This is a genomic window from Christensenellaceae bacterium 44-20 (assembly GCA_041223705.1).
Classification (GTDB): domain Bacteria; phylum Bacillota; class Clostridia; order Christensenellales; family Christensenellaceae; genus QANA01.
Map to the genome: position 1 here is coordinate 1 of JBCLQU010000001.1, position 110,843 is coordinate 110,843.

Below are 110,843 nucleotides of genomic sequence, written 5' to 3' on the forward strand. Positions count from 1 at the left end.
AAGTAAAAGGGAAGAGCAGATGCTCTTCCCTTTTTTGCTGCCGCAAACTGCAAACAAGCTGAAAACAAAAAGCCCAGAGCGTTTTCTTCATGAGCGCGGCATGTTATAATAATTGCACCCGTTACTGAAATCAAAGATTTCAAACGGGTCCCGCAACTATTGAACCGCGTGCATCGCTCCGCTTCGCCGCACCGCAGAGCCCAAACCTCTGCACTTGCCCTGCTTTCGTGTTGGGGTATGGGGCGGAGCCCCATGGCTGCCTATTGCCCTTGACCTTTTCTAAAATATGCGAAAAAACCGGGCTTTAAGGCAAAAACCGTTGACAAGCCAAAAAGAGCATGGTATTATAATGTAGTGGCTGGAAAGCCGCTTTTTAGATTATGCAAAAATGCCCGTTTGGGGCAATGGAGGTGCGAAATATGCGCGTAAAGGTTACTATGGCTTGCCAGGAGTGCAAACAGAGAAATTACGACACCATGAAAAACAAGCAGAACGATCCCGAGAGACTGGAAGCAAATAAATACTGCAGATTCTGCAAGAAGCATACCCTGCACAAAGAAACCAAATAAACTTTGTAGGTGAATTCGAATGGCGAAAAACGTCTTACTGGGAAAAGAAAAAGAAAGACAAGTAAAAGAACAGCAGAAGATTGCAAAAGCCAAGAACAAGAAAAAACGGCGCAGCCCGGCTCGGTTCTTTAAGGATATCTGGAATGAGCTCAAGAAGGTAACCTGGCCGACGGGAAAAGATTTGCTCAGCTCGACGCTGGCAGTCATTGTGTTTATTGTGCTGGTCGGGGCAGTCATCGGTTTGTTCGATTTTGGAATGCATTCCCTGTTCAGTCTCATCACCGCTTAAAAGGAGGGTTTTATGGCCGTGGATAACGAGAACATAAATACGGAATCCTTAAGCGAGATCCTGGAAGAGACGACAACGCAGGCCGCCCAGCCCGAAGAGAGCAAGCGCACCTATAATAAGCAGGAGAAAACGGACAAACCATATTGGTATGTCGTCTACACCTATTCCGGCTATGAGAATAAGGTGATGACCAACCTGCTGAAAACCGTGGAAAACAACGGCCTGCATGATAATATTCTGGATGTCAAGGTTCCGATGGAAGAGACCATCGAAATCAAAAATGGCAAAAAGAAACATGTGCAGCGCAAGCTGTATCCGGGCTATGTCATGGTTAAAATGTTTTTGACGGACGAGACTTGGTATGTTGTGCGCAATACCCGGGGCGTTACGGGCTTTGTCGGCCCGGGAAGCAAGCCGATTCCGCTTTCGGATGCGGAAGTGCGGGCGATGGGCGTGGAAAATGTCCACATCAAGCTGGATGTCGCGGTAGGCGAAAATGTTATGATCACTTCCGGCCCGCTGGAGAGCTTTATCGGCATTGTCGATGAGGTCAATACGGAAAAGCAGAAGGTCAAGGTAACGGTATCCATGTTCGGCAGGGATACCAGCGTAGAGCTGGATTTTGTCCAGGTAAAGCGCATTTAAGTTTGGGTCTAAGGAAGCGAGGCTTCTTTGATCGTGTGGGAGGGGTAGGCCCCCCGCTGATACCACATTACACATTAGGAGGTGTACGTTATGGCTAAAAAAATTGCAGGATACATTAAACTTCAGATTCCTGCAGGCAAAGCAACCCCGGCTCCGCCGGTAGGTCCTGCGCTTGGTCAGCACGGTGTCAACATCATGGAATTTGTTAAGCAGTTCAATGAGAAAACTGCTCAGCAGGTTGGCCTGGTGATCCCGGCTGTCATCACAGTTTATGCAGACAGATCTTTCTCTTTCATTCTGAAGAGCCCGCCTGCTGCAGTCCTCATCAAGAGAGCCTGCAAAATCGATTCCGGTTCTAAAGTCCCCAATCGGGATAAAGTCGCTCAGATTACCAGAGATCAGCTGAAGGAAATCGCAGAGATCAAGAAGAACGACCTGAATGCCGCCAGCATTGATGCCGCAATCAGCATGATTGCAGGAACATGCCGCAGCATGGGCGTTACGGTTGTAGACTAAAGGAATGAAGTGGGAGGCGAAAAGCCGAATACCACCAGGAGGTTTATCTAATGAAGAGAGGGAAAAATTATTTAGACAGCGTCAAGCTGTACGATAAAGCTACCCAATACGATGTCGAGCAGGCAGTGGAGCTGTGCTTGCAGACGGCAAAAGCAAAATTCGATGAGACCATCGAGCTTTCTGTGCGCCTGGGCGTAGACCCGCGCCATGCGGATCAGCAGGTTCGCGGCGCTGTCGTTCTGCCGCACGGCACTGGCAAACAGGTTCGCGTTGTCGTCTTTGCAAAGGGCGATAAGGCAAAAGAGGCGGAAGCTGCCGGCGCTGACTATGTCGGCGCAGAAGAGCTGGTGCAGAAGATTCAGTCGGAAGGCTGGTTTGATTTCGATGTCTGCGTCGCAACCCCGGATATGATGGGCGTTGTTGGCCGCATTGCCCGTATCCTCGGACCAAAAGGCCTGATGCCGAACCCCAAGTCCGGCACGGTTACCATGGATGTTACCAAGGCAATCTCGGATATCAAAGCTGGTAAAGTGGAATACCGCGTCGACAAAACGTCTATCGTTCACTGCCCGGTTGGCAAAAAGGGCTTTGAGAAAGAGAAACTGGTCGAGAATATCAATGTGCTGATGGAAGCGATTGTGAAGGCAAAACCGGCTGCTGCAAAGGGAACTTATTTGCGCAGCATCGTGCTTTCTTCCACCATGGGCCCTGGCATCAAAGTGAGCGCCCAGAGATATCTCTAGGCTTGACAGCCTGAGCCGGGCATGTTATACTTTGATAAATAGTAAATATAAGTTTGTCCTAAGACAGCTGGTTGGTATTGCCGTAAACCCCGCTCAGGTAAACAAATAACATTTGTATGTTACTGCCCGTTTATCGTTTTAGGACGCTTAAACGGGCTTTTTTTGCCCCATTTATTTGGCAGGGAGGTGAAAAAATGAAAGAAGCAACGCTAAGAGCAAAGGAAGCGGAAGTCGCGGAGATTCAAGAGAAAATCGAGAAATCCCAGAGCGTCATGTTCCTGGACTACAGAGGCCTCAACGTCGCAGAGGTGACGGAACTCAGAAATAAGATGAGAGAGGCGGGCGTCGAATACAAGGTTATCAAAAACACCATGATTCGCCGCGCAGCTGAGAAAGCTGGCATCGAAGGCCTGGACGATGTGCTTGAAGGGCCGACGGCTGTCGCTTTTGGCTACGCCGATCCGGTTGCCCCGGCTAAAATCCTGGTAGACTTCATCGAGGATACCAAGAAAACCAGCCTCAAGGGCGGCGTTTTGGCAGGCAAAGCAATGAGCCAGGCAGAGATCAAAAATCTGGCATCGCTGCCCTCGAAAGAGGAGCTTATCGCAAAGATGCTGGGCAGCCTGAATGCGCCGATTACTGGCCTTGTCATGGCACTTTCCGGTATTCCGAGAAATCTCGTCTATGCGCTTAATGCGATTAAAGAGAAAAAAGAAGCCTAATAGATAGGCGAAGATCAAAAGAAAATAATTTTTGGAGGATTTAAAAATGGATAAGGCACAGATTCTGGAAGCTATTGAGCAGATGAATGTACTCGAGCTGGCTGAGCTCGTAAAAGATCTTGAGGAGAAATTTGGCGTGAGCGCTGCTGCTCCTGTTGCAGTTGCTGCTGCTCCCGCTGCTGGCGCTGCTGCTCCCGCTGCTGAGGAGAAGACGGAGTTCGACGTTATCCTCAAAGCTGCTGGCGCTGAGAAGATCAAAGTTATCAAGGTTGTCCGCGAGATCACCGGCCTTGGCCTGAAAGAGGCGAAGGATCTGGTTGACGGCGCTCCCAAGCCCGTTAAGGAAGGCGCTTCCAAGGACGACGCTGAGAAGATCGCTGCTCAGCTGAAAGAAGTTGGCGCTGAGGTTGAAGTAAAATAACCTGAGTACTCTTTAAAAATACGCGCTATTTTAGCGCGTATTTTTTATTGTAGGAGAGCGAAAAACAAAGCGGCGATTGAAATGACCGCAGGAGATGCGGGAAATTGCCGGAAAAGTCAGAGCAGAAGGAAAGAGGGGTTGAATATGGCAGGGCAGCAAAAACGATGCTTATGGGCGGTTTTATCCGTCTCATTTCTGACGATTATGGGAACGCAGGTGGCGACTCCCATACTGGGGGAGCTTGGAAACTACTTTTCAGGCGCGCCAGAGACGCAAATTAAGCTGATCTATACGGCGGTATCTTTGGCCAGCTTTTTTATGAGCTTTATAACCGGCACCTTGATTCGCAGAAAAAAGGAGGCGACGCTGGTTGGCATCGCCTGCTTTGTCGTAGGGGGAGTGGCATGTGCCTTTGCAGATCACTTGGTTCTGCTCATTCTCTTTCGCTTTATCACGGGAGTGGGAATTGGCCTGATCTCGCCGCTTTCGAGCAGCCTCATTTCAGATCTGACAGAGGCGGGCGAGCAGCGTTCGCGATACCTGGGCCTGGCGGGGACAGTGGCCCAGATGGGAAGCGTGCTGGCGACAGTGCTCTCCGGTTTCTTGGCATCTATACACTGGAGATTGGCGTTTTCTTTATATGGCATAGGCATTGCCGGCTTTTTTGCAGTGCTCTTTTTGGTGCCAAAATCAGCTCCGGCTGCAAAAGAGCGGGTGCCCCATCAGAAAATACCCGGGGCAATTTGGCTTCTGGCCCTGCTCAATTTGACGTTTGGCATCATCTTCTCCTCCAGCTTCACCAATCTATCCCTGCGGGCGGCAGCATTGGGCATTCCATCTGGGCAGAGCGGCATTGCTATTTCGATGGCGGCTCTTGGCGCGACGCTTTTCAGCGCCTTTACCCCGGTGTTTATGAAGCGCTTGGGGAGAGGCGCGGTGCCAGCCCTTTGGGGGATGATTGCGCTTCTCTTTGTGGGCCTGGCTTTGGCCGGGGATGTCTATGGCATGGGAGCCTGCATGTTTGGCATGGGAGTTTTTGGAGGAATCTTTTCCGTTTGCATCAACATGCTGGCCACCAGGCAGGCAAGTGAGCAGACCTCTGCCCGCTATTTGTCGCTGGTCAATGCGGCCTCTATGCTGGGGGAGTTTTTGTGCCCGATGCTTTTTTCGGCTCTGGGGCAAGTGGTGGGAAGCGGAGATATCGTGAGCGGCTTTTTTATCAACGCGGCAGAGGCGGGAATCCTCGCTTTGCTTACTGCACTCTATCTTGCCCGGAAAAAGCGCGGAGCGGAAGAATAAATTTGTGGCATCAAAAAAGAGCCCCCTGCGGGGCTCTTTTTTATGGCTTTATGCGGAAGTTTTGATTTTCATCCAGACGTCGTTATAAAGCTGCATATTGTCGCCTAAATCTTTGAAGTATTTGCAGCGCTCCAGCACGTCGTCGGGAATGGTATAGGCAGAGTTGCTGGTAAATTCTTCATCCACATATTCCAGCGCTGCCTCATTGGGCGTGGTGTAGCCGACGAACTCGGAGTTGCGCGCGGCGACCTTGGGATCGCACATGAAGTTGATGAAACGCTCGGCAGCTTCCTTATTTGCAGAGGACTTGAGCACGACGAAGTTATCCATCCAGACGTTGCTTCCCTCTTTGGGGACGACATAGGCCAGATCCTCGTTCTCCATGATGGCCTGCACGGCAGAGCCGGAATAATCCACAGCCAGGGCGACGCTGCCGCCGACCATATCCTCCTTGATATTATCGGCTCCATATCCGCGCACAAACGGCTTTTGCTTTAAGAGCAGCTCGCCAGCCTCGGCCAGCTCGGCGGGGTTGACGGAGTTGATATCATAGCCCAGATAGGCCAGCGTTACCATGATGGAATCGCGGATGGAATCGTACATCATGATTTTTTTGGAATACTTCTCATTCCAGAGAATCTCCCAGCTATCCACCGGATCGTCTACCAGCTTGGTATTATAGACGATGCCAACCGTGCCGATGAAGTAGGGGACGGAGTACTTGTTTTCCGGGTCGAAAGTGCGGTTCTGAGCGGCCTTTTCCACGTATTTGAAGTTCGGGATGTTGGAAAAATCCAGCTCTGCCAGCAAATCCTCGGCGATAAAACGCTCGACCAGATAATCCGAGGGGATGACGATATCGATTTTCGTTCCCTCCGTCGCGCAGACGGTATACATCTCTTCGTTGGTGGTAGTCGTCGTCATTTTGACTTTGATATCCGGGTTCTGATCTTCAAATTCCGTGATGAGATCCGGATCGAGGTATTCGCCCCAGTTGAGCAGATAGAGCGTGGTCTTTGCGCCGCCCGAGCAGCTGCATAGCAGGGCTGCAACCAGAAGCAACGCGAGGAGCAGAGAAAAAATTCTTTTCATTGGGAGAGTCCTTTCTGTAAAAACTTGGTGTTTTGGCGCTGGCGCTTAGATTGACGATCAGCGCGTATATTGATGATGAGCAACAGCGTCATCACAAAGACAAACATAATCGTAGAGAGGGCGTTGATCTTGGGATTGATGCCCACTCTGGCCATGGAGTAAACGTACACAGAGAGGTTGTTTACGATGCCCTGGGTCGAGAAGAAGCTGATGACGAAATCGTCGAACGACATGGTAAAAGCCATGATGAACCCCGTAACGATGCCGGGCATGAGCTCGGGGACGATCACCTTGCGCACGGCATAGCCCGGCGTGGCGCCCATATCCAGGGCCGCTTCATACAGATGCTCATCCATGCCCTTGAGCCTTGGAAGCACGGAGAAGATGACATAGGGCACATTGAACACGATATGCGAGATGAGCAGCGTCAGATACCCGCGCGGGATCTTTGCGAAGATGAAGAAAAGCAGCAGGGAGATGCCCGTAACGATATCTGCGTTCATCATGGGGATATACGTGAGATTGAGCGTCAGGTTGCGCGTCCACTTCTTAAAGCTGTTGATGCCGATGGCGGCCATTGTGCCGATGAGGCAGGCGAACAGCGAGGAGAGCACGGCGATGGAAATGGTAACCCAGAGGCTTTCCATGATGACGGGATCCTGAAACAGCTGGGAATACCAGTTCATCGTGAAGCCAGACCATTTGCTCATGGTTTTCCCCTCGTTAAACGAGAAGACCATCAGCATCAGGATGGGCAGATAGATGAAGAAGAGCAGAATTGCCAGATAGAAGCGCTGAATGAATTTGCGGAATTTTACCATAGCGTTTTGCTTTCCCCCTCTTTATCGTATTTGCGCATGATGGCCATGGAGAGCACCATCAGAATCATCATGATAATGGCCAGCGCGGAGCCTGTGTTCCAATCCTTTAAGAGCATAAACTGGTTTTCCAGCAGATCGCCGAACATCATATAGTAGGAGCCGCCCAGCAGCCGGGAGATGACGAAGGTCGTTACCACAGGCATGAACACCATGGTAATGCCGGTAATCACACCGGGGACCGTCAGCGGGAAAATCACCTTCCGGAGCACCTGCCATTTATTCGCGCCGAGATCTTCCGCGGCCTGGATATAGCTCTGGTCTATCTTGGAAAAGACCGAAGAGATGGGCAGCAGCATGAAGGGCAGGAAGTTGTAGACCAGCCCCATGATGACGGCCCCCTCTGTATTGAGCAGCTCCTGCGGCGGAAGGCCAAACCAGCCGAGAAACTGGTTGATGGGGCCGTTGGAATCCAGCAGAGCCCGCCAGGCATAGGTGCGCAGCAAAAAGTTCATCCACATGGGAATGACGAACAGCAGGTTGACGATGGCGCCGACCTTGCTTTTGAGCCGGGAGAGAATGAGCGCCGCCGGGTAGGCCAGAATCAGGCAGATGACCGTCGTGATGACGGCATATTCCAGAGAGCGCCATAGCACCGAGAGATTTTCCGGTGAAAGCGCCTGCTTTAAATACTGCGTGGTGAAGATGATTTCCCCGGTGTCCGTCGTCGTGAAAACCGCGTAGACGAAGATCAGAATGAGCGGAACGACCGTAAATAAAATCATCCAGACCAGATAGGGGAGCGCAAAAAACTTCTTTTTCAATGCTTTGCCTCCTTATGCGTCTGCGGCATCGTACTGGGAGCGATCCATGATGTGAATATCATCCGGATCCAGCGTGATGCCTACCCGGCTGCCCACCTCGGCAGGATCCGTGCTCTGCACCAGCCATTCGTGGCCGTCCTCGCCTTGAATGCGGATCTCATAGTGCACGCCCATAAAGACAAGGGAGGTAACCACGCCATTGATGGTGCTTTCGCTGGGGTTGACCAGCTTGATATCCTCCGGGCGGATGACGACGACGATGTTCTCATCCTTGTTATAGCCCCGGTCCACACACTCGAATTCCCGGCCGGAGAATGCCACGAGATAGTCTCTGCGCATTTTGCCGTATAAAATGTTGCTTTCGCCGATGAAATCGGCCACAAAGGAGTTTACCGGCTCGTTATAGATGCCCACAGGCGTATCGATCTGCTGGATCATGCCCTCATCCATGACGGCGATGGTATCCGACATAGAGAGTGCCTCCTCCTGATCGTGGGTTACATAGACAAACGTGATGCCCAGCTGCTTTTGCATGCGCTTTAATTCCAGCTGCATATCCTTGCGGAATTTCAGATCCAGCGCGCCCAGCGGCTCATCCAGCAGCAGCACTTCCGGCTCGTTGACCAGCGCACGCGCGATGGCGACGCGCTGCATCTGGCCGCCCGAAAGCTTGTCGATGCTGCGGTCCTCATAGCCCGCCAGGCCGACCAATTTGAGCATATCCTTGACTTTCTTCTCGATATTCTGCTTGCTCATTTTCTTGATCTTCAGGCCAAAGGCGATGTTGTCGAACACATCCATATGCGGGAAAAGGGCATAGCGCTGGAAAACGGTATTGAGCTTGCGCTTATAGGGAGGCGTATCCACGATGGATTTGCCCTCAAAGAGAATATCGCCGGAGGTCGGCGTCTCAAAGCCGCCCAGCAGGCGGAGCATGGTCGTCTTGCCGCAGCCCGAAGGGCCGAGCAGCGTTAAAAACTCGTTTTTGCGGATATAGAGGTTGATATTGGATAAAACCTCTACGCCGTCGAACTCCTTATAGACGTTTTTGAATAGGATGAGCTGGTTAGACACTTGGTTTTCCTCCCCGATAAAATAGCGCCTTTCGGCCTTAGAAACTGGGCGGTGTAGAGACCCAGATGATTTTTGCTTCGCTTCTGCCGCGGTTTTCGATGTAGTGCGGAGCAGAGGGCTTGAAATAGAACGAGCAGTTTTTCTTCAGCTTATGCCGCGCGCTCCCGATGTGCAGAATCGCCGAACCAGAGAGCACATAGCCGAATTCCTCGCCTTCATGCGGCTCATCCGGCTCTGAACTGGCGCCGGGCGCCAGAGTAAACAAGATGGGCTCCAGCTGGTTTTTCTGGGCGTTTGGGATGAGCCATAAAATGCTGGAATTCTCATCCACCTTTTCGAACATATCCGCCTCGGAAAAGACGATCTTCTCATCTGCCGTCTCGGTAAAGAACTCTCCCGGCGTCGTCCCCAGGCATTCGAGAATATCCACCAGGGTAACGATGGAAGGGGAAGTCTGGTCCCGCTCCAGCTGGGAGATGAAGCCCTTGGAGAGCTCGGCGCGGTCGGCCAGCTCTTCTTGGGTCAGGCCATATCTGAGCCGGAGACTCTTGATTTTCGCTCCGATTTTGGTGATATCCATGCGGCCTCCATAAAAGTTTCCATATATTAAACATTTGGTTTACAAATGCTAAACGAAACAGATATAATTTAATCAGAATGAAAGAGAAAAGTCAATAGATTTTTGACAAAAACCGATAAAAATTTTTGAGCAGAAAAAAAGTGCGGAATTTTCCCGGAGCAAAGGAGAATTTCCGCAATTTATATTTTTGAGAAAAAGCAGGAAAGTGCATGAAAAAGTTTAGAAATACTAAACATAAAAAAGCGCGGAGGACGAGAGGAAAAGTTAGAAGAGAAAAGCGCAGACAGCCCACAAAATGCAAACAAAAAAGAGCGGGAAATTCCCGCTCTTTTTTCATTCAAACTTACGCTTTGCCGTTGCAGCCCAGAACGTTGAGCAGCTTGTGGCGAACCATCTCTTTGATGGCGGCTCTCGCCGGCTTGAGGTACTGGCGGGGGTCGAAATCAGAGGGGTTCTCGGCGAAGTGCTTGCGGACGGCAGCCGTCATCGCAAGGCGCAGGTCGGAGTCGATGTTGATTTTGCAGACGGCCATGCTGGCAGCCTGGCGGAGCATCTCTTCCGGAACGCCCAGAGCGCCATCCATCTTGCCGCCGTATTTGTTGATCTCGTCAACAAACTCGGGGATGACGGAGCTTGCGCCGTGCAGAACAATGGGGAAGCCGGGGAGCAGCTCGCTGACTTTCTCGAGAATATCGAAGCGCAGCTGGGGCTTGGTGCCGGGCTTGAATTTATAAGCGCCGTGGCTCGTGCCGATGGCGATAGCCAGGGAGTCGACGCCCGTCTTGGAGACGAACTCGTTGACTTCTTCAGGCTGCGTATAGGAAGAATCCTCTTTCTTTACTTTGACTTCATCCTCAACGCCAGCCAGGCGGCCCAGCTCGCCCTCGACGACAACGCCTCGATCGTGCGCATACTCGACGACTTTCTTGGTCAGCGCGATGTTCTCCTCGAAGGGCAGGTGCGAGCCGTCGATCATGACGGAAGTGAAGCCGCCGTCGATGCAGCTTTTGCAGGTCTCGAACGAATCGCCGTGGTCGAGGTGCAGGCAGATGGGAAGGCCGGTATCTTCGATGGCAGCTTCCACCAGCTTGGTGAGGTATACGGGCTTGGCGTAGTTGCGGGCGCCCTTGGAAACCTGAAGGATCAGCGGAGCATTCTCTTCCTTCGCCGCCTCGGTGATTCCCTGGATGATCTCCATGTTATTGACGTTGAAAGCGCCGATGGCGTATCCGCCCTCGTATGCCTTCTTAAACATCTCTGTCGTTGTAACTAATGGCATGACTTTTCCTCCTGTTTTGAAAAACTCTATACCCTTATTGTGCCATATCTTAGAAAAATATCAAGAGTTTTTGGGGAAAATCTCTGCAAGGTTTGTCTTTTTTGGGGCGCCGGGGTATAATAACCTCATGGCACCGAAAGAAGAAGCAAGCTGGCGTTTACACTTATCATGGTATCATATAGCCAGAATATCCCAAAAGGAGCTGCAATGAAAAAAATATCCATTATCATTCCCTGTTTCAATGAGCAGGAAGTGATTGAACAGACGTATGCGCGGCTGCGCGATTTGGCTTTGCCGGAATTTGAAAAGGAAATCATTTTTATCGACGATGGCAGCCGGGATCGCACGCCGGAAATCCTGAAAAATCTGGCGGCGCAGGATGGCCAGGTGCGCGTGCTGCTGTTTGCCAAAAACTTCGGGCATCAGCCGGCTGTCTCCGCGGGCATCGCGCATTGCACGGGGGATGCGGCTGTCGTCATTGATGCGGATTTGCAGGACCCGCCCGAGCTCATCCCGGAGATGATCGAAAAATGGCAGGCCGGCAATGAGATCGTCTATGGTAAGCGGGCCAAGCGCAAGGGCGAGACGGCCTTTAAAAAGCTGACGGCTTGGGGTTACTACCGCATTTTAAACATGCTGGGCGGCAGCTATATCCCCAAGGACACCGGAGATTTCCGGCTCATCGATAGAAAAGTCTGCGACTATCTGAACTCGCTTTCCGAGCACAATCGGTTTTTGCGCGGGCTGACGGCCTGGGCGGGGTTCCGTTCCTGCCCGGTAGAATATGTGCGCGATGAGCGGGCGGCGGGGGAGACCAAGTATACCCTCAAAAAGATGTTCCGCCTGGCGGGCGATGGCATTACTGCCTTTTCGGACAAGCCCCTCAAGCTGCCGCTGTATTTCGGCATCACACTGATGTGCCTCTCGCTGCTCTATCTGGCGCTGGGCATTGTGCTGGCGGCGCTCTCCATTTGGCCGGTCTGGCATGTGCTGTTTGCGGTGAGCTTTGCGCTCATCTCCCTGCTCAGCATATTCCTTGGGATTATGGGCATGTATCTTGGCAGGATGTATGACGAGGCCAAGAACCGGCCGCTCTATATGATAAGAGAGAAAGTCAATTTCTAAGGCGGCAGAAGGAGGCTGTTTTGAAAGATCCGAGAATGACAAAACTGGCGGAAAACCTGGTGCGGTATTCCTGCCAGCTCAGGCCGGGGGAGAAGGTCTTGATCGAGACGTTCGACTGCCCGGATTTTGTGGCCGAGGCGCTGGTGCGCGCGGCATATGAGGCAGGTGCGCGCCCGTTTTTCCAGGCGCACCGCACGAAGATCATGCGGCAATGGCTGCTCGGGGCAGATCGGCAGCAGATTGAGCAGCTGACAGCTTGGGACGCGGCACGTATGAGCGAGATGGATGCCTATATCTCCCTGCGCGGCAACGACAACTTCATGGAGAATGCGGATATTCCGCCCGAAACAGACGATCTCTATCAGTCCATCTATTTTAAAAAGGTGCACCACGAGATCCGCGTGGCCAAAACCAAATGGTGCGTCCTGCGCTATCCCAGCCCTTCCATGGCCCAGCTTTCGGGCATGAGCACAGAGGCGTTTGAGGATTTCTATTTCGACGTCTGCAATCTGGATTACGGTAAAATGGACCAGGCAATGGATCCGCTCAAAGAGCTCATGGACCGGACGGACCGCGTCCGGCTGGTTGGCCCGGGGACGGAGCTCGGCTTTTCCATCAAGGGCATTGGGGCCATCAAGTGCGCGGGAAATAAAAATATCCCGGATGGGGAAGTCTATACAGCGCCGGTGCGGGACAGCGTCAACGGGACGATCTCGTTCAACACGCCCAGCCGCTATTCGGGATTCACGTTCGATTCGGTTTCTCTGACGCTAAAAGACGGCAAGATTGTAAAAAGCACTTCCAACAACCCGGAGCGCATGGAGAAAATTCTGAATCTGGATGAGGGCGCGCGCTATATCGGCGAATTTGCTATCGGCGTGAACCCGCATATCAAAAAAGCCATGTGCGAGACGCTGTTCGACGAGAAAATCGCCGGCTCCATCCATTTTACGCCCGGCGCGGCCTATGAAGATGCGTTCAATGGCAACGTCAGCGCGGTGCACTGGGATCTGGTGCTCATTCAGACGCCCGAATACGGCGGCGGGGAGATCTATTTTGACGACGTTTTAGTGCGCAAAGACGGCCGGTTTGTGCTGCCCGAGCTTTCCGGGCTCAACCCCGAGAACCTGGCATAGCCTGGCGGCTGTTTTCAGGCAAAAAAGCCAAAATATCGTTTGTTTAGCGCTTGAAAATGAATCTGCGTTATACTATAATAAAAATGGACTGGCTGACGGCCAGCCGAAATTTGCTCAATTACATTTTGTCATTAAAATGTATGAAAAATTAGGAGGATATGTAACATGGCAATTAAAGTTGGTATCAACGGTTTTGGTCGTATCGGCCGCCTTGTGTTCCGTGCGACGGTTGAGAACCCCAATGTTGAAGTTGTCGCTATCAACGACCCCTTCATCGATCCCGAGTATATGGTTTATATGCTCACTTATGATACGGTTCATGGCCGTTTCAAGGGCGAGGCTTCTGCGAAAGACGGCGCGATTGTCGTCAACGGCAAGGAGATCAAAGTTTTCGCAGAGATGAATCCTGCGGATATCAAATGGGCTGACTGCGGCGCTGAGTATATCGTCGAGTCCACGGGCGCATTCACCACGACGGAGAAAGCTTCTGCGCACTTCGCCGGCGGCGCAAAGAAGGTTGTCATTTCCGCTCCTTCCTCCGATGCCCCGATGTTCGTTATGGGCGTTAACAACGATAAGTATACTTCTGATATGAAGGTTGTCTCCAACGCTTCCTGCACCACGAACTGCCTGGCTCCTCTGGCAAAAATCATCAACGACAAGTTCGGCATCGTTGAGGGCCTGATGACCACGGTTCATGCAACCACCGCAACCCAGAAGACGGTTGACGGCCCCTCCAAGAAGGACTGGAGAGGCGGCAGAGGCGCTGCTTTCAACATCATTCCTTCCTCCACGGGCGCTGCAAAAGCTGTTGGCAAGGTCATTCCTGAGCTGAACGGCAAACTGACGGGCATGGCATTCCGCGTTCCGACGGCAGACGTTTCTGTTGTCGACCTGACCTGCCGCCTGGCAAAACCCGCGACCTATGAGGAGATCAAGGCTGCAGTTAAGGCTGCTTCCGAGAACGAGCTCAAGGGCATCATGGGCTACACCGAGGATAAGGTCGTCTCTTCCGACTTCATCTCCGACGCCAGAACCTCCATCTTCGATGCAGACGCTGGTATCGCCCTGAACGACAATTTCGTCAAGCTGGTTTCCTGGTATGACAACGAGTGGGGCTACTCCAACAAAGTTGTCAACCTCATCGAGCACATGGCGAAAGTCGACGCTCAGTAAGAAAAGCAAAAAAGATAATTTGGCATATTGCCGAGTAGATATATTTTGCTTATTTGCGGCAAGGTTCCAAAAGCCTTGCCGCTTTTTTATTCGCTTGCATGTCGAATTTTGTCAAAATATAAGAGCCGGAGGGAAAAATGAAAATTCTGAAAAGAGGAGCGGCGCTACTCATTGTTCTAGCGCTCATGTTCAGCACTACTGCCTGCCAGGAGCGAAGCCTGAAAGATGCGAAAAGCTGGGAAGATGCAGTCGAAATTTGCCTGGGCAAATATGGCGTGGCCGAGTATGAAATGGAGGGAGGTTCTATTACAGTTATGATTCGAGATATAGGGCCTGCGCAACCGTTTATTGCGGATTGTTCTGCTCTGGCTACCTGTTTCACTGCACAGGCAGATGGAACGAGCACATGGGAGCAAGTCGATACTCTGGTGATAGGAATGCATGACGGGGGCCCTGAACATATGGTTGGAATTTTAGCTCTGTTTTATAAAAAGGACGCGAGAGTCCCTTTTGGGTTTATAAGTATTCTTTCAGCGATGCAAAGAACAGATAAGGCGGAAGATGTAATTGCGGCGTATGAGGCAGACGAGCTCTTTTCATCGACAGATGGGCGGGAGAATTATGGCATGAGTATGGAGCTTTATCAGTAGAGAAATAAATGAAGCGACAGATTCAATAGGATAGAAAAATTTGCGGCAGAGTCTATCAGGCTCTGCCGTTTTTTTATTGCAGATTTGATAAAAGCAGGATAGGATTTTCTCTTAAAATATTGTAGAATAGAGGTTATAGGATATAGGAAGGAGAGCATGGGCAGGCCATGCGCGTGCGGCAAAGAAATGACAGGAGACACCTATCCCGGATTTCGGGGAATGATAAAAGAATTTGAGGACATCCTGGCCTGGTGGTGGATGGATGGGAGCCCCAAAAGGGATTATAAAGTGAAATATCGCGGAGAGGGGTTTGATACGTCCCTGGATGCGAGCAGCCTTCCGCAGATCCGTTTTCGGCGCACCTACGATGTCAACTACTCCGGCTTTTTGTTCCGAAATAGAAACACAGTGGAGGAGGAGCAACTGCGAGCCTACTGCGTCCAAAATAGTTTAACTTATAAAATTGATTATTGGTCAAAATATGTCTCGGTCTCCATCTGTGCGCCAAGCTATGAAGTGCTGAAAAAATGCGCGCTGATGAAAAGAGTGCAGGAGATTTACCGGTGGCTAGGCGGGTATCTGGAGATTGCCCAAAAGTTTGCGGGCAACCCCATGATGGAGGAGATCAAAAAATATCAGCAAAAAAACTTCCTCTATAACGGGCAGATCATGCCATGGGGCGTCTCTTATCCGAGCACTTCGGATTCGGAAGGGTATACCAGCGCCAGCGGTTCTTTCTCTTTTGCCGGTTGTGGCTACCGCAATTTGCAGTCCGAGGAGGAAATGATCGGATTTATGCTGGCCTACTGCGCAACGGTGCAGTGGAACACAGAGCCCAGGTATCTGAATCTTTATGGCATTCGCTGGCGCTATTACGACAATGAGGATATGCGCCAGGCGATTACCCAGATGCCGAGCTATTATGCGCGCGATCCGCTGGCCTATCAGCCGCCGGCAGAAAAGCCGCCGCTCAAGGATTTCTTTTAGGGCACGCGTTTGTGGGCGCAGGGCAGGAGCCGCAGAAAAGAGACGCGATCACTTGTGAAATTGGCTGAATGGAGAACTGGGATGGGAAAAAGCATTGCGGAGCTGGTTGGCAGCGCATATGAAAATTGGTACGGCGAGAAAGTGTTTCTGGATTGCGGGCCGGATTGCGGCATGGAATCCTTTGTGCTGGAGCAGGTTTGCCCAATGGCAGCGGCCACGGGCAAGGAAATCCTATACCTGACCAACGCCGGCCGGATGCAGGCGGAAAAAGAGCGGCTGGATCGCGCAGATGCGGAAAGAGTGCTGCGCATCATGGATTATGCCGAGTTTGAGCAGATGGTGCAATACCACGTCGCCTACGACGGCCAGTATGACTATATCTTTGCAGAGGATTGCCGCCTGCTGCTGGAATCCCAGCGGGAGCCGGCCTATTCGGCTCTGGTCTACGATTTTCTCATGCAGGCAGAGCGCAGTGCTGTCATCCTGATAGGCGCGAACGCCAAAGGGCTTCAGGAGTATCTGCTGAGCGCGGGAAAGCTAAAGCGGGAAAACCTCTTTGTGCTCGCCGGGCAGGGCACCCCCGGGCATATCGTATTTGTGCAAAAAGAGCGGGGGAAATCCACGGGTATCAGGCTTGCACAGGAGCTGATGGCGCAGTATCCCGGGGAAGGCATTGCCTATTTTTGCGGCAGCAAGGAAAAAATGCGGCTGGCGGCAAAGGCTTTTCGCTCAAAGGCCAGCTATTTCTATGGCGCGGATCTGCCTGAAAACACCTGCCGCGTGCGGGAGGGAAAGCTCCTCTTCCGGCAGGATATTCTGGTGGCAGATGGCAGAAACATGGGTCGGGGGCTATGCGTTCAGGGCATGCGGCATATCATCGCCGATTTATTCGACGTCGATCAGATACTGGACTGCCTGAATGCGCTTGACCAGCAGGGGGAGAGCATCTGCCTTTACATCATCGAATATAACGGCACGCAGCTGCGCTATTTGCGCGGGATTTACCAGGCCCAGGCGGAGAATTTATCTTGGTTTGAACAGATGGAGCGCGGCGAAGGGGCGGAATTTATGCGGCGCAGCCAGAGCCCGCGCTTTCTCGCAGAAAACCCCATGTTCTTTATCGGGCAGGCAGATGAATATGGGAACTGCCGTTTTCAGGTGAACAGCAGGCAGAGGGCGGTCTGCGAGATCGCCATTGCTGTGTTAAACGCCATTGAAAAACAGGGGTATCGGCAATGGATGGTGCAGGCGCTGGGCGGAGCTTCCCGGGCGCAGCAGATGCAGCTGCCGAGATATGCGCTGGATGAGAAAAGCCGGGGTGAACTGCAGATGCGGCTCGAGGCGCAAAGCGGGAAAAAGCTGGCAGGAGAAGAGCTGGCCTTTTTCCGGCGGTATCTGTGCGAAAAGCTGGGCAGAAAGAGCATCAGCGTTTCTATGGCGAACACGCTGTTTGAAAAGCTGCGTTTGCCCTACCAGGTGCGCAGCAAAAAGGAGCGCGCCCGCACAAGCCCCTACTATAACCAGCACTACTGGATGCTGGAGCGGATGCCTTTGGATGAATAGCTTCCATCATTTTGCGCAAAGAGATGGTGTATCCTTCGTGTAAAAAATATGCCAAACCGCTTCATCTTTGTGGGAGACGGTGTATAATCAAAACTGCACTTGGGTTTTCGCGCCTGGAAGGAGGAACAGGGAAATGAAACAGTGGACAAGGCTTTTGACAGCGCTGATGGCGGCGCTTTTGATATGCGGCATGTTTGCGGCCTGCGGAAAGAACTCTGAGGTTGCGGAAATTAAAAAATCCGGCAAGCTGGTTGTGCTGACGAGCTCCGACTTCCCGCCCTTCGAATATCAGGGCGAAGAGGGCGGCACCATAGGCGTAGATATGGAGATTTGCCAAGCCATCGCGGATGAGCTGGGCGTAGAGCTGGAAGTTGTGGATATGGATTTTGCGGATATCCCGGCCGCCGTTGCCGCTGGCAAAGGGCATATCGCCGCTGCGGGCATGACGGTTACAGAGGAGCGCAGGCAGATCATGGATTTCACAGAAAGCTATCTGCCTGCCGCGCAGTATCTGCTGGTTCCAGCTGGCTCCGGCATCAAGACGGCGGCAGATCTGGAGGGCAAAGTCGTCGGCGTGCAGGTGGGCACCACGGGTGATCACTTCGCGACGCAGCAGGGAAATGCCAAGAGCATCGAGCGCTATGCCACGCTGACCGAGGCATCCGCGGCTCTGATGAGTGGCAAGCTGGAGGCTGTCGTGGTAGACGAGCTGCCGGCAAGGGCCATCGCGGCGCAGAATGCGGATAAGCTGGAAGTTGCGGGCGAAAAGCTGACGGAAGAGCAGTATGCGCTGGGCGTCGCAAAAGATTCGGATTTGCTCAAAAAGGCGAATCAAGTGATCGCAGAGCTGAAGGAAGAGGGCAAGATCGAGGCGTTTATTTCGAAGCATACCATGCAGTAGCTGGCTGAACGGATTGGCGGGCAGGGAAATCTCCTGTCCCGCCGATTTTTATGAAAGGAAATATGCTGTAGGCATCCTGCTGAATGGGGATAGCCATAATAGGCGCAGAAGTGCAGAAAATCCGTAGTACGCAAAAAGCGGCGGGCTTTGCGAGCCAGGGCGCACCAAAAGTTTTGGGTATTTGCCGCTTCAACTTCTGCCGCTTAAGTGATCGCTGGCGATGCTGAGAGGAAAAGAGCCGCTGCTGAGAAGTGAGGGGCTGAAGAAGAGCGGGAGGCGCTTTTGGATATTTGGCTGGCCGCATGAATTTTGGCCGCCGGAGTTCTTGTCTAAAGCGCGGCGATGCGCTAAAATAGGAATGGACGCAGGGCGGCATTGCCTTGTGCGGCGAAGGAGGAAGAGATGAAAAGGGAATATACACTGCGCGTTGCCGGGCTGACGCGCCAGCTCAAGCTCTATCCGATCAGCGATGCGCTTCAAATTGCGGCGTTTATCCTGCTGGGGGATGCGGAACTGACCGAAGCCTGCGCCAGGGAATTGGCGGCGCACATGCCGGAACACGATGTTTTGTTGACGGCAGAGGCCAAGAGCATTCCGCTGATCCACGAGATCGCAAGGCAGCGGGGCGAGGCCAAGCATATCGTCGCCCGCAAGGGCACCAAGGTCTATATGGCGAATCCTCTGGCTGTAGAGGTGCGATCGATCACCACGGAGCGCAAGCAGACGCTCTATCTGGGCGAGGACGATGCCCTTGCCATGCGCGGAAAGCGCGTGCTGATTGTGGACGACGTCATCAGCACAGGCGAATCGCTTTTGGCGATGGAAAGGCTGGTGGAGATGGCAGGCGGGAGCGTCGCCGGCAGAATGGCCGTGCTGGCCGAAGGCGATGCGGCGGATCGGGAAGATATTTTCTATCTGGAGCGTTTGCCGCTGTTCGATGCGGAGGGAAACCCGCTGGCATAACGGCATCAAAAAAGAAGCATCTTGCATGAGCAAGATGCTTCTTTTTTGCGCTCTGGAAGGGTTGCTAGGCTTTTTCGGCTACGGGAATGCCCTCCAGCTCCAGCAAAAATTTCTTCAAATGCAGGCCGCCCGCATAGCCGACCAGCTTGCCGTTGGCGCCAATGACGCGGTGGCAGGGGATCAGGATGGCGATGGGGTTTTTGTTGTTGGCCAGGCCGACTGCCCGGAACCCTTTGGGGCAGCCGATGGCCTCGGCCATATCCTTATAGGTGCGCGTCTGGCCGTATGGAATGGTGCAAAGCGCGCCCCAGGCCTTTTTCTGAAACTCGGTTCCGGCGGGATTCAGCGGAAGGCTGAACGTTTGCCGCGTTTTGGCGAAATATTCGGATAGCTGGCGGCAGGCCTCCTGCAAAAGCGGGGTGTCCCTCTGCTCTGCGCCTGCGGGCAAAACGGGCGGTTCACCGATATGCAGATGCGTGATGGCGTCGCCTTCTTGCACGATGGTAATGCGGCCAAGGGGAGCAGAAAAGCGGCAGTAAGATATCATGGAAATCCTCCTAATGAATGGATGGGGCGGCTTTTGCTGTGCCAAGCGCGGATGCGGTGGCAAAAAAAGGCGCTTTCTATTTTACCAGAGAAAGCGCCCTGATGCAAAGCTTTAGGGAATCATGGTAACGCCACCCTCGGCCATGATGGTCTGCCCGGTGATATGCCGGGAGTCTTCGCTGGCAAGGAAGACGGCGACCGGGGCAATATCTTCATAGGCATCGCCAAAGCGCCCAATGGTCGTGGGGTTAAAGCCGAGCTTTACGGGATCACGCTCCTCTTCGGGCAGCTGCGCCAGCTCTTCGTAGTAGAAATCCGTGATGGCGCCGGGGTTGATGGTATTGACGTTGATGTTGTATTTGCCCCATTCTCTGGCGGCCGTTCTGGCCATGGCGCGGGTCGCTTCCTTGATCGCGCCGTAAGCCGCGAGGCCGTCCTGCCCTTCCACGCCTGCGCCCGAGCCGATGCAGATCACCTTGCCATGCCCGCTCTTTTTCAGCCAGGGGAAACAGAGCCGCATCATATGGAAGCTGCCCATCAGCCCGCTCTGGTAGAAGACGTCGAAATCCTCCTGAGTATGCGATTCAAAGGGCTTGCGGCCGCAGGTTGTGGCCATAGCGTTGTTGTAGAGAATATCGATGCCGCCAAAATGAGCGGCCGTGGCGGCGACATACGCCTCCATATCCGAAATTTTGGTGACATCGCAGACATAGCAGAAAACCTCTGCGCCCGCCTGCCGGCATTTCTCTTCTGTATCCGCCAGGCGATCCAGACTGCGCGCGCAAATGGAGATTTTCGCGCCCTCCTCGGCAAAGCGAATGGCAACCTGCTTGCCCAGCCCGCGGCCAGCGCCTGTGATAATTGCAACTTTCCCCTCTAATTTCCCCATCGTGAGATACTCCTTTTCCATATTCTGATGTGCCCTAGATAGGTTTATCATATCGCGTTTGAATGGGAGTGTCAATTTGCATGGCGCGATTTTTTGCTATGCGCAAAGGAAAAGGTGTGGTAAAATAGCGGTATCGCAGGAGGTGGGAACATGCTGGGGACGATTGTCAACACAGTCGCGGTGATCCTGGGCGGGCTGATTGGCCTGGTGGCGAAAAAAGGGCTGCCGGAGCGCCTTTCGGATGCCGTCTTTAAGGCGCTGGGGCTTTGCACGCTGTATATCGGAATTTCCGGCTCGCTCAAAGGGGAAAATACGCTGATCCTCATCCTTTCCATGGTGCTGGGTACACTGCTGGGCGAGGCGCTGGATTTGGATAAACGCATCAACCGCCTGGGCGAATGGCTGGAGAGCAAGTTCCAGAAAAAAGAAGGCGGGCATTCCATCGCAGAAGGGTTTGTTACGGCAAGCCTGCTGTTCTGTGTGGGCGCGATGACGATTGTCGGGGCACTGCAAAGCGGGCTGAGCGGCGATCACCAGATGCTCTACACCAAGTCTCTGCTGGATTTTGTCGCGGCCATCATCTTTGCCTCCTCGCTGGGCGTAGGTGTGCTGTTTGCCGCAGCCTTTGTGCTGGTCTATCAGGGGAGCATCGCCCTGCTGGCGGCGTGGGTCGCGCCGCTGTTATCGGATGCGGCGGTTGCCGAGATGACGTGCGCCGGTTCGGTCATCATCATTGGTCTTGGGCTGAATATGCTGGGCATCAGCAAGTTCAAAGTGATGAACTTTGTGCCGGCCATTTTCATCCCCATTGTGCTCTGTTTATTTATGTAGGAGGACGCAAGATGAAAAAGAGGATTTTATGCTTCGGGGATTCCAACACCTGGGGGTACGACGGCCAGACGGGCCTGCGCTTTGATGAGGATACGCGGTGGACGTCGCTGCTCCAAGGCCTGCTGGGGCCGGAATATGCGGTGCTCGAAGAGGGGCAGAACGGCCGGACGACGGTCTTTGCCGATCCCGTCGAGGGGAGCAAAAGCGGCATGGCCTATCTGGAGCCCTGCCTGGAGACGGCGAATCCCTTGCAGGCGGTGGTGATCATGCTGGGGACCAACGACGCAAAAGACCGATTTGGCTGCAATGCCTACCAGATTTCCCAAAGCGTCAAGCGGTTGGGGGAGATTGTGCTGCGCAGGGATTACGCGCCTTATAAAGCGCCGGAGCTGCTCATCGTCTCGCCCATCGAGATCAACGGCGGGATTTTAGCAGAAAACGACGATCAGAATTTCAGCCAGGTATCGGCGGAGCGATCTGTGGATTTCTCCGGCCACTTTGTAGAGCGTGCCCGGGAGCTTGGGTGCCACTTTCTGGATGCGGCGGCATATGCGCAGCCAGGGCTGGCAGACGGCGTGCACCTGGATGCAGAAAACCACGCCAAACTGGCGGAAGCGCTCTATCAAAAACTGATGGATATTTTGGAATAACGGGAAGGCAAAAGAGCAGGCAGATGGCCTGCTCTTTTTTTGCTCACAGCATTTTACATCTTTGCCGCAATTTGATGAAAACTTTGTGGCAAATCCGTGAAAATTCTGCCGCAATCCGCTGTTAAGGTAGAAGTAAGCAAACCAAGCAGGAGGAAGAGGGCGATGCAGGCGGAAAAGAGAAAGCAGGCCGCATCTACCGCGCAGGAAGGGATTGTTTTGATCGAAGCGCGGCAAATTGCGGATAATCTGAAAATATTAAAAGAGCGGATTCGGGTTCCGATCATGGCGGTGGTCAAAAACAACGGCTATGGGCTGGGGCTTAAGGAATATGCGCTGTTTTTACAGCGGCAGGGTGTGAGCAAATTCGGCGTCAAGGATGCCAGGGAAGCGATGGAACTGCGGGCGGCGGGCATCTCGGGCGAGATTTATCTGCTGGCGCCGGTTTTGGATATTCCCGAGCTGGTGCGCCTGATTCGGGCGGATGTGGTTTTGAGTATCGACAGCGCGATGGCGGCGGGATGCGCCAAGCGCGCCGGGTATTTGGCCGGGCAGATGCCGGCCGCCCAGATTGTGCTGGATACCGGGCTTGGCAGATATGGCTTTTTGCCTGGGCAGACCGAGCAGGCGGCGGATGCCGCGCTCTACTTCCGCCTGAAAGGCATCTACACTCATTTTGCAGAGCCCTACCGCGATGCGGCTTTCACCAAAAAACAATATGCCCGATTTTTGGAGCAGGTGGAACAGCTGCGGGAGCTGGGCGTACAGCCGCCGATGCTGCATTGCTGTGCCACGGCAGGTGCGCTCCGCTTTCCTAAGATGCAGATGGATCTGGTCCGCATCGGATCCGGCCTGCTGGGCAGAACGCCGGATGCGGAAAAACTGGGGCTTTGCAGAGTGGGCAAAATAGGGGCGCGGATTGCAGAGGTCAAGGAACTGCCGGAGGGCTGGAATGTGGGCTATGGCAAACACACCCGGCTGAAAAAACCGTGCAAGGTGGGAATTGTGCAGGCCGGTGCGCAGGCAGGCTTTTTTGTCGGCCGGCAGGAAACGGGCATTGGCACGGCGCGCTATCTCGCCCGGGCGGCCCGGGCATTTTTCGGGAAAAAGCGGCACTATGTCAGCATCCGCGGGCAAAAGGCGCCTGTGCTTGGGATGGTGGGGCTCAACCATCTTGCTGTCGATCTCTCGGGCATCCCCTGCCGCGCCGGAGAATTCGCCTATGCCGCCTGCAACCCTGTCTTTTGCCCGGAGCAGATGCCGCGCCTTTGGAGAGAAGCATGATGGAGATTTTGCAGAGCGGACAATATCCGGAATATCTCGCATTTTGCCGGAAAATGGGCGCGCACTTCATGCAGATCCCAAACTGGAGCAAAGTAAAGCCCGGGTGGGAGAGCGAGATCCTCGTGCGGCGCGAGTCGGGCGAGATCTGCGCAGGAGTGCTCCTGCTCCGCAGAAAGATTGGGCCGTTTTGCCTGATCTATGCGCCAAGGGGCCCGGTCTGTGATTTGGAGCATCTGGAAGCGCTGATGGAGGACGTGCTGCGCTATGCCAAAAAGCGCCGCGCCTGCTGCCTGAAAATAGATCCGCATGTCCCGGCGGGGCAGGCGGAGTATGCCGCCCGCTTGCAGGCGATGGGGTTTGTGCAGATTCCGGCCGGCGCCATGGGCAATACACAGCCCAAATTTGTCTACCAGATTCGGATCGCCCATCGGGATGCCCAGCAGATTTTGCAGAGCTTTGCCCCCAAAACGCGCTACAACGTCCGGGTGGCAGGGCGAAAGGGCGTCAGGATTTGGCGCGGAGGGAGCGAGCGCGTCTCGGAATTTTACCCGCTGCTGGTCGAGACCGGGCAGCGGGATGGATTCGTGGTGCGGCAGATGCAGTATTACCGCAACCTGCTCGATCAGATGGGCGAATATGCCCAACTTTTTTTGGCCGAATATGAGGGCAAACCCATCGCCGGGGCGATTGCCGTCTGGTTTGGCAAACACGCCTGGTATTTATACGGCGCTTCCAGCAAGACGCACCGGGAGGCCATGCCCAATTACCTGATGCAGTATCAGATGATGCTCTGGGCCAGGGAAAAGGGGTGCGAGATTTATGATATGAGAGGCATCTCGGGCGATCTTCGTGAGGACAACCCGCTCTATGGCCTGTACCGCTTCAAGAAGGGATTTGGATACCTGGGGGGGGTGGGGTATATACAGGAGCTGCTTGGCGAGTTTGAACTTGCAGTTCATCCGGTGGCCTACGCCTGCTACCGCGCGGCTCTGCGGATGCGAAAATGGTATAAGCAGAGGCTGCTCAAAAAGTTCCGGCAAAGGGGCGCAGCAGCAAAACAATAAGGCATGACGATGATAGCCGCAAAAAGGTACCCTGCGTCCGGCCACATGGCTGGCAAAGTGATGCGCCTTATGAAAATAAAAAAACAGAGCGGAGTCCTCCGCTCTGTTTTTGCTGTTCTCCTATTTTACCGTGATGAGCTCATACTCCTGCGTGCCGATGCCCAGCTTTTCCGCGTGCTCCAGGCAGGATTTCCACTCAACGTTGGGGCTGACATGGTAGAAATGGTCTTTGCCCTCGCAGTGGTGGTCCCGCAGGCCCTCGTCCAGTTTGCTGCCGGGGATGGGGATCTGTGCGTTGCAGGCGTCTGCGCAGGCCTTATCCAGCGCGACAGGATCGAAGGAGGCAAACATGCCGACGTTGGGGATGATGGGCATGTCGTTCTCGGCGTGGCAGTCGCAGTAGGGCGAGACGTCCATGACGATATTGATATGGAAGCAGGGGCGGCCATCCACGACGGCTTTGGTATACTCCGCCATCTTCATGTTCAGCTCCTTGCAGGAACTGTCTGTGCTGTTGGAAATGGCGTTGAAGTTGCAGTGCCCGATGCAGCGCCCGCAGCCGACGCACTTGTTATGGTCGATGCTGGCTTTGCGCTTGTCGTCGAAGGAGATGGCGCTGTGTGCGCACTGCTTGGTGCAGGCGCCGCAGCCCCGGCAAAGCTCCGGATCGATTTCCGGCTTGCCGCTGTTGTGCTGTTCCATCTTGCCGGCTCTGGAGCCGCAGCCCATGCCGATATTCTTGATGGCGCCGCCAAAGCCCGTGCACTCGTGCCCCTTGAAATGCGAAAGCGAAAGGAAAACGTCCGCATCCATAATGGCGCGGCCAATCTTCGCCTCTTTGACCAGCTCGCCGCCCACAACCGGGACGTCCACCTCATCCGTGCCCTTGAGCCCGTCTGCGATGATGACGTTGCAGCCGGTGGAGAAGGGGGAGAAGCCGTTCTCATAGGCAGCGTCAATATGCTCCAGGGCGTGCTTGCGGCGGCCGACATAGAGCGTGTTGCAGTCTGTCAGGAAGGGCAGGCCCTTCTGCTCTTTGACGACGTCGGCCACAGCCTTGGCGAAATTGGGGCGCAGAAATGCCAGGTTGCCCGGCTCGCCAAAGTGAATCTTAATGGCGACGAATTTATCCTCCATATCGATGGTGCCGATGCCGGCTTTTTTGATGAGCTTTTTCAGCTTATCCGGCAGGCTGATGCTGTTATGTGTGTGCATGTCTGTGAAATAGACTTTTGATTTTTCCATTGGTTCCTCCTGATGCTGCAAAAATATTTCAATTATAGTTTAAACCATGAAGTGCACTTTAAGTCAAGCCATCGGGCGGGAAAAAGCGGGCATAGACGCGCGCGGCGCCGTCCTATTTTTAGGAAAATTAGGAGCTAAAATAGTTGAAATTGTAATATAAATTTATAATAAAAATGGCCGCTATGAAAAACACAGCGGCCGGAGAAAATAGGAAAGATGAAAATAGCAATTAAGCGCTACTTTCGGCGTTAGTAATGCCGGATGAGCCGGCGGAAAGCATCCAGCGAGCGCTCCACTTTTTCCGTTGGGATGCAGTAGGAAAGGCGGAAATGGCCTTTGCAGCCAAAGGTGTCGCCCGGGACGAGAAAGAGGTTTTCCTCCTGTGCTTTTGCGCAGAATGCATTAGCATCCGGCTCCAGGCTGCGCGGAAACAGGTAGAACGTGCCCCCCGGCTCGACACACTCATAGCCCATCTGGAGCAGAGCGGGGTAGAGCAGGTTCTTATTGCGCTCGTAGACCGAGAGATCCGCCATTTGCCCGATGGTTTTGGCCGCGGCCAGCTGAATGAGCACGGAAGTGCTGTCGTGGCCGATAAAGCGGGAGATCTGCGAAAACATGGGCAGCAGATGCTCGCGGCCGGCACACTCTTTTGCCACGGCGATATAGCCAAGGCGCTGGCCCGGAATCGAGAGGGATTTGCTGAAGGAATAGCAGACCAGCGTATTCGCGTAATACTTGGGGACGCACGGAACTGCAAAGCCGGAGAAGACGATTTCCCGGTACGGCTCATCCGAAAGCAGGTAAATCGGGTGGCCAAACTGCTTTTGCTTTGCCTCCAAAATCTCGGCCAGGCGGCGCAGAGTCTGCTCGGTATAGACGACGCCCGTGGGGTTATTGGGCGAATCGATGATGACGGCCGCCGTCTTTTCGCAGATCAGCTGCTCAAAAGCCTCAAAATTGATCTGGAATGTATCGATATTGGCCGGGACAACCTTCAAGATGCCGCCAGCGCCATCCACATACGGTGCGTATTCGGGAAAAAACGGGGCAAAGGTGATGACTTCTTCGCCGGGGCTCACCACAGCGCGCAGAGCATGCGCCATTGCTCCGGCCGCGCCGCTGGCAATGAAAATATCCTCCGGGCGGTACTGCATGGCGAAGCGGGCATTGAGGTCGGCCACGATAGCCTCGCGCAGGGCGGGCGTACCGCCGCTGTGGCAGTAGCTGTGAAGCTCTATATGCGGCACACTGCGCACAATCTCCACGACGGCATCTGCAAACTGCTCCGGGGCGGGCACGCTGGGGTTGCCCATGCTGTAATCGAACACATTTTCACTGCCAATTTCCGCCGCGCGCTGCTGGGCGGCCCGATAGGCAAGCCCGATGCTGGAGCTTAACTGCGTCATTTTGAGATATTTTTCGGATAGCATTGCAAACTCCTTTATGAATAAATTTAAAAACTATCTTTCTTTATGCGCTCTATTTTACTCTGAATTATCATAAAAAACAAGCAATTTTGCAATTTAAATTTATTAAAATTGCAAAATTGCTTTTGGTTTGCAAAACAGTAAAAAGACTATAGCGCGGAGAAATGCCGCAGAAAACAGGATGCCCCTGGGTTTATCCTCAAAAGACCAGGAGAAAATATTTTGCAGAAAAAAGAGCTAATCCTGCAAAAGCACATATTCCATCTGGCAATCGTAAGGCTCCTTTTCGGCGTGTTCCCGGCTGACCCACAGGGCATCAACGCACCCGACAGAGCGATAGAAGGCCTGGGATTCCTCGGCTGAATGGGCGGAAATATAGAGCTTTTGCGCGCCATGCTCCCGCGCCCAGGCGGCGCACCGCAAAAAGAGCGCCCGGCCCAGACCCTTGCGCCGGTAGCGGTTATCCGTGTGCAGTTCCAGAAGATCGGCATACTCCTGCCGCGGGCCAATGCGGCCGCCCGAGACAGCCGAAAAAGCCACGATCTCGCCCTGATCGCCCAGCGCGGCGAAAACCGCGCCGCCTTCTGCGAGATACTGGCGCAGATGCTCGGCTATTTTCCGGCGCTCCTGCGCATCCCAATCGTCAATAAAGGGTTCGGGGACGATTGCCCACTGCCCGTCTTTCCTGCGCCAGACGTTCTGCACAACCTGCCGGCGCGCAAAAGTATTCAGGCAGTCCGGCGTGAGATCGGATTCCAAAAGTGGCTGAATTTGATAAGGTTTTGTATTCATAAACAACTCCGTTTTCTTTATTTTGAGGGGAAGCAAAGCTGCAATAGCCTTGCATCCATGAGCGAGAGAAAGGCATGCTCATCGATGATTTGGATGGCGCCTCCCCTTTGCCGCAAGGCCAGAGCCTTGCTTTTCTGGCTGCTTTGCCTGCCAGGGGCGCCCAGCACCAGGTAATCCGTATAGCTGGAAACGCAATTCTGCACCATCCCGCCGCCCCGGATGACAGCCTCCATCGCTTTTGCCCGGGGCATTTGCAGTTTCCCGGAAAAGACAAAGCTCTTTTCATAGAGCGAATCGCAAAAAGCTTCGCCGCTCTCCCAGGCTTCCAGCAGTGAGCCGGGCAGCGCGTAGGAGGGCTGGAGGCGGCAGGGGCGATAACCGCCGGAGGCAGAGCAGGAGCCTGGAAACACGCGGAAATGCCTTTTCACATCCCCAAGCGTTTGAAGGTGATTTTGCTGCATGAGATGGCAGAGAATCCCGGCGCAGGCAATGGCATCAGATTCGGCTTGGTGGTGCGTCAGCGAGATGCCCAGGGCATCTGAGACGACATTCAGCCGATGCGATGGCAGGGCAGGAAAGGCTCGGCGGGAGAGCAGGACGGTGCAGAGCAGGCGCATATCGGGAAGCGGAAGGCCGTAAAAGGCCAGTGTGCTTCTGAGCACGCCGATATCAAAGGGCGCGTTGTGCGCGGCGACGACAGCGTTCTCGAAATGCGCGGATATCTCTGGCCAAAGCTGTGCGAAAGTCGGCGCCTGGCAGACATCCCGCTCGGTCAGGCCATGGATTGCCGTGGTAAACGGATCGAAATAGAAAGGCTCCGGGCGGATGAGATAGCTGGTATGGCCCGCGAGCGCTCCATCCCGCACGAAGGCAAGGCCAATGCTGCAAGCGCTGGTCGGGTGGTTATTGGCCGTCTCAAAATCGATTGCGATAAAATCCATACTTCTCTCCTAAGGGGATTGTACCCTATTTTAGGGCGGAACGCAAAGAAAAGAATCAAAAAAGCGGGCAGGGCTGCCCGCTCGCTTTTATGGTGCAAAAAATTATTTTTCCGGATCCCGCCAGATGGCGCTGATGACGTCCAGCCCCAGGTGAATGCCCAGCACGGGCCCGACCCGGCGGATGGGAACTGCGCACCCGCATTTTTCCTCCAGCATTTTGGCCAGGCGCAGGGCGGAATCCTTCTCGCTGATATATTCCACTAAAACGTCCTGGGCATGGGGCGGGACATTCTTTGCCAGTCCGCGCAGCTGCTCGGCCTTGCCGTGCGCCATGCCGCAGGAGACGACCGCCCCTTCCCGGCAGGAGAGAAGCGGGCGCAGGTTCAAAATCGTGCCCACAGACTGGCGGACGGGCCCCAGCCTGCCGCTGCGCCGCAATGGCGCCATATCCGCGACAGAGAACCAGGTCTCGATTTGGCTGCGCATAGCCAGGATGGCCTGCGCCGTCTGGTCTAAAGAATAGCCCTGATCCAGCATCCGGCGTGCCTGGCGGATGAGGATGAGCAGGCCGCCGGCCGTCGTATGCGAATCCACGACCCGGATGCCGCCCCCGCCCAGCTCCCGCGCGCAGACGGAAGCGTTGGAGAAAGTTCCCGAGAGCCGGGAAGAGATAGTCAGGCAGAGCACCTGAACATCCGCGCTGCGCAGGCTGGCGAACGCCTTCATATAAGAGCCGATGGAGGCCTGGGAAGTATGCAGTTCGTTCCCTCCGGCAGCGATAAAACGCTCGAAATCGCCGTTTTCATTGAGGAAATTTTCTGCGTATACCGTCCCGGCGACGGTATACGTCATAGGAATGCAAACGACGCCGAGGTCTTTGGCCTCTTGCCGGGTGAGCCCGGCGGTGCTGTCGGTTACGATTGCGATCATTGTTTTGGCCTCCCAATTTTGCGGAATTTTTCGTATCTGTGATCCAGCAGCTGCTGCGCATCCAGCGAGCCGTAGTGCGCCAGGCGCTCTTTCAGCGCCTGCTTTAGCTCGGCATAGACCGGGGCGAAATCTTCTCCCGGCTTAGGTTCGGCAAAGACGCGCTCGATGACGCCCATTTCCAGCAGATCCTCTGCGGTAATTTTGAGCGCCTCGCAGGCCTCCTGCACTTTGGAAGCATCCTTCCAGATGATGCTGGCGGCCCCTTCGGGCGAGATGACGGAGTAGACTGCGTTTTCCAGCATCCAGACTTCATCGCAGACGGCCAGCGCCAGCGCGCCTCCGCTGCCTCCCTCGCCGATTAAAATGCTGATACAGGGCGTTTTCAGGGCAGAAAGCTCTAAGAGGTTCTGGGCGATTGCACTGCCCTGGCCGCGCTCTTCTGCACTAATGCCGCAGTATGCGCCGGAGGTATCCACCAGGCAGATGACCGGGCGGCCAAACTTCTCCGCCTGCCGCATGAGCCGAAGCGCCTTGCGGTAGCCTTCCGGGTGTACGGAGCCGAAATTGCGATCCACCTTCTCCTTGGTATCCGCGCCCTTTTCTATCGCGATGACGGTAACGGGCTGGCCATCCAGCCGGGCAATGCCGGCCAAAATGGCATGGTCGTCGCTGTAAAGGCGATCGCCGTGCAGCTCGAAGAAATCCGTAAACAGGGCAGAGATGTAGCTGGCGGCGGTGGGGCGGCCCTTAGCGCGGGCCGCGCACAAGCGTTCGTAAGCCCTCATGCCGCACCTCCTTCATGCAGGCCGAGCAACAGACTGATGGCCTGTTTTTGCTCCCGGCGATCCACGATGCTGTCCACAAAGCCCTTTTGCATGAGAAACTCCGAACGCTGAAAGCCTTCGGGAAGCTTTTGGCGAATGGTCTGCTCGATGACTCTGGGCCCGGCAAACCCGATGAGCGCGCCTGGCTCGGCCAGAATGATATCGCCCTCCATGGCAAAGCTGGCCGTGACGCCGCCGGTAGTCGGGTCGGTCAGCACGGTGAGATAGAGCAGGCCGGCCTGGCTGTGGCGCTGAACTGCGGCGCTGGTTTTGGCCATCTGCATCAGGGATAAAATACCCTCCTGAATGCGCGCACCGCCCGAGACCGTGTAGCCCAGAACCGGAAGCTTTTTGGCCAGAGCAGCCTCGAAAAGCAGCGTGATTTTTTCGCCCACAGCCGTGCCCATGCTGCCCATGAAGAACAGCGAATCCATGACGAACAGCGCGCAGTCGTGTCCGCCGACCTGGCAGAACCCGGTAACGACGCCCTCGTTCTCGCCGCTGTTTTTCATCGCGCCCTCCAGCTTTTTGGCATAGCCGGGGAATGTGCTGCCGGCAGTGGAAGTGAGATCCTGGTTGATTTCGGTAAAACTATCCGCGTCTGCAATGAGCGCGATGCGCTCCCGGGCAGAGAGGCGGAAGTGATGCCCGCAATCCGGGCAGATAAAGCAGTTTGCCTGCAAATCCGAGAGAAAGCAGAGCTTTTTGCAGGAAGGGCAGGAGCGGCAAAGCTCGTCGGGCACTTGCGGCGCCTCCTGCCGGCCCTTCTCCTGCCCCTCGAGATCTACATTGGGGTTGAGAAACATGCTTTTTTTGAGCATAGAACTCCTCCTGGTTTGAGGTTGTTTGGCGGCGGGTTATTTCTGCTCCCGCCTTGCGAGAAAATCTGTCGTATAAGAGCCGTCCAAAAACTCCGGCTCGGAGATGAGGTCTACCTGAAGCTCCCGGTTGTTTTCGATCCCCTCCACGATGGTCTCGCAGAGCGCCGCCTTCATTTTGCGGATGGCCTCCTGGCGCGTGCCTGCATGGACGATGAGCTTGCCGACCATGGAATCATAGAAGGGGGGGATGGCATAGCCCTGGTAGAGCGCGGTATCAAAGCGCACGTTTGGGCCGCCCGGGATATGCAATAGGTTGATGGTCCCGCAGCTGGGGCGGAAATTATGCAGCGGATCTTCGGCATTGATGCGGCATTCGATGGCATGGCCGGATAGATGCACATCCTGCTGGCAAAAATCCAGCTCCATGCCCGCGGCGACGCGGATCTGCCATTTGACGAGGTCTAGCCCCGTCACCATCTCGGTTACCGGGTGCTCGACCTGCAGGCGGGTATTCATCTCCATGAAATAGAAATGCCCATCCGGCCCAAGCAGGAATTCGATGGTCCCAAGGCCGCGGTAGCCGACTGCTTTGGCGGCTTTGATGGAAGCCTCGATCATCTGAGCGCGAGTTTCCTCCGAAATAGCGGGGGAGGGGCTCTCCTCGATGAGCTTTTGGTTTTTGCGCTGCATGGAGCATTCCCGCTCTCCCAGGCAGACGACTCCGCCGTAGTTATCGCAGAGCAGCTGCATCTCGATATGCTTGGAGGGCGCAAGGAATTTTTCCATGTAGACGGCGCCGTCGCCAAAAGCGCTCTCCGCTTCGGCGGTTGCCGCCAGAAAAGCGCGCTCCAAATCCTCTTTTTTCTCCACTTTGCGGATGCCGCGCCCGCCGCCGCCCGAGCGTGCTTTGACCAGCAGGGGATAACCAATGGCGTCGCCCTCCGCAAGCGCCTCCGCTACGGAGGGGATGATGCCGCCGCCCGGGATGACGGGAACACCCGCCGCCCGCATGGTGCGCTTGGCCTCATCCTTATCGCCCATGCGGGTGATGACCTCGCTGGGCGGGCCGATAAAGCTGATATGGCACTCTTCGCAGAGCTGGGCGAAATGCGCGTTTTCCGAGAGCAGGCCGTATCCGGGATGGATGGCTTGTGCGCCGCAGGCGACAGCCGTGGAAAGCAGCGCCGTCATATTCAGATAGCTCTGGGCGACGGGCGCCGGCCCGATGCAGATGCTCTCATCCGCCAGGCTGACGTGCAGTGCGTCCCGGTCTGCCTCGGAAAAGACGGCCACCGTCGTGATGCCCATTTCCTTGCAGGCGCGGATGATGCGCACGGCGATCTCCCCGCGGTTTGCAATGAGTATTTTTGAAAACATCGGCCTACCGCCCTTCGATTAGGGCGAAGGAAAGCTCGCCCGAGGAGCAGAGTTTTCCGCCGACGGATGCTTCGCACCTAGTAAAGAAAAACGGCCCTTTCTGCTTTGCGATATAGGCAGAGATCTCCAGCGTATCCCCGGGGAAAACCTTGTTTTTGAAGCGGGCTCTGTCGATGCCGGTATAGTAGGGCGTCTTGCCCACGAGCTCATCCTTTAAAAGAATACAGCAGGTTTGCGCCATAATTTCGCAGAGAACCACGCCGGGAACCACGGGATTGCCGGGAAAATGCCCCTGCAAGAACCATTCGTCTCCCCGAACGCGATAAATCCCGTGGGCAATTTTATTTTCATCCACTTCCACTTGGTCTACCAGCAGCATGGGCTCCCGATGCGGGAGGAAGGTTTTGATTTCTTCTCTGTTCATCCTGCCCTCCTAGAAGATTTTAAAGAGCGGCTGGCCAAATTCCACGACATCGCCGCTTTTTACGCAGATATCCACCACTTCGCCGTCCTGCTCGGCCGTGATCTCGTTCATCAGCTTCATGGCCTCGATGATGCAGAGCACATCGCCCTTTTTGACCTTGCTGCCCACTTTGACAAAGGGCTCCTGATCCGGGGCGGGGGTGGCATAGAACACGCCCACCATCGGGGAAGTTACCAAGCTGATGGCGTTAAAATCCAGGCCGGGATCATCCAGCGGCTCGCTGGACGCCGGCGCCTGCTCCGGCATGGAAGCCATGGGAAGCGGCGCAGGAACAGAGCTCTGAACGATCTGCGCAGGCGCGCTTTTTTCCAGGCGGATGCGCGTTTCGCCCTCTTCCAGCTCCAGGGCCGTCAGGTTGGCATCCTGCAAAATCCCCGCCAGTTCGCGGATGGTCTTGATGTTCATTTGCTCACCTCCGGGCAGGGGCGGAATGCCAAGCAGGCGTTATGCCCGCCAAAGCCAAGGGAAGTGGAAAGCGCCAGGCTTGCCTGGGCTTTGCGCGCCTCGTTGGGGACATAGTCGAGATCGCAGGCGGGATCCGGCTGTTCATAGTGGATGGTGGGCGGCAAAATGCCCTCTTTGAGCGCCAAAGCGCAGACGATGGCTTCCGCCGCGCCCGCGGCGCCCAGCATATGGCCGGTCATGGATTTGGTGGAGCTAATGGCGGCCTTCTTCGCCGCCTGCTCGCCCAGAGCCAGCTTGATGGCGGTGGTTTCGGAAGAATCGTTCAGGGGCGTACCCGTGCCGTGGGCGTTGATATAGATGCTGTCTGCGCCGCTCATGCCCGCTTCCTGCGCGGCCAGCTGAATTGCCCGGCTGGCGCACTGGCCGTCCGGCCGGGGCGCGGTGATGTGGTGCGCATCGCAGGTGTTGCCATAGCCGCAGATCTCCGCGTAAATCTTGGCGCCGCGGGCTTTGGCGTGTTCATATTCTTCCAGCACCAGAATGCCCGCGCCTTCTCCGATGACGAAGCCCTTGCGGCGGGCGTCGAAGGGGAGGGAAGCGGCGTCGGCGTCCTCGCTGAGCGAAAGCGCCTGGCAGTTGGTGAAGCCGGCAATGGCCAAAGGCTCAACCGCCGCCTCACTGCCGCCGGCAAAAATAGCATCCGCATAGCCATGCGCAATGGCGTGGAACGCCTCGCCGATGGTGTGCGTCGAGGTGGCGCAGGCGGTAACTACGGGCAGGCAGGGCCCCTGGGCATCCATTGCCATGGCAATGTTGCCTGCCGCAATGTTGGCGATCATCATGGGGATGAACAGCGGGGAAACCCGCCCCGGGCCGCGGTTTAAAAGCTTCTCGGTTTCAGCGGCGAACGTATGGATGCCGCCGATGCCCGAGCCGACGTATACGCCCAGCCGATCCGGCGAAACCGCGCCGACGATGCCGCTGTCCTCTGCGGCCTGCTTCGCCGCGGCCATGGCATACTGCGTATAGAGATCCATGCGGCGGGTGTTTTCCAGGCCGTAATCGGCCGGGTTAAAATCCTTCACTTCTGCCGCCAGATGCACTTTATAGCCCTCGGTATCGAAATGCGTAATCGGGCCGATTCCGCAGACGCCCTGGCAGAGATTTTCAAAATAATCGGGGATATTGTTGCCAACGGGAGAGATGATCCCAAGACCAGTAATGACAACGCGTCTCATAACAAATCCTCCTAAAGCAAGATAAAAAATAAAATAAGAAAAATAATTGCGTGGGGCAGGAGCTCACATGCTCATGCCGCCGTCTACCGGGATGACTGCCCCGGTCAGATAGCCCGCCTGCTCGCAGGCCAGGAAGGCAGCCAGATTTGCGACGTCCTCGGCCTGGCCGCAGCGCTTCATGGGAATGGCCGAAAGAACGGCCTCCTGTGCGGCGGCGGGCATGGCGGCCGTCATATCCGTCTCGATAAAGCCGGGGGCGATGGCGTTGCAGGTCACGCCGCGGCTGGCCAGCTCTTTGGCGACGCTCTTGGTCAGGCCGATGATGCCGGCTTTTGCGGCCGCGTAGTTTGCCTGCCCGGCGTTGCCCATCAGGCCGACGACGGAGGTCAGGTTGATGATGCGGCCGGCCCGGCTGCGCATCATGCCGCCGCAGGCCTGCCGGATGAGATTGAATGCGCCTTTGAGGTTGACGGCGATGACGCGGTCAAACTCCTCTTCCTTCATGCGCATGCAGAGGGTGTCTTTGGTGATGCCGGCGTTGTTGACCAGCGCCCAGATGGGCCCCAGATCCGCAATGACCGAGGAGACCAGCTCCCCTGCGGCGGAAAAATCCGAGACATCGCACTGATAGGTTTTCGCCCGGACGCCCAGCGCCTCAACTTCCTTTTGGCACTGCTCTGCGGCGGCGGTATTGCCCGCATAGACGATGGCAATATCCATGCCGGCCTCCGCCAGTTTCAGGGCGATGGCCTTGCCAATCCCTCGGGATGCCCCGGTAACCAGGGCGACTTTATTTGCCATTTTCTTCTCCTTTCAGCATGGAAACCGCTTTTTGCAGCGTTTCGGGAGATTCGATGTTGCAGGCAGCCGCGTCTGCGTCGATTTTGCGCATCAGGCCAGTCAGCGTCTTGCCTGCGCCCACCTCCGCGAAAGCCCCGCAGCCCTCTTTTCTCAGCGCCTCCATGCTCTTCTGCCAGAGCACCGGGCTTTTGACCTGCTGGGCCAAAAGATCGGCCGCGCTCTCTGCCGTATAGGGCTCGGCCGTGGCGTTGGCGTAGAGGGGAATGCGCGGGGCGGAGAAGGATAGGCCAGCCATATATTCCGCGAGGCCTTCCGAAGCCTCCTGCATATAGGGAGAGTGGAAGGAACCGCTGACTTTCAGGCGCATGGCCCGGCCGCCGGCCGCGGAAACCTCCTGCTCCAGCGCCGCCAGCTGCTCTTCCTTGCCCGAGACGACCGTCTGTCCGGGGCAGTTGTAGTTGACGGGAAACACATCGCTGCATTTGCCGCAAAGCTTCTGCACCTGCTCGGCCGAGAGCCTAAGGATGGCAGACATCGCCCCCGGATGCTTTGCTCCGGCGGCGGCCATCAGCTCTGCTCTGCGGCAGACCAGCCCAAACGCATCTTCCAGGGAGAGCAGGCCGCAGAACGCGACTGCGGCAATCTCGCCCAGAGAGAAGCCTGCGGCATAATCCGCGCGGATGCCCGCTTCTTCCAAAGCGGCCGCACAGGCATAGTCCATGGCGAAAAGGCAGGGCTGGGTGTTGATGGTGGAAGAGAGCTCTTCCGCGCTTCCCTCAAAGCACTGCGCCAGTGTCCCCGCCCGCAGTGCCTCGCAGGCATCGAATACCCGGCGTGCGGCGGGGGAGGCGGCATAGAGCGCCTTGCCCATGCCCGGGTACTGCGCGCCCTGGCCGGCAAACAGAAAGGCTATTTGAGCCATTGCTGCGCTCCTTTCAGGCATTGCTCTGCCTCGGAAAACATGCGGGAGATGATCTCGGCGGCAGGCAGCTCATCCTTGACCAGTGCGGCGCACTGGCCTGCCATAAAGCAGCCGTTCACCTCGTCGCCCTCCCGGGCAGCCTTGCGCAGCGCGCCAGCGCCGAACTTTTCGATCTCCTCGTTGGAGACGTCGGAATATTCCAGCTCGAAGAATTTGCGCGAGAACTGGTTTTTGAGCGAACGCACCGGGTGCCCCAGGCGCTTGCCCGTGGTGATGGTGTCGATATCCTTGGCTTTGAGCACGCGCTTCTTATAGTTCTCGTGAATCGTGCATTCATTGGCGGTCAGAAACCGCGTTCCGCACTGCACGCCAACAGCCCCCAGCATGAATGCCGCCGCGACGCCCCGGCCGTCTGCAATGCCGCCCGCCGCCAAAACCGGGATGCTCACCGCATCGCAAATTTGGGGGACCAGCGCCATGGTGTTGATCTCGCCGATATGCCCGCCGGATTCACCGCCCTCAGCGATGACGGCGCAGGCGCCCTGCCGCTCGACCATCCGGGCAATCGCCGTAGAGGGGACGACCGGGACGATTTTGATGCCTGCGGCAAGCCAGTCTTTCATGTATTTGCCGGGCATTCCTGCGCCTGTCGTAACGACGGGAACCTTCTCTTCCGCCACAACCTTTGCGACTTCATCGGCAAAGGGGCTCATGAGCATGATGTTGACGCCAAAGGGCTTCTCCGTCTGCTCCCGGCATTTGCGGATTTCGCCGCGCAGGTATTCACCATCTGCGTTCATGGCCGAGATGATGCCCAGCCCGCCGCCGTTCGAGACGGCCGAAGCCAGGCTGGCATCCGAAACCCATGCCATGCCGCCCTGAAAAATGGGATATTCGATTCCAAAAAGATCACAGATGGGAGTTCTCACCATGGCTATTTTGCCTCGTCAATCAGCGCGACGACATCCGCGACGGTTTTGAGGGCCTCGCTCATCTCGATGCTGATGCCAAACTCATCTTCCAGGTTCATGATGATCTCAACGGTATCCAGAGAATCCAGGCCGAGGTCTGCAAACGTGCTCTCCATCTTGATCTCGCTGGCATCCATATCCTTGTAATCCGCCAGAATCTGTGCAACTTTCTCAAATGTCATGTTCATTTCCTCCAAAATAAATAATAAATTCATCTATTTGCAGCGGCCTTTGCCGTTACAATCATACTATAGCTCCCATTTCAGGATGCAGGCACCGCTGGTCAGCCCGGCTCCAAAAGCGCTCATGGCCAGGTATTCGCCTTTTTGCAGTGCGCCGCCGCGGTTCAGCTCATCCAGCAGAATGGCGATGCCGGCGGAAGATGTGTTGCCGTGCAGCTCGACATTGTGCGGGAATTTCTCTTTTGGCTGTTTGAGCCGGGTGCGCACTGCTTCCAGAATGCGCAGGTTGGCCTGATGCAGCAGAAAATGGCCCACCTGCGAGAGATCCATGCCGCGATCTGCGCAAAGCGCGCGCAGATCCTCTGTCGATCTGGAAACGGCGAATTTATAGACCTCCTGGCCGTTCATAAAGAGCGGGGAAGAGGGAGCCGGCGCAATATAAGGGCAGTTTCCCGAAGCGTGATATGCGTGCAAAACGCTGGCATCGCAGGAGGTGTGCATCAAAAAGCTGGCGTCCTCGCCCCCGGCAGAGACGACTGCCGCCGCCGCGCCATCGCCAAAGAGCACGCAGGTCGCGCGATCCGTCCAGTCGACCATGCGGCTGGGGCACTCTGCGGCCACGATGAGAATGTTTTTGCATTTCCCGCTTTTCAGATAAGCCTCGGCCATCTCCAGGGCATAGAGAAAACCCGCGCAGGCGCCGTTTAAATCGATGCACGGGCAGGCCGCGCCGATTTTTCCCTGGATGACGCAGGAGAGCGCCGGAGTCAGATAGGGGCTTAGAACGTTGGAGCAGAAGATATAGTCTATTTGCCCAGCGCCGAGCCCAGCCTGGGCCAGCGCCTTTTCCGCCGCCTCTGCCGCCAAATCTTCCAGGGCCTCATCCGTCAGGATGCGCCGCTCCACAATGCCCGTGCGCGTGCGGATCCATTCATCGGAAGTATCCAGGAAAGCGGAAAGATCGTCGTTTGTGATGCGCAGCTTAGGGGCCGCGCTGCCAGTTCCGATAATTTTCAAGATAATGCCTTCTTTCCGGCGGGGTAGATGCCTTGATTGAGCGCCATGGCCTCTGCCGCCTGCTTATGCACAAATTCATTGAGATTTTTCAGCGCACTCAATAAGATAGGAGCCTGCTCATCGCTTGCCTCGCGCAGCAGCGAGCGCACCATCTGCTCGTGAAAATAGCGGTGCGCCGCATCCGCGCGGCGGCCTGAACGGGTCAGCGTAACGCGGACGACCCTGGCATCCTTTTTGGAGCGCACTTTTTGCACAAATCCCTTTTTTTCCAGCTTTTGAATTGCGACTGTCGCAGAGGGAAGCGTGATCTCCTGATCCTGCGCAATCTGGCTCATGGAACAGCCGGCATTATCTTTTCGGCAGTGCTGGCCGATGGTCTCTAAAATATGAAGCTCGCCAATGTTCAAATCCAGCCGGGTGGTGCGCAGCGTCTGTTCCTCTACCGAGAGAATGCTGCGAAAAATATCCACCAGCAGATGGTTGATCTCCGAAAACATACCTTTTTGCACGATTTCCCTCCTTTTTAATTAGTTAGATTATCTAATCAATAGGAGTATTATAGATCCAAAAAAAGGCTGTGTCAATGCCGGAAAAGGGAGAGCGCGGCATCCGGGGAAAACAGCAAAAATCCGGCATGAAACATGCAAAAGCGCCCAGCTAAAGCGGGCAGCGCATGGGCGTAAAGCGGATGCCGTCTGCCGTTTGCTCAGGGCCGAGATCCGAGAAGCCCAGGCGGTGGTAGGCGGGTACGGCATAGGGCGAGGAGTTTACGGTGAGCTGCTCTTGTCCGTTTTCCCGGGCGAAAGCCGCCGCCGTTTGAACCAGCGAGCGGGCGATCCCCTGCCTATGAAAACAGGGATCCACGAACAAGAGGCAGATATGGCGCCCATCCCGCATGGCAAGCACGCCAACTAGGCGATCTTCCCTGAGAGCCGCCCAGATTTTGAGCGCCCCGGAGCTGAACTGCCCGGGAACAGAATCCAGAAAGGCATAGAAAGAAGCGATGCCCTCCCGGCTGTAATCCGGCGCCTCAAAGCGATCGAATACACCGCGCACAAGAGAGAGGCACTGCTCCATTTGGGCCGATAAGAGCGGGCGGATCTGCATAAGCTGTGTCTCCTTTTAATTTTTACTCTCTATTATATAATAAGATACTTTAAATTCAGGCCGGCAATAAAAAAAGAGCGCCCGAAGGCAGCTCTTTTTTCTTATCGGACTTCATCCAGCGTTTTTGCCACGCGGTGCTCGATGGGCTTCCATTCCACCTTCTGGAACAGCGCGGCCAGAGAGATGGGAATATAGGTGAACAGGAAGAGAGGGAAGGTAAACGTATACAGAACTTTCTTATACGCAGGACACTTGATGGCCTTCCACTCGGTGATGGTCGTGAGCACGCCGACGACAAACAGCGTCATGTAGTAGTTGAGCAAAGACATGAGCAGGGATTGGCTGGTCAGCTGGATCAAAATCGGGTTAATGCGGGAGCCGAACGCCGCGGCGCACAGGAAAACCGCATTGACGACCATGGAAAGCAGCGAGACGAACGTCGCCGGCATGACGGTCATGGTCATATCATAGCAGGCGAAGTTGTTGGCATCTTTGCGGAAGATGCCGCAGATGAGGCGCTTGCCGTATTTGCAGATGATCTGGTAGAACCCTTTGCACCACCGCATCCGCTGATGCCAGGACTGCGCAAAATCCTCGGGCTGTTCGTCGTAGAGCACAGCCGTTTCGCAGTAGCCGATGGTCTCGCCCTTTAAAACATTGTCCACGGTGAACTCGATATCCTCGGTCAGCAGGTGGTGAATCCAGCCGCCCTGCTCGCGGATGATCGCGCTGGAGAGAAGGAAGCCCGTGCCCGAGATGGCGCAGCTGGTGCCCAGCCGCATTCTGGGGTTGTTGAGGTATTTGGCTTCCCGAAGGAACCACAGGCCATAGCCGGCAGAGAGCCAGTTGGTCCCAAAGTTTTTGGAGTTGCGGTAGCTGGTGATGACGCGGTAGCCCTGGCTGAAGACCTTGTTCATCTCCTCGATGTAGTGCTCATCCAGCAGGTTATCCGCGTCGAACACGAAGTAGCCGTCGAAATAGGAATCGCCGTATTCGGCTGCGATTTTATGGAATGCGTAATCCAGGGCATAGCCCTTGCCCACGCGTATTTTATTGAACCGGCGGTAGACGATGGCGCCATGCTCGCTGGCGACCTGCGCCGTGTTGTCTGTGCAGTTATCTGCGACGACAAAAACCTCCACAAGCTCTTTGGGGTATTTCTGCCCCTTGATTGTATCGATCAGCTGGCCGATGACAGAGCTTTCATTGCGCGCCGAAATGAGAACGCCGTAGCGGTGCTGCTTTGCCTCTGTCTGAGGGGCGTTTCCAGACTTCAATCTCTTTTTATCCCGATGCTTGCCAACCAAGGCAACGACGATATAAAACATCTGATATGCGTACATCGCCGTGATGAGAATAAAAATAATCATATTGAAGGTTTTGATAAATTCCATTTTGTTTCCTCCATAATTTTCCCATTCGAAGAATAGCATCCCGGGGGATACGATTCAAGCGGCTTAAAGAAATTTTAAAAAACACTTGCGAACTATTTACAAAATATATATAATTTTGTGGCAAAAAAGATGAATTTGTAACAGAAGATGTCGAAACAAAGCCTATAGGCGCGCCGTTCAAAAATAATATTTTTTGAAAAAGCGAGCCTGCCATGTTTGCGCGAGCCGGCTTTTTTGCATGATACTTATATGTATATTTACTTTTCCGCAAGCCATGATACTGCCGGCGTAGATTTTAAAATGGGAGGGCTTATCATGACGACAAAAAGGGCTGCTTCATGTTGAAGACGCCTTCGGCCACGCTAAGTGCGCAAGGAAGCGGCGGAGCGGCGCGACTGCTTTTTAAAGATGTATCAGAAGGCAGATATAAAAGTAGCGCCCCGAAGACCAGCTTTTCGGAGCGCTGTTTGATGCGGCCGCCTAAAAAGAGACGATCAGCAGCATTTTGAACTGTTCTTCGCCGTATACAGCGTGGGGAATATCCTTGGGCATGACGATCGTCTGCCCCTGCTCCAGATAGTAGACCTGGCCGCCGATGGTGAAGCGCCCTTTGCCATCCAGCACGGTTACCATTGCATCGCCCCCGGAGGCATGGGTGGAGATTTCCTCTCCCTGATCAAAGGAAAAGATTGTAACGCTGACGAGCTCGTTTTGCACCAGCGTTTTGCTCATGACCTGCCCCTGCTGATACGCGATTTGATCTTTGAGCGACAGCACTTGCTCTTTTTTGATGTTTTTATACATTCCGCCCCTCCTATATAAGATGATATTTTTATTATGCCCGCTTGCTGTTAATAGTTTAGTGAGCCTGCAATATTTTCTGCAAATCCCGCCGCACCCGCTAGTAAGCCGCTGCCGGGATGGGAATGGAGATTCCGGAAATCAGCTCGGCTTCAAAGCGCCGGATTGCGACGAGATAGAGCGTGTTTACCAGTGCTTCTATGAAGATATTGCAGAGAAATAAACTGATTTGCGCGATCAGGAGAAAAGAAATGGAGGATACGAGGATGACGGTGCAGCAATGTTATCAGGCAATGGGCTCAGATTATGAGGATGTGATGAGCAGGCTCAGGACGGATGAGCGGGTGAAAAAATTCCTGCTCAAGGTGTCGAGCGATTCCAGCTATGCGCTGCTATGCAGTTCGCTGGAGCAAAAGGATATCTCCGAGGCTTTTTGGGTGGCGCATACGATAAAAGGCATCACCCAGAATCTCTCGCTGACAAAGCTCTATGCGTCCTCTGCGCAGCTTTGCGACGTGCTGCGGGATCGGCAGGAATATGGCGAGGATATCCAGCCTGCCTTTGAGGCAGTGGAAAAGGACTACGAGTTCACCATCGGCTGTGTTCAGCAGCTGGCGGAGAGCGTATAGCTGAATTGGCCGGAAAAATGATTCACCGTGATAAGCCGCAGAAGAGAAAGCGCGCGCTAAATTGGGGCGATAGGGCATGGTGCGAAAAAATGAAGCGAGCAGGGCGCCTTGCTCTGCCCTATGCCAAATAGAAAAAGACCCGCTTAAATAGCGGGTCTTTTGAGTAGAAGGCCAAACGCACCTTTTAAAAAGATAAATAAGGGGTTTGCATTTTGAAGCCTTGTTTAATACTTGCAAAATAGATTTTTTGTTTTTTGTAAAAGCGCCGCAGGCGCATAACCGCAAAAAAGTGGTAGGCAAGCGGGGAATAAAAAACCGAGCAAGGGACGAGCGAACGTTTTTTATTCGAGAGCGAGGCCGAGCTTTTTTGCGGAAGAGGGGCGGCAACGGGGCGAACGTCAAAGCCCTCGGCATATTGCCGAGGGCTTTGTGTGCAGCGTAGTTTGCTGCGACGTGGCGTACCCGGGAGGATTCGAACCTCTGACCTTTGGAGTCGGAGTCCAACGCTCTATCCAGCTGAGCTACGGATACAACATGGATATCTTAGCACACTTTCCCTGCGTTGGCAAGACGGTGCGCGATGCAAATTTTCAAAATATATGGTAATATTATTAAAGGCAAAAAGAAAAATTTGCGCTCCAAGCGAGGGCTTCCCGGCCGAAAAGACCTTTCAAATCTTATCTTTTTGGAGTAAATTGTCCGGCCGAAAATGAAAACAGCGCAGGAAAGCCAAATCTTCAGCACATATGCTCAGCTGCCGGCAAAAGGAGAAAACTACTTGATCAACGGAAAAACAGAAGGAATCAAACAAAATATATTAGACGAGCTGGAACTGCTCTATGAGGCACAGTGCCCGCGCGGCGAATTTCTGACGCAGGAGCTGGCCGATGCGCTGGCAAAATACTCCTGCATGCTAAACCGGGAGATCTCCATTTTTCTTTCCAGAAGCGGGAATGTGCTGGATATTTCCATCGGAAGCGAGGATAACGTCTCCCTGCCTGTGATGAGAAAACGGCGGGGCACCATGGGCCTTTCGGGCGTGCGCTGTATTCATACGCACCCGGGCGGCAGCTCGCACCTTTCGGATGTGGACGTCGGCACGCTGCTTTCCGCGCGGATGGACTGCATGGCGGCGCTGGCTGTTGCAGACGGCGTGCCCAAGAGCCTGTGCGCAGGCTTTATCGGGGAGAGCTTGGGCGAGGCGGTTTTTGCAGGCCCGTTTTTCATCCGCAGGCTGCCCAACCGTTTCTTGATGGAAGAGATTGAGCGGGCGACCCGCCGGGTGGCGGATCTCGTGCGCACCCAGGCCACGGAGGAAGAGACTGAGCGGGCGATTCTCGTGGGGCTGAACTGCACGCAGGCAGAGATGGACGAGCTGGCGCTTTTGGCGCAGACGGCCGGCGCAGAGAGCGTCGCGCAGTTTGTGCAGGATCGGCCCCGGGAAAAAGGGCTCTATATTGGGCGGGGAAAAGTGAAGGAAATCTCCCTGGCGGTTTCTGCGCTGGAGGCAGACCTGGCTATTTTCAACGACGAGCTTTCTGCCATCGAGGCGCGCAACCTGGAAGAACAGCTGGGCGTCAAAATAGTGGATCGGACGACGCTGATTTTGGATATCTTTGCCCGCCGGGCCAAAACCCGGGAGGGGCGGCTGCAAGTTGAGCTGGCTCAGCTCAAATATAACCTGCCCCGACTCATGGGAGAGGGCCTGGCGCTCTCCCGGCTGGGAGCGGGCATCGGGACCAGAGGCCCGGGCGAGAGCAAGCTGGAGATGGATCGCCGCAGAATCCGCCGGCGCATCTACGAGCTGGAAGGGGAGATCGAAAAGCTGGCGCTTCAGCGCGGCCTGCGCCGGGAACAGCGGGAGAAGAACAATGTCCCCGAAATCGCGCTGGTGGGCTATACCAACGCGGGCAAAAGCAGCTTGCTCAACGCCGTCTCGGATGCGGGCGTCTATGCGGAGGATCAGCTGTTTGCCACGCTGGATCCCGTAACGCGCAAGGTGCAGATGCCGTCCGGCAAGGAAATGCTGTTTACGGATACCGTCGGGTTTATCCATAAGCTGCCGCACGATCTGGTCAGCGCATTCCGCTCGACGCTGGAAGAGGCAAACCGGGCGGATCTGCTGCTGCTCGTAACCGATCTTTCAAGCCCCGAAGCCGAAAAACAGTCGCGGGTTGTGCGGGAGGTCTTGGAGGAGCTTGGGGCAGGCGATAAGCCGGCGTTCCGCGTCTATAACAAGGCCGATTTGGTGCAGGATGTCCCGGAAAACACCCGGAGCGCCTTCTGCATTTCTGCCAAGACAGGGCAGGGTATCCCCGAGCTTTTGGCGGCGATCGAAGCCAGGCTTCAGCCTAAGATGGCTGAGGTGAGCTTGAAGCTTGGCTACCAGGAGGGGGCCAAGCTGGCGCAGCTGCAAAAATACGCGGAGGAGATCCGGGTAGAATATGAGGAGCAGGGCATAAGCGTCTGGGCAAAGCTGCCGGAGATCTGGGCAAAACGCATTCTGGGCCAGTAATTTTGCACAATATATTGATTTTTGCAGGGCGGGGTGCTACTCTTAAACCAAAGCCAAATATATCTAGCATAGGATAATATGGCAAGGAGGTATTGTTTCTTTATGTATGGAGATTATTATTACGACGGTGTCTGGGCTGCGGCGGCTGGCATCGCAATCGTGCTGATTCTGATCGTTTTGGCACTGGTGGTTCTCTTTTATGTCTTTGCGGGAATTGGCCTGTATACCATGGGAAAACGCAGAGGAGTGCAGACGCCCTGGCTTGCCTGGCTGATTCCAAGCTTTGTGGTCGGCGCCATTGCAGACGATTATGATGAGCGCACCAAGGGAAAATCCATGGGGCTGCGCTGGATTCTGCTGGGCCTGACCATCGGCAGCATCGTGCTGAACAATATCGGCATTGGCAGCGTCAGCCTTTATACTTACGGCAGATATGGCAGTGCTTACGGTGCAGGGAGCGGCATTGTGGTTCTGACTGGGATGATCATCAGCATTACGCTGCTGGTGTTCTCCTATATCGCCCTGTATCGGATCTACAAATCTGCCAACCCGAACAGCGCGACGACCATGCTGGTTTTGTCCATCTTCTTCCCGGTCATCATCCCCTTTGTCATCTTTGGCCTGAGAAAGCGGGACGACGGCATGCCTTATGGCCAGCAGGGGCCGATGGGATATGCTCCTTACGGCGCCCAGCCGCCCTATTATGGGCAGGGCCAGTATCAGCCGTATCAGGGCTATCAGAACCCGGCAGGCGGGTTTGCGCCGCAGGGCTATCAGCCGCCCATGCAGCAAAACCCAAATGCGCAGTATCCGGGCGGCGCGCCGTATCAGGGCAATCCTGCTCAGCAGCCTGGAGCACAGCCCGATCAGCCGCAGCAAAACGGGGCAGAGCAGGGAGAAGACCCTTCCCAGCGCTAAGAAAAAAGGCCGGTTTTCCGGCCTCTTTTCGTTTTTGAAACTGTGCAGAATATCAAAAAAGGATCCGCCAAGCGGCGGATCCTTTTTTGATTTGGCCTTAGCTAGAAGCTCTCTTTCTCATCCAGGAAGGCCGGAAGATTCTCAATGGGCATGCGAATCTGCTCCATGGTATCCCGATCCCGGACGGTAACGCAGCCGTCATCCAGCGTCTCAAAATCGATGGTGATGCAGTAGGGCGTGCCAATCTCGTCCTGGCGGCGGTAGCGCTTGCCAATGCTGCCAGAGAGGTCGTAATCGACGTTATGGTGCTTTAAGAGCATCTCGTAGACTTCATCCGCCTTCTCGGAGAGCTTTTTCTGCAAGGGCAGAACTGCGGCCTTATAGGGCGCCAGGGCGGGATGCAGATGCAGGACCGTGCGCGTCTCGCCGTTCTCCAGCTGCTCTTCGTCGTAGGCTTCGCAGAGGAATGCCAGCGCGACGCGGTCTGCGCCCAGCGAGGGCTCGATGCAGTAGGGGACATACTTCTCATTGGTAATGGGATCCTGATAGGTGAAGTTCTCGCCCGAATGCTCCATATGCGCCTTGAGGTCGAAATCCGTGCGGTCTGCGATGCCCCAGAGCTCGCCCCAGCCGAACGGGAAGAGGTATTCGATATCCGTCGTGGCGTTGGAATAGTGCGAAAGCTCCTCGGGGGAGTGATCCCGCAGCTTGATGCTCTCCTCGAGCATGCCCAGGCTGAGCAGGAAGTTCTTGCAGTAGTCCTTCCAGAAATAGAACCACTCCATCTCCTCCTTGGGGTTGCAGAAGAACTCCAGCTCCATCTGCTCGAATTCACGGGTGCGGAAGGTGAAGTTCCCGGGGGTAATCTCGTTGCGGAAGGATTTGCCAACCTGCGCGATGCCCATGGGCATCTTGCGGCGGGTGCTGCGCAGCACGTTTTTGAAGTTGACGAAAATGCCCTGGGCCGTCTCGGGGCGCAGAAAAATTTCCGAGGCAGTATCCTCGTTGACGCCCTGGAAGGTTTTAAACATCAGATTGAATTTGCGGATGGGCGTGAAGTTGTTCTTGCCGCAGGTGGGGCAGGGGATATGCTCGGCGATGAACTCCTCCATCTGCTTGTTATCCATCGCGGCGACGTCCAGATCAAGCTTGTGCTCGAATACGTAGTCCTCGATGAGCTTATCCGCGCGGAAGCGCTCGTGGCACTCCTTGCAGTCCATCAGCGGGTCGTTGAAGCCGCCCACATGCCCGGATGCGACCCAGGTTTCCGGGTTCATCAGGATGGCGCAGTCCAGGCCGACGTTATAGCGGCACTCGGTGACGAATTTGCGCCACCAGGCTTTTTTGACGTTGTTCTTGAACTCGACGCCCAGCGGGCCGTAATCCCATGTATTGGCGAGGCCGCCGTAGATTTCCGAGCCGGGGAAAACAAAGCCTCTGTTTTTCGCCAGCGCGACGACTTTATCCATTGTTTTTTCGCTTCTCTGCATACCAAACCTCCTAAAATTCGTATTGATGTGCGTATAAAATAAAAAAACCTTCAGCCTTATAGGGACGAAAGAATCTCTTCCGTGGTTCCACCCTATTTGGCCAAAAGCCCACTTTCAAAAAAGGTCTCTATGGGCTGCCGATAGCAGCGCGCCAGCGCGGTTTGCACCATCCACCGCGTCTCTTTGTTCTGGCCTTCTCTGCCGTTACGCCCAACCTGCGATATGCTCTTTTCCTTCTATCATATAGAAAGGCAGGAGAAAAGTCAATATTTGCGGGGCGGGAAAAAAGAAAGAAATTTTGAGAAAATTCGGCACAATTTTCTGCTTCCAACGTACTATACAGTAAGCTTTGAAAGCTCAAAATTATTCCGATTAGGAGGAACTTTACTATGGGTTGTGGTTGTAACAATGGTTGTGGCGGTTTTGGTGGCAATAGCTGCTGGATTATCATCCTTCTGCTTCTGTGCTGCGGTGGCTGCGGCGACAATGGCTTCGGCGGCGGCATGGATTGCTGCTGGATTATCATTCTGCTTCTGTGCTGCTGCGGCAATAGAAACAACAATGGCTGCGGTTGCCAGGAGAATAACTGCGGTTGCGGCTGCTAATTGAGAAGGGTTCGCCAAGAAACAAACGATGACATAGACGCTTATGCGCAATAAAAAAGGAGCGGCATCTGCCGCTCTTTTTTTATGATTCCGCAAATTCGTTCAGCTCCAAAAGCTCGCCGTCCGGGCCGCGGAAGAAGGCCAGCCGAACGCCGTGATAGACGTTTGAAATGCTGCGGGCAGCTCCCTCCATCTGGATGCCGTGCGCGCAAAGATGCGCGATGGCCGCATCCAGATCTGCAGTTTTCAGGCAGAGATGCTCAAAATGGCCATCCTGCCGCGGCTGATAGTCTGGTTTTGCGATCAGCTCGATTTCACAGTCGCCGTTTCGAAGAAAACAGAGCACAGTTCCGTTTTCCAGGGGCGCTGTGCAGGTGATAGCAAAGCCTAAAATTTCCACATAGAATTTTTTTGAGCGCTCCAAATCGCGGACGTGCAGGCCGATATGGCTGAGCCCTAAAATAGGTTGAGACATGCCAGTTCTCCTTTCTAATTTATGGTAATTATAGCGAAAAAGCAGCCGCCTGACTAGCCAGGTGGCGCAGAAATTAACAATTTTGTTGCGTCTTGGGCGGAAAGTTGTATTGAAAAGACTGGCCTAGGATGATATAATTGCAGAGTTAGATTTTGAGGTGAATGCGGAGGTCAAGATGGCTCAAAGACAACCAAACCATAATAATATACGGAGAAATACGGCGAAAAAAAGGAAGAGCAAATATCACGGCTGGATTCGCGGGCTTGCCATTCTGCTGGGCGTGATGGTGTGCGTCTGCGGCGGAACGCTGATCTGGGCTTATAACAAATACAAGAGCATTCAGGCCGATCCTTTCAGCACGCTGAAAAAGCCTTCGGTTACAGGCGTAACCGTAGTGGATAAGAACAATCAGGAACACGTCATGGAGGAGAAGATCGTCAACCTGCTCATCATGGGCCTGGATTCGGATAAGGAGCGGGAAAAGAAGCATATGGGCTGGCGGCCGGATGTGCTCATCCTCTGCTCGGTCAACTATGAAAATGGGACGATGACGATGATGTCTATCCCAAGAGACAGCAAAGTCAAGATGAACAAGCTGGATCCCAAAACCGGTGAAATCAAGGGGACGACAGTCAAGAAAATCAACGAGTCGTTTGCCCAGGGCGGCGGCCCCAACGCCTTTGGATACAAGAATACCGTGGACTGCGTCAAGGAGCTCATTTCCTGCGACGGTGCGTTCGATATTCCCATCGATTACTATATGTGCATGGATATGGACGGCATGGGCCCGCTGGCAGACAGCATCGGGGGTGTTCCGGTTGTGCTGGACAGAGACCTCAGCACCATCGGCAAGAAGGGCGAGGAAGTTACCATCACCAGCGCCAATGTGGAGGAATATCTGAAGAACCGCAAGAGCGGCGGCAACGACCAGGGCCGCGGCGCGCGCCAGCAGACGTTCATCATCTCCTTCATCAAAAAGGTGCAGAGCATGGGCGCCGTCAAATCCGCGACCAAGCTCTACGATAAGCTCATCCAGTTTATCAAGACGGATATGACGCTGGAGGAGATTCTGGCTTTTGCGCAGTTTGCAGATACCGGCTTCACGACGGATAAGATCACCCAGTGGCGCGTCCCTTCCACTACCAGCGATGACGGCCACTATTATGAACTGATCCATGAAGATGAGCTCTATGATTTTGTTTTGGAGCACTTCTATAATCCCAAGGAAACGAACTAAACCAAGAATAAGGGGAAAAGAATGAAAAAGAAAACGAGAATTTCGGCGCTTTGCCTGATGCTTGCCCTGGCAGCGATGCTGCTGGTATCCTGCGGCGGCAGCGCCGGGCTGAAACGGCTTGAGCCAAAAGAGGGCGTGGAGAAAGTGAAGCTAGAGGGCAGCTGCACGGCGGAAATCACAGGAGAGACGCTGCGCATCAATTTTTCCAGCAACCTGCAAGAGGGCGCAGTCGTCAAATTCTCCGTGGATAGCTACGAGGGAAAAGAGCTGGCTTCCAAGGAGTACTCCGTCAGCGGAGAGAACATCTACGCGGAGTTTGCCATTGATCCCGAGTGGGAAGGAGTTCTATACGGGACGGTGCAGTGCTCGCCGCAGGTCGGCTCTCAGCCCAGCGAAGTGACGGATCTTTACGGGAACTACTTCCAGAATATCGACGGAGAGCACGTCATCTGGAACGACAAGAGCAATATCTTCCTCGTTCAGAGCGAGAAAATAAATTTGGGTTGACAAGCAAACTTGCCTATGCTATGATAGCAAAAAAAGAAAAGCGCTGAAAAAGAAGGTCGCTTTGGGAGCAGATAGAGAGCCGCTGGCTGGTGGAAAGCGGTTGCGAAAAAGCAGGCCCATCCCTTTGGAGCTGAGCCCTGAAAGAAAAGTAGGGGTCTCCGGGTTGCCTCGTTATTGGCATAGGCTTGATAGAGCCAAAAAGAGTGGGCGCCGCGAGGCGTCAAACTGGGTGGTACCGCGAAAATTTTCGTCCCTTGCAATGCAAGGGGCGTTTTTTATTTTGCAGCAGCGCGCGGAGCGCAGAACATGGAAGGAGAAATGGGCATGAAAGAAAATATTGCACTGATTGCACAGCGAATTCGGGATTTGCGGGATATTCTGGAGATTTCTGCGGCAGAGATGGCAGAGGCTGTGGGCATGAGCGAGGAAGAATACCTCTCCTATGAGACGGGAGAAAAGGATTTCTCCTTCAGCTTTCTCTATACCGTCGCGGATAAGTGCGGCGTGGATATTTCGGATCTGCTGATGGGAGAGGGCGCCAAGCTCTCGATGTATTCCTGCGTGCGCGCAGGGGAGGGCCTGGAGATGAAGCGCCGCACGGAATATAAATACCAGCATCTCTCCTATCTGTTCAAAAACAAAGTGATGGAGCCCTTCCTGGTAACGGTGGATCCGAGCGACGTCAACGCGGCGACGCATAAGAAGAGCCATATCGGCCAGGAATTCAACTATATTCTGGAGGGCAGCATGACGCTGTATATCGGCGAAGAGAGCGAGACGCTTTTCCCGGGCGACGCAATCTATTTCAACTCCAAGTATCCCCACGCGATGCAGGCCGAGGGCGGCAAACCCTGCCGGTTTCTGGCAATCATTGCAAAGTAAGGAAGGCGAGGAAAATGGCTAGAATTTTTGAAAAATACACAAGAGGGCATTACGACAGCTATCAGGATTTCAAGGAAAATTTCCGCATTGATGCGCCGGAGAGCTTCAACTTCGCCTACGATGTGATGGATGTGCTGGCAGACGAGCAGCCGGATAAGCGCGCCATGCTCTGGACCAACGTCGCCGGGGCAGAGCAGACTTTCACGTTTGAGGATTTGCGCGTGCTTTCCAACAAGTGCGCGAATTTCCTGGCCGGCCTTGGCATTCAAAAGGGCGATATGGTCATGCTGATTTTGCAGCGCAGATATGAATTCTGGGTGAGCATGCTGGCGCTGCACAAAATCGGCGCAGTGGCCATCCCGGCAACGCACCTGCTGACCAAGAAAGATATCGTATACCGCAACAATAAGGCGGGGATCAAGGCCATCATCTGCGCGGATACGGCAAACGCCGAGCACTTTATCGACGAAGCCCAGGCCGAGAGCCCGACTCTGGAGCACAAGATCATGGTGGGCGAGCTGCGGCTGCCCGGATGGGTCAGCTTTGACGAGCAGATGCAGAAGGCTTCGCCGAAGTGGACACGGCCGGCGGGCGAGGCGGATACCAGGCTTTCGGATCCCATGCTGCTCTTCTTCACCTCGGGCACGACCGGCATGCCAAAGATGGTCATGCACAACTATTCCTATGCGCTGGCGCATATCCCGACGGCCGTATTCTGGCACAACGTTCAGCCGGACGGCATTCACCTGACCGTCTCGGATACAGGCTGGGGCAAATGCCTCTGGGGCAAGTTCTATGGCCAGTGGTTTGCGGAGACGACGGTTTTCGTCTACGATTACGACAAGTTCGTCCCGCCGGAAATGCTGGAGGTCATCAGCAAATACAAGATCACCACGTTCTGCGCGCCGCCGACCATCTACCGCTATTTCATCAAGGAGGATCTCAGAAAATACGATCTCTCCAGCCTGGTTTACGCGACGACAGCCGGAGAGGCGCTGAACCCGGAGGTATTCGACCAGTTCAAGGCGGCGACGGGCATCGACATCAAAGAGGCGTTCGGCCAGACCGAGACGACCATGCTGCTCGGAAACTTCACCTGCATGAACGGCCGGAAGGGCTCGCTTGGGCGCCCCAGCCCGCTCTATGATGCGGATATCGTGGATGATGCGGGCAATTCGGTGCGCGCGGGCGAAGTGGGCGAGATCGTCATCCGCACGGATAAGGGCGTGCCCTATGGCATGTTCATGGGATACTACAAAGACCCGGAGCTGACGCAGCAGGCATGGCATGACGGCATCTACCGCACGGGCGATTTGGCCTGGAGAGATGAGGAAGGGTACTACTGGTATGTCGGCCGGGCAGACGACGTCATCAAGAGCTCGGGCTACCGCATCGGGCCCTTCGAGGTGGAGAGCGCGCTGATGGAGCATCCGGCGGTTTTGGAGACGGCCATCACCGGCGTGCCGCATCCCGAGCGCGGGCAGGTGATCAAGGCGACGGTCGTCCTGGCGGCGGGGTATGAGCCCAGCGAGGCGCTCAAAAAGGAGTTGCAGGAGCACGTCAAGCGGACGACGGCGCCGTATAAATACCCGAGGATCGTCGAGTTCGTCACCGAGCTTCCAAAGACCATCAGCGGGAAGATCAAGCGGTTTGAGATCCGCGGGGATAAGAGATAATAAAAAGCCCTTCGCAGAAATGCGAGGGGCTTTTTGCCGCGCGGGAAAAGCTGTTTGCGGGGAGTTTACAGGATTTTTTAGAAAAAAGATGGAGATGCTGGCGGGAATCTGATATGATAGGGCTTGCCGGATGCTGGAATAAGGAGAGGGGATGATATCGTTGATGATTCGGACAGACAGATTGCTCATTCGGGAGTATGACAAAAAAGATGCGGCAGGGCTGTATGAGATTCTCAAAAACCCGCCGGTGCACTGCTTTATGGATGAAAAACTGAACTCTTTGGAAGAGGCAGAGAGAGTCATTTTGGAAAAAGGGCGCCAAGGCGAACGCTTTGCCGTCTGCCTGGCGGAAACGGATGATCTGATCGGTGAGCTATTTGCAGATAAAGAAGGGGAGGATACCTACAGCATCGGCTGGAACTTCAACCTGAAGTTTGGCAAAAAAGGGTATGCGGCAGAAGCCGCCCGGGCGATGATGGATGCGCTGTTTCGTGCAGATGCCAGAAGGATTTACGCTTATGCAGAGGAGGATAACATCGCCTCCCGCAGGCTTTGCGAGAAACTGGGCATGCGGCAGGAAGGGCTTTTCCTCGAGTTTATCTCCTTTGTCAAAGGGGAAGACGGCGCGCCGGTTTACGAAAACACATGCCAATATGCCATTTTGAAGAGAGAATGGGAGCAGGCAAACAAAAAATAGGAGGAGTTTTATGAAAAGCTATCGCAAGGTTTTGGAGATGAATTTGCCCACCAGAAGAGGATACCGCAATATCACGCCGCAGGTGGAGCAGGCGCTCCAAGAGAGCGGAATCTCGGAGGGGCTCGTGCTGGTCAACGCCATGAACATCACGGCCAGCGTCTTCATCAATGACGATGAGAGCGGGCTGCACCAGGATTTGGAGACCTGGCTGGAAAAACTGGCGCCGGAAAAGCCCTACAGCATGTATCACCACAACGGCTATGAGGACAACGCGGATGCGCACTTAAAGCGCAGCGTCATGGGCCGGGAAGTCGTCGTTGCGGTGACGAACGGGCGGCTGGATTTTGGGACATGGGAGCAGATCTTTTACGGCGAGTTCGACGGCAGGCGCACCAAGCGCATCATGATCAAGATCATCGGGGAATAGAGCGCCCCGGCCTTCTGAAAAAGGAAAAAGTTGTTAAGATTTTTATAATAATAGCGCAAAGGAAGGGGTTTCGCTTTCCTTTTGCGGGCCTTTTCGATATAATAGAGGGCGTAACGACGATTCAGGAGGCTACAAATGAAGATCAGAAAAGTTGTCATCCCAGCGGCCGGGCTTGGGACGCGGTTCCTTCCTGCGACAAAAGCGCAGCCCAAGGAAATGCTGCCCATCGTGGATAAGCCGACCATTCAATATATTATGGAAGAGGCGGTTGCCTCGGGCATCGAGAGCGTCATCATCATCACGGGCCGCAGCAAACGCGCCATCGAAGATCATTTCGACAGCTCCGTCGAGCTGGAGCTGGAGCTGGAGCGCGGCGGAAAAGAACAGCTTTTGGAACAAGTGCGCCATATTTCCGATATGGTCAATGTGCACTATATCCGCCAAAAACACCCCAGAGGCCTGGGGCATGCCATTTTGTGCGCCAAGGAATTTGTGGGCAACGAGCCCTTTGGCATCATGCTGGGGGACGTCATCATGGATTCCAAGACGCCTGCCCTGCGCCAGCTGATGGACGCATATGAGCGGGAGAACGCCAGCGTCATCGGCGTACAGCCGGTGGCAAAAGAGGATATTTCCAAATACGGCATCATTCAGCCGGGCGCGGGGGCAGATGGGCTGCACGAACTGCTGGGCATGGTGGAAAAACCCAGCCAGCAGGAGGCGCCTTCCAACCTGGCGATTTTGGGCCGGTACGTTCTGACGCCGGAGATTTTTGAGATTTTGGAGCACACCGGCCAGGGAAAAGGCGGCGAGATTCAGCTGACGGATGCGCTTTTCACGCTTTTGGGCAGAGAGAAGATGTATGCGCTGGAGCTGGAAGGAAAGCTCTATGACGTTGGCGATCGGTTTGGGTTCCTGCAGGCGACCTGCGAATTCGCTCTGGGCAGAGAAGATCTGAGGGAGCAGTTTGGCGCATACATTAGGGAATTGGCGCAGAGAATATAGAAGAAGAGAAAAACAGCGCGGCATGAGCCACGCTGTTTTTTTATTGCAATTCCATTCTTTGGAGGAATTCGCTCGTCCCGGCCTCGATCATGCGCTGGCCGGAAAAGGCAAAGCCCTGAGCCTGATAAAACTGGATGGCGGCCTTGTTCTTTTCCAGCACCCAGAGGAACCGGGCGCCGCGCTCGTGCACCGCAAAGCCGAGAAGCTGTGCACCGATGCCCTGGTGCTGGAAAAAGCAGTCCACATACAGCTCCTTAATCTGGCGGCCCTGGATATGCACCATGCCTTTGACAAATTCGTCGTCGTAGACCCAGATGTTTTCCAGCTTTTCCGGGCTGGCGAGATATTCGCTCGCCAGGGGAAGTACCTGCATCTGGCCAAAGGAGACGGCATCGTTCTGAAAAATGGGGCGATAGGCCACTCGTTTGGCAAAAATCAGGATCTCTGCCAGACGGGAAGCATCCTGCGGGGCTGCTTTTCTGATATGCTCCATAAAACCTCCGGTATTTGGATGAGATGCCGTTATTATAGCATCCGAAGGGGCGGTGCGGCAAGGCCGGGAAAGCAGAATGGAGCTGTTTGACGGCGGCGGGCTGTTCATAAATAATTCATAAAAAAATGGGCAAAAATAATTGACAGGATGGAGCAAAGAGATTATATTATAACTATAAAAGTCAAAGAAAGTCAAAGACAAAATAGGAGGCGAAAGGAATGGCAGTTCTAAGCGACAGCATTGAGCAGTTCATCAAATCGCTGATGGATGAATATGACGAGATGATCGAGATTCAGAGAAACGAGCTGGCAGACTATTTTTCCTGCGCGCCTTCCCAGATCAACTATGTTTTGGCGACGCGCTTTTCCCCTGAAAAGGGCTATCTCATCGAGAGCCGGCGGGGCGGCGGCGGGTATATCAAGCTGGTCAAGATTAACCCGGATAAGAGCGAACACATTCTCTCTTTGATTTCGGAAAAGCTCAAGAGCGGGAGCATCTCCAAAAAAGATGCCCAGGAGCTGATTTCCGGCCTCGGAGAGATGGGGCTGATCGAGGAAAAACAGGAAAAGCTGATGGCGGCGGCGATTTCGGATAAGGCCATCCATATACCGAGCAATATTAAGGATAATCTGCGGGCGAGCATTTTGAAGGAAATGCTGCTCAGCATTTTAGGGGAGGAGTAAGACGATGCTTTGCAATGAATGCGGAAAAAACCAGGCGACTGTGCACTCGGTGCAATATATCAATGGGGCGAAGAGCGAGGTGCATCTTTGCGCGGAATGCGCGAAACACCACCCGGAGCTGAACATGAATTTGTTTTCAACGGGAGATTTTTTCAAGAGCTTTTTTGATGATTTCATGCAGCTGCCCGTGCATTCCGGGCAAGGGGCCGTCTGCCAAAGCTGCGGCACCAGCTTCCGGGATTTCCAGCAGAGCGGGCTGTTTGGATGCCCGGATTGCTATGATACCTTCCGGGATGCCGTCATCCCCGTTCTAAAAGGGGCGCACGGCAGTGTTCAGCACATTGGGGAAAAGCCGGCGGCCAGCAAAGAAGAGGCGGAAAAGCGGCGGCATTACTACGAATTAAAGGAACAGCTTTCCAAAGCCATTGCGGAGGAGAATTTTGAAAAGGCCGCGGAGCTTCGGGATGAGATGAAAGCGATGAAAATCCAGGGGGAGGAGAAATAGCGGTATGGCGATGTGGCTGAAAGACGAGGGGCCGGAAAACGATATTGTCGCCTCCACGAGAGTGCGGCTGGCGCGAAACTTGGCAGGGGTCCCCTTCCCGCACAGAATTGCGGGAACAGAGCGGGCGGCGGAGATTCAGGCGCCCGTCAAAGAGATGTTTCTGCGGCCGGGGATGGATTTTTCCCTGACCGAGATGAAGGCGCTTTCTCCGCTGGAGCGGACGCGCATGGTGGAACAGCACTTGATCAGCCGGGATCTGGCAAAGAGCCCGGATGGGGCAGTGCTGCTCTCGCCGGATCAGACGGTGGGCATCATGATGATGGAGGAGGATCACTACCGCCTGCAGTGCATCAAGAGCGGGTTCCAGGTGGATGCGGCGCTCAAGGGCTGCCAGGAGCTGGAGCGCATGCTAGGAGAAAAAGCGCAGTATGCCTTCGATGAAGAGCTGGGCTATCTCACCGCCTGCCCGACCAACCTCGGAACTGGCCTGCGCATAGGCGTGATGATGCACTTAAAAGGGCTCGCGGTTACGGGCGCGCTCCCGGGCATCCTCTCCTCGCTGGGGCAGTTTGGCGCAACGGCCAGAGGCATATATGGCGAGGGGACGGAATCCAAAGCGGATATGTACCAGATTTCCAACCAGACGACGCTGGGCATCGCGGAAGAGGATATTGCGAAAAACCTGGTGGCGGTCGTCCGGGAGATCTTGAAAAAAGAGCGGGAGGCACGGGAGCGGCTGGCCCGGGAGAACGGGCTGTGGCTAAGGGACAGCGTGATGCGCTCCTATGGGCTGCTCAAATATGCGGCCAAGATGAACACGCAGGAAGCCATGAGCTGCCTCTCCTTCCTGCTGCTGGGCGTGAGCATGGGGATGATTTCCTGCTGTTCGCCGGCCGTGCTGGGCAATTTGATGATGGATATCATGCCGGGAATGCTGGGCACTGAGCAGGGAACGACCGCCGAGGAGCGGGATGTGCGCCGGGCCCAGATGATACAGAATACCATTTCATAATGAGGTGATAGTATGGATTACTTTGCGAGATTTACACAGGGCGCCAAGACGGCGCTGGCCTATGCGGCGGAATTCGCCAAAGAGCTGGGCCATAACTATGTTGGGACAGAGCACTTAATCCTGGGCATTTTAGAGGAAAACGGCCCTTCTGCCGCGCTTCTAAAAGAGCAGGGCATCACGGGTCAGGCGCTCAAAGAGATGATCGTGCAGGCCGTGGGCAAGGGAGACTATGTTTTAAACGACAACTTCGGCTATACACCCCGGGTCAAGAAAATTCTGGAGGTTTCCAAGACGGTCGCCCGGCAGCTTGGCCTAAGCTATATCGGAACCGAGCACATGCTCTATGCGCTTCTGCGGGAGCGGGAGTGCATTGCAAACCGCCTGCTCTCTGAGCTGGGCGTGGATTACCAGAAAATTCAGCAGGGCATCATCGCCCTGGCAGAGCAGGGCGGCAGCGGGGCTGCTGCGGCAGGCGGCGCGCCCGGCGGAGAGGCGGCGGGAGACACCCCGAGCCTGGATAAATTCGGGCGGGATTTGACGGCCGCGGCAAAAAGCGGAGAGCTGGACCCCGTCATCGGCAGAAAGCAGGAGATCGAGCGGATCATCCAGATTCTCATCCGGCGCACCAAGAATAACCCTGTGCTCATCGGCGAGCCGGGCGTGGGCAAATCGGCCATCGCAGAAGGGCTGGCACAGCGCATTGCAGAGGGCAATATTCCCGAGCTTCTGCGGGAAAAACGCGTGGTTTCGCTGGATTTGGCGGGCATGGTAGCTGGGGCGAAATACCGCGGCGAGTTTGAGGAGCGGTTCAAAAACGCGCTCAAAGAGCTGATGAGCGACGGGAATGTCATCCTGTTCATCGACGAGCTGCATACCATCGTGGGCGCAGGCGCGGCAGAAGGCTCCATCGATGCGGCCAACATGTTAAAGCCCATGCTGGCCCGAGGCGAGCTTCAGCTGATCGGCGCGACGACGCTGGAGGAATACCGCAAATACATCGAAAAAGACGCCGCGCTGGAGCGCCGCTTCCAGCCGGTCAACGTGGGCGAGCCTTCCCGGGAAGAGACGCTGGAGATCTTAAAGGGGCTGCGGGATAAATATGAGGCGCACCACAAGGTCAAGATCACGGACGGCGCACTTCAGGCGGCAGTCGATCTCTCCAGCCGCTATATCATGGATCGGTTCCTGCCGGATAAGGCAATCGACCTGATGGATGAGGCGGCATCCAAAGTCCGCATTGCGATGTTCGTCGCGCCGCCGGACTTGAGAGAGAAGGAAAAACAGCTAGAGGAGCTGAAGGGCGAAAAAGAGCAGGCCATCGATCATCAGGAGTTTGAGAAGGCGGCAGAGCTGCGGGATCGGGAAAAGGCGCTGGCCGCAGAGATTGAGAACACGAAAAACTCCTGGGAGAAGGAGCGCGGCGTCTCTAAAGCGGAAGTAACCGAAGAAGATATTGCCGGCATCGTCGCAGACTGGACGCATGTGCCCGTAACCAAGCTGACCGAGGATGAATCGCAGAAACTGCTGCATCTGGAGGAGATTCTGCACGAGCGGGTCATCGGCCAGGACGAGGCCGTCCGGGCAGTTTCCAGGGCGATTCGCCGGGCGCGCGCCGGGCTGAAAGACCCGCACCGGCCGGTGGGCTCCTTCATCTTCCTGGGGCCGACGGGCGTGGGCAAGACAGAGCTTTCCAAGGCGCTGGCGGCGGCGATGTTTGGCGATGAGAATGCGATTATCCGCATGGATATGTCCGAATACATGGAGCGGCACACCGTCTCCAAGCTCATCGGCTCGCCTCCGGGATACGTCGGCTTCGACGACGGCGGCCAGCTGACCGAGAAAGTCCGCAGAAAGCCGTACAGCGTTGTGCTGTTCGACGAGATCGAAAAGGCGCACCCGGATGTCTTCAATATCCTGCTCCAGATTCTGGAGGATGGGCGGCTGACGGATTCCAGAGGCAGAACGGTGGACTTCAAGAATACCGTCATCATCATGACGAGCAACATCGGCGCCAGCAGGATTGGAGCCAAGAGCAAAATCGGCTTTGGCCAGGCGGAGGAGGATCCTTCGGGCTATGAGCACATGAAGGAACACATGATGGAAGAGCTCAAGCGCTCTTTCCGGCCGGAGTTTTTGAACCGCATCGACGATATCATCGTGTTCCACAATCTGGATGAGGAGGATACGCTGAAGATCGCGGCGCTCATGCTGAAATCCATTGCCCAGCGGCTGACCGAGCGCAATATCCATCTCTCCTATACGGATGAAGTGGTGGCAAAACTGGCCAAGATGGGCTTTGACGCGGAATACGGCGCCCGGCCGCTGCGCAGGCTCATGCAGCAGACGGTGGAAGATAAGCTCTCGGAGGAAATTTTGGAGGGCAGCGTCCGCCTGGGCGACGAGGTCCGCATGGAGCTTTCGGATGATGAGTTTGTTTTCAAAGCGGAAAACAGGCCGGAGCAGGAAGTTTTGAAGTAAAAATGTGCGAAGGCGCAGGGCTCAGCTCTGTGCCTTTTTGATTGCGAAAAAAGCAGGATATAGGACGGCCTGAGGGGCAATATAATAAAAAAGAGGAACAGGTCATTGTAAACAGAAGGTCAATTCCGGGCAAAATGTAATTGCTTAACGATGCACAAACTGGTACAATAAAGACAGCACACTCTTGAGTGATACGGGAGGTCATGATGCAGGAAAAATACGAAGAGATTTTAAATATCATTCGGCAATACGATAGGGTCGGCGTTTGCCTCTCGGGCGGCGCAGACAGCTCGCTTGTGGCAATTGCGGCTGTGGATGCGCTGGGCGCCAGCAACGTCATCGCCATTACTGCGGATACAGAATTTTTCACAGGCGAGGAGATGGAGATTTCCAGCGAGCTCTGCAAGCGGCTGGGCATCCGCCATCTGGCCCCCAAGACAGGGCTGCTCATGGATCAGAAAGTTTTGGAGAATACAGAGGAGCGCTGCTACTACTGCAAGAAAAACGTGCTGTCTGTCGTCAAAAACGCGGCAGAGCAGGCCAATTTGAAAGTTCTGCTGGATGGCAGCCTGATGAAGGAAGAGGGCGTGCAGTATGAAAAACTGTGCAGCAGCCCGGGCGGCAAGGCGCTGGCCGAGCTTGGCATCGTCTGCCCGCTGCGGCTCTGCGGCGTTACCAGAAGCCAGGTGCGCGATTTGCTCAAGTTCCGCGGCATGAACGATTTTATCCAGCCGGAAAACGCCTGCCTTGCGACGCGCATTGCCATCGGGGAGCCGATTACGATCAAAAAGCTTCGGTGGATCCGCGCGGCAGAAAACTACTTACGATCGCTTGGCTATGAGATGGTGCGCGTGCGGGTGCAGGAGAAAAATGCCCGCATCGAAGTGGCGCGCGAGCAGGTTCCCATGCTTCTGGAGAACAAAGAGGAAGTGCTGGAGGAGTTGAAGGCGATCGGGTTCCACGATGTGGAGATCGATGAGCAGGGGTATAAAAGAGTGCAAGCGCTCTAATATATTGAAAAACTTCTACCGGAGGCAACATGAGAGAAACTGTAATTGTTTTGGACTTTGGCGGCCAGTATAACCAGCTGATTGCCAGGCGCGTCCGCGAGCAGAACGTCTATTGCGAGCTGCTCCCATATCACGCGAGCTTTGAGCGCATTATGAGCTACAACCCCATCGGCATTATCCTGACGGGCGGGCCCAAAAATGTGTTTGCAGAGGATGCGCCAAAATGCGATAAGCGCGTCTTTGAAGCGGGCATCCCGGTTTTGGGCATTTGCTACGGCGCGCAGCTTTTTGCATATCTATACGGCGGCCAGGTTTCCCGGGCGCCTCAGGGCGAATACGGCAAGACAGAGATTTCCTACCAGGTGGACAACCCTATTTTGGCTGGGCTTCCGCAATCTGCCATCTGCTGGATGAGCCATATGAACTACGTCTCCAAAGCGCCGGAGGGGTATGAGATCTACGCCTCCACGGAAAGCTGCCCGGTTGCGGCATTTGGCAACGCGGAAAAGAATATTTACGGCGTGCAGTTCCATCCGGAAGTGAACCACACGCAGTTTGGCCAGCAGATTTTGAGAAACTTCCTATATGAAGTTTGCCACGCATCCGGCGATTGGACGATGCACTCCTTCGCAGAGAGGGCGGTTGAGGAAATTCGAGAGAAAGTAGGCGATGGCAAGGTTTTGCTGGCGCTTTCGGGCGGTGTGGATTCCTCAGTTGTGGCGGTTTTGCTGCACCGGGCGATCGGGAAAAACCTCACCTGCATTTTTGTGGATCACGGCCTCCTGCGCAAAAACGAGGGCGACGAGGTGGTTCAGATTTTCGGAAAAGAGTTCGATATCAACCTCAAGCGCGTGGATGCTGAGGAGCGCTTCCTCTCCAAACTGGCCGGGGTGAGCGAGCCGGAGAAAAAGCGCAAGATCATCGGCGAGGAGTTTATCCGCGTTTTTGAGGAGGAAGCAAAGAAAGTCGGCAAGGTCCAGTTTTTGGCGCAGGGCACCATCTACCCGGATGTCGTGGAAAGCGGCTCTGGGGATGCGGCGCTGATCAAGAGCCATCACAACGTCGGCGGGCTTCCGGATTATGTGGATTTTGAAGAGATCATCGAGCCATTGCGGGATCTGTTTAAGGATGAGGTCCGCGCGCTGGGCGAAGAGCTTGGGATTCCCAGCTATATGGTATGGCGGCAGCCCTTCCCGGGGCCGGGCTTGGCCATCCGCGTCATCGGGGAAATCACCAAAGAGAAGCTGGATTTGCTGCGGGATGCGGATTTCATCTTCCGGGATGAGATCGCAAAGGCGGGGCTGGACCGCGAGATCTGGCAGTATTTCGCCGTGCTGACCAGCATGAGAAGCGTGGGCGTGATGGGCGATGAGAGAACTTACGACTACACTTTGGCGCTGCGGGCAGTGAGCAGCGTGGATGCCATGACGGCGGATTGGTCCAAGATCCCCTATGATGTTTTGGAGAGGGCTTCCAGCCGCATCATCAATGAGGTCAAGCATATTAACCGCATCGTCTACGATATTACGAGCAAACCGCCGGCGACGATTGAATGGGAATAAATTTTAACGTGGAGGATAATGGGATGGGAAATAATGTGCGCCCCGCAGATATGCGGCGGATCAATACACAGGAACTGGCAGAGGCATTTATTGCAGAGCAGATTGAGGAAGTGCGCGCCCAGGTCGGGGATAAGAAAGTGCTGCTGGCGCTTTCGGGCGGCGTGGATTCTTCGGTGGTCGCAGCGCTGCTCATCAAGGCAATCGGGAGGCAGCTGGTATGCGTTCATGTGAACCATGGGCTCATGCGCAAAGGCGAAAGTGAAGAGGTCGTCGAGGTGTTCCAGAACCAGATGGATGCAAATCTGGTTTATGTAGATGCGACGGATCGGTTTTTGGATTTGCTGGTGGATGTGGACGAGCCGGAGCGCAAGCGCAAAATCATCGGCGGCGAGTTCATCAAAGTATTCGAGGAAGAGGCGCGCAAGCAGGAGGATATCACCTTCCTGGCTCAGGGCACGATTTACCCGGATATTCTGGAGAGCGATGGCGTGAAGGCACACCACAACGTGGGCGGCCTGCCCGAGGATCTGAAGTTTGAGCTGGTGGAGCCTGTGCGCCTGCTGTTTAAGGACGAGGTGCGCGTGGTGGGCAAGGCGCTTGGATTGCCGGAATCCATGGTAGAGCGGCAGCCCTTCCCGGGCCCGGGCCTTGGCGTGCGCTGCCTGGGCGCGATTACCAGAGACCGTCTGGCGGCCCTGCGGGAATCCGACGCGATTCTGCGCGAGGAGTTCGCCGCCGCGGATTTGGCCCAGCATATTTGGCAGTTCTTTACGGTGGTTCCGGATTTCCGCTCCACGGGCGTGCGGGACGGCAAGCGGGCCTTCGATTGGCCGGTGATCATCCGCGCGGTCAATACGGTGGACGCTATGACGGCGACGGTGCCAGAAATTCCCTGGGAAGTGTTGAAGAAAATTACTCAGCGGATTTTGAATGAAGTGCCCGGCGTATGCCGCGTGCTTTACGATCTGACGCCAAAGCCGGTGGGCACGATCGAGTGGGAGTAAAAGTCAAAGTTCCTCACAGTATCTATTCTATTTGAAAAACACTGATTTTATCGTGTTTATTCATATTCTCCGTATTATCCTCTTTTTAGGGTGATACCGTTTTGAAACAAAAAGTGAATAGTTCTAAGTGGCTTTTAAGAAACCTCTCAGTATTGCATAACGCAGTGCTGAGAGGTTTCTTTGTGTAGTTTGGTATAATAGTCAAATTCTATTAAAATTAAGGAGGCTATTATGGGTGCTTACAAAGACAAAAACGGGACATGGTTTGCTTCTGCTCGATATAAGAATTGGGCTGGGGAAACAAAAAGAAAGATGAAAAGGGGATTTCCTACAAAACGGGAGGCATTGGCTTGGGAACGAGAGTTTTATAGAAATATCAAGTTAAAGGTTGGTTTTCATCATCCCGAAAAGCAGAAATAGATGAAGTGAATCGTGTTATGACAGATTTTACGGTCTCATACGATGCCGTTCTACCTATAATCTCATATCATGACAATATATTTGTGTGCTATCCAATATTGCTAAGAAATTTTGATCCAACAAAAGAGGAGATGATGAACGATTTCTTAATTACTGCTATTCCATTTGCAGAATCTCCTTATGATTATTTGCTTTTATTGATGACAAACGATACTGGTGAAGTTATTCCGAATGCAATCAAGTTCCCCAAAAAGGTATTCCAATATCTCCACAATTCCATAAACTTAGGGATCGAAGAAGAAATGGATCCTTTAGCTTCTCCATATCCTATTGAGGTAACTCAAAAGATGTTGGAGTGCTTTGATGGGGATCACATACTTCAGGAACAACAACCAGCAAATACTTGGCTTAGTCGCATAGCTGATATCGGCGAAGAGTTGTGGATGTATTCAAAAAATCGTGAGTTTCTTGTGGGCGAAGAAGACAAGCAGTATCTTTCCAATAATCTCAATGAAATAAAAAACCGAATTGATGGAATGATAAAAGACATAGAAACAAATGCAAGTGCAAATATATTATCAGTGGTGAAAGAACTGTGCTCTGCTGTTTATCATGGTGATTCGTTTGATGATAAAAAATACAATAAATTGATATCCTATGTTCAAACAGCAATTTCCTGATTACATGTATGCAGCATTAAATTGCTCACACATATTTGTTACAATATAATTGTTCGTCAAGAAGCACGACTGCATACATCATCCATAATTAAATATCTGAGACCCGCCATCAAATCCAGTTGATAAATAAATCAGAGCAAAATATTATTGTTACAAATGAATTAGCAATAAGTCTTGGGTCGATGCGCAAACCACTAGCGATTATTCCATCGCCTATTTTGCAACACTTTCTGCAACACGAGTTATGATAAATAAAATAATACAGAGAAAGATGACCCTGAAAACGGCTGAAATGATAGGAAAATACACTGAAAATAGGGTGTGTGAGATAATTGTAAAAGAGTGGGAATAGAAAACTACGATAAAAGAACAGAATATGTGAAAAATCCCGGAAGAAATCACTTCTCCCGGGATTTTTTAGGCAAAAGGGCAATTTGCAAAAGACGGCAAGCAGCCGGGAAGGGGTTGAAAATTTTCGGAGATTTGGTATGCTAAAAGAAAAGAGCTTGCTATGTGTTTGCCCTTTTGGGCGGCGCTGGCGTAAGGATGAGGAGGAGCGGAGATGTTTCGGGAAATGCGGCGCAAAAAACAGGCGCTCTCGAGGGAAGAATGCGAATTGGTGCTGGAACGCGGGACTTCCGGCGTTTTGGCGGTGCTGGGGGAGGGAGGATACCCTTATGCTGTGCCGCTGAGCTATGTGTATGCAGATGGGAGAATCATCTTCCACTGCGCCAAACAGGGGCATAAGCTGGATGCGATCACCGAAAATGATAAAGTCTCCTTCTGCGTCGTCGATTTAGACGACATTCAGCCCGAAAGATACACGACTTATTTCCGCAGTGTTATCGCCTTTGGCCGGGCGCGTGTTTTGGAGGAAGAGGGAGAGAAACGCGCGGCGATGGAAGTGCTGGCGGAAAAGTATACGCCGGGCGACCCGGAAGGGCGAAAACAGGAGATTGAGAAGGAATACCGGGCGCTGTGCGTCGTCGCTGTCGAGATCGATCACCTCGGCGGCAAAGAAGCGATTGAACTGGTGAAGAAGAAAAAAGAGATGTGAAGAGCCAAGCTTGACTGCTGGAAAAGGCGCTTTGGGAAACCCCATGGCGCCTTTTCCATTTCAAAATGATAATAATGGGCTATTCTGCTTGCGGAATTGCAAAGGCGTTTGCCCAAAATCTCTTTTAAAACACTCTGTAAAATAGCTTTGGTTTCCAAAGCCAACTGCCTGAGCAATTTCGGCAATGCTCATGGAGCTCTGCCGCAGCAGAGCCAGGCTTTGGGTCAGACGGTAATGCTGCAAATATGCGAATAGACGCTGGCCAGTTGCCTTTTTAAAAAAGCGGCAGCATTCGCTTTCACTGAGGTGAATTTCACTTGCAATGTGATTTAGATGGATTGGTTCTGCGAAATGCAGCTGGATATAGGAAAGGATTTGCACGAGCCGTTCGTTGATTCCGGATATGGAAGCCTTGGGGTTTTCCTCTGGAAGAGCGAGGGTATCGGCGAAAAGCTGATAGAGCAAGGCATAGAGCAAAAGCTCATAGTTTTCCGGCAGCTGGCTGAGAAGAGATTCGATTTGCTCTAGGCGGGAGAGAATGCTTTGGTGGGCGGGAGAATCTGGATAGAGCACCTGCATGGAGGGCAAAGCTTTGGGCGAAAAGACAAACAAATATTTGGAGAATATGGGCACGTGGTCGAGAAAGGAGGCATCCAGATCGAGGCAAAAATAAGAGGCGTTTTGGCAGACGGGGGCAGAGGTATGAGCGACTTTGGAATGAATGAAGATGCCTTCGCCTTTGGAGAGGGTGATGGTTTGATCTGCGCAGCGAAAAACGACATTCCCACTCAGCACTCGGCAGTATTGCACTGCATTATGCCAATGCCAGCCAATTAGATCGTAGGTATCTGCGCTAAACGTATTTTGATAGGCGGCAATCGGAAGGCCGGGCGCGAAGGCTTGGGTGAGTTCTTCTTTTTCTTCTGTCAGGAGAAACTGTTTAAAAGTCATAATGGCCTCAATATTTTGATAAATTTGCACAATATTTCGGGATACAGGAATAATTATATCACAATATAATTGGATTATGAAGAAAGGAAGTGTAAAAATGAAAGGCAAGCTTTGGGGAATAATTTGCGCGCTTGCAGGCGGCGCTTTATGGGGCTTTTCCGGGACGATTGGGCAGTACCTGTTTTTGGAAAAACAGATGAATAGCCAATGGCTGACGATGGTTCGGATGCTGGTGGCGGGTGTGCTTTTGCTGCTGATGGTTGCAGTGCACGAGCCGGGTGCGCTGACGGCGGTATGGAGGCACCCACGGGATGCAGCGCGTCTGATTCTATTTGCTGTTTTGGGGCTGATGACCTGCCAATACACCTATATGACGGCCATCTCCTATTCCAATTCGGCCACGGCTACAGCGCTTCAATACCTGGGGCAGGCGCTGATTTTGCTCGTAACCTGCATCAGAATGCGGAAATTGCCGGATAGGCGCGAGAGCATGGCGTTGCTGCTGGCGCTGGCAGGCGTGTTCCTGCTGACCACACACGGAAGATTCGGCTCGCTGGTGCTCTCGCCTAGGGCGCTGCTTTGGGGAATGGGAGCGGCCGTCTCCTGCATGCTCTATACACTTCTGCCCGGGCGGCTGCTTTCCAGATATGGCAGCATGGCGATTACAGGATATGGAATGCTGATTGGCGGCGTCGCGTTGGGCGCTTTTACGGGGGCTTGGCGCATGAAAGTGGCGCTGGATGGCGGCGCGGTTCTGGGTGTTGCGGCTATCGCAGTTTTGGGGACAGCGGCCGCTTTTGCGCTGTATTTGCAGGGCGTGCAGAACCTTGGAGGTGTACGGGCCAGCTTGTTCGCGTGCACAGAGCCAGTCAGCGCAGCGGTAATCGCGTCGCTCTGGCTGGGCACGGAGATCGCCCTGATAGACTGGCTGGCCATCGGGCTGATTCTGGCTATGGCGATACTCATTGCACTGCCCAGCCGGAAGAGGCAGGGCGCCGAACGCTGAGAAAGGCGCGGAGCTCCTTGCGCGAAGCGGCAAACTGGGCTACAATATGTTTGGAAAACAGGAGAAAAAGGAGCGCATATGAACATTTCGATCGACGCATCGCTTAGGGAGGCCTGCCCGCAGGCGGCGCTGGGGATACTGCGGTATTGCGGGAAAGTGGAGAAAAGCACGGAGGCGTTTATCCGGCACTTCGAGCAGAGTATGGAGGCGCTTTGCGCAAAATACGAGACGGCGGATATCGCGAAAATGCCGCATGTTGCGTCTACGCGAAAGGCATATCAGGCGCTGGGCAAAGACCCGCATTCCTACCGCAACGCGGCCGAAGCCATGCTCCGCCGGATTCTAAAGGGCAAAGGGCTCTATTATATCAACAATGCGGTGGATATCAACAACCTGCTCTCGGTTACTTCGGGCTACTCTCTGGGCTCTTATGATGCGCAGAAACTGCAGGGAGAGGTTGTGTTCAAACGCGCGGCGGAGGGCAAGCACTATTTGGGGATTGGGAAAGATTCCTATAACGTAGAATACCTGCCGGCTCTGCACGACGCCGAGGGAGCTTTTGGCAACCCTTCCAGCGACAGCCAGAGAAGCATGCTGCTGCCCGGGCAGAGAGAAGTTTTGCTGGTCTGCTATTCCTTTGACGGCGCGGAGGAGTTGCCGGCCCTGCTGGATGCCGGGGAAAAGCTGCTGGCCGCATATTGCACGGGATATGAATGCCTGGAGCGCAGAATTTTGGAATAGCAGAAAAGAAAGAAGAGAGCAGGCGGAGAAATTTGCCTGCTTTTTTGATGCGGAAAATCCGCGCCTGCCTGCGGCACGGATTTTATCTTGATCTTTTGGCTATGCTCATATAAGATCAAAAAAGAATATTCTTGGGGGAAAAGATGAAATTCATTCGCCAAACCTGTATTATTTTGCTCGTCAGCTTTGCGGCAGAGGCACTGCACAGCCTGCTTCCGCTGCCCATTCCCGCCAGCATCTACGGGCTGGTTCTGATGTTTGCTCTGCTGGCAACCGGCGCCCTTCCTTTGGAGGCCGTCAGGCAGACGGGAGATTTTCTCGTGGAGATCATGCCGCTGATGTTCATTCCGGCGGCTGTGGGGCTGATGCAAGTCTGGAAAGAACTTGGCCAGATTTGGCTGGCTTTTCTGGCCATCACACTGCTGACGACGCTGGCCGTCATGGCGGCTTCGGGAAAGACGGCGGAGCTTGCACTGCGGCTGGAAGAGAGGAAGAGAAAATGAGCGCCTTTTTTACGGAATCCCTCTTTTTCGGGGTTGTGATCAGCATTTTGGGCTATGAGCTCGGCGGCTTCCTCAAGAGGAAGTGCAAGCTGGCAATCTTCAATCCGCTGCTTCTGGCGGTCGTCTTTGTGATGGCTGTTTTGACTGTTTTTCGCGTGGATTACGATGTGTATTATGAGGGGGCAAAGTACCTGAGCTATCTGCTCACGCCTGCCACAGTCTGTCTGGCCATCCCGCTTTACCAGCAGCTTAGTTTGCTGAAAAAGAACTGGAAAGCGATTTTGCTGGCGGCGCTGGCAGGGGCGGTGGCCAGCATGCTGAGCATCTATCTGCTCTCTCTGCTTTTTGGCCTGACGCATGAGCAATACGTTACGCTGCTGCCCAAATCCATCACGACGGCGATTGGCATCGGCATTTCGCAGGAGCTTGGCGGCATTGAGACGCTCACAGTCGCTTCGATTATCATCACGGGAATTTTTGGAAATATGATAGCAGAGGGAGCCTGCCGGCTGCTGCGCATTCGCCATCCTATCGCGAAGGGCTTATCCATCGGCTGTGCGGCGCACGCAATCGGAACGGCCAAAGCCATGGAGATGGGGGAGGTGGAAGGCGCCATGAGCAGCCTTGCCATTGTGATTTCCGGCATTCTTACTGTGGTTGGAGCCTCCTTCTTTGCCCAGCTGCTATAAAAAACTTAGGGAAGAGCATAAAAAAGAGCGCCATGCGCTCTTTTTTATGCCGGAAAGTCTGTCCAGCCGTCTGATTTTGCAGCAAAGACAGCGGCATGGGGTGAAGAGGCGGTGAAACGGTACATCTAATATCATTTAAATAGAGATGTGCAATAAAGTTCGGGATATTCCGAACTTTATTTATATTTTTTATAAAAAGGATATGCAATTTCGTTGACAGCGCCCAGCGGAATCTTTAAAATAATAAGTGCAGTTTGAAATAGCAGGCAAAAGGAGAGAGAAGATGAAAGTTGCAGTCGTCATGGGATCCAAAAGCGACATGAGCGTTGTGGGAAAAACGCTGGAGACGCTGGAAAAATTTGGGATTCCCTTTGAAGCGCGGGTGATTTCGGCGCATCGTTCGCCGGAAATTGCGGCGGAATTCGCAAAAACGGCAGAAGAGCGGGGCGTGGAAGTGATCATTGCGGCGGCAGGCAAGGCGGCGCATCTGGCCGGCGTCATGGCCGGGCACGCGGCGATTCCCGTCATCGGCCTTCCCATCAAGTCTTCCATGATGGATGGGCTGGATTCCCTGCTTTCGACGGTGCAGATGCCGGATGGCATTCCGGTAGCGACAGTGGCCGTGAACGGTGCGGCAAATGCGGCGATTTTAGCGGCGCAGATTCTGGCAGTAAAATATGAGGGCATCAGAAAAGCCCTTAGGGATTATAAATTTGAAATGCAGCAGAAGGTCATCCAGGCGGATGAGCAGCTGCAAGCGGAGGCAGCAAAATGAAAAAAACGAACCAGATGTATGAAGGCAAGGCGAAGAAGGTTTTTGAGACGGACAACCCCGATTATGTCATCGTCGATTACAAGGATGATGCCACGGCGTTTAACGGCCTGAAGAAGGGGACCATCGTCGGCAAGGGCGTCGTCAATAACAAAGTCTCCAATCATATGTTCCAGATGCTGGAGAAAGAGGGCATCAAGACGCACTATGTGGAGGAGATTTCGGATCGCGAGACCATCGTCAAAAGAGTGGAGATCGTTCCGCTGGAAGTGATCGTCAGAAATATTGCCGCCGGCAGCCTTTCCAAGCGCCTTGGGCTCCCGGAGGGAACCAAGATGAAGGCAACTGTCCTGGAGTTTTCCTATAAAAACGACGAGCTGGGCGACCCGATGATCAACGATTACCACATCGCGGCCATGGGGCTGGCGACGGAGGAGGAGCTGAATACCATCAAGGAATATGCCCTCAAAGTCAACGAGATCATGGGCAAATACCTGAAGGAATTCGGCATTGAGCTCATCGACTTCAAGCTGGAATTCGGCCGTTTCCATGGAGAGATCGTGCTGGCAGACGAGATTTCCCCGGATACCTGCCGCTTCTGGGACAGCAAGACGGGCGCCAAGCTGGATAAAGACCGCTTCCGCCAGGATCTGGGCGGCGTAGAAGAGGCATACCAGGAGATTCTGCACCGTCTGATGGGTGCGTAATTCATGCAGAATATGAAGAAAAACGAGAGATACGAGAGAATCAAGCCAATGGACGACGCCATGCACGAAGAGTGCGGCGTCTTTGGCATCTATATGGCAGATGGCAAGTTCGACCCGGCCGAGGCATGCTATATCGGCCTGTTTTCCCTGCAGCACCGCGGGCAGGAGAGCGCAGGCATTGCCGTCTCGGATGGCAAGGGGTTCCGCTGCCATAAGGATATGGGGCTTTGCTCGGAAGTGTTCAAAGGCGGGCTGGATGCGCTGGCCGGCGGCAAGCTGGGCATCGGGCATGTGCGCTACTCTACAACCGGCGACAGCCAGGTTCTGAACGCGCAGCCCATCGTCATGAGCTACCGCGGCGGGCAGATGGCCATGGCGCACAACGGCAACCTCATCAATACACAGATCATCCGCGCAAAGCTGGAGGACGAGGGCGCGATTTTCCAGACGACCATCGATACAGAAGTGATGGCCTATCTGATCGCCCGCAGCAAGACGGATGACATCGTGCAGGCCATCAAAAACATGATGCGCATTGTCAGAGGCTCGTATGCGCTGGTGATCGCGACGCAGCACTCCCTCATCGCCGTGCGCGATCCACAGGGGATTCGCCCGCTGGCAGTGGGCAAGCTGGAGGATAACTTCGTCATCGCATCTGAATCCTGCGCGTTCGACGCTATCGATGCGGAATTTATTCGGGATGTGCGCCCAGGGGAGATTATTGTCATTGATGAAGATGGCTTCCATTCCCACCAGACGAATTTTGCAGATGATACGGCGCTTTGCATTTTTGAATATGTCTATTTTGCCCGGCCGGATTCGGATATCGATGGCATCAGCGTCTACCGCGCCCGGGAGAACATGGGCCGCCGCCTGGCGCACGCCTGCCCGGTCAAGGCGGATCTCGTGGCGGATGTGCCGGATTCGGCGACGCCTGCCGCGGCTGGCTATGCAGAGGAATCCGGCATCCCCTATAAAAAAGCGCTGGCCAAGAACCGCTATGTCGGCCGGACGTTCATTCAGCCCAGCCAGTCGCTGCGGGAGCGGGGCGTCAAGCTCAAGCTGAACGCACTCAAGAAGAATGTCTATGGCAAAAAGCTGGTCCTCATCGACGATTCCATCGTCCGCGGGACGACCAGCCGCAAGATCGTCGAGATGCTGCGGCTGGCAGGCGCAAGAGAAGTGCATATGCTCATCAGCTCGCCGCCTGTGGCATTCCCGTGCTTCTTTGGCATCGATACCCCCTCGCATGATCAGCTGATTGGATCCACCAAAACAGTCGAGGATATCCGCAAGCTGATTGGCGCGGATTCCCTCTACTATCTGACCAAAGAGGATTTGCTCAAAACCGTCGAAGGCGCGGGCTGCAACTTCTGCACAGGCTGCTTCGACGGGCACTACCCGATGGATATTATTCGCTGCTGCGAGGAGACGAAAAAGCTGGATCTTGCAAAAATGCTGAGCCAGGATGAGACGAAAGAGGAAGAAAAAGATGAGTGAAAATAAGAAGAAGATCACATATGCGGATGCGGGCGTGGATGTTCATAGAGGATATGAGGCGGTGCGGCTGATGAAGGAATATGCCAACAGAACCTTCGATGGCAACGTCCTGACGGGGCTGGGCAGCTTTGGCAGCATGTATGCGCTGGGAGACGATGTTCTCATCGCCGGGACGGACGGCGTGGGCACCAAGCTCAAGGCCGCCTTTGTGATGGATAAGCACGACACCGTCGGCATCGACTGCGTGGCTATGTGCGTCAACGATATCGTCTGCCATGCGGCAAAACCGCTGTTCTTCCTGGATTATATCGCCACGGGCGAGCTGAAGCCGGAAATTGCGGCGCAGATCGTCAAAGGTATCTCGGAAGGATGCCTGCAGGCCGGCTGCGCGCTGGTGGGCGGAGAGACGGCGGAAATGCCGGATTTCTACGCCAAAGGCGAATACGATATTGCCGGGTTCACGACTGGCATCGTCAGCAAAGAAAAGCTCATCACGGGAGAGAAGATCGCTCCCGGGCAGGCGCTCATCGGCCTAAACAGCAGCGGCATCCATTCCAACGGCTTCTCGCTGGTGCGCAGGGTGTTCCCCATGGAGCGGGCGGCGCTGGATCAGTATGTGGAAGGCCTGGGGCATACGCTGGGCGAAGAACTGCTGATTCCCACCAAGATTTACGTCAAAACTGTGCTGGATGTAACCAGCAAATACGATATTAAGGGCATCGCCCATATCACGGGCGGTGGCTTCTATGAAAAGCTGGCCCGCATCTTCCCGGCAGGTGTCTGCGCCTATGTCGATTCCAAATCCTATGAGCTTCCGGAAATTTTCCGTATGCTGGTAGCAGGAACTGGCCTGGAGCCCAGAGAATCTTATAATACGTTCAATATGGGCATCGGTATGGTGTTCGTCGTGGATGCGGACAAGGCGGATGAGATTACCACCTATATCAACGCCAACACAGACGACCACGCGCAGATCATCGGCGAAGTCAAGGCAGGCGAGCAGGGCGGGGTGGTTGTCCTGTGAAGCGGCTGGCTGTGATGGTCTCAGGCGGCGGGACGGATCTGCAATCCGTCATCGACGGCGTGCAGAGCGGGAAGATCCCGGGGGAGATCGCTGTGGTCATTTCCAGCAAACCTGGGGTTTATGCGCTGGAGCGCGCCAAAAAGGCGGGAATCCCCGGCGTTGTCATCTGCAAAAAAGACTATGCAGATGAGCAGGCGTTTTTCGATGCAAACCTCGGCGCTCTGCGGGAATATGGCGCAGAGGGCGTGGTTTTGGCGGGGTATCTCAGCATCCTGGGCAAGCAGATGATCGAGGCGTATCCCGAAAAAATCATCAATATCCATCCATCGCTCATCCCTTCCTTTTGCGGCAAGGGGTATTATGGGCTGCGGGTGCATCAGGCAGTGCTGGATTACGGGGCAAAAGTCTCCGGGGCGACGGTGCACTTTGTAGACGAGGGCGCAGATACCGGTCCCATCATCTTGCAGCGGGCAGTCTCCGTCTTGCCGGAGGATACGGCAGAGAGCCTGCAGCAGCGCATTTTAGAGGTTGAGCATGAAATTCTGCCCGAGGCCGTGGCGCTGTTTTGCGCGGATCGGCTGCTGGTGCAGGGAAGAAAAGTAACAATCCGATAGGGTTGAATTTGTTTGAATAAGGAGAAACAAGATGGCAAGAGCTTTTTTGAGCGTCTCGGATAAGACCGGGATTGTCGATTTTGCAAAAGGGTTGGTCGAACTGGGCTTTGAAGTGCTTTCGACGGGCGGAACCAAGCGCGCGCTTTCCGAGGCGGGCATCCCGGTAACGGGGGTTTCCGAGATTACCGGCTTCCCGGAGTGCCTGGACGGCCGGGTAAAAACGCTGCATCCGAAAATTCACGCGGGCATTTTGGCGATGCGTTCCAACCCCGAACACATGGAGCAGCTCAAAAAGCTGGAGATTGAGCCGATTGACGTCGTCGCGGTCAACCTCTATCCCTTTAAGCAGACCATCTCCAAAGAGAACTGCACGCTGGAAGACGCCATCGAAAATATCGATATTGGCGGCCCCTCCATGCTGCGCGCGGCGGCCAAAAACTGGCAGGATGTCGCGGTCATCACAGATGCGGCAGATTACGGCAAGGTTTTGGACGAGCTCAAAGCCGGCGGCATTTCCAGGGAGACCAAGTTCTATCTCTCGGCCAAAGTTTTCGAGACAACTGCCGCCTATGATGCGCTGATCTCCTCCTATCTGAGAAAGATCACGGGCAACGATCTGCCTGAGAAATTCACGGTTACCTATGAAAAGGCGCAGGAGATGCGCTATGGGGAAAACCCGCATCAGCGCGCTGCTTTCTATAAGACTCCGCTTCCCGTGGAAGGGAGTCTGGCGATTGCCGAGCAGCTCAACGGCAAGGAGCTTTCCTACAACAACATCAACGACGCCAATGCGGCGCTGGCGCAGCTGCGGGAGTTCGATGGCATTGCGGCCGTCGGCCTCAAGCACGCAAACCCCTGCGGCGTTGCCCAGGCAGATTCGGTTTACGAGGCTTATACTAAGGCTTATCAGGCAGACCCGACTTCGATTTTCGGCGGCATCGTCGCGGTGAACGAGACGGTAGATGCGAAGACGGCGGAGGAGATGGCGAAAATCTTCCTGGAGATCATCATCGCCCCGGATTACACAGAGGAAGCGCTGGAGATTCTCTGCAAGAAGAAGAACCTGCGCGTGCTCAGGCTGCCCTCCATCCGCAGAAACGGCGAGGAGAAGCTGGAAGTGAAGAGCGTTCTCGGCGGCCTTTTGGTGCAGGAGACGGATAACGCACTGCTGGACGGCGAGCTCAAAGTCGTCACCAAGCGCGCTCCCACGGAAAAAGAGATGGCAGACCTGCTCTTCACCTGGAAGATCGTCAAGCATATTAAGTCCAACGGCATTGCCATCGGCAAGGATAACTGCTCGCTGGGCATTGGGCCGGGGCAGGTGAACCGCATTTGGGCGACGGTTTCCGCGCTGGAGCGCAGCGGCGAGGCAGTGAAAGGTGCTGTTCTGGCTTCGGATGCCTTCTTCCCCTTCTCGGACTGTGTGGAAGAGGCGGCAAAAGCCGGGATTACGGCTATTATCCAGCCGGGCGGCTCCATCCGGGATCAGGAATCCATCGATTTGGCGGATGAAAAGGGCATTGCCATGGTCTTTACGGGAATGCGCCATTTCAAACACTAAGCGAAACTGGCAGAGGCGGAGCGCGGCAGTATGCCGGGCTCCCTTGCTGCTTTTCGGGCTCTTTTGACGCGCCTCGGGCCAGGGCCAGTCGGCGTCAAACAGGAGAAGGAGAAATTAGCAGATGAAAATATTGGTAGTCGGCGGCGGCGGAAGAGAGCATACCATTCTGTGGAAGCTCGCCCAAAGCCCCAAAAAGCCGGAACTATACTGCGCGCCAGGCAACGGCGGCATTTCCCAGATCGCAACCTGCGTAGACATCGCGGCGACGGATATTGAAAATATGGTGGCCTTTGCCAAGCGGGAGAAGATGGATCTGGTTGTGGTTGCGCCGGATGATCCGCTGGCCATGGGCATGGTGGATGCGCTGGAAGCAGAGGGCATCCGGGCGTTCGGCCCAAGGAAAAACGCGGCCATCATCGAGGCCAGCAAGGCGTTTTCCAAAGAACTGATGAAGAAATATCACATCCCCACGGCAGAGTATGAGACCTTTTCGGATGCGGAGCAGGCGCTGGAATATGTAAAAACGGCGAAAATCCCTCTGGTTGTCAAGGCGGATGGCCTGGCGCTGGGCAAAGGCGTGCTCATCTGCAAAACCCGGCAGGAGGCCGAGCAGGCAGTGCGGCAGGTGATGCTGGAGAAAGCCTTTGGCACGGCGGGCAACACCGTCGTCATCGAGGAGTTTTTGGAGGGGCCGGAAGTTTCCGTGCTGACTTTTACAGATTCGCATACCATTCTGCCCATGGCCAGCGCCCAGGATCACAAAAGAGCCCGGGATAACGACGAAGGGCTGAACACAGGCGGCATGGGAACTTTTTCACCCACGCCCAAATATACCCCAGAGATTCAGCAGCAGGTGGAGCGGGAGATCATCCGCCCAACGGTGGATGCTCTTAACGCGGAAGGCCGGCCGTTCAAGGGCGTGATTTTCTTCGGGCTGATGCTGACAAAAGATGGCCCCAAGCTTTTGGAGTATAACGCCCGCTTTGGCGACCCCGAGGCGCAGAGCGTGCTGTTCCGGATGAAAAACGATCTGCTGGAGATTTTCGAGGCCGTGATAGAAGAGCGGCTCTCCGAGGTTACGCTGGAGTTTGAGCAGGGCGCGGCAGTTTGCGTTGTGATGGCCTCTGGCGGGTATCCCGAGCATTATGAGAAGGGCAAGGAGATCAGCGGCCTGGAGGAAGTTTCGGATGGCGTCGTCGTGTTCCATGCCGGGACAAAGCTGGAAAACGGTAAATTCTATACCTCCGGCGGCCGCGTTTTGGGCGTGGTCGCGAAGGGGGCCGACATGCAGGCGGCGCGGAAAATCGCCTATGAAAATGTGGAAAAAATCCACTTTGAAGGCGCGCAGTACCGCAAAGATATTGGCATTAAAAAATAGGGAGAACAAAAGGGGCGCTGGGATGGTGCGGCGCTCCTTTTCCTTTGATGGAGAGGTGAGTGAAGATGAAATTGCCTTCGGAATATGTTTTAGACTATCAGGTTTGCACTTACGACGTGGGCCAGGGCAGCCTGCTCAAGCTTTCCAATCTGCTGCGGCTCCAGCAGGAGGCGGGCGAGCGGCACTTGGCGCAGGGCGATTTAGCCTTTGCACATCTGGCAAAGATGGGGATGGCTTTTTTGGTCGTCCGGGCAAATTTGAAAATAGAGCGCCTGCCCAAAGCCGGGGAGCGCATTCAAATCCGCACGTGGCACCGGGGCGAACAGCGCGCCGCCTTTTTCCGGTGCTTTCAGATTTTGGGCGAGCAGGGGGAGGAGCTGGTCAACAGCGTAACGGCCTATGCCCTGGTGGATCCCGAGAGCAAAAAACTGCTGCGGCCAAAAGTCTTTTTGCAGCTGGGCATCGAGGCGCAGGAGGAAATGCAAAGCTCCTGCCCGGATCCTGTGCGCCTGCAGCTGCCCGAACAGATGGAATATGCAGGCGGCTGGAACGTGCGTCCTTCGGATACGGATTGGAACTGCCATCTGAACAATGCCGCCTATCTGGATATTCTGTGGGATTTCCTGCCAGGGGGCACCTCGGCAGAGGAGCTTGGCCTCATCTCGGTCTGCTTTCTTTCCCAGGCGCTGGTCGGGGATGAGATTTCGGTATACCGCGAAGAGCGGGAGGCAGAGCTGCTCTTTCGGGGCGTGCACGAGCGGGGCACCTGTTTTGAGGCGAAGATTGCGCTGAAATGATAAAAGGCCCGCGGGATACGCGGACTTTTTGGCGGGAAGGGCCTACGCTTCCAGCAGCGTAATCCTGCGCCCATCCACGGATAGCACGTTTTCGCGCTTGAGCCGGCTCATTTCCCGCGTCATCGCGCTGCGGTCGGCGCAGATATAATCGGCCAGGGCGCTCATGGAAAAGGGGAGGCGGAAGCTCGGGCTGCCCTGCTGATGGGCGCAGAGCGAAAAATAGTGCAGCAGTTTTTCCCGGATGGAGCGGCAGCTTAAAACTTCCACCCTTTGGCTTAGCAGCAGCGCCTTTTGGGAGAGCAGCATCAGCATATTCTGCACGAGAATACTGTGATGCGGGCAGGCTTTGGGGCAGCGCTTGATGATATGCTCGTAATCGATATACAGCACCTGGCAGCTTTGGGTGCAGACGACGCAGATATTCTCCTGCTCGGCGCCGGAAAAGGCGAGCATTTCCCCAAAAATACTGCCCTCTTCCAGCTGTTCGAGCACAGTTTTGCCGCCGTCTGCATCCAGGCGCAGGATATCCGCGCGGCCGCTCTGCAAAATGCCGACGCTGCGGCTTCTGTCGTCAAAAGTACGGATGAGCGCGCCGGAGGAATAGGATTGCTCATATGTCTCAAAACAGTGCAGCATCGCGGCATATTCAGCCTCGGAGATGCCCATAAATAAAGTTGACCTAGGAATCGACATAAAAATACTCCAGTTATGTTGCAAGTGCAACAGAATTTTCCTTAAAGATATGGTATCTTAAATATAAGGAAAAGTAAAGAGACAGTATCTTGGAATATGATTGGAGGGATTGGATATGATAGATATCACTGTAACTGGCGGAACGCTGGAGCAGCAGGAAATTGACGCATATGTGCGGCATGTGCAGGAGAAAATCCCCGGCCATGCACTCAAGGCGCTGAATATCGCTGTGGATGGCGAGGAAGTGGAACTGCGTTATACTTATGAGCATAAGCCAATTGAGCGCATCCGCAGAATTACCGGATACCTGGTTGGCACGATGGACCGCTGGAACGACGCCAAAACGGCAGAGGAGCGGGATAGAGTTCAACACAGCCTTTAAAGAAACCATAGAAAAGGAGAAACAAGAATGAAAAAATACGTTTGCACCATTTGCGGCTATGTTTACGACGAGGCAAAGGGAGACCCGGATAACGGAATCGCGCCGGGCACCAAGTGGGAAGACGTTGCAGAAGATTTTGTCTGCCCGCTGTGCGGCGCAGATAAAGACGTTTTCGAGGAAGAATAAAGAATAAAAAAGGAGCAGCCGCTCCTTTTTTTGCGAGAAAGGAACTAGCTATGGCAGCGATAAAAATAACCGAAAATCTCTATTCCGTCGGCATTCTGAATCCGAATATGCGCATCTTCGACGTCGTCATGCGCACGGAGTATGGGACAACCTATAACTCCTATCTTCTCCGGGGAGAGCAGAAAACCGCGCTGATCGAAACTTGCCACAAAACCTATTTCGAGCAGTATCTTGGCAATATCCGCGAGGTTATGGATACGGAGCAGATCGACTATATCATCTTAAACCACTGCGAGCCGGATCACAGCGGCGCTTTGGCCGAGCTTCTGAGTCTCTGCCCCAATGCAGAGATTCTCGTCAGCCGCGCAGGTGCGATCTACCTGAAGAATATCACCAACCGAGAGGATCTCAAAATTCGCTTTGTCAAAGACGGTGAGAGCATCGATTTGGGCGGGCGGCAGCTTCGCTTTATCAGCGCGCCCTTCCTGCATTGGCCGGATTCTATGTTCACCTGGGATGAGCAGGATAAGACGCTGTTCTCCTGCGATATGTTTGGCTCTCACTACTGCGAGCCGCACACGTTTGATTACAACATCGTCTACCCGGGGCAGTATCAGCAGGCGCTGAAGGGGTATTACGACGCTATTTTCGGGCCCTTTAAGCCATATGTGCTGGCGGGAATAGATAAGATTGCAGATCTTCCCATCGAGCGTATCTGCACGAGCCATGGCCCGGTGCTTAGCCGCGGCTGCCTGATGGAGCAGGTTATGGAGCAATACCGCGCCTGGAGCCAGCCGGCCGAAAAAGCACAGAAGAGCATCCCGGTCTTCTATTGCTCGGCCTATGGCAACACGGGCAGAATCGCTCAGGCCATCGCCCAGGGCATCAAGCAGGCGCTGCCAGAGGCAAACTGCCCGGTTTACGACGTCAACGATCACGATATGGGCTTCCTACAGGGCGAGCTGAACGCTTCGGATGCCTTCGCCGTGGGCTCGCCGACCATCAACCAGGATGCCGTCGCGCCGGTTTGGAACCTGCTGTCGCATGTGGATGCCATCAACAATAAAAAGCGCCCGGCGCTGGTGTTTGGCTCCTATGGATGGAGCGGCGAGGCAGTCCCCAACCTGACGGCCCGGCTGGCAGGGTTGAAATCGAGTGTGTTTGGCGAGGGCTTTAAAGTAACCTTCGTGCCTTCCGATGAGGATCTGTGCAAGGCAAAGGAACTGGGCAAAGCCTTTGCGGAGAGTCTGTAGGCTGAAAAAAGGCAAAAAAAGAGAGGGAATGCGCCCTCTCTTTTTCTATGCCCGCTATTGCTCTGCCGGGAAATGCAGGGATTCCAGGATAAAATCGCCCACAGGCTGCCACTCATCCTGCAAATCGACCGTGCAGTTAAACGTGATGAGCATGAGCTTGCCGTCGTCAGAAAAGGCCAGAAAGTGGTTATAAATATCCGTATCCACGGCGGCGGAGCGGAAGGAGATCTGGCCGATTTGCCGCCCGGATTTCTCGGTTACGCCCGAGCTGAGCACTTCCATATTCTCCAGTTCCTGCTCCATGTATTTGATATACTGCGCAATTTCATCATCCGACATGTTGTTTTCCGTGATGTTCAGGGCGACGTTGATGGTCGTCTGCTCATTGGTGAAAACATGCGTCGGCGCATTGCCGGAAGGGTATTTGACGGCGATGAGGGATTCGTCCATAGGCGCAAAGGATTTGGGAAGTTTTAGGAAGAAGCGGCCGTCCGCAAAACTGAACAGCTCCATCTCGACGGTCTCTCCGCTTTTGGTAGCAGCCTGCATATTGGCCAGCTCATCCAGCTCCTGCTGCTGTTTCTGCAAGTCCTGATTTAGCATGTGGTCGATGATAAAATACCCGCCCACCGCAAGGCACACTAGGGCGATGCCAAGGATGAGAAAAAGTTTTTTGCGTTTCATTTTGCTTTCCTTTCCATTTTAAACTGAAAAGAGCCGGGGTAGAAGATAGCCCCAGCCCTTTTTATGCGCGGTTACGCGTTTCTTCTGATATACTCTTCCGCAATCTGCACGGCGTTGGTCGCGGCGCCTTTGCGGATATTGTCTGCGACAACCCAGAGATTCAGGCCGTTTTCCACGGAATCGTCTCTTCTGACCCGGCCGACGTAGACTTCGTCGTGATCCTCGCAGTCGATGGCCATGGGGTATTTGAGGTTTGCAGGGTCGTCTGCCATGATGATGCCCTTGCCTGCGGCCAGAACACTCTTCAGCTCATCCAGATCGTATGCACTGCCCAGTTCGACGTTGATGCTCTCGCTGTGCCCATAGTAGACGGGAACGCGGACGGTGGTCGCCGTGATGCGCAGGCTGTCGTCGCCCAGGATTTTGCGCGTCTCGTTGACCATCTTCATCTCCTCTTTGGTGTAGCCGTTTTCCAGGAATACGTCGATATGGGGGATGCAGTTGCCAAAGATCGGGTAGGGGAATTTTTTTGGTGCTTCGCCGTTGATTCCGTTTTTCAGATCTTCAAAGCCGCCCAGCCCAGCGCCCGAAACCGCCTGATAGGTGGAGTAGACGATGCGCCGGATGCCGTATTTGTCGTAAAGCGGCTTGAGGGCGACGACCGCCTGAATCGTCGAGCAGTTGGGGTTGGCGATGATGCCGTGATGCTTGTCGATATCATCCGGGTTGACTTCGGGAACGACCAGCGGGACATCCGGATCCATTCTCCACTGGCTGCTGTTGTCGATGACGACTGCGCTAAGCTCGGCAAAGAGGGGAGCAAACGTCTTGCTCGTGCCGGCACCGGCGGAGAACAGCGCAATATCGATATCTTTGCCTTTGATGCTATCCGGCGTCAGCTCGATAATCTCGTATTCTTTTCCCATGAACGTAACCTTTTTGCCGGCGCTTTTGGCCGAAGCAAAGAGATAGTAGTTCTCGACGGGCAGGTTGCGCTCTTCCAGCACTTGCAGGAATTTTCTGCCGACCATGCCTGTCGCGCCAACAACAGCGACGTTATACTTTTTCATTTCATTCCTCCATATATGCTAAACATAAATTAAAGACCATTTTTAAGGTATCATAGCATTTTTTGGGGTATGGCGCAAGCAAAAACGGGCAAAATGACTGGGATAACCCCGCAAAAATTGTGTTTTTGAACGCCGCAGGAAAAATGCCGCAGTATATTTGGGCAAAAGCCGGGCAAACCGGGTTTGATGGTTGAAAGAGGCAGGGAGTTTGTAGTATAGTATAGGGTAATGAAATTGATGTGAGGTGCTTTGCCGATGTGCGACGAGAGCTATACTGCGCTGGCCGGTTTTTACGACGGGCTGATGGGCGACATTGATTATGGCGCATGGGCAGAGTATGTGCACAGCCTGCTTCAAAAAGCCGGCCGGCCGGTTAGGCGGATTGGCGAGGCTGCCTGCGGCACGGGAAACCTCACGCTGCGCCTGAAAAAGATGGGCTACGATATTCTGGCCTCAGATGCCAGCAGTCAGATGCTGGAGCGGGCGGCGCAAAAGGCCAGGGAGGCCGGGCAGCAGATTGTGTTTTCCTGCCAGGATATGCGCAGGCTGCAATTTCCAAAGGTGGATGCGGTCGTCTGCGCCTGCGACGGCGTCAACTATCTTGCGCCGGGAGAGCTTGCCTGCTTTTTCGAGGCGGCGGGCAAATGCCTTCGGCCAGGCGGAGCGCTGCTCTTTGATATGAGCAGCCGCTATAAGCTGGAGCAGATTCTGGCAGATCAGCTCTTTTTTGAAGACGGGGAGGATCTGACCTATTTTTGGCGCAACACCCAAAACAGGGATAAGCAGTGCGTGGAGATGGAGCTGACCTTTTTTTGCAAAGATGCACAGGGAAGCTATGCGCGCACAGATGAGGCACAGCGCCAGTATTGGCATGAGGCGGGCGCTGTATTGCGGGATTTGCAAAAAGCGGGCTTTGAAGCCAAGGCCTATGCTTTTGGAACCGAGCAGCCGCCGGATGAGAAATGCCAGCGCATCCAGTTTTGGGCAGTGAAAGAGCAAGAGGTATGATAATTTGAAAAATCAGTTAGTACATTTGATGTTAAATGATGAAGTCCGCATCATTGCGGCGGATACGACACAGCTTGTGGAAGAAGCCAAGGCGATACACGGGACGTATCCCGTGGCGACGGCTGTGCTTGGGCGCACGCTGACGGCCGCGGCCATCCTGGGCAGCCAGCTGCGCAGAGAATGGGAAAACCTGACCATTACGCTAAACGGTGGCGGCTCGGCCGGGACGGTTCTGGCCACGGCCAACGGAAACTGCGAAGTCAAGGGATATATCGCCAACCCGCAGGTGAATCTGCCGGCCAGGGAAGACGGCAAGCTGGATGTGGGCGGTGCAGTCGGGAAAGACGGCTTTTTGACTGTGAGCAAAGACCTTGGCCTGAAAGAGCCGTATGTGGGGCAGACGGCGCTGGTTTCCGGCGAAATTGCTGAAGATCTGGCCTACTACTATCTGCAAAGCGAGCAGCAGCCCACCATCGTGTATCTGAGCGTTTGGGTGGATATTGATACCTCTGTGCTGCGAGCCGGAGGGCTGGTCATCAGCCCGATGCCGGGCGCCAGTGAGGAGACGCTCTCGTTTATCGAATCGCGGCTTTTTGAGATTCAAAACTACGCGCTCATGCTCATGCAGTATTCCCCGGAGGAGGCTGTCCGCAAAATTTTCCGGGACGGCAAAATTGAACTGACCAGAACGCAGGAGCCGAGATACGTCTGCAACTGCACCAGAGAGCGCTTCTCCCAGGGGATTTTATCCCTGGGCAGAGAAGAGATTGAGCAGATGCTAAAAGAGGACGGGCAGGCGGAGGTGGTCTGCCAATTCTGCAACAAACAATACCTATTTCGCGCAGAGGATTTGCAAAAACTGCTGGAAGAGACGAGTGAATGATCAAAAATAAAAAAGCGCAGCCTAAAGTGGTGAGCTTTGAGCGCAGCGCAGAATATTACTATTTGAAATATCAGCGGCAGATGGATAAGGGCGCCTATTTGGACGCGCTGGACTGCCTGCGCACGGCCGTCAGGAAAGAGCCGGATAACTGCGCATATCAGCTGGCGCTGGCGGAATTTTACACGGAAATCAACTACTTTGAAGAGAGCAACTACCGGGTGCTGGAGGCCATGCGGCGCAGGCCCGGGGAAGAGGGGCGCACGCTGTTTTTGCTGGGCTGCAACTTCTTTGGCATGCGGGAAGAGCAGAAGGCTCAGGAGTGCTTTGAAAAGTATCTGGATCGGTATGAGAACGGCGAATATGCCCTGGATGTCCGGGATTTTCTGGAGATGATGGAGTTCGATGCCGAGGAGTATGGCGTCCCGCGGGAGTGCCTGGCCAGAAGCGATGAGGGCCGGGACTGGCTGGATCGGGGGGAATACGACAAAGCCATCGAGATTTTGGGGGAGATCTGCCGGGAACACCCGGATCTGGAATACGCAAAAAACAACCTGGCGCTGGCGCACTACTGCCGGGGAGACGTGGAACGCGCGATCGCGCTTTCCAAAGAAGTGCTGGCCTATCGGCCGGGGGATACCTACGCGACCTGCAACCTGGTGCTGTTTTCCCTCGCCCTGGACGACCCCGAGCAGCTGCTCTACTATTGCGGCAAACTGGATGCTCTTGCGCCCGAAGATCCAGATGAGAAGATCAAAGTTGCGCTGACGTACTGCGAGCTCAATGAGGATGAGAAGGCCTACCGCATACTGTGCCAGGCTCTGGCGGAGATCCCATATGATCCCCAGGCGCTGTTTTTGGCGGGTGCGGCGGCGGCCAATACAGATCGCCTGGCCGAAAGCCTGGATTATTTCCTCAGGATGATCAAGCTGCGGCCGGAGGATACCGTCGCGCTTTTCTATAAAAACTATGTGCAGAATGCCTTGAAAAAGGGAGAGAGTGCGTTTATCGCCTATAACTATCAGGTCCCCATCGCGGAGATGCACCGGCGCATCAGCTATTTGAACGAGTGCTTTCGCAAGAACCAGCACCGTCTGGAAGAGCTGTGGCGGGAGGACGACTATTTCTCCTCGCTGCTCATTTGGGGCCTCGGCGTGGGCAACGATGCCATCCGCAAAGCGGTTTTCGAGATCATCTGCAAGTTTGAAGATGAGAAGGCCGAGGAGTTTTTCCGCCGCTTCCTGCTCTCGAGAAACGAGCCGGATGAACTCAAGAACCAGGCGCTGCTCTGCCTGCGGCGGATGCAGGCAGAACAGCCCTATATCGCCTATCTCTCGGGGAAGATCGCGGAAGTGCGCGTGGGGGTGGTGGAAGAGATGAGCTCGGATTTTACGGGCAGCCACCAGCGCGTTTTGGAGGAGATCATCGCTCTGGCCTCGGATTATGGCTGGAAGCAGTATATGCCCGGCGCGATTGAGCTGATGGGAAAATACCTTGGCGCGTTCCGCAAGGCGCCGGCCATGCGCAGCATCCGGGCATGGGCAGGGGCGTTTCTATGCCTGGCGGCAAGGCAGGAACAGCAGGAGCTGGCGGCGGATATGCTAAGCCGCGCAGGGGTGGAAAAAAACGCGCTGCATCGGTGTATGCGGGCGATCGATAAGAAACTGGAGGAACGGGAATCATGCAGCTGCAAGTGATCGATTTTCATGCCCGCTTTATGCAGGATTATATGCAGTGGTGCCAGGAAAACGAGGAGCTGGCCAAAGACGAGGAGCATCTGGAAGAGCGGTTTTACGATCTCTACGATACCTGGATGCAGAGCCCAAAAGAGTGGCTGGAGGGCAAAAGCCCCCTGCAGTATTTCCGTGAAATCGGGGATGCGAGGCTGTATGTCTCTGCGATGATAGAGTATATCCTCGAAGAAGTGGAATTGCCCGATCCGCTGCTGCACTGCATTTTGGAGCACAAAGAGGGGATCTACCCGATTTTCCTGGGCATTCTTTATGCGGATAACCTGGAGGAGAAGGACGTTACGCCCGAACAGCTTCTGGAAATCCAGGGGCACATCGTCTCACTGCTGGAGCAGATGCAGATGCCGCATCCCTATGAGCAGTATCTGAATATTCTGCGGGATTTACAGGAGGATTCGCTTTTTGCAGAGGAGGCCACGGCGGCGCTGGCAGAGGCAGGGGAGCAGGTGCGCGAACAGGTGTTCGAGGCCTATGCCGTTGCCCAGGGGTATGCGAAAAAATGCCTGCTGGATCTCATCTCCTATTACTCGGGTGATGCCCGGGCGCTGGAGATTTTGCTGGAGGAGTTTGCCGCGCCGGAGGCAGATCTCGCCTTCTTGGCCGAATGCCTGGGGCGGCTGGGAGATGAGGGCGCGCTGGATAGCCTGCGGGCGGCCATCGCAGACGACGGCATCGAATACTATGAGTTTCGGGAGCTGCGCAACGCCATCGAAGCGATAGGCGGCGAGGAGATCCCGGATCGGGATTTCTCCGGCGATGCCCTTTATGATTATCTGGCGGCGGCGCAGGAAGAGAATGGTGCAGTATGAGCAAACAGCTATGTTATGCGGCGTGTTCGTTTGGGCTGGAGGCAGTTGTCGCAAGGCAGCTGGAGCAGCTGGGGCTGGAAGAGGTTCACTCGAGGGATGCCCGGGTATATTTTTGCGCGGATGAAGAGGGGATTGCGCGGGCAAACCTCTGGCTCTCTGCGGCAGATCGGGTTTATCTGGTGCTTTCCGAGTTTTCCGCGGCGACATTCGAGGAGCTCTTTCAGGGCGTTAAGGCGATAGCCTGGGCGGATTATTTGCCCAAAACGGCGCTGTTTCCCGTCTTGGCGGATTCCGTCCGCTCCACGCTCAAAAGCGTGCCGGATATTCAGTCGGTTTCGAAAAAAGCGGTTGTGGAGGCGCTGAAGGGCGCGTATGGCGTTTCCTTCTTTCGGGAAAGCGGCGCGCAGTATCAGATTTATGTGAGCATTTTGGCTGATAAGGTCAGCGTGTGCCTCAATACCAGCGGCCAGGGGCTAAACCGCCGGGGATACCGCGTGAAAAACGGCCCGGCGCCTTTACGGGAGACGCTGGCGGCAGGCATTATCAGCCTTTCGCGCTGGAGAGACAGGCCGTTTTACGATTTGACTTGCGGCAGCGGGACGATTGCCATCGAGGCCGCATTGCAGGCGCGGAACCGCGCGCCCGGCTTCTTTCGGCAGTTTGACGCCGAAGCCTGGAGTGAGGCCTATCAAAAGGCGTTTCGCCGGCAGCAGGAACAGGCGGAGGCAGCTGTGAAAAAAGAGGTGCAGACGCAGATTTTCGCCTCGGATATCAATCCCAAAATGGTCGAGATGGCCGAGTTTCATGCGAGGCGCGCAGGGGTCGCGGATTTGATTCGCTTTTCCGTGGCGGATGTCCGGGATTTTGCACCCCAAACTCCGGAGGGAAGCGTTTTTTCCAACCCGCCTTATGCCATTCGCATGGGCGAGAAAAAGCAGGTGCGCGAGCTTTACCGGGATATGGGAACAAGGCTAAGAGGGCTTGCGCATTTCAAGAGCTACTTCATCTGTGCAGACGAGCAGTTTGAATCTGCCTATGGAAAACAGGCGGATAAAAAGCGCAAACTGTATAACGGCAACATTAAATGCACTTTCTATCAGTATTTTCGCTCGGAATGATTGACAAGCAGGCGCCAAGTGTGATACAATCCCAGTTGTTGAAACGCCAGCGTGGCACAGTTGGTAGCGCAGCTGATTCGTAATCAGCAGGTCAAGGGTTCGAGTCCCTTCGCTGGCTCCAGAAAAAACCGCTCTATAGAGCGGTTTTTTTGTACCTGAAATTTTTCTGGGACACTTTTGGGGCACTTTCTAAAGCGGCTGCGGAGAAATGAGCTAATTTTCATCAGAAAATGGCATTACAACCCCAGAGTTATCACTCAATACCGCGTAAGCCGGGTTATCAGGGACACCTTGGATTGACAAGCTATGCAAGGGTGAAAGAGTCAGGTAAAAGTTCCGTTTGTTATTTGAGATTTCCAGATAAAAGATCTGCCAAAAAATTTAATTCGGATGATGTACCTGGTATTCCTTCAAGAAGCTCAGCGGTAGGGACGCCGAGCGCTTTTGCAACCTTATCTAAAGTGCTGAATTCCAAATTTTCTGCGGTGTGCTCGGCGGAACGAAGCGTTTTAGGATCAATGCCAGCCTTTATGGCGAATGCAAACTCAGAGAGTTCAGTTTTCTTGCGGAGTTTTGAGATGTTTTGAGCGATAACTTTACGATAAATGCTTTCCATAATGTTCTCCTAAAAAATACAATTCTAGAAAATTATGGAATTTATAAAATTATAAACACAATGGAATAAGGAAGTATCTTTATATCAACCTATCGGCAGTAACGAGAGAGAAGAGGATATCGTGAATCTAATAATGTCATATCGCCTTTTTTAGATTGTTTTTGAAAGTCGGCTGCGTCTTTCTATTGCTTCTATTGAGCATTTCCTTACTACGCGGCAGCATATTGTGGTTGCCAAAATAGAAAGGCAGCGGTATAAAAGTAGTAGTAGAAAATTGACGAAAAATAGCGAAAAATGTTATGATAGAAAAAAGGCTTTAGGAGGGGAATGAAATGAGGAAATTTTTCAGTCTTTTGCTGGCGGTGATGCTGTGCTGTACCATATTTGCATCTTGTGGCAAGGCAGAGCAGGAGCCAGAACCATCCGTCGAGCCGTCGGTTGAGCCAGAAGCATCGCCCAGCCCTACGCCAGAGCCGCGCACGGAAGTGGGAATCCCAGAAGAGTTGAAGTTCTGTGAAGAGCCGCTATACTATGGCATGACCATTGAGGAAATCCGGGAAATCTTTGGCCAGGAAGATGAGACGAGCGAAAGAGATTTTTATCAAACCGGCGACTTGGTTGGTAAACATGTCTATTATAAGTATAATAACGCCCAGTGTCAGGGAAGACAGGTGCAGCTGCAGTTTCGGATTTTTAATTATGACGGGGTGGTAATTCCAAAATCATACGGTTTGGATGCAGTAGTCATTCGATGGCCGGATATTTTGGAGGAGCAGGAAAATTTCGTCAAGGAAGAGATAATACCGATCATAGAGAATTTATATGGCGAGCCGGATTTTGTTAAAGAAGATGGAATAATTCAGCGGATTTGGAAAGCAAAGGATCATGATGGCATTAATGTCCTGGCAAAATTAGCTGATGGCCCTGAAATCACAATCGAATATGAACTTTCACAGTTTTTGGGAGCTATTGGGGAAAGGGAGGAAGCGGTGGCATATGAAGAAAGCGGGAAGCAGGGAGTAACGAGTGATAATCTAAGGCGCTTGAAGATAGGAATGATATCCGAATATGCAAAAATATTACTAGGACCATACACAGAACAGACGGCTAAATATAAGGTGGGCAATACATCCTATGCCACATTTGTATGGAAGAGTGATGATCTATGGAATGCGCGAATAACAATAACATTTTGCGATGGCAAAATTGATGCAATCTATTCCAGCGGGTTATAATAAGAAATAGCAAAAAGGCACTCGTTCGAGTGCTTCTTTGTTTCCCTGAAAGGGAGAAAGCGATATTTTAGAGTATTTTAATGACGCTGTCAGCAAGAGAAATCAAAGGAGGGCATCGGCTCTGTCTATTATTGGCTTTGGGACAGAAGGCGAATCAGCGAATCCAGATTGGATGATGAATTTTGCTTTTCCTCAAAAAGCCGCACTATAGGAATATTAAGCGCGTCTGCAACTTTCTCCAATGTGCGAAGCCTGCAATTTGTATTGGCATGCTCGATGGTATGGAGCGTTTTGAGGGCGATTTCTGCACTGGCCACCAGCGCCAGCTGAGAAAAGCCGGTGTCTTTGCGAAAAGTTAAAATATTTTTGGCGATAGTTTGATGAATCGTTTCCATAATTTCCTCACTTAGTAATGTTGTTAAGAAAATTATGGGACAATATATAGAGATAAAACCCGAATCAAAAAAACGAGCGCGTCAGCAATGCGAAAAAATTACGATTTCTCTGGCCTTTTTTGGGGAAGTATTTGCTGTATTAAAAATTTGTAACGGAGGCTAGCGGGCAAACACCGTTTTGTAGTCAAAATGTAGTCGGAGTAGGGTTTTGCTGCAAAAGGCAATAAAAAAACCGCTTAACAAAGCGGTTTTTTGGTGCACCTCCAGAGGCTCGAACTCTGGACACCCTGATTAAGAGTCAGGTGCTCTACCAACTGAGCTAGAGGTGCTTATACTGGAGCGGGTGATGGGAATCGAACCCACGTAGCCAGCTTGGAAGGCTGGAGCTCTACCATTGAGCTACACCCGCAAGTGTAGCGGAAGAGGGATTGCTCCCAAACTTCCAGCCTAAAAAATGGAGCGGAAGACGAGATTCGAACTCGCGACATTCGCCTTGGCAAGGCGACGCTCTACCACTGAGCCACTCCCGCAAACCCTGCGATTTAGCACGTCAATAATTATAATCACCTGGGCGTGTAAAGTCAAGGCCTTTCGGAAAACTTTTTTTAAAATGCCATTGACACTTTCCGCTTTTGCTTGCTATGCTAGGGGATAGAAAAAAGATTGGATCAAAAGATATGAAATTGACGATACGAAAAATGGCAAATATCGCAGTCTTTGCAGCATTGGCTGCGGTTTTTTCGCAAATCAGCATACCCATTGGGCCTGTGCCCATCAACTTGGCGCTTTTGGCGGTGTTTGCCGCAGGCGGAATGCTCTCGGCGGCAGAGGCGGTGTTTGCCGTAATGCTGTTCCTGGTGCTTGGAGCGGCAGGCCTTCCAGTGTTTGCGGGGTTCAACGCTGGGCTTGGGGCGCTATTTGGGCCTACTGGGGGATACCTCATTGGATATCTGCCCGCAGCGTTTTTTGCTGGGATCTTCTGCAAAGAGCGCCGCAATTTTTGGAGGTATGCGGCAGGAATGCTTTTGGGGCTGGCAGCATGTTACACGCTGGGAACAGCTTGGTTCGTGCTCAGCGCAAAGGCTGAGATTTGGTATGCCCTGGGCGTCTGTGTTTTCCCGTTTTTACCTGGAGATGCCGTAAAAATTGCATCAGCCGCATTTTTGAGCATAAAAGTGCGGGATGCGTTGGCTTACCATGCACAGGAATAGAAAAGAAAAAATTTCATGCGCACGGCTCTTCTCTTTTTCTGAGAAATTTGATAAAATAATATCGATAAATATTTACTGATGGAAAGAGACTGGAGGTATTCCGTTGAAAACCAGAAAATTTGATACCAAAGTTCAACATTTGAAATACAAAGTGCTGCGGGAAGTGGCGCGGTATGCCTTTGAAGATAAGCTGGATCGGGCGGTGCTGGAAATCCCTTCTCAAATCGTCTCGGGCAAAGAGGCGACGATGCGCTGCTGCATCTATAAGGAGCGGGCGATCGTCGGCGAGCGCATCCGAATGGCGTTTGGGGGAGATAAGGAAAACCCGAACGTCATAGAAGTTTTGGATATTGCCTGCGATGAATGCCCGGTGGGCGGCTATGAAGTGACGGATTCCTGCCGCGGCTGCATTGCGCACCGCTGTGAAGACGTCTGCCCCGTGGGTGCGATCTCCTTTGATAAGCACCAGAAGGCGCATATCAATAAAGAAAAATGCGTCAACTGCGGAAAATGCGCGAGCGTCTGCCCCTATAGCGCCATTGCCAACCGCAAACGCCCCTGCGAGGCGGCCTGCAAAGTTGGGGCGATTGGAAAGGATGAACAGCAGTTTGCCCATATCGATAACAGCAAGTGCATCTCCTGCGGCGCCTGCGTCTACCAGTGCCCGTTTGGCGCGATTATGGATAAATCTTATCTGCTCGAGGTGATCGACCTGATCCGCGGCAGCCAGGATAACACCAAGTATAAGCTGTATGCGGTGGTGGCGCCCTCTATTTCCAGCCAGTTTTCCTATGCGAAGCTGGGGCAGGTGATCAGCGCCATCAAGGCTTTGGGCTTCTATAAAGTCGTGGAAGCGGCGCTGGGCGCGGATATGGTGGCCATGGCAGAGAGCAGGGAGCTCATGGAAAAGGGCTTTTTGACGACCTCCTGCTGCCCCGCGTTTGTAACATATGTGCGCAAGAATTTCCCCGAGCTGCTGGAGCATGTCTCGCATAACCTTTCCCCCATGGCGGCCATCTCTCAGCGCATTAAAGAGGCGGATCCCGGGGCCAAGGTTGTGTTTATCGGGCCTTGCACGGCGAAAAAGCTGGAAGTGCGCCAGGAGCGCGTCCGGCCATATGTGGATAGTGTGCTGACGTTCGAGGAACTGCAGGCGCTTATCGATAGCAGAAATATCGATCCCGCCGAGCTGCCCGAGGAGAAGCTGGATAACGCCTCCTACTACGGCCGGATTTTCGCCCGGAGCTGCGGCGTAACGGATGCGGTGCGGGAGGCGATTCGGGAACAGGGCGCTTCGGAGTTCCATATCGATCCCGTTACATGCGATGGAATCGAGCAATGCCATAAGGCGCTGCTCAGAGCCTCCAAAGGCCGCCTGCAAAATAACTTTATTGAGGGCATGGCCTGCATCGGAGGATGTATCGGCGGGGCAGGCTGCCTGACGCACGATCCGAGAAATAAAGAGCAGGTCGATAAATTTGGCAGAGAGGCCGAGCGCACGATTTCCGAGGCGACGCAGGCCATGGAGGAAGAACTTTTCTAAAAAATGAAAAACAAAGAAGCACAGCAGTGGCTGCGCTTCTTTTTCTTTGAGACGACGATACTTTATTGCCGCCGGTGCGGAACGGGAATCACAATGCGGCGTTTGCCTAAAAACTCTCCTGCATCAGCGAGGCCAGCGATTCGGATGGGGATTCGCACTCCTCGAAAAGGCGGTGCAGGGGAACGCCTAGGGCACGGGCGATCTTGGAGAGTGTGTTGAGCCTGGGATTGCCGCAGGTATGCTCAATTTCGAAAAGCGCGTTTGGTGTGATTTCGGCATTGAGCGCAAGGACTAATTGGGAAAGACCGGCTTTTTCCCGCAGGCGAAGGATATTTTTCGCGACGATTTGATTGAGTGCATTCATATGTTTCTCCTAAAAAATACAGTATTGGAAAATTATGGATGCATTTGCTTGTATCCTCAATGGGAAAAGGAAGTGTTTTATTGCTAATATGTTGGCACTAGGAAGAGTGCAGGGCTTTTCTCGGCAAAATATTTTTTGCTCATTTCCAGACAGCCGTCGGTTTTGCTCCATTCCTGCCCAAGGCCTTTTTGCAAAAACGCCTGAATTGATCTAAAATAATAAAAAGGACGATAATCTTGCGCCAATTGCCTGGCAAAATGGCGGCGGATGAGCGAAAACAGAAAAGGGGAGAAGGGCGGCGCCTGTGGAAATGCTGGGGAAGGCGCTGGGCCTGAAAAGAGAATGAGCGTCAACCTATATCTTTACCCGGGAGCGCAGAAGAACGGTGGCGAGGAGCGCCTGCGCGCGTGTGCCAGGCACTTTTGCGGCGGCGAAGGGCAGGAGCGCTTTGAGCGCATTGCGCGCACGCAAAAGGGAAAGCCCTATTTTCCGGATGCGCCGGAGATCGCGTGCTCGGTTTCGCATACAGATGGATACTGGGCCTGCGCCATATCCGATGCGTCGGTGGGGCTGGATCTCGAAAAGATGCGCCCATGCCCGGCCGAACACATCGCCCGGCGCTTTTTTCACCCGCAGGAGGCATTGTTTGCGGCCCAAAGCCAAAAGGCATTTTTTCAGGTCTGGACGGCTAAGGAGAGCTATGTCAAGCTGCTCGGCCGAGGGATCGATGCTTCGTTTGGGGATTTTTCAGTGGTGGAACGCGGAGGCATCGTATCGAAATTGGGAGAAATTGAGTTTTTGCCCATCGCTTTGGAGCCGGAATACTGCATGTGTTTATGCGGGAAGAGTATGAAAACCGTGCGGCGCGTGGTTATGGGCGGGTAGATGCAGCTTTGAAGGATGCGGGCCAAAGCAGGGCCGGCAAAAGAGGGGGAAAGAGGCATGAATGTATTTGATTTTGACGGCACAATTTATGATGGAGACAGCACCCGGGATTTTTTCGCGTTTTGCCTGAAAAAATACCCTAGAACCTGGCTTTCTCTGCCCAGAACAGGCATTTGCGCGGTGGGTTTTCTCCTGCATCTGATGCCCAAGACCAGATTCAAGCAGAATTTCTATCGGTTTTTGCGGGGCGTCCCGGATGCGGGGCAGGCAGTGGAGCAATTCTGGCAGGCGCACATGGGAAACATCCAGGCGTGGTATCTGGGTGTGAAAGCAGAAGGGGATCTGGTGATCTCCGCTTCCCCGGAATTTCTGCTGGAGACGCCTTGCAGGCAGCTGGGGATTTTGCCGCCCATCGCGTCCCGAGTCGATGCGAAAACAGGGATTTACAGCGGCGTGAACTGCCATGGCAAGGAGAAAGTGCGGCGTTTCCGGGAGCAATTTGGGCAGGCGGCTGTGGAAAATTTTTATTCGGATTCCAAATCCGATTCCCCTATGGCAGAACTGGCGGCCCAGGCCTTTTTCATCCAAAAAGGGCAGGTGCTCCCGTGGCCATGGTAGGGCAAGAATTGCCGCTTTTTCTATGGAAAATGCTTGACAAACCAGAGGGGCAGAACTATACTGAAAACGTATTCTAAATGTAGGATGGACTCACATATTTTTGTAAGCCATTTGCTTGTTAGAAAAATGGTTTACAAAAATATGTGAGTTCTTTTTAAGCACAAAAGGATATGAATATTAAGAGGAGGTACCTATTTACAATGAATAAAGGTACAGTAAAGTGGTTTAACGCAGGCAAAGGCTTCGGCTTCATTTCGAATGATGATGGCGGCGACGATGTGTTCGTGCATTTCTCCGCAATCGTCTGCGATGGCTTCAAGACTCTTGCAGAAGGCCAGAAAGTTACTTTCGAGACTGAGGCAGATCCCAGAAACAGCGGTAAGCTGCGTGCTGTGAACGTTGTTCCGGTTGAGGAGTAAATAAAATGAAAAATGCCCCTTTTTGGGGCATTTTTTTGATCCCGGAAGTTTGCGGAGCGCTAGGCAGCGCGGCGCTTTTCTGCTATAATACAAGGCAATATGAAAAGGGAGAGATGAAGATGGAAGTTTTGCTGCGGCCCTGGAGGATGGAAGATGCGGGGGAAATTTGGCATTACGCCAACAACCGCAAAGTGGCGGAGAATTTGCGGGATGTTTTCCCTTTCCCGTATGCCGAGCAGGATGCCGCCGATTTTATTGAGAGCTGTATCAAAGGCGAGGGAAAAGGCCAGCTTTGCCGCGCCATCTGCGTGGAGGGAAAGCCTGTGGGCAGCATTGCCGTCTGCCTGGGTCAGGATGTTTACCGCCGATCGGCCGAGCTGGGATATTGGCTGGCCGAGCCTTTCTGGAGCAGGGGAATTATGAGCCGGGCCGTGGCGCAGATCTGCCAGGAAGCCTTTGAAGCGTTTGATATTGTCCGCATCTATGCGGAGCCATATGCCTATAATCAGGGCTCGCGGCGCGTCTTGGAAAAAGCGGGGTTCGCGCTGGAAGGAATTTTGAAGCAGAGCGTATATAAAAACGGGCGGATGCACGATTCCTGCATCTATGCTCTGGTAAAGTAGGAGGGACTCTTGAAGAAATTTAAACTGACAAAAGAACTAGTGCTTTATGTTGTGTTTGGCGCCCTGACGACAGTGGTGAGCTTTGGCTCCTACTACGCCTGCAACACGATGCTGGGCATCCACTACCTGGCCAGCAATATCGTCTCCTGGATTTTGGCCGTGCTGTTCGCATATATCACCAACAAGCTGTTTGTCTTTGAGAGCAAAGGGCTTTCCAAAAAAGAGCTGGCGCGGGAATTTTTTGCTTTTATTGCGGCGCGGCTGGTTTCGCTGGGCATGGAAGAGCTGGGATTATGGCTGATGATCGGGGCGCTGCACTGGAATGAGAATCTTGCCAAGCTCATCATGCAGGTAGTTGTCGTCATCGCCAACTATGTTTTCAGCAAACTGTTCATTTTTAAGAAAACGGCGGTTGAAGAATAGGCGGGATTCGCGTATAATGAGGGCATCAGTGAAAAACTGAATGAGAGATTTGGAGGAAAGAACATGAAGTATCTATTGGCGCATGATCTTGGGACGAGCGGGGATAAAGTCGCCCTGTTCCAGGAGGATGGCAAGATGCTGGGCAGCGTGATCACCCCCTACGAGACTTTTTACGGGGACGACGGCGTGCGCGAGCAGGATCCGAGCGACTGGTGGAGGGCAGTTTGCGAGGGAACCCGGCAGCTGATGGCGAAGATCGACCCCAAAGACGTCGCCGCAGTTTCCTTTGGGGGCATGGGGCATTGCTGCACATGCCTGGATGAGCAGGGCAACTTCCTGGATCGCTCGATTTTATGGAGCGACGTGCGCTCCTACCGCGAGCAGGAGGAGCTGGAGCAGATCGTCGGGGCAAAAAGATGCTATGAAGTTACCGGGCATAAGCCCTCTTCTTCCTATACCATCACCAAGATGATGTGGATGAAGAAGCACAAGCCCGAAATTTACAGCAAGACGTATAAAGTGCTGACGGCAAAGGATGTCATCGTCTATAAGCTGACGGGGCGGATGTGCACGGATTATTCGGATGCCAGCGGCTATATGGCCTATAACTACCGCACTAAGCAGTGGGATCGGGAGATGATCGAGGCCTGCGGGCTTAATTACTCCATGTTCCCGGAGATCGTCAGCGGCATCGAGGTCGCGGGGTATGTTACCAAAGAGGCGGCGGAGGCCTCGGGCCTTGCGGAAGGGACGCCGGTCGTCCCAGGCGGCATGGACGGCGGCGTGGCAGGCGTGGGCCGGGGAACCCTGGCCGAGACGGGCTTCCACCTGGGCACATCTTCGGGCGCATCGCTCAATGTCCCGGCGGATGTGCTGGATGAACAGCAGCGCTATGAGATCTGGTGCAATATCGACGACCCGAACGAAGTCTCCATGTCCGGCTCGATGAACGCCTTTGGCGGCTCGATCGCCTGGATGCGGGATAACCTTTGCGCCAAAGAGGCGCAGCTCGCCAAAGAGACGGGCAAAAATATCTTTGAATTTATCAACGAGAATGCGGCCAAATCTCCTGTGGGCGCGCGCGGGCTCATCTACCTGCCCTACTTGCAGGGCGAGCGCTCCCCTTATTTTAATGCGAAAGCCAGGGGGTGCTTCATCGGCCTGACCATGCAGCATACGCAGGACGATATGAAGCGCGCCGTGATGGAGGGATGCGCTCTGCATCTGGCGCTGATGATGAAGCAGTTAGAAGAGATCTCCGGCAAGCAGCCGCCCCAAAAGGCGACGATTTCCGGCGGTGCCAGCAAGAGCAAGCTAGTCTGCCAGATTATGGCGGATGTGATGAACTGCGAGATGATGAATATCAACGTCTCGGATGAGGTCGGCTCGCTGGGCGCGGCGATCTGCGCCGGCGTGGGCGTGGGCATTTTTAAGGATTTCTCCGTGGCCAACCAGTTCGTCGAGATTACGGGGACGACCAAGCCGATTCCCGAAAATGTGAAGCGCTATCAGCAGATTCTGCCTTTGTTTGAGCGCGCTTATGCGGCTCTGGAGCCCATCTTTGAGGAGATCAAAGAATAGCAGAAAAAAGGCCAAGGGAGGCTCGCCGGCTTTCCTTGGCTTTTTCTTTTTATTGATAAAATTTGAGCAAAGGCATACTTGGGGGAAACGATGAAATATCTATTGGCGCATGATATTGGAACCAGCGGAGACAAGGCGGCGCTTTTCTCGGCGGATGGGCGCCTGATCGCCAGCAAGACAGTCGCTTACCAGACGTTCTATGCCCAGGGCGGCGCCATCGAGCAGCGCCCGCAGGATTGGTGGGAAGCCGTCTGCCAGGCGACCAGGGCTGTAACGGCAGGGATCGATCCGGCGCAGATCGCGGCGGTCTGCTTTGGAGGCATGGGGCATTGCTGCACATGCCTGGATGAGCAGGGCAATTTCCTGGCGCCCTCTCTTCTATGGAGCGACAGCCGAAGCGGCCAGGAGCAGGCGGAGCTGGAGGCGGCCTTTGGCGCGAAAAAATGCTATGAAGTTACCGGGCACAAATGCTCCACGGCCTATACCATCACCAAACTCATGTGGATTAAGAAGCATTGGCCGGAGGTTTATCAGAAAACGCACAAAGTGCTGACGGCAAAGGACGTCATCGTCTATCGGCTGACGGGGCGGATGTGCACGGATTATTCGGATGCCTGCGGCTATATGGCCTATGATTATAAAAAGATGGCGTGGAATCCGGAGATCATCGCGGCAGCTGGCCTGCGGCAGGGGCTTTTTCCGGAGATCGTCAGCGGCCGGGAAGTGGCCGGGTATGTTACCCGGCAGGCGGCGGCAGAGACCGGCCTTGCGGAGGGGACGCCGGTCGTCCCGGGCGGCATGGATGGGCAGGTGGCCAATATCGGCGCTGGGACGCTGGGCGAGACCAACTTCCATCTGGGCACGTCTACCACAGCGCGGCTGCATGTGCCGGCAGATATCACGGATCCGCAGGAGCGGTATGAGTTCTGGGCGGGCATCCAGCCGGGCACAGGCGATCTCGCCGGGACGATGAACGCCTTTGGCGGCTCGATCGCTTGGATGCGGCAAAACCTCTGCGGCCGGGAAGAGAAGCGGGCGGCGCAGGCGGGCATACCGATCTTTGAGGCCCTGGCGGAGCGGGCGGCGCAGTCGCCCGTGGGCGCGAGGGGGCTCATCTTCCTGCCTTTTTTGCAGGGCGAGCGCACGCCCTATTTCGATGCCAGGGCAAAGGGCTGTTTTCTGGGGCTTTCCATGCACCATACAGATGCGGATCTCAAGCGGGCAGTCTTTGAGGGGGCGGCTTTGCACCTGGCCATGATGATGGAAGATCTGGCCGAGCTTTCGGGAAAGCCCGCGCCCCAAACGGCATCGGTTGCCGGAGGGGCAGCAGGCAGCGATCTCGTCTGCCAGATGATGGCGGATGCCATGGGATGCAGGATGCTGCGCCTGAGCGTGGGCGGGGAAGTCGGCTCGCTGGGGGCGGCAGTCTGCGGCGGCGTGGGCGTCGGCCTTTATTCGGATTTTTCTGCGGCAAATGAGTTTTTGTCCGTGGAAAAAGAGTTTGAGCCCAATTTGGCGCACGCGCAGATCTACCGGGAAAAGCTTGGGCTATACCGCAAATGCTATCCGGCGCTGAAAGAGATTTTTGCCCAAATGGCGTAATCGCTTGAATGCGGCCGCGGTTTTATACTATAATTGATGCAGCAGAAAGGATGGGGAAAGAGGATGGATCGCGTAACACTGGAGACAAAGCTGGATAAAAAAGAATATAGGGTCATCAGCTACTGGAACGCCTTTTGCAAGACGCCCACGCTGATCATCTTATCTGTGCTCTGCGTCGTCATCGGCGGGCTGAATTTGCTGTTAAATCCGCAGGGCGTCATGCTGTATTTGAGCCTGGTGCTGGTGCTGTATCCATTTTTGCTGATTGGCGTGCTCTCCTTTGGCATTTACCGCATGAATAAATCCCACGATGTGGAGAAAGCGACACACGCGCGCTATACCGTGAGCGCAGAGGGAATTGAGACCGAGCTTTTACAGCGCGAGGGGCGCGCTTTTACGGGCTGGGGAGAGATTTACCGCGCCTACGAGAACCGGCGCTATTTCATCCTGTTTGTCAACCGCTCCCAGCTGATCGCCATGGAAAAAGAGGCGCTCCCGGAGGGCGGCGAGCAGGCACTGCGCAGAATTTTGAAGGAAAATCTGGGAAAACGCTGCAAAATCCGCTGAAAACCGCTCTGTTTTGCGCCATTTTTGCGGGATATATTGTAAGAAAAGCAAAATTGTTGTATAATAGATTAAACTAGGCGGGGAGTGTGGGCGATGGGAAAGATAACCGTGAATATCGCTGGAAAAGAATATCGCATTGTTTCGGATGAGAGCGGCGAATACGTCAATCAGCTGGCGTATACGCTCAATCAGCAGATTGCCGAGACGGCCAAAAGCTATGTTGGCGTTGGCAATGCTTCGATTACCACACTGGTCGCGCTGAACCTGACGGATGAATTGCAGAAATCCCGCGCGGTGCTGCAAGAGCTGGAAGAGCAGGTGCGGCAAATGCGGGAGGCGTTGCGCAAAGCGGAGATTGAACTGAGCATGAAAACGCCCGCTCAGCCCGGCGAAAATGCCGAAATCCGAAGGCTTCAGGAGATCTGCCAGAAGCTGGAAGAGGAAAACCGGCAGTTAAAACAGGGGCATTTTAAGAGGAAAAATCATTGAGAATGGAGATGCGCGTGGCCTCACGCGCATTTTTTGCTTTTGGGACGGATTTTTAGATGGGAAAGATGAAAAAAATGGAGTTACTGGCCCCGGCAGGGGATATGCAGTCTGCCAAAGCGGCCTTTTCGGCCGGGGCGGATGCCTGCTATCTTGGCGGGGGCTTCAGCGCCCGGGCATACGCGGCGAATTTTAAAAAAGAAGAGATATTGGAGCTGATTGAGTATGCGCATTTGCGCGGCAAGCGGGTGCACGCGGCCATCAATATCATGCTCAAGCAGAGCGAAGTGAGCCGGGCACTGGAAGAGGCGGCTTTCCTCTATGAGGCGGGAGTGGACGCCATTATCGCCTCGGATTTGGGGTTTATTGCGCAGGCGCACCGGCTCTTCCCTGGTCTGCCCATCCATGCCAGCACGCAGATGGGCGTGCAGGATGCGGCCGGGGCGCGGCTTGCGGCAGAGCTGGGATGCAGCCGGGTGGTGGCCGCCAGAGAGACGACGCTGGAAGGACTGCGGCAAATGGCGCAGACGGGCATTCCGGTTGAGGCGTTTTGCCATGGGGCGCTCTGCTCGAGCGTTTCCGGGGCGTGCCTGCTCTCGGGCATGGCCGGCGGACGCAGCGGGAACAGGGGAAGATGCGCACAGCCCTGCCGGCAGAGCTATGATCTGCTGGGAGAACAGGCGTATCATTTGAGCACCAAGGATCTCTGCGCGGTCGGCCTGCTGGGCGCGCTCAAAGATGCGGGAGTCTGCTCGCTCAAAATCGAAGGGCGGATGAAGCGGCCGGAGTACGTCGCCATCGTCACGCATACCTATCGCCAGGCGCTGGATGCCCTGGAAAATGGGAGGAAATTCGATTTGCAGGCGGCGATGGAAGAACTGCGCAGAATTTACAACCGCGGCGGCTTTTGCACGGGCTATTTGGAGGGCAGCCGGGATGTTACCTATTTACAGCGGCCAGGGCATTTGGGCACTGCGCTGGGCAGGATTGGGCAGGTCAAAGCCAAGAAGGCCATTCTATCTACGCAGGAGCAGATCCAGAAGGGCGATGGGCTGGAATTCCGCGCCGGGAGCCGATCGCACGGCGGGCTGGCGCTTCCCTATGCCGACCGCATTGCGGGCGGATACCGCATTGCCGTCAGCCCGGAGGCTCGGGACGGGGATATGGCTTATCGCACCACGGATGCACAGCAGATGCGGCGGGCACAGGAGCTGATGGAAAGGGAGATTGCCTGGCCCATGCAGGCGCTGCTGACTGCGGCGCCGGGACAGCCGGCGCGCCTGCGGCTTTTCTGCCAGGGGCAGGAATGCGAGGTGGCCGCACCCGAGGTTTGCCAGGAGGCGCAAAGGCCGCTGGATCGGGAGCGCATTGCCGCGCAGATAGGCAAAACCGGCGGGACGGTGTTCCGGCTGGAGCACACCCGGATGCAGATAGAGGGCAACCCTTTTCTTCCTGCATCCGCTCTCAATGAGCTGCGCCGCCGGGCGATTGACGAGATGGAGCAGAAGCTTTTGCGAAAAGCCAGGCTCTACCCGGCGCGCCCGGCAGAGGAGCGTGCAAAGGGAGTGCGGGCTGGCGAGGCTGTGCAGGTTGGCGGGCTTTATTTGGCCGCACAGGTGCAGACGGCGGAGCAGGCGCAGGCGGCGCTGGAGGCCGGGGCGGATCGTGTCTATCTGCGGTGTTCCTGCGATGAAAAACAGTTTGAAAAGGCGCAGGAGATGGGGATTGCCGTCTATCTGGCCTTGCCCGCCTATCTGGATGACGCTGAGAGCGCTGCGGCAGAGGGGCTGCTGCGCAAATACGATTGCTTTTGCGGGATATTAGCGGGCAATCTGGCCGGGATTGCCCTGGCGCGTAAATTGGGGATGCCCTTTGCCGCAGATTTTCCGCTGAATGTTGCCTCCGGCGAGGCGGCAGAATGCCTGAAAAAGCTGGGCGCGGCAGAGATTGCCGTGAGTGCAGAGCTCAATTTGAGTGAGATTGCGCAGATACAGGGTGTGAAAAAAGAGGTCGTTGCCTTTGGGCGCATCCCAGTGATGTATCTGAGGCACTGCCCGCTCAAAAAACAGGGCAAATGCGGCACATGCGGCAAGGCACAACTGCGGGACGGCAAGGGATATGAATTCCCCTTGGTGCGCGGCGGAGTGAGCAGCTGCCTGCTTCAGGTTTTGGCCAGTGTTCCCATGGCCATGGAGGATTTGGGCGCGCTCAGGCAGGCGGGGGCGGCGGGAATTCGGCTGTGCTTTTGGCAGGAGACGCCGGAGCAGGCGGCGCAGGTGATTTCAGCCTATCAAAAAGCGCAAAAGACTGGCGCTTTGGTGGGTTTTTCTGGTATGATAAAAGGTAAAGTAAATAAAGGACATTTACAGCGAGGGATCGAATAGATGGATGACAGAGTGCTCAAGATTTTGGGCTACGATAAGATAAAAGAGATGCTGGCGGACTGCGCAGTTTCCGAGCGGGGCGCGGCCGCGGCAAGGGCGCTTTTGCCGGCGACAGATCGGCAGGAGGCCGAGCGGCTGATGGCGCAGACCAGGGAGGCAGAGAGCATCAGCATTTCCAACGCCGCCCACCCCATGATGGGATTTGACGATTTGACCGGGGAGCTGACGCGCCTCAAAGCCGGAGCGGGGCTTTCCTGCGCCGAGCTGCTGCGGGTTTCCCGGCTGATGAAGGCGGCCAAGCGGGCAAAAAAAGGGATTACAAAAGACGAGAACGGCCAGCTTCGGCTTCTGCCCGAGCTGGCGGAGCAGCTGTTTTACGACGATATGCTCATCCGGCGCATTGACGACGCGATTTTGAGCGAGGAGGAGATCGCAGATCAGGCATCTCCGGCTCTGCGGGATATTCGGCGCAGGCAGAGAAACGAAAATGCGTTCGTGCGCGAGAAGCTCAACGCGATCATCCGCAGCAAAGAGCACGCGGCGCATTTGCAGGACGCGATTATCACCATGCGGAACGGGCGGTATGTTGTGCCCGTCAAGCAGGAATACCGCGGCAATGTCCCGGGGCTGATTCACGGGCAGTCTGCCAGCGGCGCGACGCTGTTTATCGAACCCATGAGCATTGTGGAGGCAAACAACCGCCTGCGGGTTCTGGAAGAAGAGGAGAGGCAGGAGATCGAGCGGATTTTGCTGGAGCTATCAGCTCTGGCCGGGGCCTATACCTATGAGATGCAGGCGGATCTGGATATTTTGACATATCTGGATTTGGTGTTTGCCAAGGCGGCGCTGGCCATCCGGATGCGGGCCATGCCCGTCGCCTTTAACGGGGATGATACCATCGATATCCGCTCTGGCCGGCACCCGCTGATCGATGCAAAGGAAGTGATTCCGGTTTCTGTCTCGGTTTCGGATGAGCACAGGACGCTGATCATCACCGGCCCGAATACCGGCGGCAAGACGGTTACGCTCAAGATGGTCGGCCTATTTTCGGCCATGGCGCAGAGCGGGCTGTTCCTGCCCGCGCTGGAGGGCAGCAGCCTGCCGCTCTTTGAGAAGATTTTTGCAGATATCGGCGATGAACAGAGCATCGAGCAGTCGCTCTCGACGTTCAGCTCGCACATGCGCAACATCATCTATATTCTGCGCAAGGCTGGGGCGCACTGCCTGGTGCTCATCGACGAGATGGGCGCGGGGACGGACCCGGAGGAAGGAACGGCGCTGGCGCTGGCTATTTTGGATGAGCTCAATGGCCGAGGCTGCAAGCTGCTGACGACCACGCATTACAGCGAGATCAAGGCTTACGCGATGAACGCAGAGGGCTTTGAAAACGCCAGCATGGAGTTTGACGCACAGTCTCTGCGGCCGACTTACCGGCTGATCATGGGCGTTGCGGGCTCGAGCAACGCATTTCTCATTTCCAAGCGGCTGGGGCTCAAGACGCCCATCATTGAGAAGGCAAAGGGTTTTATGCGCCAGGAGCGCCTGGAATTCGACAGCCTCATTTTGCAGGCAGAGCGCACGCGAAAGCAGGCAGAGCGGGAGCTGGAGCGGGCCAGGCAGATGCAGGAACACGCCAAAGAGGTGGACGCCCGGGCCAAGAAGCTGGAAAAAGAGCTGGCGGATAAGCGCAAGAGCGCCATAGAGCGCGCAAACAAGGATGCGCTGGAGATCGTCAAAAAGGCGCAGGAGGAGACCGAGCAGCTCATCAAAGAGGCGCGCAAGCTGCGGGGCCAGAGCGAGAGCCAGGCGACCAAAACGACGGAGAAAGTGCGCAGAGAGATCTCTGCAAAAAAAGAGGTGCTCAAAAAGAAGGCTGAGCCGGGACGCCGCCCGGCTATGCCCGCCAACCCGGCCAAGCTTTCGGTTGGGCAGACCGTGCATATCTACAGCCTGGATGTGGACGCGACGGTCTCCAGCCTGCCGGATGCCAAGGGCATGGTGGGCGTGCAGGCGGGGATCATGAGCATGAACGTGCATCTTTCGGATTTGGAGCTGCGCGCAGAGACGGGCAAGAAAAAAGGGGTGCGCACCAGCCGCGTCTCTTTATCGCATAAGAGCGTTCCGCTCTCCATCAACCTGCATGGGTACACCGTGGAAGAGGCGATTTTGGAGGTGGACCGCTATCTGGATGATGCGTTCCTGGCCGGGCTCAGCGAGGTTTCCATCATTCACGGCAAGGGAACCGGCGCACTGCGCAGCGGCGTTCAGAATTTCCTGCGGCGGCACCCGCACGCGGCGGAATTCCGGCTGGGGAAATTTGGCGAAGGAGAAGACGGAGTTACGATTGTTACATTAAAATGACGCAGTTGGAAGTTATTTCAGCTTGACGTTACACTCTGTTCATAAATGGAGGCTATAATGAGGATAGCGGCGAGCGCATGCCTGGCAGGAAAGGCATGCCGGTATGACGGCAGGGCAAAGCCCAGCGCAGAGATTGCGGGGCGCATGGCAGAGGGCGAGGAGATTTTGCTGATCTGCCCCGAATGCCTGGGCGGGCTGGCGGTTCCAAGGGAGCCATCTGAGCTGACCGGGACGGGCAAAGCAGTGCTGGAAGGGCAGGCCCGGGCGGTTGGCCGGGACGGCGAAGACCGCACAGCGCAGTTTCTGGCGGGGGCGCGGGTGGCGCTGGCGCAGCTAAAAGATGCAGGGGTTGAGACAGTCTATCTGAAAAGCAAAAGCCCATCCTGCGGGGTTGGCAGGATTTACGACGGCACCTTTACGGGAACGCTTACTGCGGGAAACGGCGTGGCGGCAGAGCTGTTTTTGCAAAACGGGATAGAAGTTATCTGCATAGACGAATGAAAAAGGGGAAAAGGAAATGGCCAAGAACAGGATTTTGGTAATCGACGACGACGAAAATATCAGCAAGGTGATCCGTCTCTATCTGGAAAAAGAGGGGATGGAGGCGCTGCTGGCATCCAACGGCAGGGCAGGGCTGGAGGTTTTCTCGAGGGAGAGCCCGGATCTGGTGCTGCTAGATATCATGATGCCCGAGATGGATGGGATTGAGGTGATCAAAAACATCCGCAAAGAGAGCGCCGTTCCCGTTATCATGCTGACGGCGAAGGGAGATACCTTCGATAAGGTTCTGGCGCTGGAGCTGGGCGCAGACGACTATATCGTCAAGCCTTTTGAGCCAAAGGAGCTCATCGCCCGCATCAAGGCGGTCATCCGCAGAAGCGAGAATGCGCCCGAGCAGGAGGACACGATTCGCTACGAGAATATCGAGATCTCTCTCTCCAAATATACCGTAACGTATTGCGGCAAAAAGCTGGAACTGCCGCCCAAAGAGCTGGAACTGCTCTATTTCCTGGCTTCCCACCCCAACAAGGTTTTTACGCGGGAGCAGCTCCTGCAGAAAGTTTGGGAGTTCGATTTCTACGGGGATTCCAGAACTGTCGATGTGCACATCAAGCGGCTGCGGGAAAAGCTCGGAGAGCAGCCTTCCTGGCAGATTAAGACGGTTTGGGGCGTTGGATATAAATTCGAGGTGCAATGATGTTCCGCACGCGGACGATTTTTGCCAGAGTGGCCTGGCTATGCACTCTGGTTTCGGCCTTGGGGCTGATACTGGCCAATACGCTGTTTGTCATCCGCATGAAGGAGAACGGCATTGAGCAGGCCACCCAGGAGCTGGGCGGATGCGCGGAGAACATCAGTGATGTTTTCCAGGAGAACTATACGGCTGGCGATACAGGCGAAGCGCTGTTTGGCGAGCTGTATAAAATGGCGGAATATGAGAAATACGTCATCTGGATCGCGGATTCCTATGGCAATATCATTTTCCGGCTGACGGGAGATGAGCAATCCGGGGAATATGAGTCGTATTTTGCCAGAGGCATGGCAGTGCTGGCAGACTCGCTTTCCCAGGGGAAGATGAGCTATACCGTGCAGGACGGGCAGGGGCTTTTTGCCGAACCGATTGTAACGCTGGGCAGCCCGATTCTCGTCTCGGGGCAGCGGGTTGGGACGGTCTATCTGCATACGCGGCTGGCCGATACCGCCAGCGCCATGCGGATTTTGCTCATGCAGACGCTCATTGCCTTTGCAGTTTGCTTTGCCGTGGCGGCGCTGGGCTCCCTGCTCCTTTCAAAACGGGTGCTGCGGCCGCTCTATGATATCAACCTCGCGGCCAAGGCTCTGGCCAAGGGAGATTTCTCCCAGCGCATTGAGCAGCGGGAAAAAGGGGAGATTGGCCAGCTGGTCGAGACGTTCAACATGATGTCGGCCGAGCTGGAAAAATATGAGAACACGCGCCAGAGCTTCGTGGCAAACGTCTCCCACGAGCTCAAAAGCCCGATGACCTCCATTCAGGGGTTTGTCCAGGGGATGCTGGACGGGACGATCGAGGGAGAGGACCAAAAGCAGTACCTGGAGATCGTATTATCCGAGACCAAAAGGCTCAATATACTCATAGGCGATCTGCTGGATTTGGCAAAGATCGATTCGGCGCAGTTCCCCATGCATATGACGCGCTGGGATCTCTCGGAAATGCTGCGCCGCTCGCTCATCCGGTTTATCGGGAAGATTGAGGAGAAGAACCTGGAGCTGGCCGTCAATATTCCGGAAGAGCAGCTGATGGTTTTGGCCGATCAGGATCGCATTGCCCAGGTGGTAACCAACCTGCTGGACAATGCTGTGAAATTCTGCGAAATGCACGGGACTTTGAAACTCTGGGTTTACTGCGCAGATGGAAAAGTGCACGTCAATATTTCCAACACCGGGGAGATCATCCCGGAGCAGGATTTGCCCTTTGTTTTCGATCGGTTCTTCAAAGTGGACAAATCGCACAACAGAAAATCGCCGGGGACGGGGCTTGGGCTTTCCATCGTCAAGAAAATTCTGCTCCAGCATGGGCAGGATATTTGGGTCAATTCGAAGCCCGGCATGGGGACGGTTTTCACCTTTACGCTTGAGCAGGCGGCGGAAGAAAAGAAAGCATAGTTTTATCAGCAATGATTCATATCAATAGGAGGAACACGACATGAACGACGAATGGAACCAGCCTGGCTTTTCCGCATCGGACGAGGAGAAGAAGAGCGAGGCGCCCGAGCGTTTTTCGGGGCAGGAGCAGCCGGAGCGCACAGAGCAGGAGCAGGCGCCCAGCTGGGGCAAGCCCAGCGAGCCGCAGCTTTGGCAAAATGCGCAGAGCGAGCAGAGCCAGCCGTTTGTGCCCCAGCCGCCGCGCAGAGCTTACGACAGCGGGCCGCGGTATGGCGGGGGATACCAGAACTATAATGCGCCCAGAGCCGGGCAGCCCAATCATGCGAGAAAAAAGAAGAGCAAGGCAGGGCTGATTATCGGGATTACCGCGGGGGCCATCTGCGCCATCCTGGTTGGGGCGGTGATTATGGGAGCGTTCCTCTATCCTATTTTTAGAGACTATCAGCAAACGCCTGGGCCCAGCGCCGGCATCACGCCGACGCCTTCCGCTTCCCAGGGCAGCGGCCCGGTTGGCGGCGGCGATACGGATGCCAGCATTGGCGGAACGGCGCCTACGATAACAGACCAGATCAACCCGATTCCGGAAATTGCGGAAACTGCGCTTAAGAGCGTCGTGGGCGTAACGACCATGCAAAGCCAGGGCGGGCAGCTTCAGCCCTCTGCCCGGGGCACGGGATTCGTCATCTCCTCCTCGGGATATATCGTAACCAACTATCATGTCATCAAAGACGGCGAGCAGTTTGTGGTTACGGATCACGACGGCAATGAATATGCCGGGACGCTGATCGGCGGGGACAAGAACCTGGATATTGCCGTGCTCAAAATCGATGCGGAGCTGCCGGCGGTTGCCATTGGCGATTCGGACGCTACCCGCGTGGGTGAGCAGGTGATCGCCATTGGGGATCCCTCGGGCGCCGGGCAGAACCTGACAGGCACGGTTACGGTGGGGTATGTCAGCGCGGTCAACCGCGAGCTGATGTTCAACAACATCCGCCAGAAATTCATTCAGACGGATGCGGCGGTCAACCCGGGCAACAGCGGCGGCCCGCTCTTCAACACCAAGGGAGAGGTGATTGGCGTTGTAACGCTCAAGAGCCTGGTCTCTTCGGCCAATTCCGGCGTCAGCACGGAGGGCATCGGCTTCGCGATTCCCATCAACAATGCCATCGACGCGGCGCAGCAGATCATCTCTTCGGGCAGCGTACAGCGCCCGGGCATCGGGATTCGGTACAGCGAAGTTACCCAGGCCACAGCAGAGGCGAACAACCTCGTGCCCGGCAACATGATCGCGACGTTTATGAACGGCAGCACGGCCCAGCAGGCCGGCCTTCAGGTGGGCGATATCATCATCCGCTGCGAGGGGCAGGATGTGACCAAAGTGAATATGTCGGATTTGGTGAACGCCAAGAAGGTGGGAGAGAGCATTGAGGTTACCGTCTGGAGAGACGGGCAGGAGATGGATTTTACAATTCCCATCGGAGACGTCAACCAGATGACGGAAGAATAGCAAAAAAGCAGCGGAATATCCGCTGCTTTTTTTATGGAGTTTTGTGTGCTAGATTGCATCCCGCATCTTTTGCAGGCTGGATTTTAAGATGCGGGAAACCTGCACCTGGGAGACACCGATGAGCGCGGCGATTTGGCTTTGGGTTTTATCCCCGAAATAGCGCAGCATGATGACCTGGCGCTCCCTGGGAGAAAACTGCGCGAGCAGCTGGCGGATCAGAAGGCGGTTGATGGTATGCTCGTCTTCCGAGACGCTGAGCGTATCCAGCAGTGTGGCATCTGAATCCTGGCAGAGGGGTTCATCGATGGAAAGGGGAGCGCGGGAGGCATCCGTGCACTCGATGAGATCTTCTTCTGTCATGCCGGCGGCTTTAGCCAGCTCGGCCGTGGTGGGCTCCCGGCCAAGCTCTTTTTTGAGCTGCTCGGCCGCGCGGTAGGCCTTGGCGGCATTCTCGCGCAAAACCCGGCTGACCTTAACCGGGCCGTCGTCCCGCAGAAAGCGCTTGATCTCGCCCGAGATGAGCGGCACGGCGTAAGTCGAAAAGCGCACCTCAAAAGAGGCGTCGTAATGCAAAATTGCCTTTAAAAGCCCGAGGCTTCCAAGCTGAAAGAGATCTTCATATTCCGTCCCACGGCCGAGATAGCCCTTGACGATGCTTTTGACCAGCGGGATATTTTTCTCGATCAGCTCTTCCTTGGCCTGCTCATCGCCGTTTTGCGCGGCGGAAATGAGCTGCAGTGTTTGTTCGTGGGAGAGAAGCGCGCTCATTTTCCGATTTTCTTAAAAAGCATCACTTTTGTCCCCTGGCCGGGCTGGGAAGCGACCTGCATCTCGTCCATAAAAGTCTGCATGACGGTGAAGCCCATGCCGCTGCGCTCCTCGCCCTGGCAAGTGGTATAGAAAGGCTGAAGCGCCTCCTCCAGGTTTTCGATGCCTTTGCCGCTATCCTCGATTTCAAAGCGCACGAAGCGCTCGCCCAGCTCGCCGCGCAGGACGACCTCCCCGCCTTTTTCCTGATAGGCAT

Annotated in this window: 119 protein-coding genes, 5 tRNA genes, 1 pseudogene and 1 other annotated feature (1 of these 126 running past the window's edge); of the genes and pseudogenes, 80 read left to right on the forward strand and 45 right to left on the reverse strand. The window is 54.6% G+C overall.

The window, feature by feature from the left end; all coding sequences use genetic code 11:
* The first annotated feature begins 404 nt into the window (after positions 1 to 404).
* From rpmG to AALG83_00040, 8 genes are all read left to right on the forward strand, one after another.
* Positions 405 to 569 carry a 50S ribosomal protein L33 gene (rpmG, locus tag AALG83_00005; GenBank protein ID MEY8381550.1) on the forward strand — a complete coding sequence of 55 codons (165 nt, stop codon included), beginning with the start codon at positions 405 to 407 and terminating at the stop codon, positions 567 to 569.
* A 19-nt stretch (positions 570 to 588) separates the two neighbouring features.
* Positions 589 to 858 carry a preprotein translocase subunit SecE gene (secE, locus tag AALG83_00010; protein ID MEY8381551.1) on the forward strand — a complete coding sequence of 90 codons (270 nt, stop codon included), beginning with the start codon at positions 589 to 591 and terminating at the stop codon, positions 856 to 858.
* A gap of 12 nt (positions 859 to 870) precedes the next feature.
* On the forward strand, positions 871 to 1,503 hold the full coding sequence (gene nusG / locus AALG83_00015) for a transcription termination/antitermination protein NusG (protein MEY8381552.1): 633 nt from the start codon (positions 871 to 873) through the stop codon (positions 1,501 to 1,503).
* A gap of 90 nt (positions 1,504 to 1,593) precedes the next feature.
* Complete coding sequence (gene rplK, locus AALG83_00020) at positions 1,594 to 2,019, forward strand: 50S ribosomal protein L11 (GenBank protein MEY8381553.1); 426 nt, start codon at positions 1,594 to 1,596, stop codon at positions 2,017 to 2,019.
* Positions 2,020 to 2,069: 50 nt separating this feature from the next.
* Complete coding sequence (gene rplA, locus AALG83_00025) at positions 2,070 to 2,762, forward strand: 50S ribosomal protein L1 (protein ID MEY8381554.1); 693 nt, start codon at positions 2,070 to 2,072, stop codon at positions 2,760 to 2,762.
* A 194-nt stretch (positions 2,763 to 2,956) separates the two neighbouring features.
* Positions 2,957 to 3,484, forward strand: a complete 528-nt coding sequence (gene rplJ / locus AALG83_00030; protein ID MEY8381555.1) for a 50S ribosomal protein L10 — start codon at positions 2,957 to 2,959, stop codon at positions 3,482 to 3,484.
* Positions 3,485 to 3,530: 46 nt separating this feature from the next.
* Positions 3,531 to 3,905: a 50S ribosomal protein L7/L12 gene (rplL, locus tag AALG83_00035; protein MEY8381556.1), complete on the forward strand. Its 375-nt coding sequence runs from the start codon at positions 3,531 to 3,533 to the stop codon at positions 3,903 to 3,905.
* Positions 3,906 to 4,049: 144 nt separating this feature from the next.
* On the forward strand, positions 4,050 to 5,204 hold the full coding sequence (locus tag AALG83_00040; protein ID MEY8381557.1) for an MFS transporter: 1,155 nt from the start codon (positions 4,050 to 4,052) through the stop codon (positions 5,202 to 5,204).
* Positions 5,205 to 5,252: 48 nt separating this feature from the next.
* Here AALG83_00040 and AALG83_00045 read toward each other — a convergent pair whose 3' ends face one another.
* From AALG83_00045 to fba, 6 genes are all read right to left on the reverse strand, one after another.
* Positions 5,253 to 6,296, reverse strand: coding sequence for a spermidine/putrescine ABC transporter substrate-binding protein (locus AALG83_00045; GenBank protein MEY8381558.1), 1,044 nt, complete (start codon positions 6,294 to 6,296; stop codon positions 5,253 to 5,255).
* Positions 6,293 to 7,117 (reverse strand): ABC transporter permease, encoded by an 825-nt coding sequence (locus AALG83_00050; protein ID MEY8381559.1) that lies wholly within the window; start codon positions 7,115 to 7,117, stop codon positions 6,293 to 6,295. Before AALG83_00050 ends, AALG83_00045 begins: the two co-directional genes overlap by 4 nt.
* Entirely contained in the window at positions 7,111 to 7,938 is an 828-nt protein-coding gene (locus tag AALG83_00055) for an ABC transporter permease (protein ID MEY8381560.1), read from the reverse strand. The genes AALG83_00050 and AALG83_00055 overlap by 7 nt, the downstream gene beginning before the upstream one ends.
* 12 nt (positions 7,939 to 7,950) lie before the next feature.
* Positions 7,951 to 9,012 (reverse strand): spermidine/putrescine ABC transporter ATP-binding protein, encoded by a 1,062-nt coding sequence (gene potA / locus AALG83_00060; protein ID MEY8381561.1) that lies wholly within the window; start codon positions 9,010 to 9,012, stop codon positions 7,951 to 7,953.
* Between the two features lie 37 nt (positions 9,013 to 9,049).
* On the reverse strand, positions 9,050 to 9,592 hold the full coding sequence (locus AALG83_00065) for a cupin domain-containing protein (protein MEY8381562.1): 543 nt from the start codon (positions 9,590 to 9,592) through the stop codon (positions 9,050 to 9,052).
* A gap of 343 nt (positions 9,593 to 9,935) precedes the next feature.
* A complete protein-coding gene (gene fba, locus AALG83_00070; GenBank protein MEY8381563.1) occupies positions 9,936 to 10,871 on the reverse strand; it encodes a class II fructose-1,6-bisphosphate aldolase in 936 nt (311 codons plus the stop codon).
* A gap of 207 nt (positions 10,872 to 11,078) precedes the next feature.
* Here fba and AALG83_00075 point away from each other — a divergent pair, with 207 nt between their 5' ends.
* The 8 genes from AALG83_00075 (at position 11,079) to AALG83_00110 (ending at position 19,372) form a co-directional block, all read left to right on the forward strand.
* Positions 11,079 to 11,996, forward strand: a complete 918-nt coding sequence (locus tag AALG83_00075) for a glycosyltransferase family 2 protein (GenBank protein ID MEY8381564.1) — start codon at positions 11,079 to 11,081, stop codon at positions 11,994 to 11,996.
* Positions 11,997 to 12,016: 20 nt separating this feature from the next.
* Complete coding sequence (locus AALG83_00080; GenBank protein MEY8381565.1) at positions 12,017 to 13,132, forward strand: aminopeptidase; 1,116 nt, start codon at positions 12,017 to 12,019, stop codon at positions 13,130 to 13,132.
* A 165-nt stretch (positions 13,133 to 13,297) separates the two neighbouring features.
* Entirely contained in the window at positions 13,298 to 14,308 is a 1,011-nt protein-coding gene (gene gap / locus AALG83_00085) for a type I glyceraldehyde-3-phosphate dehydrogenase (GenBank protein ID MEY8381566.1), read from the forward strand.
* Between the two features lie 137 nt (positions 14,309 to 14,445).
* Positions 14,446 to 14,958: a hypothetical protein gene (locus AALG83_00090; protein ID MEY8381567.1), complete on the forward strand. Its 513-nt coding sequence runs from the start codon at positions 14,446 to 14,448 to the stop codon at positions 14,956 to 14,958.
* 219 nt (positions 14,959 to 15,177) lie between these two features.
* On the forward strand, positions 15,178 to 15,945 hold the full coding sequence (locus AALG83_00095) for a hypothetical protein (GenBank protein MEY8381568.1): 768 nt from the start codon (positions 15,178 to 15,180) through the stop codon (positions 15,943 to 15,945).
* Positions 15,946 to 16,026: 81 nt separating this feature from the next.
* Entirely contained in the window at positions 16,027 to 17,508 is a 1,482-nt protein-coding gene (locus AALG83_00100) for a hypothetical protein (GenBank protein MEY8381569.1), read from the forward strand.
* Between the two features lie 133 nt (positions 17,509 to 17,641).
* Positions 17,642 to 18,409: an ABC transporter substrate-binding protein gene (locus AALG83_00105; protein ID MEY8381570.1), complete on the forward strand. Its 768-nt coding sequence runs from the start codon at positions 17,642 to 17,644 to the stop codon at positions 18,407 to 18,409.
* Positions 18,410 to 18,811: 402 nt separating this feature from the next.
* Positions 18,812 to 19,372, forward strand: a complete 561-nt coding sequence (locus AALG83_00110; protein ID MEY8381571.1) for a phosphoribosyltransferase family protein — start codon at positions 18,812 to 18,814, stop codon at positions 19,370 to 19,372.
* A gap of 64 nt (positions 19,373 to 19,436) precedes the next feature.
* On the opposite strand, the gene AALG83_00115 is transcribed toward AALG83_00110, so the two are convergent.
* Positions 19,437 to 19,919, reverse strand: a complete 483-nt coding sequence (locus AALG83_00115) for a methylated-DNA--[protein]-cysteine S-methyltransferase (GenBank protein MEY8381572.1) — start codon at positions 19,917 to 19,919, stop codon at positions 19,437 to 19,439.
* 111 nt (positions 19,920 to 20,030) lie between these two features.
* Positions 20,031 to 20,807: an SDR family NAD(P)-dependent oxidoreductase gene (locus tag AALG83_00120; GenBank protein ID MEY8381573.1), complete on the reverse strand. Its 777-nt coding sequence runs from the start codon at positions 20,805 to 20,807 to the stop codon at positions 20,031 to 20,033.
* Positions 20,808 to 20,957: 150 nt separating this feature from the next.
* On the opposite strand from AALG83_00120, the gene AALG83_00125 reads away from it, so the two are divergent.
* The 4 genes from AALG83_00125 (at position 20,958) to AALG83_00140 (ending at position 24,633) form a co-directional block, all read left to right on the forward strand.
* Positions 20,958 to 21,638: a DUF554 domain-containing protein gene (locus AALG83_00125; protein ID MEY8381574.1), complete on the forward strand. Its 681-nt coding sequence runs from the start codon at positions 20,958 to 20,960 to the stop codon at positions 21,636 to 21,638.
* Between the two features lie 11 nt (positions 21,639 to 21,649).
* On the forward strand, positions 21,650 to 22,288 hold the full coding sequence (locus AALG83_00130) for an SGNH/GDSL hydrolase family protein (protein ID MEY8381575.1): 639 nt from the start codon (positions 21,650 to 21,652) through the stop codon (positions 22,286 to 22,288).
* 162 nt (positions 22,289 to 22,450) lie between these two features.
* Entirely contained in the window at positions 22,451 to 23,569 is a 1,119-nt protein-coding gene (locus tag AALG83_00135) for an alanine racemase (GenBank protein MEY8381576.1), read from the forward strand.
* Positions 23,566 to 24,633, forward strand: a complete 1,068-nt coding sequence (locus AALG83_00140; GenBank protein MEY8381577.1) for a peptidoglycan bridge formation glycyltransferase FemA/FemB family protein — start codon at positions 23,566 to 23,568, stop codon at positions 24,631 to 24,633. The genes AALG83_00135 and AALG83_00140 overlap by 4 nt, the downstream gene beginning before the upstream one ends.
* Before the next feature lie 120 nt (positions 24,634 to 24,753).
* Here the strand turns inward: AALG83_00140 and AALG83_00145 are convergent, their stop codons facing one another.
* The 20 genes from AALG83_00145 to AALG83_00240 all read right to left on the reverse strand — a co-directional run bounded on the left by AALG83_00145 (position 24,754) and on the right by AALG83_00240 (position 42,315).
* Positions 24,754 to 25,878 carry a DUF362 domain-containing protein gene (locus AALG83_00145; GenBank protein ID MEY8381578.1) on the reverse strand — a complete coding sequence of 375 codons (1,125 nt, stop codon included), beginning with the start codon at positions 25,876 to 25,878 and terminating at the stop codon, positions 24,754 to 24,756.
* Between the two features lie 248 nt (positions 25,879 to 26,126).
* Positions 26,127 to 27,308: a pyridoxal phosphate-dependent aminotransferase gene (locus AALG83_00150; protein MEY8381579.1), complete on the reverse strand. Its 1,182-nt coding sequence runs from the start codon at positions 27,306 to 27,308 to the stop codon at positions 26,127 to 26,129.
* 234 nt (positions 27,309 to 27,542) lie between these two features.
* Positions 27,543 to 28,097 (reverse strand): GNAT family N-acetyltransferase, encoded by a 555-nt coding sequence (locus AALG83_00155; protein MEY8381580.1) that lies wholly within the window; start codon positions 28,095 to 28,097, stop codon positions 27,543 to 27,545.
* 17 nt (positions 28,098 to 28,114) lie between these two features.
* Positions 28,115 to 29,038 carry an exonuclease domain-containing protein gene (locus AALG83_00160; GenBank protein MEY8381581.1) on the reverse strand — a complete coding sequence of 308 codons (924 nt, stop codon included), beginning with the start codon at positions 29,036 to 29,038 and terminating at the stop codon, positions 28,115 to 28,117.
* 102 nt (positions 29,039 to 29,140) lie between these two features.
* Positions 29,141 to 29,968: a DegV family protein gene (locus AALG83_00165; protein ID MEY8381582.1), complete on the reverse strand. Its 828-nt coding sequence runs from the start codon at positions 29,966 to 29,968 to the stop codon at positions 29,141 to 29,143.
* A complete protein-coding gene (locus AALG83_00170; GenBank protein MEY8381583.1) occupies positions 29,965 to 30,753 on the reverse strand; it encodes an acetyl-CoA carboxylase carboxyltransferase subunit alpha in 789 nt (262 codons plus the stop codon). Before AALG83_00170 ends, AALG83_00165 begins: the two co-directional genes overlap by 4 nt.
* A complete protein-coding gene (accD, locus tag AALG83_00175) occupies positions 30,750 to 31,598 on the reverse strand; it encodes an acetyl-CoA carboxylase, carboxyltransferase subunit beta (protein ID MEY8381584.1) in 849 nt (282 codons plus the stop codon). The genes AALG83_00170 and accD overlap by 4 nt, the downstream gene beginning before the upstream one ends.
* 51 nt (positions 31,599 to 31,649) lie before the next feature.
* On the reverse strand, positions 31,650 to 32,990 hold the full coding sequence (accC, locus tag AALG83_00180) for an acetyl-CoA carboxylase biotin carboxylase subunit (GenBank protein ID MEY8381585.1): 1,341 nt from the start codon (positions 32,988 to 32,990) through the stop codon (positions 31,650 to 31,652).
* A 4-nt stretch (positions 32,991 to 32,994) separates the two neighbouring features.
* Entirely contained in the window at positions 32,995 to 33,414 is a 420-nt protein-coding gene (gene fabZ, locus AALG83_00185; protein MEY8381586.1) for a 3-hydroxyacyl-ACP dehydratase FabZ, read from the reverse strand.
* Positions 33,415 to 33,423: 9 nt separating this feature from the next.
* Positions 33,424 to 33,879, reverse strand: a complete 456-nt coding sequence (gene accB / locus AALG83_00190) for an acetyl-CoA carboxylase biotin carboxyl carrier protein (GenBank protein ID MEY8381587.1) — start codon at positions 33,877 to 33,879, stop codon at positions 33,424 to 33,426.
* Entirely contained in the window at positions 33,876 to 35,117 is a 1,242-nt protein-coding gene (fabF, locus tag AALG83_00195; protein MEY8381588.1) for a beta-ketoacyl-ACP synthase II, read from the reverse strand. The genes accB and fabF overlap by 4 nt, the downstream gene beginning before the upstream one ends.
* 63 nt (positions 35,118 to 35,180) lie before the next feature.
* On the reverse strand, positions 35,181 to 35,918 hold the full coding sequence (gene fabG, locus AALG83_00200) for a 3-oxoacyl-[acyl-carrier-protein] reductase (protein ID MEY8381589.1): 738 nt from the start codon (positions 35,916 to 35,918) through the stop codon (positions 35,181 to 35,183).
* A complete protein-coding gene (locus tag AALG83_00205; protein ID MEY8381590.1) occupies positions 35,908 to 36,840 on the reverse strand; it encodes an ACP S-malonyltransferase in 933 nt (310 codons plus the stop codon). The genes fabG and AALG83_00205 overlap by 11 nt, the downstream gene beginning before the upstream one ends.
* Positions 36,828 to 37,772, reverse strand: a complete 945-nt coding sequence (gene fabK / locus AALG83_00210) for an enoyl-[acyl-carrier-protein] reductase FabK (protein MEY8381591.1) — start codon at positions 37,770 to 37,772, stop codon at positions 36,828 to 36,830. Before fabK ends, AALG83_00205 begins: the two co-directional genes overlap by 13 nt.
* A gap of 2 nt (positions 37,773 to 37,774) precedes the next feature.
* A complete protein-coding gene (locus AALG83_00215) occupies positions 37,775 to 37,993 on the reverse strand; it encodes an acyl carrier protein (GenBank protein MEY8381592.1) in 219 nt (72 codons plus the stop codon).
* 66 nt (positions 37,994 to 38,059) lie between these two features.
* Positions 38,060 to 39,010: a beta-ketoacyl-ACP synthase 3 gene (locus AALG83_00220; GenBank protein ID MEY8381593.1), complete on the reverse strand. Its 951-nt coding sequence runs from the start codon at positions 39,008 to 39,010 to the stop codon at positions 38,060 to 38,062.
* Positions 39,007 to 39,519, reverse strand: coding sequence for a MarR family transcriptional regulator (locus tag AALG83_00225; GenBank protein ID MEY8381594.1), 513 nt, complete (start codon positions 39,517 to 39,519; stop codon positions 39,007 to 39,009). Before AALG83_00225 ends, AALG83_00220 begins: the two co-directional genes overlap by 4 nt.
* Before the next feature lie 148 nt (positions 39,520 to 39,667).
* Entirely contained in the window at positions 39,668 to 40,117 is a 450-nt protein-coding gene (locus tag AALG83_00230) for a GNAT family N-acetyltransferase (GenBank protein ID MEY8381595.1), read from the reverse strand.
* Between the two features lie 101 nt (positions 40,118 to 40,218).
* Positions 40,219 to 41,511 carry a glycosyltransferase family 2 protein gene (locus tag AALG83_00235; protein ID MEY8381596.1) on the reverse strand — a complete coding sequence of 431 codons (1,293 nt, stop codon included), beginning with the start codon at positions 41,509 to 41,511 and terminating at the stop codon, positions 40,219 to 40,221.
* A 480-nt stretch (positions 41,512 to 41,991) separates the two neighbouring features.
* Positions 41,992 to 42,315, reverse strand: coding sequence for a cupin domain-containing protein (locus AALG83_00240; protein ID MEY8381597.1), 324 nt, complete (start codon positions 42,313 to 42,315; stop codon positions 41,992 to 41,994).
* A 248-nt stretch (positions 42,316 to 42,563) separates the two neighbouring features.
* Between AALG83_00240 and AALG83_00245 the strand changes: the two genes are divergently transcribed.
* A complete protein-coding gene (locus AALG83_00245; GenBank protein MEY8381598.1) occupies positions 42,564 to 42,941 on the forward strand; it encodes an Hpt domain-containing protein in 378 nt (125 codons plus the stop codon).
* A 454-nt stretch (positions 42,942 to 43,395) separates the two neighbouring features.
* Here the strand turns inward: AALG83_00245 and AALG83_00250 are convergent.
* Positions 43,396 to 43,472 (reverse strand) — tRNA-Arg (locus AALG83_00250).
* A gap of 178 nt (positions 43,473 to 43,650) precedes the next feature.
* Here AALG83_00250 and hflX point away from each other — a divergent pair.
* The gene (gene hflX, locus AALG83_00255) at positions 43,651 to 45,456 is read left to right on the forward strand and encodes a GTPase HflX (protein MEY8381599.1); all 1,806 of its coding nucleotides are present in this window, start codon (positions 43,651 to 43,653) and stop codon (positions 45,454 to 45,456) included.
* A gap of 102 nt (positions 45,457 to 45,558) precedes the next feature.
* Positions 45,559 to 46,374 (forward strand): hypothetical protein, encoded by an 816-nt coding sequence (locus AALG83_00260; GenBank protein ID MEY8381600.1) that lies wholly within the window; start codon positions 45,559 to 45,561, stop codon positions 46,372 to 46,374.
* Positions 46,375 to 46,475: 101 nt separating this feature from the next.
* Here AALG83_00260 and AALG83_00265 read toward each other — a convergent pair whose 3' ends face one another.
* A complete protein-coding gene (locus AALG83_00265; protein ID MEY8381601.1) occupies positions 46,476 to 47,864 on the reverse strand; it encodes a glycine--tRNA ligase in 1,389 nt (462 codons plus the stop codon).
* A 389-nt stretch (positions 47,865 to 48,253) separates the two neighbouring features.
* On the opposite strand from AALG83_00265, the gene AALG83_00270 reads away from it, so the two are divergent.
* Positions 48,254 to 48,469 carry a chorion class high-cysteine HCB protein 13 gene (locus AALG83_00270; GenBank protein MEY8381602.1) on the forward strand — a complete coding sequence of 72 codons (216 nt, stop codon included), beginning with the start codon at positions 48,254 to 48,256 and terminating at the stop codon, positions 48,467 to 48,469.
* An 82-nt stretch (positions 48,470 to 48,551) separates the two neighbouring features.
* Here the strand turns inward: AALG83_00270 and AALG83_00275 are convergent, their stop codons facing one another.
* Entirely contained in the window at positions 48,552 to 48,944 is a 393-nt protein-coding gene (locus tag AALG83_00275) for a VOC family protein (protein ID MEY8381603.1), read from the reverse strand.
* Positions 48,945 to 49,119: 175 nt separating this feature from the next.
* On the opposite strand from AALG83_00275, the gene AALG83_00280 reads away from it, so the two are divergent.
* The 7 genes from AALG83_00280 (at position 49,120) to galU (ending at position 55,375) form a co-directional block, all read left to right on the forward strand.
* On the forward strand, positions 49,120 to 50,181 hold the full coding sequence (locus tag AALG83_00280) for an LCP family protein (protein ID MEY8381604.1): 1,062 nt from the start codon (positions 49,120 to 49,122) through the stop codon (positions 50,179 to 50,181).
* 21 nt (positions 50,182 to 50,202) lie between these two features.
* A complete protein-coding gene (locus AALG83_00285; GenBank protein ID MEY8381605.1) occupies positions 50,203 to 50,688 on the forward strand; it encodes a hypothetical protein in 486 nt (161 codons plus the stop codon).
* A 34-nt stretch (positions 50,689 to 50,722) separates the two neighbouring features.
* Positions 50,723 to 50,946 (forward strand) — a binding site (T-box leader).
* 66 nt (positions 50,947 to 51,012) lie between these two features.
* Entirely contained in the window at positions 51,013 to 51,570 is a 558-nt protein-coding gene (locus AALG83_00290) for an XRE family transcriptional regulator (protein ID MEY8381606.1), read from the forward strand.
* A 23-nt stretch (positions 51,571 to 51,593) separates the two neighbouring features.
* Positions 51,594 to 53,246: an AMP-binding protein gene (locus AALG83_00295; protein ID MEY8381607.1), complete on the forward strand. Its 1,653-nt coding sequence runs from the start codon at positions 51,594 to 51,596 to the stop codon at positions 53,244 to 53,246.
* A gap of 151 nt (positions 53,247 to 53,397) precedes the next feature.
* Entirely contained in the window at positions 53,398 to 53,943 is a 546-nt protein-coding gene (locus AALG83_00300) for a GNAT family protein (GenBank protein ID MEY8381608.1), read from the forward strand.
* Positions 53,944 to 53,953: 10 nt separating this feature from the next.
* Positions 53,954 to 54,370 (forward strand): secondary thiamine-phosphate synthase enzyme YjbQ, encoded by a 417-nt coding sequence (locus AALG83_00305; GenBank protein MEY8381609.1) that lies wholly within the window; start codon positions 53,954 to 53,956, stop codon positions 54,368 to 54,370.
* 135 nt (positions 54,371 to 54,505) lie between these two features.
* A complete protein-coding gene (galU, locus tag AALG83_00310) occupies positions 54,506 to 55,375 on the forward strand; it encodes a UTP--glucose-1-phosphate uridylyltransferase GalU (GenBank protein MEY8381610.1) in 870 nt (289 codons plus the stop codon).
* Between the two features lie 40 nt (positions 55,376 to 55,415).
* Here galU and AALG83_00315 read toward each other — a convergent pair whose 3' ends face one another.
* Positions 55,416 to 55,868: a GNAT family N-acetyltransferase gene (locus AALG83_00315; protein MEY8381611.1), complete on the reverse strand. Its 453-nt coding sequence runs from the start codon at positions 55,866 to 55,868 to the stop codon at positions 55,416 to 55,418.
* A gap of 218 nt (positions 55,869 to 56,086) precedes the next feature.
* On the opposite strand from AALG83_00315, the gene AALG83_00320 reads away from it, so the two are divergent.
* From AALG83_00320 to AALG83_00365, 10 genes and pseudogenes are all read left to right on the forward strand, one after another.
* Entirely contained in the window at positions 56,087 to 56,551 is a 465-nt protein-coding gene (locus AALG83_00320) for a CtsR family transcriptional regulator (protein ID MEY8381612.1), read from the forward strand.
* 4 nt (positions 56,552 to 56,555) lie between these two features.
* The gene (locus AALG83_00325; protein ID MEY8381613.1) at positions 56,556 to 57,056 is read left to right on the forward strand and encodes a UvrB/UvrC motif-containing protein; all 501 of its coding nucleotides are present in this window, start codon (positions 56,556 to 56,558) and stop codon (positions 57,054 to 57,056) included.
* A 4-nt stretch (positions 57,057 to 57,060) separates the two neighbouring features.
* On the forward strand, positions 57,061 to 58,068 hold the full coding sequence (locus tag AALG83_00330; protein MEY8381614.1) for a protein arginine kinase: 1,008 nt from the start codon (positions 57,061 to 57,063) through the stop codon (positions 58,066 to 58,068).
* A 12-nt stretch (positions 58,069 to 58,080) separates the two neighbouring features.
* Positions 58,081 to 60,546: an ATP-dependent Clp protease ATP-binding subunit gene (locus AALG83_00335; protein MEY8381615.1), complete on the forward strand. Its 2,466-nt coding sequence runs from the start codon at positions 58,081 to 58,083 to the stop codon at positions 60,544 to 60,546.
* Between the two features lie 206 nt (positions 60,547 to 60,752).
* Positions 60,753 to 61,556: an ATP-dependent sacrificial sulfur transferase LarE gene (larE, locus tag AALG83_00340; GenBank protein ID MEY8381616.1), complete on the forward strand. Its 804-nt coding sequence runs from the start codon at positions 60,753 to 60,755 to the stop codon at positions 61,554 to 61,556.
* A 29-nt stretch (positions 61,557 to 61,585) separates the two neighbouring features.
* Complete coding sequence (gene guaA, locus AALG83_00345; GenBank protein MEY8381617.1) at positions 61,586 to 63,118, forward strand: glutamine-hydrolyzing GMP synthase; 1,533 nt, start codon at positions 61,586 to 61,588, stop codon at positions 63,116 to 63,118.
* A 23-nt stretch (positions 63,119 to 63,141) separates the two neighbouring features.
* Entirely contained in the window at positions 63,142 to 64,122 is a 981-nt protein-coding gene (gene guaA, locus AALG83_00350) for a glutamine-hydrolyzing GMP synthase (protein MEY8381618.1), read from the forward strand.
* Positions 64,123 to 64,353: 231 nt separating this feature from the next.
* Positions 64,354 to 64,488: pseudogene (locus AALG83_00355) on the forward strand (Arm DNA-binding domain-containing protein).
* A gap of 71 nt (positions 64,489 to 64,559) precedes the next feature.
* Positions 64,560 to 65,222, forward strand: a complete 663-nt coding sequence (locus AALG83_00360; GenBank protein ID MEY8381619.1) for a hypothetical protein — start codon at positions 64,560 to 64,562, stop codon at positions 65,220 to 65,222.
* A gap of 562 nt (positions 65,223 to 65,784) precedes the next feature.
* Positions 65,785 to 66,279 carry a pyridoxamine 5'-phosphate oxidase family protein gene (locus tag AALG83_00365; GenBank protein ID MEY8381620.1) on the forward strand — a complete coding sequence of 165 codons (495 nt, stop codon included), beginning with the start codon at positions 65,785 to 65,787 and terminating at the stop codon, positions 66,277 to 66,279.
* 60 nt (positions 66,280 to 66,339) lie between these two features.
* Here AALG83_00365 and AALG83_00370 read toward each other — a convergent pair whose 3' ends face one another.
* Positions 66,340 to 67,260 carry an AraC family transcriptional regulator gene (locus AALG83_00370; GenBank protein ID MEY8381621.1) on the reverse strand — a complete coding sequence of 307 codons (921 nt, stop codon included), beginning with the start codon at positions 67,258 to 67,260 and terminating at the stop codon, positions 66,340 to 66,342.
* Between the two features lie 67 nt (positions 67,261 to 67,327).
* Between AALG83_00370 and AALG83_00375 the strand changes: the two genes are divergently transcribed.
* From AALG83_00375 to AALG83_00430, 12 genes are all read left to right on the forward strand, one after another.
* Positions 67,328 to 68,236, forward strand: a complete 909-nt coding sequence (locus AALG83_00375; GenBank protein MEY8381622.1) for a DMT family transporter — start codon at positions 67,328 to 67,330, stop codon at positions 68,234 to 68,236.
* Positions 68,237 to 68,314: 78 nt separating this feature from the next.
* On the forward strand, positions 68,315 to 68,977 hold the full coding sequence (locus tag AALG83_00380) for a phenylalanine--tRNA ligase beta subunit-related protein (GenBank protein MEY8381623.1): 663 nt from the start codon (positions 68,315 to 68,317) through the stop codon (positions 68,975 to 68,977).
* 143 nt (positions 68,978 to 69,120) lie between these two features.
* Positions 69,121 to 69,480: a CidA/LrgA family protein gene (locus AALG83_00385; protein MEY8381624.1), complete on the forward strand. Its 360-nt coding sequence runs from the start codon at positions 69,121 to 69,123 to the stop codon at positions 69,478 to 69,480.
* Positions 69,477 to 70,169 (forward strand): LrgB family protein, encoded by a 693-nt coding sequence (locus AALG83_00390; GenBank protein MEY8381625.1) that lies wholly within the window; start codon positions 69,477 to 69,479, stop codon positions 70,167 to 70,169. The genes AALG83_00385 and AALG83_00390 overlap by 4 nt, the downstream gene beginning before the upstream one ends.
* A gap of 283 nt (positions 70,170 to 70,452) precedes the next feature.
* A complete protein-coding gene (purE, locus tag AALG83_00395) occupies positions 70,453 to 70,944 on the forward strand; it encodes a 5-(carboxyamino)imidazole ribonucleotide mutase (GenBank protein ID MEY8381626.1) in 492 nt (163 codons plus the stop codon).
* Positions 70,941 to 71,648 carry a phosphoribosylaminoimidazolesuccinocarboxamide synthase gene (purC, locus tag AALG83_00400; protein MEY8381627.1) on the forward strand — a complete coding sequence of 236 codons (708 nt, stop codon included), beginning with the start codon at positions 70,941 to 70,943 and terminating at the stop codon, positions 71,646 to 71,648. The genes purE and purC overlap by 4 nt, the downstream gene beginning before the upstream one ends.
* A gap of 12 nt (positions 71,649 to 71,660) precedes the next feature.
* Positions 71,661 to 73,148 carry an amidophosphoribosyltransferase gene (purF, locus tag AALG83_00405; protein ID MEY8381628.1) on the forward strand — a complete coding sequence of 496 codons (1,488 nt, stop codon included), beginning with the start codon at positions 71,661 to 71,663 and terminating at the stop codon, positions 73,146 to 73,148.
* Entirely contained in the window at positions 73,141 to 74,172 is a 1,032-nt protein-coding gene (gene purM, locus AALG83_00410) for a phosphoribosylformylglycinamidine cyclo-ligase (GenBank protein MEY8381629.1), read from the forward strand. Before purF ends, purM begins: the two co-directional genes overlap by 8 nt.
* Positions 74,169 to 74,786 carry a phosphoribosylglycinamide formyltransferase gene (gene purN / locus AALG83_00415; GenBank protein ID MEY8381630.1) on the forward strand — a complete coding sequence of 206 codons (618 nt, stop codon included), beginning with the start codon at positions 74,169 to 74,171 and terminating at the stop codon, positions 74,784 to 74,786. Before purM ends, purN begins: the two co-directional genes overlap by 4 nt.
* 31 nt (positions 74,787 to 74,817) lie before the next feature.
* Positions 74,818 to 76,347 (forward strand): bifunctional phosphoribosylaminoimidazolecarboxamide formyltransferase/IMP cyclohydrolase, encoded by a 1,530-nt coding sequence (purH, locus tag AALG83_00420; protein ID MEY8381631.1) that lies wholly within the window; start codon positions 74,818 to 74,820, stop codon positions 76,345 to 76,347.
* Between the two features lie 121 nt (positions 76,348 to 76,468).
* Complete coding sequence (gene purD / locus AALG83_00425; GenBank protein MEY8381632.1) at positions 76,469 to 77,725, forward strand: phosphoribosylamine--glycine ligase; 1,257 nt, start codon at positions 76,469 to 76,471, stop codon at positions 77,723 to 77,725.
* 65 nt (positions 77,726 to 77,790) lie between these two features.
* The gene (locus AALG83_00430) at positions 77,791 to 78,522 is read left to right on the forward strand and encodes an acyl-ACP thioesterase domain-containing protein (protein MEY8381633.1); all 732 of its coding nucleotides are present in this window, start codon (positions 77,791 to 77,793) and stop codon (positions 78,520 to 78,522) included.
* 42 nt (positions 78,523 to 78,564) lie between these two features.
* On the opposite strand, the gene AALG83_00435 is transcribed toward AALG83_00430, so the two are convergent.
* On the reverse strand, positions 78,565 to 79,215 hold the full coding sequence (locus AALG83_00435) for a Crp/Fnr family transcriptional regulator (GenBank protein ID MEY8381634.1): 651 nt from the start codon (positions 79,213 to 79,215) through the stop codon (positions 78,565 to 78,567).
* A 115-nt stretch (positions 79,216 to 79,330) separates the two neighbouring features.
* On the opposite strand from AALG83_00435, the gene nrdD reads away from it, so the two are divergent.
* The 3 genes from nrdD to AALG83_00450 are packed head-to-tail and all read left to right on the forward strand — an operon-like array spanning position 79,331 to position 81,036.
* Entirely contained in the window at positions 79,331 to 79,597 is a 267-nt protein-coding gene (nrdD, locus tag AALG83_00440) for an anaerobic ribonucleoside-triphosphate reductase (GenBank protein MEY8381635.1), read from the forward strand.
* 27 nt (positions 79,598 to 79,624) lie between these two features.
* Positions 79,625 to 79,783, forward strand: coding sequence for a rubredoxin (gene rd, locus AALG83_00445; GenBank protein MEY8381636.1), 159 nt, complete (start codon positions 79,625 to 79,627; stop codon positions 79,781 to 79,783).
* A 50-nt stretch (positions 79,784 to 79,833) separates the two neighbouring features.
* The gene (locus tag AALG83_00450; GenBank protein ID MEY8381637.1) at positions 79,834 to 81,036 is read left to right on the forward strand and encodes an FprA family A-type flavoprotein; all 1,203 of its coding nucleotides are present in this window, start codon (positions 79,834 to 79,836) and stop codon (positions 81,034 to 81,036) included.
* 54 nt (positions 81,037 to 81,090) lie between these two features.
* On the opposite strand, the gene AALG83_00455 is transcribed toward AALG83_00450, so the two are convergent.
* Positions 81,091 to 81,720 carry a hypothetical protein gene (locus AALG83_00455; protein ID MEY8381638.1) on the reverse strand — a complete coding sequence of 210 codons (630 nt, stop codon included), beginning with the start codon at positions 81,718 to 81,720 and terminating at the stop codon, positions 81,091 to 81,093.
* 71 nt (positions 81,721 to 81,791) lie between these two features.
* Positions 81,792 to 82,790 (reverse strand): aspartate-semialdehyde dehydrogenase, encoded by a 999-nt coding sequence (locus AALG83_00460; protein ID MEY8381639.1) that lies wholly within the window; start codon positions 82,788 to 82,790, stop codon positions 81,792 to 81,794.
* Between the two features lie 255 nt (positions 82,791 to 83,045).
* Between AALG83_00460 and AALG83_00465 the strand changes: the two genes are divergently transcribed.
* From AALG83_00465 to AALG83_00490, 6 genes are all read left to right on the forward strand, one after another.
* Positions 83,046 to 83,798 carry a class I SAM-dependent methyltransferase gene (locus AALG83_00465; protein MEY8381640.1) on the forward strand — a complete coding sequence of 251 codons (753 nt, stop codon included), beginning with the start codon at positions 83,046 to 83,048 and terminating at the stop codon, positions 83,796 to 83,798.
* Positions 83,799 to 83,826: 28 nt separating this feature from the next.
* Positions 83,827 to 84,681: an Hsp33 family molecular chaperone HslO gene (hslO, locus tag AALG83_00470; protein MEY8381641.1), complete on the forward strand. Its 855-nt coding sequence runs from the start codon at positions 83,827 to 83,829 to the stop codon at positions 84,679 to 84,681.
* The gene (locus AALG83_00475) at positions 84,678 to 86,375 is read left to right on the forward strand and encodes a tetratricopeptide repeat protein (GenBank protein ID MEY8381642.1); all 1,698 of its coding nucleotides are present in this window, start codon (positions 84,678 to 84,680) and stop codon (positions 86,373 to 86,375) included. Before hslO ends, AALG83_00475 begins: the two co-directional genes overlap by 4 nt.
* Positions 86,360 to 87,238 (forward strand): hypothetical protein, encoded by an 879-nt coding sequence (locus AALG83_00480; protein MEY8381643.1) that lies wholly within the window; start codon positions 86,360 to 86,362, stop codon positions 87,236 to 87,238. The genes AALG83_00475 and AALG83_00480 overlap by 16 nt, the downstream gene beginning before the upstream one ends.
* Positions 87,235 to 88,356: a class I SAM-dependent RNA methyltransferase gene (locus tag AALG83_00485; protein MEY8381644.1), complete on the forward strand. Its 1,122-nt coding sequence runs from the start codon at positions 87,235 to 87,237 to the stop codon at positions 88,354 to 88,356. Before AALG83_00480 ends, AALG83_00485 begins: the two co-directional genes overlap by 4 nt.
* 45 nt (positions 88,357 to 88,401) lie before the next feature.
* A tRNA-Thr gene (locus AALG83_00490) sits at positions 88,402 to 88,477 on the forward strand.
* A 222-nt stretch (positions 88,478 to 88,699) separates the two neighbouring features.
* Here AALG83_00490 and AALG83_00495 read toward each other — a convergent pair.
* A complete protein-coding gene (locus AALG83_00495) occupies positions 88,700 to 88,972 on the reverse strand; it encodes a helix-turn-helix transcriptional regulator (protein MEY8381645.1) in 273 nt (90 codons plus the stop codon).
* A gap of 332 nt (positions 88,973 to 89,304) precedes the next feature.
* Between AALG83_00495 and AALG83_00500 the strand changes: the two genes are divergently transcribed.
* The gene (locus AALG83_00500; protein ID MEY8381646.1) at positions 89,305 to 90,207 is read left to right on the forward strand and encodes a hypothetical protein; all 903 of its coding nucleotides are present in this window, start codon (positions 89,305 to 89,307) and stop codon (positions 90,205 to 90,207) included.
* A gap of 128 nt (positions 90,208 to 90,335) precedes the next feature.
* Here the strand turns inward: AALG83_00500 and AALG83_00505 are convergent, their stop codons facing one another.
* The 4 genes from AALG83_00505 to AALG83_00520 form a co-directional block, all read right to left on the reverse strand.
* Entirely contained in the window at positions 90,336 to 90,602 is a 267-nt protein-coding gene (locus tag AALG83_00505; GenBank protein MEY8381647.1) for a helix-turn-helix transcriptional regulator, read from the reverse strand.
* Between the two features lie 253 nt (positions 90,603 to 90,855).
* A tRNA-Lys gene (locus tag AALG83_00510) sits at positions 90,856 to 90,931 on the reverse strand.
* Positions 90,932 to 90,937: 6 nt separating this feature from the next.
* Positions 90,938 to 91,011, reverse strand: a tRNA-Gly gene (locus AALG83_00515).
* Positions 91,012 to 91,057: 46 nt separating this feature from the next.
* Positions 91,058 to 91,132, reverse strand: a tRNA-Gly gene (locus AALG83_00520).
* 168 nt (positions 91,133 to 91,300) lie between these two features.
* On the opposite strand from AALG83_00520, the gene AALG83_00525 reads away from it, so the two are divergent.
* Both AALG83_00525 and AALG83_00530 read left to right on the forward strand, forming a co-directional pair.
* On the forward strand, positions 91,301 to 91,813 hold the full coding sequence (locus tag AALG83_00525) for a biotin transporter BioY (protein MEY8381648.1): 513 nt from the start codon (positions 91,301 to 91,303) through the stop codon (positions 91,811 to 91,813).
* Positions 91,814 to 91,910: 97 nt separating this feature from the next.
* On the forward strand, positions 91,911 to 93,356 hold the full coding sequence (locus AALG83_00530) for a 4Fe-4S dicluster domain-containing protein (GenBank protein ID MEY8381649.1): 1,446 nt from the start codon (positions 91,911 to 91,913) through the stop codon (positions 93,354 to 93,356).
* A 106-nt stretch (positions 93,357 to 93,462) separates the two neighbouring features.
* On the opposite strand, the gene AALG83_00535 is transcribed toward AALG83_00530, so the two are convergent.
* On the reverse strand, positions 93,463 to 93,720 hold the full coding sequence (locus tag AALG83_00535; GenBank protein ID MEY8381650.1) for a helix-turn-helix domain-containing protein: 258 nt from the start codon (positions 93,718 to 93,720) through the stop codon (positions 93,463 to 93,465).
* Positions 93,721 to 93,803: 83 nt separating this feature from the next.
* Positions 93,804 to 93,965, reverse strand: coding sequence for a hypothetical protein (locus tag AALG83_00540; protein ID MEY8381651.1), 162 nt, complete (start codon positions 93,963 to 93,965; stop codon positions 93,804 to 93,806).
* Positions 93,966 to 93,987: 22 nt separating this feature from the next.
* On the opposite strand from AALG83_00540, the gene AALG83_00545 reads away from it, so the two are divergent.
* The 15 genes from AALG83_00545 (at position 93,988) to AALG83_00615 (ending at position 109,819) form a co-directional block, all read left to right on the forward strand.
* The gene (locus AALG83_00545) at positions 93,988 to 94,605 is read left to right on the forward strand and encodes a 4'-phosphopantetheinyl transferase superfamily protein (protein ID MEY8381652.1); all 618 of its coding nucleotides are present in this window, start codon (positions 93,988 to 93,990) and stop codon (positions 94,603 to 94,605) included.
* Positions 94,606 to 94,662: 57 nt separating this feature from the next.
* Positions 94,663 to 95,223 (forward strand): haloacid dehalogenase-like hydrolase, encoded by a 561-nt coding sequence (locus AALG83_00550; protein MEY8381653.1) that lies wholly within the window; start codon positions 94,663 to 94,665, stop codon positions 95,221 to 95,223.
* Positions 95,224 to 95,423: 200 nt separating this feature from the next.
* Positions 95,424 to 95,642, forward strand: coding sequence for a cold-shock protein (locus tag AALG83_00555; GenBank protein ID MEY8381654.1), 219 nt, complete (start codon positions 95,424 to 95,426; stop codon positions 95,640 to 95,642).
* Between the two features lie 119 nt (positions 95,643 to 95,761).
* Complete coding sequence (locus tag AALG83_00560; protein MEY8381655.1) at positions 95,762 to 96,265, forward strand: GNAT family protein; 504 nt, start codon at positions 95,762 to 95,764, stop codon at positions 96,263 to 96,265.
* Positions 96,266 to 96,274: 9 nt separating this feature from the next.
* Positions 96,275 to 96,688, forward strand: a complete 414-nt coding sequence (locus AALG83_00565; GenBank protein ID MEY8381656.1) for a GtrA family protein — start codon at positions 96,275 to 96,277, stop codon at positions 96,686 to 96,688.
* 63 nt (positions 96,689 to 96,751) lie between these two features.
* Entirely contained in the window at positions 96,752 to 98,269 is a 1,518-nt protein-coding gene (locus tag AALG83_00570; protein MEY8381657.1) for an FGGY-family carbohydrate kinase, read from the forward strand.
* Positions 98,270 to 98,359: 90 nt separating this feature from the next.
* Entirely contained in the window at positions 98,360 to 99,871 is a 1,512-nt protein-coding gene (locus tag AALG83_00575; protein MEY8381658.1) for an FGGY-family carbohydrate kinase, read from the forward strand.
* Between the two features lie 63 nt (positions 99,872 to 99,934).
* Positions 99,935 to 100,438 (forward strand): YcxB family protein, encoded by a 504-nt coding sequence (locus tag AALG83_00580; GenBank protein MEY8381659.1) that lies wholly within the window; start codon positions 99,935 to 99,937, stop codon positions 100,436 to 100,438.
* A gap of 93 nt (positions 100,439 to 100,531) precedes the next feature.
* The gene (gene zapA, locus AALG83_00585) at positions 100,532 to 100,927 is read left to right on the forward strand and encodes a cell division protein ZapA (GenBank protein ID MEY8381660.1); all 396 of its coding nucleotides are present in this window, start codon (positions 100,532 to 100,534) and stop codon (positions 100,925 to 100,927) included.
* A gap of 74 nt (positions 100,928 to 101,001) precedes the next feature.
* Positions 101,002 to 103,308 carry a DUF3656 domain-containing protein gene (locus AALG83_00590; protein ID MEY8381661.1) on the forward strand — a complete coding sequence of 769 codons (2,307 nt, stop codon included), beginning with the start codon at positions 101,002 to 101,004 and terminating at the stop codon, positions 103,306 to 103,308.
* Positions 103,309 to 105,669, forward strand: a complete 2,361-nt coding sequence (locus AALG83_00595; protein ID MEY8381662.1) for an endonuclease MutS2 — start codon at positions 103,309 to 103,311, stop codon at positions 105,667 to 105,669.
* Between the two features lie 57 nt (positions 105,670 to 105,726).
* On the forward strand, positions 105,727 to 106,170 hold the full coding sequence (locus AALG83_00600) for a DUF523 domain-containing protein (GenBank protein MEY8381663.1): 444 nt from the start codon (positions 105,727 to 105,729) through the stop codon (positions 106,168 to 106,170).
* A gap of 16 nt (positions 106,171 to 106,186) precedes the next feature.
* Positions 106,187 to 106,867 (forward strand): response regulator transcription factor, encoded by a 681-nt coding sequence (locus AALG83_00605; GenBank protein ID MEY8381664.1) that lies wholly within the window; start codon positions 106,187 to 106,189, stop codon positions 106,865 to 106,867.
* A complete protein-coding gene (locus AALG83_00610; protein ID MEY8381665.1) occupies positions 106,864 to 108,312 on the forward strand; it encodes a HAMP domain-containing sensor histidine kinase in 1,449 nt (482 codons plus the stop codon). Before AALG83_00605 ends, AALG83_00610 begins: the two co-directional genes overlap by 4 nt.
* Before the next feature lie 40 nt (positions 108,313 to 108,352).
* Positions 108,353 to 109,819: a trypsin-like peptidase domain-containing protein gene (locus AALG83_00615; protein ID MEY8381666.1), complete on the forward strand. Its 1,467-nt coding sequence runs from the start codon at positions 108,353 to 108,355 to the stop codon at positions 109,817 to 109,819.
* Between the two features lie 48 nt (positions 109,820 to 109,867).
* On the opposite strand, the gene AALG83_00620 is transcribed toward AALG83_00615, so the two are convergent.
* Complete coding sequence (locus AALG83_00620; protein ID MEY8381667.1) at positions 109,868 to 110,587, reverse strand: SigB/SigF/SigG family RNA polymerase sigma factor; 720 nt, start codon at positions 110,585 to 110,587, stop codon at positions 109,868 to 109,870.
* On the reverse strand, positions 110,584 to 110,843 hold the 3' portion of the coding sequence (gene spoIIAB, locus AALG83_00625) for an anti-sigma F factor (GenBank protein ID MEY8381668.1). It continues 148 nt past the right edge of the window; the window shows 260 of its 408 coding nt (coding positions 149-408); its start codon lies beyond the right edge, outside the window; the stop codon is at positions 110,584 to 110,586. Before spoIIAB ends, AALG83_00620 begins: the two co-directional genes overlap by 4 nt.

Bases quoted from the DNA above. Each gene is read 5' to 3' on its own strand.
- AALG83_00040 (MEY8381557.1), top strand. From the start codon at position 4,050: ATGGCAGGGCAGCAAAAACGATGCTTATGGGCGGTTTTATCCGTCTCA.
- AALG83_00290 (MEY8381606.1), top strand. From the start codon at position 51,013: ATGAAAGAAAATATTGCACTGATTGCACAGCGAATTCGGGATTTGCGG.
- AALG83_00045 (MEY8381558.1), bottom strand. From the start codon at position 6,296: ATGAAAAGAATTTTTTCTCTGCTCCTCGCGTTGCTTCTGGTTGCAGCC.
- AALG83_00500 (MEY8381646.1), top strand. From the start codon at position 89,305: ATGAGGAAATTTTTCAGTCTTTTGCTGGCGGTGATGCTGTGCTGTACC.
- AALG83_00390 (MEY8381625.1), top strand. From the start codon at position 69,477: ATGAGCGCCTTTTTTACGGAATCCCTCTTTTTCGGGGTTGTGATCAGC.
- purF (MEY8381628.1), top strand. From the start codon at position 71,661: ATGAAGAAAAACGAGAGATACGAGAGAATCAAGCCAATGGACGACGCC.
- AALG83_00150 (MEY8381579.1), bottom strand. From the start codon at position 27,308: ATGCTATCCGAAAAATATCTCAAAATGACGCAGTTAAGCTCCAGCATC.
- hslO (MEY8381641.1), top strand. From the start codon at position 83,827: ATGTTAAATGATGAAGTCCGCATCATTGCGGCGGATACGACACAGCTT.
- AALG83_00550 (MEY8381653.1), top strand. From the start codon at position 94,663: ATGAATGTATTTGATTTTGACGGCACAATTTATGATGGAGACAGCACC.
- AALG83_00050 (MEY8381559.1), bottom strand. From the start codon at position 7,117: ATGGTAAAATTCCGCAAATTCATTCAGCGCTTCTATCTGGCAATTCTG.
- AALG83_00170 (MEY8381583.1), bottom strand. From the start codon at position 30,753: ATGAGGGCTTACGAACGCTTGTGCGCGGCCCGCGCTAAGGGCCGCCCC.
- AALG83_00135 (MEY8381576.1), top strand. From the start codon at position 22,451: ATGCAGGCGGAAAAGAGAAAGCAGGCCGCATCTACCGCGCAGGAAGGG.
- purE (MEY8381626.1), top strand. From the start codon at position 70,453: ATGAAAGTTGCAGTCGTCATGGGATCCAAAAGCGACATGAGCGTTGTG.
- AALG83_00115 (MEY8381572.1), bottom strand. From the start codon at position 19,919: ATGATATCTTACTGCCGCTTTTCTGCTCCCCTTGGCCGCATTACCATC.
- AALG83_00615 (MEY8381666.1), top strand. From the start codon at position 108,353: ATGAACGACGAATGGAACCAGCCTGGCTTTTCCGCATCGGACGAGGAG.
- AALG83_00230 (MEY8381595.1), bottom strand. From the start codon at position 40,117: ATGCAGATCCGCCCGCTCTTATCGGCCCAAATGGAGCAGTGCCTCTCT.
- AALG83_00480 (MEY8381643.1), top strand. From the start codon at position 86,360: ATGCAGCTGCAAGTGATCGATTTTCATGCCCGCTTTATGCAGGATTAT.
- AALG83_00120 (MEY8381573.1), bottom strand. From the start codon at position 20,807: ATGGGGAAATTAGAGGGGAAAGTTGCAATTATCACAGGCGCTGGCCGC.
- AALG83_00485 (MEY8381644.1), top strand. From the start codon at position 87,235: ATGAGCAAACAGCTATGTTATGCGGCGTGTTCGTTTGGGCTGGAGGCA.
- larE (MEY8381616.1), top strand. From the start codon at position 60,753: ATGCAGGAAAAATACGAAGAGATTTTAAATATCATTCGGCAATACGAT.
- hflX (MEY8381599.1), top strand. From the start codon at position 43,651: ATGAAAACAGCGCAGGAAAGCCAAATCTTCAGCACATATGCTCAGCTG.
- rplA (MEY8381554.1), top strand. From the start codon at position 2,070: ATGAAGAGAGGGAAAAATTATTTAGACAGCGTCAAGCTGTACGATAAA.
- AALG83_00555 (MEY8381654.1), top strand. From the start codon at position 95,424: ATGAATAAAGGTACAGTAAAGTGGTTTAACGCAGGCAAAGGCTTCGGC.
- AALG83_00265 (MEY8381601.1), bottom strand. From the start codon at position 47,864: ATGCAGAGAAGCGAAAAAACAATGGATAAAGTCGTCGCGCTGGCGAAA.
- fba (MEY8381563.1), bottom strand. From the start codon at position 10,871: ATGCCATTAGTTACAACGACAGAGATGTTTAAGAAGGCATACGAGGGC.
- accC (MEY8381585.1), bottom strand. From the start codon at position 32,990: ATGTTTTCAAAAATACTCATTGCAAACCGCGGGGAGATCGCCGTGCGC.
- AALG83_00560 (MEY8381655.1), top strand. From the start codon at position 95,762: ATGGAAGTTTTGCTGCGGCCCTGGAGGATGGAAGATGCGGGGGAAATT.
- AALG83_00160 (MEY8381581.1), bottom strand. From the start codon at position 29,038: ATGGATTTTATCGCAATCGATTTTGAGACGGCCAATAACCACCCGACC.
- AALG83_00285 (MEY8381605.1), top strand. From the start codon at position 50,203: ATGAAAAAGAAAACGAGAATTTCGGCGCTTTGCCTGATGCTTGCCCTG.
- AALG83_00155 (MEY8381580.1), bottom strand. From the start codon at position 28,097: ATGAATACAAAACCTTATCAAATTCAGCCACTTTTGGAATCCGATCTC.
- AALG83_00090 (MEY8381567.1), top strand. From the start codon at position 14,446: ATGAAAATTCTGAAAAGAGGAGCGGCGCTACTCATTGTTCTAGCGCTC.
- AALG83_00205 (MEY8381590.1), bottom strand. From the start codon at position 36,840: ATGGCTCAAATAGCCTTTCTGTTTGCCGGCCAGGGCGCGCAGTACCCG.
- zapA (MEY8381660.1), top strand. From the start codon at position 100,532: ATGGGAAAGATAACCGTGAATATCGCTGGAAAAGAATATCGCATTGTT.
- rd (MEY8381636.1), top strand. From the start codon at position 79,625: ATGAAAAAATACGTTTGCACCATTTGCGGCTATGTTTACGACGAGGCA.
- AALG83_00280 (MEY8381604.1), top strand. From the start codon at position 49,120: ATGGCTCAAAGACAACCAAACCATAATAATATACGGAGAAATACGGCG.
- AALG83_00580 (MEY8381659.1), top strand. From the start codon at position 99,935: ATGGATCGCGTAACACTGGAGACAAAGCTGGATAAAAAAGAATATAGG.
- AALG83_00215 (MEY8381592.1), bottom strand. From the start codon at position 37,993: ATGACATTTGAGAAAGTTGCACAGATTCTGGCGGATTACAAGGATATG.
- AALG83_00535 (MEY8381650.1), bottom strand. From the start codon at position 93,720: ATGAATGCACTCAATCAAATCGTCGCGAAAAATATCCTTCGCCTGCGG.
- fabG (MEY8381589.1), bottom strand. From the start codon at position 35,918: ATGGCAAATAAAGTCGCCCTGGTTACCGGGGCATCCCGAGGGATTGGC.
- AALG83_00600 (MEY8381663.1), top strand. From the start codon at position 105,727: ATGAGGATAGCGGCGAGCGCATGCCTGGCAGGAAAGGCATGCCGGTAT.
- AALG83_00125 (MEY8381574.1), top strand. From the start codon at position 20,958: ATGCTGGGGACGATTGTCAACACAGTCGCGGTGATCCTGGGCGGGCTG.
- nrdD (MEY8381635.1), top strand. From the start codon at position 79,331: ATGATAGATATCACTGTAACTGGCGGAACGCTGGAGCAGCAGGAAATT.
- AALG83_00275 (MEY8381603.1), bottom strand. From the start codon at position 48,944: ATGTCTCAACCTATTTTAGGGCTCAGCCATATCGGCCTGCACGTCCGC.
- AALG83_00330 (MEY8381614.1), top strand. From the start codon at position 57,061: ATGGCGATGTGGCTGAAAGACGAGGGGCCGGAAAACGATATTGTCGCC.
- AALG83_00475 (MEY8381642.1), top strand. From the start codon at position 84,678: ATGATCAAAAATAAAAAAGCGCAGCCTAAAGTGGTGAGCTTTGAGCGC.
- AALG83_00260 (MEY8381600.1), top strand. From the start codon at position 45,559: ATGTATGGAGATTATTATTACGACGGTGTCTGGGCTGCGGCGGCTGGC.
- AALG83_00145 (MEY8381578.1), bottom strand. From the start codon at position 25,878: ATGGAAAAATCAAAAGTCTATTTCACAGACATGCACACACATAACAGC.
- AALG83_00320 (MEY8381612.1), top strand. From the start codon at position 56,087: ATGGCAGTTCTAAGCGACAGCATTGAGCAGTTCATCAAATCGCTGATG.
- AALG83_00435 (MEY8381634.1), bottom strand. From the start codon at position 79,215: ATGTCGATTCCTAGGTCAACTTTATTTATGGGCATCTCCGAGGCTGAA.
- fabZ (MEY8381586.1), bottom strand. From the start codon at position 33,414: ATGAACAGAGAAGAAATCAAAACCTTCCTCCCGCATCGGGAGCCCATG.
- AALG83_00075 (MEY8381564.1), top strand. From the start codon at position 11,079: ATGAAAAAAATATCCATTATCATTCCCTGTTTCAATGAGCAGGAAGTG.
- AALG83_00065 (MEY8381562.1), bottom strand. From the start codon at position 9,592: ATGGATATCACCAAAATCGGAGCGAAAATCAAGAGTCTCCGGCTCAGA.
- AALG83_00380 (MEY8381623.1), top strand. From the start codon at position 68,315: ATGAACATTTCGATCGACGCATCGCTTAGGGAGGCCTGCCCGCAGGCG.
- AALG83_00385 (MEY8381624.1), top strand. From the start codon at position 69,121: ATGAAATTCATTCGCCAAACCTGTATTATTTTGCTCGTCAGCTTTGCG.
- AALG83_00605 (MEY8381664.1), top strand. From the start codon at position 106,187: ATGGCCAAGAACAGGATTTTGGTAATCGACGACGACGAAAATATCAGC.
- AALG83_00595 (MEY8381662.1), top strand. From the start codon at position 103,309: ATGGATGACAGAGTGCTCAAGATTTTGGGCTACGATAAGATAAAAGAG.
- AALG83_00590 (MEY8381661.1), top strand. From the start codon at position 101,002: ATGGAGTTACTGGCCCCGGCAGGGGATATGCAGTCTGCCAAAGCGGCC.
- AALG83_00315 (MEY8381611.1), bottom strand. From the start codon at position 55,868: ATGGAGCATATCAGAAAAGCAGCCCCGCAGGATGCTTCCCGTCTGGCA.
- accD (MEY8381584.1), bottom strand. From the start codon at position 31,598: ATGTTTCTCAACCCCAATGTAGATCTCGAGGGGCAGGAGAAGGGCCGG.
- AALG83_00495 (MEY8381645.1), bottom strand. From the start codon at position 88,972: ATGGAAAGCATTTATCGTAAAGTTATCGCTCAAAACATCTCAAAACTC.
- AALG83_00460 (MEY8381639.1), bottom strand. From the start codon at position 82,790: ATGAAAAAGTATAACGTCGCTGTTGTTGGCGCGACAGGCATGGTCGGC.
- AALG83_00465 (MEY8381640.1), top strand. From the start codon at position 83,046: ATGTGCGACGAGAGCTATACTGCGCTGGCCGGTTTTTACGACGGGCTG.
- AALG83_00610 (MEY8381665.1), top strand. From the start codon at position 106,864: ATGATGTTCCGCACGCGGACGATTTTTGCCAGAGTGGCCTGGCTATGC.
- fabK (MEY8381591.1), bottom strand. From the start codon at position 37,772: ATGGTGAGAACTCCCATCTGTGATCTTTTTGGAATCGAATATCCCATT.
- rpmG (MEY8381550.1), top strand. From the start codon at position 405: ATGGAGGTGCGAAATATGCGCGTAAAGGTTACTATGGCTTGCCAGGAG.
- AALG83_00455 (MEY8381638.1), bottom strand. From the start codon at position 81,720: ATGAAACGCAAAAAACTTTTTCTCATCCTTGGCATCGCCCTAGTGTGC.
- AALG83_00360 (MEY8381619.1), top strand. From the start codon at position 64,560: ATGACAGATTTTACGGTCTCATACGATGCCGTTCTACCTATAATCTCA.
- AALG83_00305 (MEY8381609.1), top strand. From the start codon at position 53,954: ATGAAAAGCTATCGCAAGGTTTTGGAGATGAATTTGCCCACCAGAAGA.
- AALG83_00100 (MEY8381569.1), top strand. From the start codon at position 16,027: ATGGGAAAAAGCATTGCGGAGCTGGTTGGCAGCGCATATGAAAATTGG.
- guaA (MEY8381617.1), top strand. From the start codon at position 61,586: ATGAGAGAAACTGTAATTGTTTTGGACTTTGGCGGCCAGTATAACCAG.
- AALG83_00430 (MEY8381633.1), top strand. From the start codon at position 77,791: ATGAAATTGCCTTCGGAATATGTTTTAGACTATCAGGTTTGCACTTAC.
- AALG83_00235 (MEY8381596.1), bottom strand. From the start codon at position 41,511: ATGGAATTTATCAAAACCTTCAATATGATTATTTTTATTCTCATCACG.
- accB (MEY8381587.1), bottom strand. From the start codon at position 33,879: ATGAACATCAAGACCATCCGCGAACTGGCGGGGATTTTGCAGGATGCC.
- AALG83_00240 (MEY8381597.1), bottom strand. From the start codon at position 42,315: ATGTATAAAAACATCAAAAAAGAGCAAGTGCTGTCGCTCAAAGATCAA.
- secE (MEY8381551.1), top strand. From the start codon at position 589: ATGGCGAAAAACGTCTTACTGGGAAAAGAAAAAGAAAGACAAGTAAAA.
- rplL (MEY8381556.1), top strand. From the start codon at position 3,531: ATGGATAAGGCACAGATTCTGGAAGCTATTGAGCAGATGAATGTACTC.
- AALG83_00525 (MEY8381648.1), top strand. From the start codon at position 91,301: ATGGCAAATATCGCAGTCTTTGCAGCATTGGCTGCGGTTTTTTCGCAA.
- AALG83_00165 (MEY8381582.1), bottom strand. From the start codon at position 29,968: ATGATCGCAATCGTAACCGACAGCACCGCCGGGCTCACCCGGCAAGAG.
- AALG83_00505 (MEY8381647.1), bottom strand. From the start codon at position 90,602: ATGGAAACGATTCATCAAACTATCGCCAAAAATATTTTAACTTTTCGC.
- AALG83_00450 (MEY8381637.1), top strand. From the start codon at position 79,834: ATGGCAGCGATAAAAATAACCGAAAATCTCTATTCCGTCGGCATTCTG.
- purD (MEY8381632.1), top strand. From the start codon at position 76,469: ATGAAAATATTGGTAGTCGGCGGCGGCGGAAGAGAGCATACCATTCTG.
- AALG83_00130 (MEY8381575.1), top strand. From the start codon at position 21,650: ATGAAAAAGAGGATTTTATGCTTCGGGGATTCCAACACCTGGGGGTAC.
- guaA (MEY8381618.1), top strand. From the start codon at position 63,142: ATGGGAAATAATGTGCGCCCCGCAGATATGCGGCGGATCAATACACAG.
- AALG83_00570 (MEY8381657.1), top strand. From the start codon at position 96,752: ATGAAGTATCTATTGGCGCATGATCTTGGGACGAGCGGGGATAAAGTC.
- AALG83_00575 (MEY8381658.1), top strand. From the start codon at position 98,360: ATGAAATATCTATTGGCGCATGATATTGGAACCAGCGGAGACAAGGCG.
- AALG83_00110 (MEY8381571.1), top strand. From the start codon at position 18,812: ATGAAAAGGGAATATACACTGCGCGTTGCCGGGCTGACGCGCCAGCTC.
- purM (MEY8381629.1), top strand. From the start codon at position 73,141: ATGAGTGAAAATAAGAAGAAGATCACATATGCGGATGCGGGCGTGGAT.
- AALG83_00270 (MEY8381602.1), top strand. From the start codon at position 48,254: ATGGGTTGTGGTTGTAACAATGGTTGTGGCGGTTTTGGTGGCAATAGC.
- galU (MEY8381610.1), top strand. From the start codon at position 54,506: ATGAAGATCAGAAAAGTTGTCATCCCAGCGGCCGGGCTTGGGACGCGG.
- AALG83_00335 (MEY8381615.1), top strand. From the start codon at position 58,081: ATGGATTACTTTGCGAGATTTACACAGGGCGCCAAGACGGCGCTGGCC.
- AALG83_00365 (MEY8381620.1), top strand. From the start codon at position 65,785: ATGTTTCGGGAAATGCGGCGCAAAAAACAGGCGCTCTCGAGGGAAGAA.
- AALG83_00095 (MEY8381568.1), top strand. From the start codon at position 15,178: ATGATAAAAGAATTTGAGGACATCCTGGCCTGGTGGTGGATGGATGGG.
- AALG83_00545 (MEY8381652.1), top strand. From the start codon at position 93,988: ATGAGCGAAAACAGAAAAGGGGAGAAGGGCGGCGCCTGTGGAAATGCT.
- AALG83_00300 (MEY8381608.1), top strand. From the start codon at position 53,398: ATGATATCGTTGATGATTCGGACAGACAGATTGCTCATTCGGGAGTAT.
- AALG83_00105 (MEY8381570.1), top strand. From the start codon at position 17,642: ATGAAACAGTGGACAAGGCTTTTGACAGCGCTGATGGCGGCGCTTTTG.
- AALG83_00245 (MEY8381598.1), top strand. From the start codon at position 42,564: ATGGAGGATACGAGGATGACGGTGCAGCAATGTTATCAGGCAATGGGC.
- AALG83_00375 (MEY8381622.1), top strand. From the start codon at position 67,328: ATGAAAGGCAAGCTTTGGGGAATAATTTGCGCGCTTGCAGGCGGCGCT.
- purH (MEY8381631.1), top strand. From the start codon at position 74,818: ATGGCAAGAGCTTTTTTGAGCGTCTCGGATAAGACCGGGATTGTCGAT.
- AALG83_00620 (MEY8381667.1), bottom strand. From the start codon at position 110,587: ATGAGCGCGCTTCTCTCCCACGAACAAACACTGCAGCTCATTTCCGCC.
- gap (MEY8381566.1), top strand. From the start codon at position 13,298: ATGGCAATTAAAGTTGGTATCAACGGTTTTGGTCGTATCGGCCGCCTT.
- nusG (MEY8381552.1), top strand. From the start codon at position 871: ATGGCCGTGGATAACGAGAACATAAATACGGAATCCTTAAGCGAGATC.
- AALG83_00325 (MEY8381613.1), top strand. From the start codon at position 56,556: ATGCTTTGCAATGAATGCGGAAAAAACCAGGCGACTGTGCACTCGGTG.
- fabF (MEY8381588.1), bottom strand. From the start codon at position 35,117: ATGAGACGCGTTGTCATTACTGGTCTTGGGATCATCTCTCCCGTTGGC.
- rplK (MEY8381553.1), top strand. From the start codon at position 1,594: ATGGCTAAAAAAATTGCAGGATACATTAAACTTCAGATTCCTGCAGGC.
- rplJ (MEY8381555.1), top strand. From the start codon at position 2,957: ATGAAAGAAGCAACGCTAAGAGCAAAGGAAGCGGAAGTCGCGGAGATT.
- AALG83_00140 (MEY8381577.1), top strand. From the start codon at position 23,566: ATGATGGAGATTTTGCAGAGCGGACAATATCCGGAATATCTCGCATTT.
- purC (MEY8381627.1), top strand. From the start codon at position 70,941: ATGAAAAAAACGAACCAGATGTATGAAGGCAAGGCGAAGAAGGTTTTT.